Source organism: Pseudomonas sp. N2-3-1-14 (genome assembly GCF_041228395.1).
Taxonomy (GTDB): Bacteria; Pseudomonadota; Gammaproteobacteria; order Pseudomonadales; family Pseudomonadaceae; genus Aquipseudomonas.
On record NZ_CP166199.1, the window covers coordinates 5,677,005 to 5,792,347 of the forward strand.

Genomic DNA, 115,343 nt, shown 5'->3' on the forward strand with positions numbered 1-115,343 from the left:
AAGCAGAATAGTACTGATTGCCAACAACGCCTACGACCACCAATGCGACTACAGCAAGCCACTTGACCAGATCGAAACGAGAGCTTTGAGCTTCAGCCTTAGGAGTCATCTATGAAGATCCTGTGAAAAGAAAGCCAGACACACCACGTGAATCTGGCAGGTCAGGAGGGAATCGAACCCCCAACCTACGGTTTTGGAGACCGTCGCTCTGCCAATTGAGCTACTGACCTAAAACAAAATCAGGCCGACCATTATGCAGGCCTGAAAAAGACTTTACAACAACCAACCCCAAGAGACTTGAAACCACCCAACATCAAAGCCAGGCAAAACACCATCAAGCCGAGGTAGCTGTTAAAACAAAGGCAGATATTTTCATATCTGCCTTGTTATATGGAGCTCTTGAGCGGATTTGAACCGCTGACCTCACCCTTACCAAGGGTGTGCTCTACCAACTGAGCTACAAGAGCAAAACACCGTGCACAACCTGCAAACTTGGAGCGGGTAGCGGGAATCGAACCCGCATCATCAGCTTGGAAGGCTGAGGTTCTACCACTAAACTATACCCGCGGAGCTTGCAGCTCACGCTAAAAATGGTGGAGGGGGAAGGATTCGAACCTTCGAAGTCGTAGACGTCAGATTTACAGTCTGATCCCTTTGGCCGCTCGGGAACCCCTCCTAAGCGAGCCGGCATTCTACATCACGCCGGCCTTCTGTCAAGCATTTTCTCATTAAAAATATGAGGTTAGCTGCGTTGACCTTCGCTTCACGCTGTAGACCGTAAAGGTCTTCACTGCGAAGCGGGCGCCATTCTATGCAAACTATTCGACAGTTGCAACGCCTTCGCACAACATTATTTTATGTTTTAACTCATTGAATTCCTTAGCAAGGTTTTCAAAGGACAGATCATCGGCCAGTCGCCTGCTTTCAGGGGACACACGAAGCCAATAGCCGGTAGTGCCCGGCACATCGAGCAGTTGCACCTTGACCTTTATATCCAGGCTCATCAGACGCTGCTCAAGCAACTGCGCTTGTCGCTTATCAGCAAAGCCACCTATGTATAAGCATGTATTTTGTGGCTCAGGGGCGTTTGCCCGATCACGGCGGACAACCGAATCAGAAGATTCACTCAATAGCCGGATGTCTTGCTGAGAGCCGCGATAGAGGCTCAGAGGCGTAACGTCCTTGGCGCGCAACGGCGCCTCTTGTTGATGCCATATGTAATAGAAGGCATTGAGAACGAGCAAGAGCAAAAACAGCCAACGCATAAAAAACCTCAGGACAAAGGGCACGCCATCGCCAGCCCCACAAAAACGAGATCCGGTACAAAACGAGCCTGCGGTACGGCATCCGAGACCAGGTCAGCATCCCCACCCGTCAGGAAAACTGTGAAATCATCCCCCCAATAGCGCCGAGCCAACTCAAGCTGGGTCAATACAAACCCTCGAAGCATGAGGGCGCAGCCACGCTCAACGGCCTCAACAGTGGTTCGACCTGGGGAAAGACGCTCCATGGCCTGCTCAGCCGCGGCATCGTCGTAGCGGATCTTGCGGGTGTGTGTTCGCAACTGACTGCGCATCAGAGGCATTCCAGGGCATATAAAGCCTCCTAGATGCTCACCATCAGCAGCGATAAAGTCCGCAGTCGCTGCGGTACCGAAGTCGAGCACCAAGCAAGCACCCGGCGCCAACTTGAAACCGCCAAGCATTGCCAACCAGCGATCAAGACCGAGGCGCTCGTATTCTTCATAACCGTTGCGCACTCCCGCCATTTCTCTTGCTGAGGCAGCGCAAGACACTGTGACACCAAAAGCCTCCTGCAATGCTTCAACCAACTTTCCAGTTTCCTCTGAAGCACGAACACTCACCAGACGGCATCGTGTCAGCAGCAGACCCGGAATGGCGGTCAGACTTTCTATTAATGCGAGATCTGAACCGACAACACCCTCTGCGCGGGCGCCAGCGCTCTGCGCCTCGAGTACCCGCCACTTAATAAAGCTATTTCCACAGTCGAGCTCAAGAATCATCGCGCAGCCTCAGGCTTAACTCACCACCGCTATATATTTTCTCGACACCATCGACGTCCAGACGCAGCGCGCCCTGGTGATCAATCCCCAGCACAACCCCATCAATCTGATTGACGCCCGCAATGAGAGTCACGGCCCTACCCTGCCACAAATGATTTCGCTCCCACTCCTCCTGCAACGCAGTAAAGCCAAAGGCCTTGTGGCGCTCCAGGTGACTTTGCAGCTGTAGACTTAGCCGTGCAACCAGGTAATTACGATCGACAGGCGAGCATGTTTCCAATTGCACCGAGGTCCACTGCTGATCTACCTCAGCAGCCTGCTGCATGTTCACGTTAATGCCTATCCCGAGCACCACGTGGCAGATGTCTGCAGGGTCACCCACTAACTCAAGCAAGATGCCGGCAATTTTCTTGCGCCCTACGAGGACGTCGTTTGGCCACTTCAGTGCCGCGCCCTGCACACCTGAATCACGCAACGCCTGCATGACCGCCAATCCCACTACGAGGCTAAGACCCTCCAACTGCCGCAGCCCACCCTCGATGCGCAATACAAGGCTGTAGTAGACATTCTGAGCGAATGGACTCACCCACGTGCGACCTCGCCTCCCCCTGCCGGCTGTCTGCTGCTCAGCAAGCACCAGAAATGGCGCAGCAACGCCGGCGTCGACAAGACGCAACGCTTCAGCATTAGTGGAGTCGATTGAGTCAGAGATGTGAACGGGCCATGCCAAAGAAGCGGCATTCACTGCAATTTCTTCTTTGCTCAGGAACACCAGTGGCGAAGCCAGTTGATACCCCTTGCCGCGAATTTTATGAATAGGCAAATTCAGCTCTGCCTCAAGGTGCTGGAGCTGCTTCCAAACAGCACTGCGGCTGACACCCAGGGCGGCACCCAGCGCTTCTCCGGAATGGAATCGGCCATCTTTCAGAAGTTCTAACAACGTCAGCATGCAAGTATCGCCTCACAATGAGGCACGCATGATAGCCATGCGTAAGGCCATTGCATAGAAAGGCCGGGATTTAGCGCCCATAGCCCGGAGGTAGCGGGAAGACTGGAGGCTGCGCCTACCAGGAAAGCACACATTATCGTTGACACGCATCGCGAGCCTTTACACCTGCGCTTTTCGACCGCCCAAAACAAAGCCCCTGTTTGCGCTAGCAAACAGGGGCTTTGGAATTTAATCTTGACGATGACCTACTCTCACATGGGGAAACCCCACACTACCATCGGCGATGCATCGTTTCACTGCTGAGTTCGGGATGGGATCAGGTGGTTCCAATGCTCTATGGTCGTCAAGAAATTCGGGTACTGAGTCGTGACCATGCGGTCTCGCTTCAGCAAATTGGGTATGTGACAGCTTTCGGTGTTTTGTGAGATTCGAACTTTCGGTTCATTTCGTCTTCACACACCGCAATCTGGTGCTCTTTCGCTTTTCAGCTTGAAGCAAGCAAATTGCTTGGGTGTTATATGGTCAAGCCTCACGGGCAATTAGTATTGGTTAGCTCAACGCCTCACAGCGCTTACACACCCAACCTATCAACGTCGTAGTCTTCGACGGCCCTTCAGGGAACTCAAGGTTCCAGTGAGATCTCATCTTGAGGCTAGTTTCCCGCTTAGATGCTTTCAGCGGTTATCTATTCCGAACATAGCTACCCGGCAATGCCACTGGCGTGACAACCGGAACACCAGAGGTTCGTCCACTCCGGTCCTCTCGTACTAGGAGCAGCCCCTCTCAAATCTCAAACGTCCACGGCAGATAGGGACCGAACTGTCTCACGACGTTCTAAACCCAGCTCGCGTACCACTTTAAATGGCGAACAGCCATACCCTTGGGACCGGCTTCAGCCCCAGGATGTGATGAGCCGACATCGAGGTGCCAAACACCGCCGTCGATATGAACTCTTGGGCGGTATCAGCCTGTTATCCCCGGAGTACCTTTTATCCGTTGAGCGATGGCCCTTCCATACAGAACCACCGGATCACTAAGACCTACTTTCGTACCTGCTCGACGTGTCTGTCTCGCAGTCAAGCGCGCTTTTGCCTTTATACTCTACGACCGATTTCCGACCGGTCTGAGCGCACCTTCGTACTCCTCCGTTACTCTTTAGGAGGAGACCGCCCCAGTCAAACTACCCACCATACACTGTCCTCGATCCGGATAACGGACCTGAGTTAGAACCTCAAAGTTGCCAGGGTGGTATTTCAAGGTTGGCTCCACGCAGACTGGCGTCCACGCTTCAAAGCCTCCCACCTATCCTACACAAGCAAATTCAAAGTCCAGTGCAAAGCTATAGTAAAGGTTCACGGGGTCTTTCCGTCTAGCCGCGGATACACTGCATCTTCACAGCGATTTCAATTTCACTGAGTCTCGGGTGGAGACAGCGCCGCCATCGTTACGCCATTCGTGCAGGTCGGAACTTACCCGACAAGGAATTTCGCTACCTTAGGACCGTTATAGTTACGGCCGCCGTTTACCGGGGCTTCGATCAAGAGCTTCGCGTTAGCTAACCCCATCAATTAACCTTCCGGCACCGGGCAGGCGTCACACCCTATACGTCCACTTTCGTGTTTGCAGAGTGCTGTGTTTTTAATAAACAGTCGCAGCGGCCTGGTATCTTCGACCGGCATGAGCTTACGGAGCAAGTCCTTCACCCTCACCGGCGCACCTTCTCCCGAAGTTACGGTGCCATTTTGCCTAGTTCCTTCACCCGAGTTCTCTCAAGCGCCTTGGTATTCTCTACCCAACCACCTGTGTCGGTTTGGGGTACGGTTCCTGGTTACCTGAAGCTTAGAAGCTTTTCTTGGAAGCATGGCATCAACCACTTCGTTAACTAAAAGTTAACTCGTCATCAGCTCTCGGCCTTAAGATCCCGGATTTACCTAAGATCTCAGCCTACCACCTTAAACTTGGACAACCAACGCCAAGCTGGCCTAGCCTTCTCCGTCCCTCCATCGCAATAACCAGAAGTACAGGAATATTAACCTGTTTTCCATCGACTACGCTTTTCAGCCTCGCCTTAGGGACCGACTAACCCTGCGTCGATTAACGTTGCGCAGGAAACCTTGGTCTTTCGGCGTGGGTGTTTTTCACACCCATTGTCGTTACTCATGTCAGCATTCGCACTTCTGATACCTCCAGCAAGCTTCTCAACTCACCTTCACAGGCTTACAGAACGCTCCTCTACCGCATCACTTACGTGATACCCGTAGCTTCGGTGTATGGTTTGAGCCCCGTTACATCTTCCGCGCAGGCCGACTCGACTAGTGAGCTATTACGCTTTCTTTAAAGGGTGGCTGCTTCTAAGCCAACCTCCTAGCTGTCTAAGCCTTCCCACATCGTTTCCCACTTAACCATAACTTTGGGACCTTAGCTGACGGTCTGGGTTGTTTCCCTTTTCACGACGGACGTTAGCACCCGCCGTGTGTCTCCCATGCTCGGCACTTGTAGGTATTCGGAGTTTGCATCGGTTTGGTAAGTCGGGATGACCCCCTAGCCGAAACAGTGCTCTACCCCCTACAGTGATACATGAGGCGCTACCTAAATAGCTTTCGAGGAGAACCAGCTATCTCCGAGCTTGATTAGCCTTTCACTCCGATCCACAGGTCATCCGCTAACTTTTCAACGGTAGTCGGTTCGGTCCTCCAGTTAGTGTTACCCAACCTTCAACCTGCCCATGGATAGATCGCCCGGTTTCGGGTCTATTCCCAGCGACTAGACGCCCTATTAAGACTCGCTTTCGCTACGCCTCCCCTATTCGGTTAAGCTCGCCACTGAAAATAAGTCGCTGACCCATTATACAAAAGGTACGCAGTCACAGAACAAAGTCTGCTCCCACTGCTTGTACGCATACGGTTTCAGGATCTATTTCACTCCCCTCTCCGGGGTTCTTTTCGCCTTTCCCTCACGGTACTAGTTCACTATCGGTCAGTCAGTAGTATTTAGCCTTGGAGGATGGTCCCCCCATATTCAGACAAAGTTTCTCGTGCTCCGTCCTACTCGATTTCATGACTAAGAGATTTTCGCGTACAGGGCTATCACCCACTATGGCCGCACTTTCCAGAGCGTTCCGCTAATCTCAAAGCCACTTAAGGGCTAGTCCCCGTTCGCTCGCCACTACTAAGGGAATCTCGGTTGATTTCTTTTCCTCAGGGTACTTAGATGTTTCAGTTCCCCTGGTTCGCCCCTTACACCTATGTATTCAGTGTAAGGTAACCATCTTATGATGGCTGGGTTCCCCCATTCAGACATCTCCGGATCAAAGTCTGTTTGCCGACTCCCCGAAGCTTTTCGCAGGCTACCACGTCTTTCATCGCCTCTGACTGCCAAGGCATCCACCGTATGCGCTTCTTCACTTGACCATATAACCCCAAGCAATCTGGTTATACTGTGAAGACAACATTCGCCGAAAATTCGATAATACTCAATTACGAGTAACTCACAAATTTTACCTTAGCCTGATCCGTTACCAGTGAAAGTAACGTTCAGTCTATCTTTCTATCACATACCCAAATTTTTAAAGAACGATCTAATCAAAGACTAGAAATCAACATTCACCATCACCTGGATGGAATGCTCATTTCTAAGCTTTCAAAACTTTCAGAAGCAGTAGTGGTGGAGCCAAACGGGATCGAACCGTTGACCTCCTGCGTGCAAGGCAGGCGCTCTCCCAGCTGAGCTATGGCCCCGTATTTCTACAGGCGTTTCCCACACAAAATTGGTGGGTCTGGGCAGATTCGAACTGCCGACCTCACCCTTATCAGGGGTGCGCTCTAACCAACTGAGCTACAGACCCAATTTCGGGCTGCTTCTTATCGTCTTCTTCAATGAATCAAGCAATTCGTGTGGGAACTTATGGAGCAGCTGATGTCGTCGATTAAGGAGGTGATCCAGCCGCAGGTTCCCCTACGGCTACCTTGTTACGACTTCACCCCAGTCATGAATCACACCGTGGTAACCGTCCTCCCGAAGGTTAGACTAGCTACTTCTGGTGCAACCCACTCCCATGGTGTGACGGGCGGTGTGTACAAGGCCCGGGAACGTATTCACCGCGACATTCTGATTCGCGATTACTAGCGATTCCGACTTCACGCAGTCGAGTTGCAGACTGCGATCCGGACTACGATCGGTTTTATGGGATTAGCTCCACCTCGCGGCTTGGCAACCCTCTGTACCGACCATTGTAGCACGTGTGTAGCCCAGGCCGTAAGGGCCATGATGACTTGACGTCATCCCCACCTTCCTCCGGTTTGTCACCGGCAGTCTCCTTAGAGTGCCCACCATTACGTGCTGGTAACTAAGGACAAGGGTTGCGCTCGTTACGGGACTTAACCCAACATCTCACGACACGAGCTGACGACAGCCATGCAGCACCTGTCTCAATGTTCCCGAAGGCACCAATCTATCTCTAGAAAGTTCATTGGATGTCAAGGCCTGGTAAGGTTCTTCGCGTTGCTTCGAATTAAACCACATGCTCCACCGCTTGTGCGGGCCCCCGTCAATTCATTTGAGTTTTAACCTTGCGGCCGTACTCCCCAGGCGGTCAACTTAATGCGTTAGCTGCGCCACTAAAAGCTCAAGGCTTCCAACGGCTAGTTGACATCGTTTACGGCGTGGACTACCAGGGTATCTAATCCTGTTTGCTCCCCACGCTTTCGCACCTCAGTGTCAGTATTAGTCCAGGTGGTCGCCTTCGCCACTGGTGTTCCTTCCTATATCTACGCATTTCACCGCTACACAGGAAATTCCACCACCCTCTACCATACTCTAGTCAGTCAGTTTTGAATGCAGTTCCCAGGTTGAGCCCGGGGATTTCACATCCAACTTAACAAACCACCTACGCGCGCTTTACGCCCAGTAATTCCGATTAACGCTTGCACCCTCTGTATTACCGCGGCTGCTGGCACAGAGTTAGCCGGTGCTTATTCTGTCGGTAACGTCAAAACACTAACGTATTAGGTTAATGCCCTTCCTCCCAACTTAAAGTGCTTTACAATCCGAAGACCTTCTTCACACACGCGGCATGGCTGGATCAGGCTTTCGCCCATTGTCCAATATTCCCCACTGCTGCCTCCCGTAGGAGTCTGGACCGTGTCTCAGTTCCAGTGTGACTGATCATCCTCTCAGACCAGTTACGGATCGTCGCCTTGGTGAGCCATTACCTCACCAACTAGCTAATCCGACCTAGGCTCATCTGATAGCGCAAGGCCCGAAGGTCCCCTGCTTTCTCCCGTAGGACGTATGCGGTATTAGCGTCCGTTTCCGAACGTTATCCCCCACTACCAGGCAGATTCCTAGGCATTACTCACCCGTCCGCCGCTCTCAAGAGAAGCAAGCTTCTCTCTACCGCTCGACTTGCATGTGTTAGGCCTGCCGCCAGCGTTCAATCTGAGCCATGATCAAACTCTTCAGTTCAAACATCTTTGGGTTTTTAAGAAACCCTAAACTTGGCTCAGCAATCGTTGGTTACATCTTTGATTTCTCGCGGAGTAACTTGTGATGCTGATAATCTTGTTGACTATCAGTCTGACTCCACAAGCACCCACACGAATTGCTTGATTCAGTTGTTAAAGAGCGGTTGGTTAAGATCTTTCGTCTCAACCGAGGCGCGCATTCTACAGCAGCCTCATTTGCTGTCAAGTGATTATTTTCAGAAGTTTTCGAAGATTTCTTCAACAACTTCAACCACTTGCGCTTCCGATCTCTCGTTAGCGGGAGGCGAATTCTACAGCGTTACACGCTGCTGTCAACACCTCTTTTTCTCCGCTTTCGACCGAGAAGATCGAAACGTTAATAGAGCCAAACAACACTGCCCTACCAACTCCTTCTGGGCTTCGATGAACTGAAGCAACTCGCTGTCGAATCTCGCGTAACTCTTTGTTTACCAAGGAGTTTTTCGTTTCGACTGCGCCGGAAGTGGGGCGAATTATAGACAGATATAAAACGCCGTCAACACTTAATTTCAGGTTTATTCGGATTTAAGCGTAATACGCGCAAATGCCTTCTTACCTGCCTGGCAAACGTGAGTAGCGCCCAGCTCGTATATAAAGGTGCGATCAACAACCTCACCATCTATACGCACGCCGCCGGAACCCAGCAGGTCACGCGCAACGGCCGAGTTCTTCACCAAACCAGCCTTATTAAGGACAGCAGCGATCGGCATCGCTTCAGCAGCAGTCAGCTCAATCTCCGGCAGATCATCCGGCAACTCGCCATCCTTCATGCGATTGCCTGCCGCACGGTGAGCACTTGCCGCAGCCTCTTCACCATGAAAGCGCGCCACAATCTCTTCGGCCAACTTGATCTTCACGTCACGCGGATTGGCACCCGCCTCGACATCAGCACGCAGCGCATTGATCTCGTCCATCGAGCGGAAACTCAACAGCTCGAAGTAACGCCACATCAACGCATCCGGAATCGAAACCAGCTTGCCGTACATCACACCCGGCGCTTCCTGGATACCTACATAGTTACCCAAGGACTTGGACATCTTCTTGACGCCATCCAACCCCTCCAGCAACGGCATGGTCAGAATGCACTGCGCCTCTTGCCCATACGCACGCTGCAGCTCACGCCCCATCAGCAGGTTGAACTTCTGATCGGTGCCCCCCAACTCAACGTCCGCGCGCAACGCCACCGAGTCATACCCTTGAACCAGCGGGTACAGGAACTCGTGAATCGCGATCGGCTGATTAGTGGAGTAGCGCTTGTCGAAGTCATCGCGCTCAAGCATGCGTGCCACGGTGTACTGGGATGTCAGGCGGATAAAGTCAGCCGGCCCCATCTGGTCCATCCAGGTGGAGTTGAAGGCCACTTCGGTCTTGGCCGGATCGAGAATCTTGAACACCTGAGTCTTGTAGGTCTCGGCATTATCGAGAACCTGCTCACGGGTCAGCGGCGGGCGCGTCGCGCTCTTGCCGCTTGGATCACCGATCATCCCGGTGAAGTCACCTATAAGGAAGATGACTTGATGCCCCAGCTCCTGGAACTGACGCAGCTTATTAATAAGCACGGTGTGACCCAGGTGCAGATCCGGCGCCGTTGGATCGAAGCCAGCCTTAATACGCAGGGGTTGGCCACGCTTGAGCTTTTCGATCAGCTCGGCCTCGACCAACAGTTCTTCCGCACCACGTTTTATCAGCGCTAGCTGCTCTTCAACCGACTTCATAACAGACCCGCAAGGCTCAGATTCAAAAGGGAACCAACCATACAAGATCAGGGACTAATTACAAGTTTTGCCCTGCGCACGGACACCGTTCAGCAAGCCCAGCATTCGCAAGCTTGCGCCACAGATGATTTGGTTATATTTTATACAGTTATTTCATCTTCATCATGTCATTCATCTTTTCCATTTCATCTTCAAAGTCAAAATTACTTATGACCACAGAACCGTCTAAAGCGCCGCCGCTTTACCCGAAGACCCACCTGCTCGCCGCAAGTGGTATCGCCGCTCTTCTCAGCCTGGCACTCCTGGTATTCCCTTCCAGTGACGTAGAAGCCAAACGAACATCCCTGAGCCTTGACCTGGAAAGTCCAGTTGAACAACTGACACAAGATCAAGACGCTGCCGACGCGCAACAAGCCACAAATGCACCCACTGAATCACCCTTTGCGCAGATAGAAAGCACTCCCGAAGACTCTCAACACGCCACTCAAGAGCCGCCTGCGGCCGTCGCGGACAAGAATCCCCTGCACCGCGAAGTGATCGTGGCCAAAGGCGACACTCTTTCAACGCTGTTCGAGAAAGTGGGCCTGCCCGCCTCTACTGTTAATGAGGTGCTGGCCAGCGATAAACAAGCCAAGCAATTCACACAGCTCAAGCACGGGCAGAAGCTTCAGTTCGAGTTGGCACCCAACGGCCAGCTGAACAACCTGCATAGCAATGTCAGCGACCTCGAAAGCATCACGCTGACCAAAGGCGCCAAAGGCTTTGCCTTCAACCGCATCACCACCAAACCGGTGATGCGCTCGGCCTACATACATGGCGTGATCAACAGTTCGCTGTCGCAATCGGCCGCCCGCGCGGGCTTGTCCCACAGCATGACCATGGACATGGCCAGTGTGTTTGGCTATGACATCGACTTCGCTCAGGACATTCGTCAAGGCGATGAATTCGACGTGATCTACGAGCAGAAAGTCGCCAACGGCAAAGTGGTCGGCACCGGCGCCATCCTTTCGGCGCGTTTCACCAACCGTGGCAAGACCTACACCGCCGTTCGCTATACCAACAAACAAGGCAACACCAGCTACTACACGGCTGATGGCAACAGCATGCGCAAGGCCTTCATCCGTACGCCGGTAGACTTCGCCCGCATCAGCTCACGTTTCTCCATGGGCCGCAAACACCCGATCCTCAACAAGATCCGCGCTCACAAAGGCGTCGACTATGCCGCCCCGCGTGGCACGCCGATCAAAGCAGCCGGCGATGGCAAGGTGCTGCTGGCTGGGCGTCGCGGTGGCTACGGCAATACCGTGATCATCCAGCACGGCAACACCTACCGCACGCTGTATGGCCACATGCAAGGGTTCGCCAAAGGCGTATCCACAGGCAGCAACGTCAAGCAAGGCCAGGTGATCGGCTACATCGGTACCACTGGCCTGTCCACTGGGCCGCACTTGCACTATGAATTCCAGGTGAACGGCGTTCACGTCGATCCATTGGGCCAGAAGCTGCCAATGGCCGACCCGATCGCCAAAGCCGAGCGCGCACGCTTCCTGCAGCAAAGCCAGCCGTTGATGGCCCGCATGGACCAGGAGCGCTCTACCCTGCTGGCCTCGGCGAAGCGCTAAGGTATGCCGCGCTATATAGGTGTGATGTCCGGGACCAGCCTTGATGGCCTGGATATCGCCCTGATCGAACAAGACCCGGCGATCAACTTGATCGCCACGCACTACATCCCGATGCCCGAGACCCTGCGCGCCGAGCTGCTAAGCCTGTGCGCCAGCGGCCCGGACGAGATCGCCCGTTCAGCGATTGCCCAGCAACACTGGGTAACGCTCGCCGCCCAAGGCATCCATGCCGTGCTGCAACAGCAGAACCTCAAGCCCGAAGACATTCGCGCCATTGGCAGCCACGGGCAGACGATCCGCCACGAGCCGGCCCGTGGCTTTACCGTGCAGATCGGTAACCCTGCGCTGCTCACCGAGCTGACAGGCATCACCGTGGTCAGCGACTTCCGCAGCCGCGACGTCGCCGCCGGCGGCCAAGGGGCGCCGCTCGTGCCGGCCTTTCATGAGGCGTTGTTCGGTGAGCGTACCGGCAACCGTGCCGTATTAAACGTTGGCGGGTTCAGCAACCTCAGCCTGATCGAGACCGGCAAACCGGTGGCCGGCTTCGACTGCGGCCCCGGAAACGTCTTGCTGGATGCCTGGATTCACCAACAGCGCGGCGAGCACTTTGACGGTGACGGCCAGTGGGCCGCCAGTGGCAAGGTTGAGCCTCAGTTGCTCAGCCGCCTACTCAGCGACCCCTTCTTCCTCACCCAAGGCCCGAAAAGTACCGGACGTGAAGTCTTCAACCTGAGCTGGCTGCAGCACCACCTTGGCACACTACCCACGTTTAAGCCTCAGGACGTACAGGCAACCCTGCTTGAACTGACGGCGCTGACCATCGTTGAATCCTTGCAAACTGCACAGTCCGAGACTGAAACGCTACTGGTCTGTGGGGGCGGCGCGCATAACGCCACACTGATGAACCGTCTGGCGGCGCTGCTGCCGTCCACCCAAGTCAGCAGCACCGCCACTTATGGCGTCGATCCCGACTGGGTCGAGGCCATGGCCTTCGCCTGGCTGGCCCATTGCTGCCTTGAAGGCATTGCCGCCAACCGCCCCAGCGTCACCGGCGCACGCGGGCTGCGGGTACTGGGCGCGATTTACCCGGCCTAACTCCCAGACAGCAAAACGCCGCTTGGCTTTCAAAGCCAAGCGGCGTTTTTTTATCTGCCGTGGATCAGATCGAGAACGAAGACCCGCACCCACACGTCGTGGTGGCATTCGGGTTCTTGATCACGAAACGCGAACCTTCCAGACCTTCCTGATAATCCACCTCGGCACCTGCCAGGTATTGGAAGCTCATCGGGTCCACGACCAGGCTGACGCCTTCGCGCTCGACGATAGTGTCATCATCGGCCACATCTTCATCGAAGGTAAAACCGTACTGAAACCCTGAACAACCGCCGCCCGTAACAAATACGCGCAGCTTCAAGCGATCATTACCCTCTTCATCGACCAGGCTCTTCACCTTGTGCGCAGCACCGTGGGTGAATTGCAAAGCCGTGGGGGTGAAGGACTCAACGCTCATGCTGATAATCTCCCGGCGTACCGCCGCCATATGCGTAATGGCGGGCATTATCCGCTTCTCCTAGAAAAGCGGTCAACTATTGTTACGGTATATCAATCTGCGTTGCCGCCATTAAAAACACAAAAGGCCCGATCAACGGGCCTTTTGCACACCAGCAGTCAAGCCTTACGGCAGCATGCCCGCGTGGGACAGGCCCAGCTTCTCATCCAGGCCAAACAGGATGTTCAGGTTCTGCACCGCCTGGCCCGAGGCGCCCTTGACCAGATTGTCGATGACCGACAACACCACCACCAGGTCGCCATCCTGCGGACGGTGCACGGCGATACGGCAGACGTTGGCACCGCGCACGCTGCGGGTTTCCGGATGGCTGCCAGCTGGCATTACATCGACGAACGGTTCGTTGGCATACCGCTTTTCAAACAGCGCCTGCAGATCTACCGAACGATCGACCACGGTTGCGTACAGCGTGGAGTGAATGCCACGAATCATCGGCGTCAGGTGCGGCACGAACGTCAGACCGACATCCTTGCCCGCAGCACGCCGCAGCCCTTGACGAATTTCCGGCAAGTGGCGGTGCCCTTTTACCGCATAGGCCTTCATGCTTTCCGACGTTTCGGAGTACAGCGAACCTACAGCTGCCCCGCGACCGGCGCCGCTCACACCCGACTTGCAGTCTGCGATCAGGCGCGAAGTGTCCGCCAGCCCGGCTTCGAGCAATGGCAGGAAACCCAACTGCGTGGCAGTCGGATAGCAACCCGGCACCGCGATCAGGCGTGCTTGCTTGATCTGCTCGCGATTGACTTCAGGCAGGCCGTATACCGCCTCTTCCAGCAATTGAGGCGCGCCGTGCGGCTGGCCGTACCACTTGGCCCATTCGTCAGCATCCTGCAGACGGAAATCGGCCGACAGGTCGATGACCTTGGTGCCCGCCGCCAGCAGTTCACCGGCCAGTGCATGCGCCACCCCGTGAGGCGTCGCGAAAAACACCACGTCACAGGCGCCAAGGGTCTTGATGTCCGGCACGCTGAACGCCAGGCCGTCGTAGTGGCCTCGCAGGTTGGGGTACATATCGGCCACGGCCAGCCCGGCCTCGGATCGAGAAGTGATAACCACCACCTCAGCTTGCGGATGCTGAGCCAACAGACGCAGCAATTCGACACCGGTGTAACCCGTGCCGCCGACGATACCGACCTTGACCATAAACCTGCCCTCAACGAACCCACTGGAAAGCCGTCGATAATAGGGGCCACATCGTCCTGCGACAACCGTCAACGTGACGTACGGGCGCATGAGCCACTACTATCTTCAGTTACCGTGAACCTGGGAATAACTAGAAATGCTCTATCTATGGATCAAAGCCTTCCACATCGTCGCCATCGTCTGCTGGTTTGCCGGGCTGTTCTACCTGCCACGCCTGTTCGTCTATCACGCCCAAAGTGAAGACACCGTCAGCAAGGAACGCTTCAGCGTCATGGAGCGCAAGCTCTACCGCGGCATCATGGGCCCGGCGATGATCGCCACGCTGATATTCGGCGGCTGGCTGATCTACCTCAACCCTGCGATCTTTCAATCCGGTGCGTGGATCCACGCCAAACTGACCCTGGTCGTGCTGCTCATCGGTTACCACCATATGTGCGGCGCACAGGTAAAACGCTTTGCCCGTGGCGAAAACACCCGCAGCCATGTCTTTTATCGCTGGTTCAATGAAGTACCGGTTCTGATATTGCTGGCTATCGTAATTTTGGTCGTGGTCAAACCGTTCTAACTTCAATCACTCGGGGTACCTCCAATGTCGCTGCCCGCTTTGCTTGAACAACGTCTGCGCCTGCCCGTGGTGGCTGCGCCGATGTTCCTGATTTCCAACCCGCAACTGGTACTGGCCTGCTGTCGCAATGGCGTGGTCGGGAGTTTCCCGGCACTGAACCAACGTGAAAGCAGCGGCTTCAAGGCCTGGCTGGAAGAAATCGAAGCAGGCCTGGCGCTGCTGGATAACCCCGCGCCGTATGCCGTCAACCTGATCGTGCACAACAGCAACCCTCGCCTGGAGGCCGATCTGGCGATCTGTGTGGCGCACAAAGTGCCGATCGTCATCACCAGCCTGGGTGCGGTGAAAGAACTGGTCGATGCCGTGCACAGCTACGGCGGTCTGGTGTTTCACGATGTCACCACGCGGCGCCACGCCGAGAAAGCCGCAGAGGCCGGTGTCGACGGCCTGATCGCCGTGGCTGCAGGCGCCGGTGGCCATGCCGGCACCTGGAGTCCGTTCGCGCTGATCGCCGAGATTCGACAGTTCTTCGACAAAACCCTGCTGTTGGCCGGCTGCCTCAACCATGGCCACGAGATCCTCGCCGCCCAGCTGTTAGGCGCAGACCTCGCTTACTTCGGTACACGCTTTATCGGCACCACTGAAAGCCATGCCCCGGATGCGTATAAAGAGATGCTGCTCACATCGCGTGCTGCCGACATCGTGCACACTCCCGCTGTGTCCGGCGTGCCCGCCAGCTTTATGCGCCAGAGCCTGGAAAACGCCGGTTTCGACCTCGCAGCCTTACAGGGCAAAGGCGAAGTCAACTTCGGCTCCAAGCTCAAGCCGTTGAGCGACGAGGCCAAGGCATGGAAAACGGTGTGGTCTGCGGGCCAGGGCGTCGGTGAGATTGATGATCTGCCCGGCGTCGATGAACTGATTGCCCGCCTGGATGCCGAATACCGCAAGGCCCGCGAACAGGCGACACAACTGCGCTGGCCACGCTGATACACTCGCCAGGCCTGCCGATTGAAGCGGGCCGGCAACTCCCCTCCTTTACCAGTGACAAGGATGCCCGCATGAGCGACAACCGTTTCAAGATCGTGTTTGACGGAGCCTTGCTCCCGGGTGTCGAAAGCACCACGGCCAAACTCAACCTGGCCGAGTTGTTCAAGAGCGATGTCGAGTCGATCGAAAAGCTCTTCACCGGACGCCCGGTTGCGCTCAAGCGTGACCTGTCGCGCGCCGATGCCGAGACCTACCTGACTACGCTGAAAAACGCCGGTGTTGATGCCCGCATCGAAGATGAACAACCCGTGGCGTTCAGCCTTGCCGAAACCCACGAAACGCAGACCAGCGCCGCTGATTTTTCGCGCGCCGCCGCCTCGCCTTACGCGCCACCCCGTGCAGCCGTGGGGGACAACACCGAGGCATTCGCAACGCTCAAGGTTTTCACCATTCACGGGCGTATCGGTCGCCTGCGCTACCTGGCCTGGACGCTGGTATTGACCCTCGCCATGCTGGTCGCCGCGGGCATCATCAGCACCGCCAGTTTCGCCGTGGCCACCGCCTCGCCAACAGCCGGCGCTATTCTCGGCGCGCTGCTGGGTTTCGCGTTGTTTGTTGCGCTGGTCTGGGTCAGCGTGCAAATCGGCGTGCAACGCCTGCACGATCTGGGCTGGTCTGGCTGGCTGTATTTCCTGAACCTGGTGCCATTTGTGAACAGCATTTTCCCGCTGTTGCTGCTGGTGCTGCCCGGTAATCCAGGTGCCAACCAATACGGCCCTCCGCCACCACGCAACTCCACTGCAGTGAAGGTGCTGGCTACCTTGTGGCTGGCGTTCATTCCGGTGATGCTTGCCATCCTGGTCACACTGGGCATGAACGGCTACCTGAATCAACTCGAAGCCAACATGAGCAATAGCTACGAAAGCAGCTCCATCAATGCCGATGACGACACCGATCAAAGCGTCATCGTTGATGAAGAAGAGGGCGCGCAAAGTGCTGACGACGCAGCCGAACCTGTAGACTCTCCAGAACAGTGAAAAACGCCCGGCGCCTGTGATGCCTCTGTCACAGGCCCGGCGGCGTTGCGATGGAGAAAGGCATGACCCGTTACGCTCTGATCACCGGTGCCTCCAGCGGCATTGGCCTGGCCTTGGCCGAAGCATTGGCCCGTCGCGGCCGCAGCTTGATTCTGGTGGCCCGCCAGCGTGATCAGTTGGAAAGCATTGCAATCGAATTGACTCAACGCTTCGGCGTCGAGGTGTTGTTTCGCGCCTGCGATCTGGGCGAGCCGCTGCGCTTGTCCGGGTTCCTGCTGGAGCTTGAAGAGGGCGAGCGGCAGATCGATCTGCTGGTCAACTGCGCCGGCATCGGCACCAGCGGACCATTCCTGGCCCAGGACTGGATGACCGAACAAGACCTGATCGAAGTCAACATCCTGGCCCTGACCCGTATGTGCCATGCCCTGGGCAATGCCATGGCGCTGCATGGCGGCGGGCAGATTCTTAACGTTGCTTCGGTCGCCGCGTTTCAGCCGGGCCCCTGGATGAGTAGCTATTACGCCAGCAAGGCGTATGTGCTGCACTTCTCCGAAGGGCTGCGCGAAGAATTGAAGACCTGTGGCATCAAGGTCTCGGTGCTGTGTCCTGGCCCTACGCGCACAGCCTTTTTTGGTACCGCGCAAATGGACACCGCCAAACTCGACCGCAGCCAACAACTGATGAGCCCGGAAGAAGTCGCGCTCTATACCGTGCGGGCCTTGGAAAGAAACAAAGCCATCATCATTCCCGGGCGGCGTAACCGTTGGCTGGCGTTCAGCCCACGCCTGAGCCCCCGCTGGCTGACCCGCAAGATTGCCGGCGCCATCAACAAGGCCTATTGCCCACGTTGACGGCCTGGGTACACTCCCCTGCACTTTCACAATGGAGAAACAGCTGTGGATACTCTGTTCACCAAGATCATCAACAGGGAAATACCGGCGAAGATCATCTATGAAGATGACCAGGTCCTCGCTTTCCACGACATCGCCCCGATGGCGCCCGTGCATTTTCTGGTCATTCCAAAAAAGCCGATCCGCACCCTCAATGACCTCACCGAAGACGATAAAGCCCTGGCCGGCCATATTCTGTTTACCGCTCAGCGTCTGGCTGTGGAACAGGGCTGCGAGAAAGGCTTTCGCGTGGTGATGAACTGCAATGAAGAAGGCGGGCAGACCGTTTATCACATTCATATGCACGTGCTAGGGCAGCGTCAGATGAACTGGCCACCGGGCTGATAGCCTTCCTGCAGAGGTCGCGGCCCAGGGCTGCGACTTCATGCCCTTGACTCAGCGCAAACGCTTCGCCCTCTCTTGCGGTAAACTGGCCGCCGAGATTCTTCCCGGAGGTCAGCATGACTACCCAACGTCACTACTCGCCGATTGACCGTCTGTTGCTGCAAGCCGACATGGCCATGCGCACGCTGTTGCCGTTCAGCGGCCAACCGTACCGCCCATCGCCTGCAATCGTGCAGCCGGATTCGCAGATGAGCGAGAGCGACACCCGCCACGTCGTCGGCCTGATGCGCATCAACCATACCGGCGAAGTCTGTGCCCAGGCGCTGTACCAGGGCCAGGCGCTGACCGCCAAGCTGCCGCAGGTGCGTGCGGCGATGGAACATGCCGCCGAGGAAGAAATCGACCACCTGGCCTGGTGTGAGCAGCGCATTCGTCAGTTGGGCAGCCATACCAGCGTGCTGAACCCACTTTTTTATGGTTTGTCGTTTGGTATCGGCGCTGCTGCCGGCCTGATCAGTGACAAGGTCAGCCTGGGCTTTGTCGCAGCGACGGAACATCAGGTGTGCAAGCATTTGGATGAACACCTGGAACAGCTGCCGGCCGAGGATGAAAAGTCCCGGGCCATCCTCGAGCAGATGCGCATCGATGAAGAACACCACGCAGAAAGCGCACTGGATGCCGGCGGTTTCCGCTTCCCGGCACCGGTGCGGTTTGGCATGAGCCTGTTGGCCAAAGTCATGACCAAGAGCACCTATCGCATCTAAGTGCATTGAATCTGACCCACAAAAAAGGGCGCCACACAGGCGCCCTTTTCTTTTGCCGCTTGGCGATCAACCCAACTCGATGATTTCATAATCATGAGTGATTGCCACACCGGCCGCGCCCAGCATGATCGACGCCGAGCAATACTTCTCGGCCGACAGCTCGATGGCACGCTTGACCTGGGCTTCTTTCAGCGCACGGCCCTTCACCACGAAATGCATGTGGATCTTGGTGAACACCTTCGGGTCTTCAGTGGCGCGCTCGGCTTCCAGGAAGGCTTCGCAGCTTTCCACGGCCTGGCGGGATTTCTTCAGGATGCTGACCACGTCGAAATTGCTGCAACCGCCGACACCCAGCAGGAGCATTTCCATCGGACGTACGCCCAGGTTACGGCCACCGGCTTCCGGCGGGCCATCCATGACCACCACATGGCCACTGCCCGACTCACCGAGGAACATGGCTTCGCCCGCCCATTGGATGCGTGCCTTCATCGCCCAGACTCCACTGCTAAAAAAGGGTCGCCAGCTTAGCACAGGGCCCTGGAACCGCAGCGTCCTGCCTGCAAAGCGATCAATGACAGCGTCTGCTCGGTAAATTCCTTAATCGAGGCAGAATGTGTCTGGTAAGCTGGCGCCAAATCAATGGCGCATTGCCATCCTTTGTACAGCGTGTATCAATGCCGACATCGCTGGATAAAAAAATAAATCCAACCACACCGTGCAGTCTTTCCGGGATACAACCATGGTTGCTCTTACTCCCACACCCAAGATCAAGAATCTCGACAAGCTGCTGATGCATTGCCAGCGCCGGCGTTATCCGGCCAAGCACAACATCATCTGCGCGGGCGAACGTTCCGAAACACTGTTCTTCATCATCAAAGGCTCGGTCACCATCCTGATCGAGGATGAAGACGGTCGCGAGATGATTATCGCCTACCTCAATACCGGCGATTTCTTCGGGGAGTTGGGGCTGTTCGAACAAGCCGGCAAAGAGCAGGAACGCAGCGCCTGGGTGCGCGCCAAAATTGAATGCGACGTTGCCGAAATCAGTTACGCGAAATTCCGCGAATTGGCCCAGCATGATCCCGACATCCTTTACGCCCTGAGCGGCCAGATTGCCCAGCGCCTGCGCGACACCACGCGCAAAGTCGGTGACCTGGCGTTCTTTGACGTCACTGGCCGCGTGGCCCGCTGCCTGCTGGAGCTGTGCAAGCAACCGGATGCCATGACCCATCCGGACGGTATGCAGATCAAAGTCACGCGCCAGGAAATCGGGCGCATTGTCGGCTGCTCACGGGAAATGGTCGGTCGCGTACTCAAGGACCTGGAAGAGCGCAACCTGGTGCACGTCAAAGGCAAGACGATGGTGGTGTTCGGCACGCGTTAACCCGGCAGAAAGCCGGCCAGCATTTGACGGTACAAGGCATCCAGCCGGCTGATCGCATCCGGCGCGGGAAAGGCTTCATGCAGCGCGATATGGCTGTCGGCACGTACGCGCTGGTCGAGGCCGCAGGCTTCATTGAAACGGTTGACCGCGGCAATCAATTCTTCGCGATCGTCATCCAGCAACAGGGCGCCGTGCACCAACCCCACCGGGCGGCCGCCGCTCTGTCGCCAACGCTGGGCGGTGCCCACCATCTTGCGACCGTTGAGGTTGACGTTGTAACGACCGTCGCAAAACGCTCCGTCGACTTCACCGACAGACGCGTCACCGCCCAACTCAATCAATAAGTCGCAGATCGGCTGGCACAAACGCTGGTAACCGGTTTCGATGCGCCCTTGATCGCCTTCGCTGCGCGGCGGCGCGTAAACCAGGGCGATATTGACCGTAGCGCCAGACTGCGGCACCGGCTCGCCGCCGGTTTCGCGCAGCAGCACCGGCCAACCGGCATCGGCTGATACGTGGCTCGCGGCTTCAAACGCGGGCAAGCGGCTCAAGCGGCGCGGCATCACCAATGCTTGGTCGCTGGGCTGCCAGAACAGCAGCCCGAACGCTCGCTCGCCAGCGCACACGGCCGCCAACAGGTCTTGTTCGGCAGCGAGGCCGGCTTCGACGGTCATCGATAGGGGTTGAATCATCAAACACCTACTTCTCTGGATAGACACAAAACTAATGTGGGAGCTGGCTTGCCTGCGATACAGGCACCTCGGTGTATCAGTTACACCCAGGTGATGCTATCGCAGGCAAGCCAGCTCCCACACAAGCCCGCTCCCACATTTTGACCGCATTCCAAATCAGTCTAATGTGGAGCCGCTGACCGCCACACCACGCTCTGGAAAGAACAAACGCTGCAGCTCCGCCCCCGGGTTCTCGGCGCGCATAAAGGTCTCGCCCACCAGGAACGAGTACACCCCGCTGATTTCCATCAGTTCCACATCAGCGCGGTTGAGGATGCCACTCTCGGTGATCACCAGACGGTCACGCGGGATACGCGGCAGCAGGTCCAGCGTGTTTTCCAGGCTGACCTCGAAGGTGTGCAGGTTACGGTTATTGACCCCCACCAACGGTGTATCGAGGGTTTTCAGTGCACGTTCCAGCTCATTGCCGTCGTGGACTTCTACCAGCACATCCAGGCCAACGCTTTTGGCCACGGCCGCCAACTCAGCCATCTTCACGTCATCCAGTGCAGAGACGATCAGCAGCACGCAGTCGGCGCCCAAGGCACGGGCCTCGACAATCTGGTACGGGTCAACCATGAAATCCTTGCGGATCACTGGCAACTTGCACGCCGCGCGGGCCTGTTGCAGGAACAGGTCGCAGCCCTGGAAGAAGTCGATATCGGTCAGTACCGACAGGCAGGTTGCGCCGCCCTTCTCGTAGCTCTTGGCAATCTCTTCAGGATTAAAGAGCTCGCGGATCACGCCCTTGCTGGGTGAGGCTTTTTTGATCTCGGCAATGACCGCGGGCTGCTTGTCCTTGGCCTGCTTTATCAGGGCGTTGGCAAAACCACGCGGCGCATCGGCGATCTTCGCTTGAGCTTCCAACTCGGCCAGGCTGACGCGGGCGCGACGCTCGGCGACTTCTTCAGCCTTGCGGGCCAGGATTTTTTCCAGAACGGTCGGCACACTCATCCTTCATTCTCCATCTTGAACACCGCAGTAAAGGCACCCAGTTCTTCGAGCTTCTCGCGAGCGAGCCCGGTGTGCAAAGCATCATGTGCGAGGGCCACGCCATCTTTGAGACTGTAGGCGTGATCAGCGGCATACAGTGCCGCGCCGGCATTGAGCACGATCATTTCGGCTGCTTTCTGGCCGTTTTCCGTTTTGCGACGCCCCAGGGCATCCCGAATCAGTTCAAGCGAGGCGGCCGGGCTTTCCACCGCCAGGCCATGCAGGCTCTGGCTTTTCATGCCGAGGTCTTCGGGCTCGACCCAGTACTCGGTGACTTGGTCGTTCTTCAGTTCCGCCACAAAGGTCGGGGCGGCCAGGCTGAACTCGTCCAAACCGTCTTTGGAATGCACCACCAGCACGTGCTTGCTGCCCAGGCGTTGCAACACCTCGGCCAACGGGCGGCACAGCGCCTGACTGAACACACCCACCACCTGATGTTTCACACCGGCCGGATTCGTAAGCGGGCCGAGCATGTTGAACAGGGTGCGCAGGCCAAGGTCCTTGCGCGGGCCGGCGGCGTGTTTCATCGCACCGTGGTGGGATTGGGCAAACATGAAGCCAATGCCGACGCTGTCGATGCAGCGCGCCACTTGTACCGGCGTCAGGTTCAGGTAGATCCCGGCCGCTTCCAGCAAGTCGGCGCTGCCGCTCTTGCCAGAGACCGCGCGGTTACCGTGCTTGGCCACGGTGCAACCGGCGGCCGCGACCACAAAGGAGGAAGCCGTCGATACGTTGAAGATATTTGCACCGTCACCGCCGGTGCCGACCACGTCGACCACGCCGTCGAGGGTCTTGAGTTCGACCTTGTCGGCCAGCTCACGCATCACCGACACCGCGCCGACGATTTCGTCGATGCTTTCGCTCTTCATGCGCATCGCCATCATGAACGCGCCGATCTGCGCGTCGGTGCATTGGCCGGTCATGATCTCGCGCATCACATCGCTCATTTCAGCGGTGCTCAGGTCCAGATGGCCGACGATACGGCTCAGGGCAGTCTTGATATCCATGGAAAGTCCTTAGCGCGTGCCGCCGCTCTGCTTGAGAAAGTTAGCGAACAGCTCGTAGCCCTGCTCGGTCAGGATCGACTCGGGGTGAAATTGCACCCCTTCGATATTCAGTGTCTTGTGGCGCAGGCCCATGATCTCATCGACCGAACCGTCTTCCAGTTGGGTCCAGGCGGTCAGCTCCAGGCACTCAGGCAGGGTCTCACGCTTGACCACCAGCGAGTGGTAACGGGTGACCGTCACCGGCAGGTTCAGGCCATGAAATACGCCCAGGTCTTTATGGAACACCGGGCTGGTTTTGCCGTGCATCACCTGGCGCGCGCGAACCACATCACCGCCAAAGGCCTGGCCAATGGACTGGTGGCCCAGGCACACGCCCAGGATCGGCAACTTGCCGGCGAAATACTTGATTGCTTCCAGGGACACACCGGCTTCGGTCGGCGTGCAGGGGCCTGGCGAAACCACGATGCGCTCCGGGTTCAGGGCGGCGATTTCGGCGACCGTCAGTTCATCATTGCGCACGACCTTGACCTCGGCACCGAGCTCGCCCAGGTACTGCACAACGTTGTAGGTAAAGGAGTCGTAGTTATCAATCATCAGCAACATGTGGGTTCAAACCTCTTGAATTCACTGATTTCGAATGACCGCCTTCCAGGAGTGACCCGCTGCCAGACGCACGTTCCGGTTGCCAGGGTGAGCCGGCAAGGGGCGTCAAACAACGGGTGAAGAAGGCAAATCGGTACAGGTCCGGCCAAGCCGGCAGAGAAAAATGTCAGGCGCGCCAACGCCAACGGGCGTGTGCCTTGACTACTCGCATCAAGAGTTTGCTGATGATCAACACGGGGAGGGTCTCGTTCATACGTTCAGGCACAGTAACGTAGCCTCGCCAGCGGTGCAATATGGAGCCGCGAATACGGGGTAATCACGACGAAATCTTTATAGGAAAAAACTGTTTTCTTCACAGAAAACCCTCACTACATTGCTAGTGTTTCGCTTCCGATACAAAAACAACTAAATGGAATTTTGCATGTTCAGACCTCCGTTTTTCGCACCACTTGCCGGTTGCCTCTTGTCACTGGCCTGCGCGCAGGCGTTCGCAGCCTCTTCACCGTATTCAACCATGGTCGTTTTCGGCGACAGCCTGGCCGATGCTGGTCAGTTCCCCGATGGCTCGAATGGCGCCACATTACGCTTTACCAACCGCACCGGGCCGACCTTCCAGGGCGATTACGGCCTGGTTTCGTCGACCTTGCTCGGTTCCCGGCTGGGCGTTACGCCAAACGACTTGAATGCCTCCACCTCGCCGGTTCGCGCGGCGCAAGGCTTGCCCGACGGTAACAACTGGGCAGTCGGCGGCTACCGTACCGACAACATCCTGGATTCCATTACCTCGGTCTCCAACGCGGCGATTCCGCCTGGTAACCCGGGTGGCGGTACGGTGCTTCGCAGTCGCCAGGGTTATCTCCCGGCAAACGGCGGGCGGGCCGACCCCAACGCGCTGTATTTCCTGTCTGGTGGCGGCAATGACTTCCTGCAAGGCCGCGTCCTCAGCCCAGGCCAGGCCGTTGCCGCCGGCGGGCGCCTGGCCGACAGCGCCCAAGCCCTGCAACAAGCCGGCGCGCGCTACATCATGGTGTGGATGCTGCCCGACCTGGGTCTGACTCCGGCCATCAACGGCACGCCGCTGCAGGCGTCGAGTTCGGCCCTGAGCACCCTCTTCAACCAGTCACTGGTGCAGCGCCTGTCTCAGATCGACGCGCAGATCATCCCGTTGAATATTCCGCTGCTGCTCAATGAAGCCTTCGCCAGCCCGGCCCGCTTTGGCCTGGCCACCGGACAAAACCTCACCGGCACCTGCTTCAGTGGCAACAGTTGCACCGCCAACCCGACCTACGGCATTGGCGGCACCAACCCGGACCCGACCAAGCTGATCTACAACGATTCGGTCCACCCCACCATCGCGGGGCAACGCTTGATCGCCGACTACGCCTATTCACTGCTTGCGGCGCCGTGGGAACTGACCTTGCTGCCGGAGATGGCCCAAGGCACGTTGCGCGCCCACCAGGACGAACTGCGCAACCAATGGCAGGCGGACAACGGCAATTGGCAAGCCGTCGGCCAATGGCGTGCCATCGTGGCCGGTGGCGGCCAGCGCCTGAACTTCGATGATCAAAACAGCTCGGCCAGCGGCGACGGCAGTGGCTACAACCTGAATGTCGGGGGCAGCTACCGGCTCGACGAAAACTGGCGCGTAGGCGTGGCAGCCGGCCTGTATCGGCAGACGCTTGAAGCCGGCGCCAGCGATTCGGACTACAAGCTCAACAGCTACATGGGCACCGCCTTCGCCCAATACCAGCAAAACCATTGGTGGGCCGATGCCGCGTTGACCGGCGGCAAACTGGACTTCGACAGCCTCAAGCGCAAGTTCGCCCTGGGCGTCAGCGAAGGCTCGGAAAAAGGCGACACCGACGGCTGGCTCTGGGCCCTCAGCGGCCGAGTGGGTTACGACATTGCCGGCGCCGGCAGCGACTGGCACCTGTCGCCGTTCGTCAGCGCCGACTATGCGCGGGTCGAGGTCGATGGCTATTCGGAAAAGGACAGCCGCTCCACCGCACTGACCTTTGACGATCAACAACGCGACTCCAAGCGCCTGGGCGTCGGCCTGCAGGGCAGCTATCGTGTCACGCCGCAAACCCAGGTGTTTGGCGAAGTAGCCCACGAGCATGAATTCGAAAACGATACCCAGAAGGTGAAGATGTCGCTCAACAGCGTTCCAGGGATCGATTTCAAGCTGGACGGCTACACGCCGCGCAGCAACTCGGATCGCTTAAGCCTTGGCGTCAGCCACAAGCTGACTCAGGAGCTGGCGTTACGGGCGGCGTATAACGTGAGGAAGGATGACAATTTGACCCAACAAGGGGTGAATGTCGGAGTGAGCCTGGATTTCTAAAACGGTCTAGAGCACATCACAAAACAACTGTGGGAGCTGGCTTGCCTGCGATGCAGACACCCCGGTGTATCAGGTACACCCAGGTGATGCTATCGCAGGCAAGCCAGCTCCCACAGTTGGATCTACATCTGGCTTTAGTTTTGCGGGGTTTGCTCGGCCAACGCCACCGCACGGAACATCGCGCGGCGCTTGTTCAAAGTCTCTTCCCATTCCAGCGCCGGCACCGAGTCAGCCACAATTCCGCCACCGGCCTGCACGTGCAGCTCACCGTCCTTGATCACCGCCGTACGAATCGCAATCGCGGTGTCCATGTTGCCGTTCCAGGCAAAATACCCCACGGCGCCACCGTACACACCACGCTTGACTGGCTCCAGTTCGTCGATGATTTCCATCGCGCGAATCTTCGGCGCGCCCGACAAGGTGCCCGCCGGCAGAATCGCGCGCAGCGCGTCCATGGCGGTTAAGCCTTCCTTCAGCTCGCCGGTCACGTTGGAGACAATGTGCATCACGTTGGAGTAGCGCTCGATGACCATCTTCTCGGTGAGCTTCACCGAGCCGATTTCCGAGACGCGGCCAGTGTCATTGCGGCCCAGGTCGATGAGCATCAAGTGCTCGGCGATTTCCTTGTCGTCGCTCAGCAGGTCTTCTTCCAGCGCCAGGTCGGCCTCTTCGGTCGCGCCGCGTGGGCGCGTGCCGGCAATCGGGCGCACGGTGATCAGGTTGTCTTCGACGCGCACCAGCACTTCCGGCGAACTGCCCACCACGTGGAAGTCGCCGAAATTGAAGAAGTACATGTACGGCGTCGGGTTGAAGCAACGCAGCGCGCGGTACAGGTCGATCGGCGCGGCCTTGAAGTCGATGGACATGCGTTGCGACGGCACCACCTGCATGCAGTCACCGGCGAGGATGTATTCCTTGATGGTATCCACCGCGCGCTCGTAGTCATCCTGAGTAAAGCTGGAGCGGAACACCGGGTCGGCAGCCGGTGGACGGCTGAGGTCCAGGCCACGGCGCGGGGTGATTGGCTGGCGCAGTTTTTCCAGCAGCGCTTCCAGGCTGGCCTGGCCTTGCTCGAAGGCGTCGGCCTGGGAAGGGTCCGCCAGCACAATCGCGTGCATTTTGCCGGCGAGGTTGTCAAACACCACCACCGCGTCGGAGACCATCAGCAGAATGTCCGGCACGCCCAGCGGGTCCGGGTTCGGGCATTTGCCCAGGCGTTTTTCCACGTAGCGCACGCAGTCGTAGCCGAAATAGCCCACCAGGCCGCCGTTGAAGCGCGGCAATCCAGCGATGGTCGGCACGTTGTAGCGCGCCTTGAAGGCTTCGACGAAGGCCAGCGGGTCTTCAACGTCGTGGCTTTCGATCTCGACGCCATCAAGCGTGATGCTCACATGATGGTCGTGCACCCGCAGCACCGTGCGGCACGGCAGGCCGATGATCGAGTAACGGCCCCACTTCTCGCCGCCCTGTACCGATTCCAGCAGGTAGGAGTTGGGCTCGTCGGCCAGTTTCAAGTAGATCGACAGCGGCGTATCGAAGTCGGCCAGGGTTTCGCAGGCCAACGGGATACGGTTATAGCCGGCAGCGGCCAAACGCAGGAATTCTTCGCGGATCATGAGGTGCCTCGTGGCTTGAGGGTCAAACGGTCAGGTGTGCAAACGTGCCGCAGCGCGGCCAGGATCAGTCAGGCGCGCCAACGCCAGCGGGCCAGGGCCTTGATGACTTTCATCCAGAGTTTGCGAGTGACCACCACGATGGCGTTTCCAGAAGGGGTTGGTTCGATGTCGGGCAACGTTATCTCAGCGCCCGCTCCCAAGCAACCGGGGATTAGCAGCCGCAGGTCATCAATCACCAGCGCCGGCGCTTCTTCGGCAATCGGTCGGCCATGGTTATAGCCATAACTGAGCGCCACACACTGCACGCCTGCGGCTTTGGCGGCCAGCACATCACTGCGCGAGTCACCGACAAACAACGACTGGGAGGCCGGGATATTGGCCATTTTCATCACGAAGAACAGCGCCGCCGGGTCGGGTTTCTTCTGCGGCAACGTATCGCCACCGATGATCCAGCGGAAGTAACGGCCAATCTTCATGTGATCCAGCAGCGGCGCGACAAAACGCTCCGGCTTGTTGGTGATCAGGGCCATTTCCACGCCCTGCTTGTGCAGCCACTTGAGCGTGTCGCGTACGCCGGGGTAAACCACGGTCAGCTCGTGGCCGTTTTCATAGGCCGCGTTGAACAATTCCAGGGCGTGTTCGGCCTCCACTTCATCGACACCTTCGGCATCGATGTTGTTGGCCAAGGCCCGGCGCACCAGCATCTGCGCGCCGTTGCCGACCCACATGCGTACCGACTCGATCCCTGCAGGCTTGCGCCCCAGCTTGAGCAGCATCTGGTCCACCGCCGCTGCCAGGTCCGGCACCGAATCGATCAACGTACCGTCCAGATCGAACATCACCAGCCGTGGCAGTTTGCCGGGGAACAGCTGCTCAAAGCCGCTCATGGACGCGCCAGCGCCAGCTCGGCACGCATCTGGTCGATGACTGCCTGGTAGTCCGGAGCATTGAAGATCGCCGAGCCGGCCACAAAGGTATCGGCGCCGGCGGCGGCGATTTCGCGGATATTGTTGACGTTGACCCCACCGTCGATTTCCAGGCGGATGTCACGGCCCGACGCATCGATCAGCGCACGGGCTTCACGCAGTTTGTTCAGGGTGCCGGGGATGAATTTCTGCCCGCCAAAGCCTGGGTTGACGCTCATCAGCAAGACCATGTCGACCTTGTCCATCACGTACTCAAGCACACTCAGCGGAGTGGCCGGGTTGAACACCAGGCCTGCCTTGCAGCCGCCTTCGCGGATCAGTTGCAGGGTGCGATCGACGTGCAGCGTGGCTTCCGGGTGGAAGGTGATGTAGGTCGCACCGGCCTCGATGAAGTCACCGACAATACGGTCCACCGGGCTGACCATCAGGTGCGCATCGATGGGCGCGGTGATGCCGTACTTGCGCAGCGCCGCGCAGACCATCGGGCCGATGGTCAGGTTGGGCACGTAGTGATTGTCCATGACATCGAAGTGCACGAAGTCGGCGCCGGCGGCCAACACCTTGTCCACTTCTTCACCCAGGCGGGCGAAATCGGCGGAGAGAATCGATGGAGCGATAACGAAGGGCTGCATGACGCACCTTTTTTGAGCTAAATCACGATGGCGCGCATTGTATACCTCATGCTTTGCTGCGCGCACCGTGACCTAACTCAACGGTTAATACGCAGCCCGGTAGATTTTCTCGATATCCGCCGCGCTGAGCTTGCGCGGGTTGTTGCGCATCAGGCGTTCAATACCCGCCGCTTCCGTGGCCATGGCGGGGATCGCGTCCTCGGGCACCCCGAAGCTGCGCAGGCCTGCCGGGATTTCTACGGCGGCGCACAGTCGCGTCATCGCCTCGACGGCCTGGTCGGCGGCGTCGTTGACACTCAAGCCGCTGACATTCACGCCCATGGCCTGGGCAATGTCCTGCATGCGCTCCACACACGCCAGCTTGTTCCAGTGCATCACGTAGGGCAGCAACAGCGCATTGCTCACGCCGTGGGCGATATTGAAACGCCCGCCCAGCGGGTACGCCAAGGCGTGCACGGCGCCGACGCCGGCATTGCCGAACGCCATGCCGGCCATCAGGCTGGCGGTGGCCATGTCGTCGCGGGCCTGCAGATTGGCCGGGTTGGCGTAGGCTTTGGGCAGCGCGTTGGCGATCAGCTTGATCGCGCCAATCGCCAGGGCGTCGGTGATCGGCGAGGCATTCAGCGACAGGTAGGATTCGATGGCATGCACCAACGCATCCACGCCACTGGCGGCGGTGACACTGCGCGGGCACGTCAGGGTCATTTGCGGGCTGATCAGCGCGACGTCCGGCAGCAGGTAATCGCTGACGATGCCCTTTTTCAGCTGTGCAGCCTTGTCGGAGAGGATCGCCACATTGGTCACCTCCGAGCCGGTGCCGGCCGTGGTCGGGATGGCGATCAGCGGCGGGCCCTTGCGCGGCACCTGGTCGACGCCGAACAAATCCGCCAGCGCGCCGTGGTAACCGGCGTAGGCCGCGACGCTCTTGGCAATGTCGATGGCACTGCCGCCGCCCACGCCGATCAAGCCGTCATGCCCGCCTTCGCGGTACACGCGCATGCAGTCCTCGACGATGGCGATTTCCGGGTCGGGCAGCACGCGGTCGAAAATTTCATAGGTACGCTCGCCCAAGTGTTCGAGCGCCAGCGCCACGGTGCCGGATTTGACCAGCGCGGCGTCGGTAACAATCAGCGGGTTATCCACATCCAGGCGCGTGAGTTCAAAGGCCAGCTGTTCGATGGCGCCGGCGCCGGTCAGCAGTTTGTGGGCGATCTTGAATGAGGAAGTACTCATGTGCGCGGCCTCTTATTAATGATGGGCTGGCACAAGAGTAGCTGGGGATTTTCGGTTGTGAACTATTCACCCACTGAATGGCACGATCAATGTGGGAGCTGGCTTGCCTGCGATGCGGGCGACTCGGTGTCACAGGCAAACCGAGGTGATGCTATCGCAGGCAAGCCAGCTCCCACAGTTGATCCGGTTCCGACCGTTACACTTGGGCGGTGCGCAGTTTCTCGCTGCGGCCGCGCAGCCATTCAAGCGTCAGCAACAACAGCACCGAGAAAGCAATCAGCAGCGTGGCCGCCGCCGCAATCGTCGGGCTGAGGTTTTCGCGGATGCCGCTGAACATCTGCCGAGGCAGGGTGGCTTGCTCGGGGCCGGCGAGAAACAGCGTCACCACCACTTCATCAAACGAGGTGGAAAAGGCAAACAGCGCCCCCGATATCACCCCCGGCGCGATCAGCGGCAAGGTCACGCGGCGGAACGCGGTCAGCGGCGAAGCGCCCAGGCTGGCTGCCGCCCGCACCAGGTTATGGTTGAAGCCCTGCAACGTCGCCGACACGGTGATGATCACAAACGGCACACCCAGCACCGCGTGCACCACGATCAACGAGAAGAAGCTGTTGCCCAGCCCCAACGGCGCAAAGAACAAGTAACTGGCCACACCGATAATCACCACTGGCACCACCATCGGCGAAATCACCAGGGCCATCACCAGCGCCTTGCCGGGGAAATTGCCGCGCGTCAGGCCAATCGCCGCCAGCGTGCCGAAGACCATGGCCAGCACCGTGGCCGCCGGGGCGACGATGATGCTGTTCTTCAGCGCGCGCATCCATTCGGCCGAGGCGAAGAAATCCTGATACCAGTGCAGCGAGAAGCCTTGCAGCGGGTACACCAGGAAACTGCCGCTGTTGAACGACAGCGGGATAATCACCAGTACCGGCAAAATCAGGAACAGCAGGATCAAGCCGCACAAGATCCGCAAGCTGTAGAACCACACCCGCTCCACCGGTGACATATAAGGGCTCAGCATCGCAAGGTCTCCTCAGCTCAGGCGCAGGCGACTGGCGCCCACCAACCGGTTATAGATCAGGTACAGCACCACAGTCGCCAGCAGCAGCAAGCCGCCCAAGGCCGTGGCCATGCCCCAGTTGATGCTGGTGTTGGTGTAGAACGCGACGAAGTAGCTGACCATCTGGTCGTTCGGGCTGCCGAGCAGCGCCGGGGTGATGTAGTAACCAATCGCCAGGATGAACACCAGCAGGCAGCCGGCGCCCACCCCGGCGTAGGTCTGCGGGAAGTACACGCGCCAGAAGCTGGCGAACGGGTGGCAACCCAGGGAAATCGCCGCGCGCATGTAGGTGGGCGAGATACCTTTCATCACGCTGTAGATCGGCAGAATCATGAACGGCAACAGGATGTGCACCATCGAGATGTAGACCCCGGTGCGGTTGAACACCAACTCCAGAGGCTGATCGATCAGGCCCATGCCCATCAGTGCGCTGTTAATCAGGCCGCCGGACTGCAGCAACACGATCCACGCCGCCACCCGCACCAGAATCGAGGTCCAGAACGGCAGCAACACCAGAATCATCAGCAGGTTGCTCTTGCGGGCCGGCAGGTTGGCCAGCAGGTAGGCCAATGGATACGCCAGCAGCAGGCAGACGAAGGTGATCACCAGGCCCATCCAGAACGTGCGGGCAAAGATGTCCAGATAGATCGCCTGATCAGGCGTGGCCGGGGCCACTTCGCCGAGGTCGTCGATGCGGTGATCGACCGCCGCCAGCAGGTAGTACGGCGTGAGGCTGCTGGTGTTGCGCCGGATCGCCTGCCAGTACGCCGGGTCGCCCCAGCGTTCGTCGAGGCTTTCCAGCGCTTCTTTATAAGAGCCGGGCGCTTCGGTAAACGGCAGCGCCCGCGCGGTTTTGGTCAGCAGGCTACGGTAGCCGGCCAGTTCCATGTTCAAGCGTTTGGACAGATCGCCCAAGGTCTGGTTTTTGCGCGCTTCGCCCAGGTCTTCGCTGAGCGCCTGGTAGACCGGCTCACCTGGCAGGCCACGACCGTCCCAGGTCTTGACCGCCACCACGGTACGCGGCAAACCGCCCACCACTTCCGGGTTGCCGACGCTTTTGTAAAGCAGCGCAACAATCGGCACCAGAAACACCAGCAGCAAAAACAGCACCAGCGGCGCAATCAAGGCCTGGGCCTTCCAGCGGTTGAGCCGCTCGGCACGCGCCAGGCGCTGCTTGAGGGTGGGGCTGTTGACCTCGTTGGAGGGAACGGCGATGGCCATGGCTGACTCCGGAATACTGAAAAATGACCACAAACCTATGTGGCCTGGGCCTACGCTGTGGCGAGCGGGCTTGCCCCGCGTTGGGCTGCAGAGCAGCCCCAAACCAACCGCCGCGTTCTGGCTGAACGAACTCGGTGAATTCAATGGGGCCGCTGCGCGGCCCAACGCGGGACAAGCCCGCTCGCCACAGGGAACAGGCTCGACTGAAGGCCGTTACTTGGCCGCCCACGAATTGAAGCGCTGCTCGAGCTGCTCGCCGTTATCCGCCCAGAAGCTCACGTCGATCTGCACCTGGTTGGCGATGTTTTCCGGCGTGGTCGGCATGTCCTTCAGCACATCCTTGGCCAGCAATGGCACGGCCTGGGTGTTGGCCGGGCCGTAGGCGATGTTTTCCGAGTAGGTCTTCTGCTGCTGCGGCTGTACCGAGAAGGCGATGAACTTCTTCGCCGCTTCGGCGCGGTCCTTGGCCAGGCCCTTGGGAATGGCCCAGGCATCAAAGTCGTAGATGCCGCCGTTCCACACCACTTTGAGGTTGCTTTCTTTTTGCACGGCAGCAATGCGGCCGTTGTAGGCCGAGCTCATCACCACGTCACCCGAGGCGAGGTACTGCGGCGGCTGTGCGCCGGCTTCCCACCACTGGATCGACGGCTTGAGCTCGTCGAGCTTTTTGAACGCGCGGTCCTGGCCGTCTTTACCGGCCAGCACTTTGTACACGTCTTTGGGCGCCACGCCATCGGCCATCAAGGCGAATTCCAGGGTGTACTTGGCGCCCTTGCGCAGGCCGCGTTTGCCCGGGAATTTCTTGGTGTCCCAGAAATCCGCCCAACTGGTCGGGGCGGTGGCCAGTTTGTCGGCGTTGTAGGCCAGCACCGTGGACCACACAAAGAAGCCCACACCGCACGGCTGGATCGCGCCCTTCACGTAGTCGGCGCCATTGCCGAACAGTTTCGGGTCGAGCGGCTCGAACATGTCTTCGTCGCAGCCACGGGACAGTTCCGGCGATTCCACTTCCACCAGGTCCCAGGACACGCTCTTGGTGTCGACCATGGCCTTGACCTTGGCCATTTCGCCGTTGTACTCACCGGCGACGATCTTGCCGTTGCCCGCGCTTTCCCACGGTGCGTAAAAGGCTTTGACCTGGGCCGCCTTGTTCGCGCCACCAAAGGACACGACTGTCAGGTCCGGGCCTGCCATGGCCTGTGTCGCGCCCATCAAGCCGATGACCAGGGCGGAATATTTAAGGGATCTCAACATTGTTGTTCTCTCCACGTGCAGGGTTGGTGAAGCCATGGGGCGATTAATTCGCCTCTAGAAGTGGGTCGAGTGCGCGAACGTGCTCGACTTGCCAGCCAATCGGTACCACGTCGCCGACCGCCAGGGCTGGGTCCAGCTCGGCAATCGGTTGTTTCACAAAAAAGTCGGTCTTGCCGCAGACTTCCAGGCGCACGCGCACGTGGTCGCCCAGGTAGATAAATTCCGCCACGCGCCCGGAGAAGCGGTTCACGCAGGACTCGCTGGAGCCATTGAGGCTGACGCGCTCCGGGCGTACCGATAACGTCACCGGACCGCCGAGCTGGCCGACATTCACCGCCAGCGCCTCGACCTTTTCACCGCGCGCCAGCTCCACCACGCAACGCTCGCCCGTATGGCTGTGCAGGCGGCCATTGAGGCGATTGTTCTCGCCAATGAAGTTGGCCACGAAGGTGTTTTTCGGTTCTTCGTACAAGGTGCGCGGCGCGGCAATCTGCTGGATCTCGCCCTGGTGGAACACCGCCACGCGGTCGGACATGGTCAGCGCTTCGCCCTGGTCGTGGGTCACGTACACCACGGTGACGCCCAGGCGCTGGTGCAGGTGCTTGATCTCCATCTGCATGTGTTCGCGCAGTTGCTTGTCGAGGGCGCCGAGGGGTTCGTCCATCAGCACCAGTTGGGGTTCGAACACCAGCGCTCGCGCCAAGGCCACGCGCTGTTGCTGGCCACCGGAGAGTTGCGCCGGGTAACGCTGGGCGAAGGCATCGAGCTGAACCATGCTCAGCACGCGTTTGACCCGCTCGCTGACGTCGGTTTTGCTCAAGCCACGCACCGACAGCGGGAACGCCAGGTTCTCGGCGACGGTCATGTGCGGGAACAACGCGTAGTTCTGGAACACCATGCCGATGTCGCGCTTGTGCGGCGGCACGTGGTTGATGGCGCGCCCGGCCAGCAGGATTTCCCCGGCGGTGGGCGTCTCGAAACCGGCGAGCATCATCAGGCTGGTGGTCTTGCCCGAACCGGACGGCCCGAGCAGGGTGAGGAACTCGCCCTTGCGAATCTCCAGGTTGAGGTCTTTGACGATCAGGTTCTCGCCGTCGTAGCTCTTCTGCACGCCACGAAAGCTGACCAGCACATCATTTGAATCCACCTCGCTCATACCCACACCTTTTTGTTTTGGACGGCTGTGGCACAAGCGTAGTCCAGGCGCGAGGCCCCGGAAATCGGGGGCCAGGAGAGATTTGCATCAGCAGGATGGAAGGTTCGGGGTAGGGATTGCCCTACACGGATGGCGGGCACAGAACAGTGCAGCGGCAATCATCAGCGTCTGCCGGCAAAGCCCGTGTCGTAAACAGACACGCGCCTCTGTTGGAGCCGGTTTGCCGGGCTTACAGAAGTTTGTGCTCCATGGCGTATTTCACCAGCTCGGCCAGCGAGGTGATATTGAGCTTTTGCATCAGCCGCGCCTTGTGCGTGCTGATGGTCTTGCTGCTCAGCGCCAGTTGCTGGGCGATGTCATTGACGTTGGCGCCCTGGGCCAGGCGCTCGAACACCGAGAACTCACGCTCCGACAGCAGCGAATGCAGCGGCCGCGCGTCGGTAAGGCCGACCTCAAAGACCATGCGGTCGGCCAGGTCCGGGTCGATGTAACGCCCGCCCGCCGCGACCTTGCGAATCGCCGTCAGCAGCAGCGCCGGGTCGCTGTCCTTGGTGGCGTACCCGGCCGCGCCGACCTTCAAGGCGCGGGCGGCCATCTGTGCTTCATCGTGCATCGACAGCACCAGAATCGCCGGCGGATTGTGCAGCGCGCGGATGCGCGCAATTGCTTCCAGGCCATTCACACCGGGCATCGAGATATCCAGCAATACCACCTCGCACGCGACATGGCGCAAGGTCTCCAGCAATTGCTCGCCGTTGCTGGCCTCGCCGACCACCAGCAGGTCTTTGGCCAGGCCGATCAATTGCTTGATGCCTTCACGGACAATGGTGTGGTCTTCGGCTACCAATACGCGAATCACAGGGGCTTCCTCTTGTGGTTATGCATCCAACGGCACCGTGACGCTCAAGGTGGTGCCCTCCCCCGGTTCGCTGTGCAGGCTCAGTTGCCCGCCCATCATCAATACGCGCTCGCGCATGCCGACGACGCCAAAGGACACCGGGCGGCCCTGGGTTTCGACGAACCCGACGCCGTCATCGCTGATGGTCAGCCGCAGGTCTGCGCCCTCCACGCTCAAGGTCAGCTCGACAGTATGCGCCTGGGCATGGCGCATCACATTGGTCAGCGCCTCCTGCAGGATGCGGAACAGGCCGATGGCCTTGGCATCGCTCAGGGCCGGCAGGTTTTCCGGGACTTGTACCAGGCAGGGGATGTGGGTGCGGGCCTCGAAGCGCCGGGCTTGCCATTCGATGGCCGAGGCGATGCCGGCGTCAAGAATCGGCGGGCGCAGCGCGGTCGCCACATCGCGCACAAGCTGAAACAGCTGGGCGATCAGGCGCTTCATGCTGTTCAAGCGCTCGTTCAGGCCTGGGTCCAGTTGGGCATAGGCCAGCTCGCACATCGAGGTTTCCAGCTTGAGTACCGTGAGCATCTGCCCGAGTTCGTCGTGCACCTCACGGGCGATGCGCGCCTTTTCTTCTTCGCGCACGGTTTCCAGGTGGGCCGACAGCTCGCGCAGCTGTGTTTCGCTTTGCAGCAGGGCGGCCACATAACGGCGGCGCTCGGTGACGTCATTCAGGTAGACCACCAGGTATTCGGCATCGGCAAAGCGCAGGAAACTCAACGACACGTCGGCCGGCAGGATGCTGCCGTCGGCGCGCACGCAATCGGCCGCGAAGGTTTGCGGGCCTTCTTCGCTGGCACGCGCGCGTTTCCACACATTGAGCCAGCGGTCCATGTTCAAGGTCGGGTCGAAATCGATCAGCGGTCGCTCGATCAGCGCGCCCGGCCCATAGCCCAACATGGTTTCGGCGGCGCGGTTGGCGTAACGCACGTGGCTGTCCCAATTGACCCACAGGATGCCGACGGTGCTTTGATCGATGGAGAACTGCGTCAGCCGCAAGGCTTCGGCGCCGGCAGCGCGTGCGGCACTCTCTTCGCGGGCAGCCAGCAGGTTGTGTTCGAGCACGCGCTGGTGACGGCGTTGCCAGAACACCACTGCGAGGCTGGCGAGCAAGAACATCGCCAACAGCAGGCTGAGGTTTTGCCACAGGCCCGGCGATTGCGTCAGCTGCGGGTATTTAGGTTGCAGCCAGCGGCTGTGCAATTGGTCGAGGTCGCGGGCCGGTATCGCGCGCAACGCGCTTTGCATGATGCCGGCCAGTTCCGGCCATTCGCGGCGGGTGGCCACGCGCAGCAATTGCGGCAGGCCGATATCGCCGACCACCGTCAGCCCGGCAAACTCGGCCTCACCGGACAATCGGCTCAATTGCGCCTCATCCACCACGGCATAACGCGCCTGCTGGCTCACCAGCAATTGCAGGGCCTGGCGCTCCATGGGCACGCCTTGCAGGTTGAGGTTGGGATAGTTGCTGCGCAGGTAATCAGCCAGCGTGCTGGGCATGCGTACGGCAACGCGGGAACGCTCGTCGAGTTTTTCCAGCTCCACCGCGCCGCCGCCTTCGCGGATGCCGACGATATGCTGGGGCACGCGCATATAAGGGTCGCTGAATAACCACAGGCGCAAGCCGGCCGGTGTTTGCTGAAGGCCAGGGGCGATATCCACCTCGCCGTCGCGCACCGCAGCGTCCAATTGCTCCTGGCTGGGGAAGTTGCGCCAGGTCAGCTCGATGTTCAGCGCCTTGGCCAGCCACTGCATCAACTCGACATTGGCCCCGGACAAACGCTGCAGGCGCCGATCGTATTGCGCGTAAGGCGCCTGCAATACCAGGCCCACGCGCAGCTCCGGATGCTGGGCCAGCCACTCACGCTGCTGCGCATTGAGCGGCGCCTGCGGTATGGCAGACGCGGGCGCAGCGTTCGCCATCAAGGCCAAGCACAAACCGCCGATAACCAGCAGACAGCGAAAACCCATGATCCACGTCTCACATCACTGACAAATACTGACCAACCCATTAGGCTGCTGGAATCACTTCTGGCCGGGAATTAACGATGCCCTTTATCCACCGTTCGGCACTGCCAGCATTGTGCCTGTCGCTGCTATTTACCAGCGCCTTTTCTGTTCAGGCCGCCGATGCGCCTGCACCCGCCGCCGAAAAGCCGGTTGAACGCCAACCCCTGCCCGAGCGCAGCCAGGAAGAAGCCAGCGCCCTGGAGCGTCAGGTGCCGCAACAGGAACAGCAACAATTGCAGGCCGGCAGCGATTCATTCCTGGCCCTGTGGAAGCCGGCCAACAGCGCCGAGCCCGAAGGCGTGGTGATTATCGTGCCGGGCGCCGGGGAAAGCGCTGACTGGCCGCAAGCAATCGCACCGTTGCGGCGCAAATTACCCGACGCCAACTGGGGCACGCTGAGCCTGTCACTGCCGGACGTGAACGTCGACACCTTGCCGCCGCGCGTCCTGGAATCGCCCAAGGCCGCCGTCGATACCAGCAGCAAAGACGGCAGCACCGCGGCCAAACCCATCGAACAAGCCGCCAGCGCCGAAGCCGAAGGCACTGATCCTGCGGTAGTGCCGGGCGCCGATGAACAAGACAAGACCGACGCCAAACGCATTTTCGACCGTATCGATGCCGCCGTTGCCTTTGCCCAGACCCAGAGCGCGCGCAGCGTGGTACTGCTTGGCCATGGCACGGGCGCCTGGTGGGCGGCGCGTTACCTGAGCGAGAAACAACCGGCCCAGGTGCAAAAGTTGGTGATGGTGGCAGGCAAGACGCCGACGGCCAGGCAGCCAGACCTGCAACAACTGGCCCCGGCGCTGAAGGTGCCGACGGCGGATGTTTTCTATCAGGACGACGCCCAGGCGCGCAAAAACGCACTGGCACGCGTCCAGGCCGCCAAGCGCGGCAAGAATGACGGCTATAAACAGGTGTCACTCAAGACCTTGCCCGGCAACAGTTCGGCTGAGCAGGAGCAGTTGTATCGGCGGATCCGCGGGTGGTTGAGCCCGCAGACTGCGGCTGAGTAACCTTGATCTGATAACCCAATCAACTGTGGGAGTTGGCAACTCAGGATTTGTGCTGGCTAGCGAAAATCCCGGCGCTCGCGAATCAACGCATAGGCGTTATGCAGCTCACGGGTTCGCTCGGTCGCTTCGCGCACCTGTGCGGCGCTGGCGCCAGTGCCGGCAATCTTGTCCGGGTGGTGGCGACTGAGCAGGCGACGATAGGCGCGTTTGATCACACTCGGCTCGCTGGTGGACGTGACCCCCAAAATTCGCATCGCGTCCTGATAAGCACCCGCGCGATTGGCCAACGGCTTGCGCTCCTGCACGTAATCGGCAGCCAGCGCCTGCAACTGTTGCGGCGTCCAGCCGAGCCATTTGCCCCACAGGTCGATCAAGTCGCGCTCGGCGTTATCCGCCTTGCCGTCCGCCCAGGCCATGCGCCAACAGGCGCGCAGTAAGCCCTCTGCGGCATGAGGCTGGGCCTTGAGCACGCGCAGGTAATTGCGCACCCGGTCGGAACCGGACTTGCCCCGATTGAACGCGCTGATCGCCCGGCGCTGGGCCGACTCGGTCATGTCCAGCGCACGCATCTCCTGGCGCGCTTGCTGGATATGCCCATCCACCACGCGGCCATTGCTCTTTGCCAGGCGCCCCAACAGCACGAACAGCAGTTCGTCATTGCGCAACGCCGGGCGCCCGCCCAGCCGCTCGCGCAGTTGCGCCCAACTTTGCAGCTGAAGGCGGCGATCCAGCGCCTGCCCCAGCAATGCCCCCAACAAGGCCCCCGGAATACTGGCAATGGCAAAGCCAGCCCCGGCACCGATCAGTGTCCCTGGCCACAACATCTTATTGCCCCGCAGTCAGCAAGGTTTCAACCTGCGCCAGACGCTCCAGCGTGCCGACATCAATCCAGCGTCCCGTCATGTGTTCCCCCGTTACCAGACCGTTGGCCATGGCCGCCCGCAGCAGCGGCGCCAGCTTGAAGGCACCGGCACTGCAACCCGCGAACAACTGAGGGTCGAGCACTGAAATGCCACTGAAGGTCAGGTTATCGGCACCGGGCGCCGCATCATGAAGCAACCCTTGATCCAGGTAGAAATCGCCGCCGGTGGGGTGATGCGCCGGGTTATCCACCATCACCAGATGCGCCAGGCCCTGTAGTGGCCGGCGCAATTGGGTGAAGTCGTAGTCGGTCCAGATATCGCCATTGACCACCAAGAAGGGCTCGTCCCCCAGCAACGGCAATGCCTGGAAAATCCCGCCGCCGGTTTCCAGCGGCTCGCCTTCGGCCGAATACTGGATGCGCAGGCCAAACTGCGCACCGTCGCCCAGGTAGCTTTCGATCTGCTGGCCGAGCCAGGCATGGTTGATCACGATTTCGCTGAAGCCGGCCTTGGCCAGCGCCTCAAGGTGATACTCGATCAGCCGCTTGCCGCCCGCCTGCACCAGGGGTTTGGGCGTGTGCAAGGTCAGTGGGCGCATGCGCTCACCCTTGCCGGCCGCCAGGATCATGGCTTTCATACGCTCGCCTCGACAGGTTGGCGCAGGCTGGCGAGCAGTTCGCCCAACTCGGCCAGCTCGGGACGGTCTGCCAGCACCGCTTCTATATAAGCAAAGAAGCGCGGCACGTCCGCCAGGTAGCGTGGCTTGCCGTCGCGATGGCAGATACGCGCGAAAATACCGATCACCTTGAGGTGACGCTGCACGCCCATCAAGTCACTGGCACGCTGGAATTCTTCGAAATCGGCCTGCACGGGAATGCCCAATTGCCCGGCACGTTCCCAATAGCCCCGTTGCCACGCGCGTACGCGCGCTTTCGGCCAGCTGAGGAAGGCATCCTTGAACAGGCACGTGATGTCGTAGGTGACCGGGCCGTAGACGGCGTCCTGGAAATCCAGCACACCGGGGTTCGGTTCGCTGATCATCAGATTGCGCGGCATATAGTCGCGATGCACCAGCACTTTAGGCTGGGCCAGGGCGCTGTCGATCAAGTGATCGCTGACGCGCTGCCACAAGGCCTGTTGCTGGGTATCCAACTCGATACCCAAGTGCCGGCGAACGTACCATTCCGGAAACAGTTCCAGCTCTCGGCGCAACAAGGCGACGTCATAGCTGGGCAGCGGCGCGTCCATCGGCAATTGCTGAAAAGCCAGCAACGCGTCGATGGCATCGGCGAACAATTGATCGGCGTTTTGCTCGTCAATCACGTCCAGATAGGTTTTTTTGCCCAGGTCATTGAGCAAAAGAAAGCCGCGCGGCAAATCTTCTGCATAAATTTTTGGCACATTTATTCCTGATTTCGCCAGCAAATCAGCGATATCGACGAAAGGTTTGCAGTTTTCCTGGGGGGTGGCGCGTCCATAACGACGAAACTTTGCCCACCGCCTTCCCACCGGAAGTAACGCCTGAAACTCGCGTCGCTGCTGGCCGCGGTCAATGTGGCCGGGGGTACGGCACCCCAGTCCTGAGCGTTGAAAAGGATCGGCAACTGCTCATCCAGCCAGACTTTCAGCTGTTGTAAACGTAGATCTTGCTCGGGCATTACAAGGGTCTCCGACGGCGCTAGCCGTCAAGCGGGTCATGCTTTATTATCACGCATCTTTTTCAGACCATCGAGAGGCGTGCGGCCCACACCGCGGGCAGATGGCACGCAGGAAGCCCGGACTAATAAGATGGCATTGAAATCCCCCGCGTTTCGTAGAAAATTTCCGTTGCTGGTAACCGGCAGTCTGCTGGCCATGCAACCTTTCGCCACCTCATTCGTGGTCGCCGCGGAACAGTATGACTGCTCAGTCTCTGCTTCGGGTGCCTGGGATTGCGCGCCAAAAACCGCCGCAGCCCCGTTGCCACCACGCCCGGTGCATGACGGCGCAGCCGTCAGCTCGGCCGGCAGCACGGCGCAAGCCAATGCTGGCGGAAGCGCCGAGGCCGAACCGAAGACCGCTCTGGTCACCGAAGCCAAGGGCCGTGGCCTGCGTTCGCGCAGCGCCGACTACAGCCACCTGGACTGGGTGCCTCGCGAGAAGCTGACCGCAGCCCAACTGGCTGAAACCGGTCCTTATTGCTCCGGCGCGTACATCGAACCGGTTCGTCCTGGCATGAACGACAAGACGAACAAGAGCGATGCGCCGACCTTCATCGGCGCCAAGGCCTCGCGTTACGAGCAGGAACAACAGGTCGCGACCCTGGCCGGTGACGTCGTCATGCGTCAGGGCAGCATGCAGCTGGAGGCTCAGGAAGCCAGCCTGTATCAGGCCGAAAACCGTGGCGAGCTGAACGGCGACGTGCGTCTGCGCGACAACGGCGCCCTGATCGTGGGCGACCATGCTCAGGTCCAGCTCGACACCGGCGCCGCCCAGATCGACAACGCCGAATACGTGCTGCACAAGTCGCGTATCCGCGGCAACGCGCTGTACGCCAAGCGTGCCGAGAACGCGATCATCCGTCTCAAGGACGGTACGTACACCACCTGCGAGCCGGACAGCAACGCCTGGCAGCTCAAAGGCAACAACATCACGTTGAACCCGGCCACTGGTTTCGGTACGGCGACCAACGCGACGTTGCGGGTCAAGAACATTCCGATCCTGTACACCCCGTATATCTACTTCCCGATCGACGACCGTCGTCAATCCGGCTTCCTGCCGCCAAGCTTCAGCACCGGCAGCGAAACCGGCTTTACCCTGGTTACGCCGTACTACTTCAACCTGGCACCGAACTACGACGCCACGTTGTACCCGCAGTACATGACCAAGCGCGGCATGATGGTGGAAGGCGAATTCCGCTACCTCACCAAGTCCAGCGAAGGTCAGTTCGGCGGCGCGTACCTGAATGACGACAGCGACGAGCGTAAAGGTCAGAGCGACTACGAAAAAGACCGTTACATGGTCAACTGGCAGCACAAGGGCGGTCTGGATTCACGTGTAGCGACGCAGGTCGACTACACCAACATCAGCGACCCTTACTTCTTCCAGGATCTGAAGACCTACCAAGAAGGTGTTCAGCCGCGAGACTACGTCAACCAACAGGGTTCCGTGGCTTATCGTGGCGACGATTTCCAGGCGCGCCTGAACCTTCAGGCCTACCAGCTGGCGACGATCTCTCAGATCACCCCGTATAACCGGTTGCCGCAGATCACCTTCAACGGGATGCTGCCATACCACCCGGGTGGCGTGAACTTCACCTACGAGACGGAAGCCGTCCGGTTTGAACGTAGCCTGGAAAAGGGCACCTTCACCGATGAAGATGGCGCGGTTTCGAAGCGGCTCGACACATTCGTCACAGGCCTGACCCGTGCAAACGGTACTCGTCTGAACGTTGCGCCGGCTGTTGAATACCCGATGAACTGGACCTACGGCTTTATTACGCCGAAGCTCAAGTATGTCTACACCAAGTACGATCTTGACCTTGATAGCACGGGCAAGAACGACATCGCTATTGCGCAAGCAAACTCAACTGCGGCGAGTCCTTATGCGGGCGGCGTCTTCAAAAGCTCACAAGACCGTGCAATCCCGATTGCCAGTATCGACAGCGGCCTGTACTTCGACCGCAACACGAACTGGTTCGGCAAAGACTATCGCCAGACCCTGGAACCACGTGCCTACTATCTCTATGTGCCTAACAAGGACCAAAGCGATATCCCGGTATTTGACACCAGTGAATACTCGTTCAGCTACGCCTCGCTGTTTCGCGATAACCGCTTCAGCGGCTCCGACCGGATCGGCGACGAGAACAAGCTGTCGCTGGGCGTAACCAGTCGCTGGATCGAAGACAACGGTTTCGAGCGTCAGCGCGTGTCCGTGGGCCAGGCGGTGTACTTCAAGGATCGCCAGGTTCAACTTCCAGGCATCCTTGCGTCCGACCGTGCAGATGCACAGTCTGACGTTTCCCCTATCGCCCTGGAATACGAATACCGCTACAACCGCGACTGGCGCGCAACCGCCGACTACAACTGGGATACCGAGGAGCACAGCGCTCGTTCCGGCAGCGCGATGCTTCACTACCAGCCAGAAGACAACCCGAACAAGATCATCAACGTCGGTTACCGCTATCGCAATGACCAAGTGGTCTACAACCAGCTGACCGGCAAATGGCAGTTTGGTGGCGACTACAGCGTCCCGTCGGATACCGCGAACTACATCAAGGATTACTACAAAATCCAGCAACACGATTTCTCGATGATGTGGCCGATCATTCCTCAGTGGAACCTGATCACCCGCTGGCAGTATGACTATGCACGCAACCGTACCCTGGAAGCATTCGGTGGTTTCGAGTACGACAACTGCTGCTGGAAACTGCGCGTCATCAACCGTTACTGGGTTTCCAACGACGAATACAGCCAGATCGCCCCGCTGAACGAAAAGGGCGACCACGGGCTCTTCTTCCAGATCGTCCTTAAAGGACTCGGCGGCCTGACCGGCGCCAAGGTAGAGAGCTTCCTCGACAAAGGCATTGAAGGTTATCGTGAACGTGAAGACCAAGCTTTCTGATTGTCTGCGCCCGCTAGTACTGGGCGCACTGTTCCTGGGGACCGCTTCGGTACACGCTGCGGTCCAACCGCTGGACAAGGTTGTGGCCATCGTCGATAACGACGTGATCATGCAGAGCCAACTCGACCAACGGGTCAAGGAAGTTCAGCAAACCATCGCCAAGCGTGGCGGCGGCGTACCGCCTACCAGCGTGCTGGACCCGCAGGTTCTGGAGCGCCTGATTGTCGAAAACCTGCAACTGCAGATCGGCGATCGTTCCGGCATCCGTATTTCGGACGAAGAGCTGAACCAGGCGGTCGGTACTATCGCTCAACGCAACAACATGAGCGTTGACCAGTTCCGTGCGGCGCTGGCTCACGACGGTTTGTCCTATGAGGACGCCCGTGACCAGATCCGCCGTGAAATGATCATCAGCCGTGTGCGTCAGCGCCGTGTGGCCGAGCGGGTGCAGGTGTCCGAGCAGGAAGTGAAAAACTTCCTGGCATCGGACTTGGGCAAGATGCAGCTCTCCGAAGAACTGCACCTGGCCAACATCCTGATCCCGACGCCAGACAGCGCCAACGCCGAACAGCTCAATGCTGCAGCCGCAAAAACCCAGGCTGTTTATGACCGCTTGAAAGCCGGTGCAGACTTTGCCCAGACGGCAATTGCCGTGTCCGGCAGTGACAACGCTCTGGACGGTGGTGACATGGGCTGGCGTAAAGCTGCTCAACTGCCACCTCCGTTCGACCGTGAGCTGAGCGCGATGAACGTGGGTGACATTACCCAGCCAGCACGTACGCCAGGCGGCTTTATCATCCTCAAGTTGCTCGGCAAGCGCGGCGGCGAGACCTCGCTGAAAGACGAAGTGCATGTTCGTCACATCCTGGTCAAACCAAGCGAAATCCGTACCGAAGCGCAAACCAAGGAACTGGCCCAGAAGATCTATGACCGCATCGAAGGCGGTGAAGACTTCGCCACATTGGCCAAGAGCTTCTCGGAAGACCCAGGTTCGGCCCTCAATGGTGGCGACCTGAACTGGATCGACCCGAAAGCGCTGGTGCCTGAGTTCCAGGACGTGATGGCCAAGACCCCGCAAGGCGTTCTGTCCAAGCCGTTCAAGACCCAATATGGCTGGCATGTACTGGAAGTCCTTGGCCGTCGCGCCACTGACAACACCACGCAGGCCCGCGAGCAGCAAGCACTGACCGTGTTGCGTAACCGCAAATACGATGAAGAGCTGCAAACCTGGTTGCGTCAGATCCGTGACGAAGCCTACGTGGAAAACAAGCTGCCAGGCGCCGAGCAAACAGGCACCGACCAGGCAGCACAGTGAAACCCCAGCGTTTCGCGGTAACACCCGGCGAGCCGGCCGGCATTGGTCCTGACCTGTGCCTGCTGCTCGCCTCGCACCCTCAGCCACACCCCCTGATAGCCATTACCAGCCGCGACCTGCTCCTTGAGCGGGCCGCGCAACTGGGTGTGACCGTCAATCTGCTGGACGTGTCACCGGGCAACTGGCCCGACCTGCCGGCACCTGCGAGCAGCCTGTACGTTTGGGACACTCCGCCTGCAGCCAAGGTGGTTGCCGGGCAACTGAACAAGGCCAATGCGGCCTTTGTACTGGAAACCCTGACGCGCGCCGGTCAAGGCTGCATCGACGGCGACTTCGCCGGCATGATCACCGCGCCGGTACACAAAGGCGTGATCAACGAATCCGGTATTGCCTTTTCCGGCCACACCGAATTCCTCGCCGAGCTGACCCATACCGCTCAAGTGGTGATGATGCTGGCCACACGCGGCCTGCGCGTTGCACTGGTGACGACGCATTTGCCGTTGCGTGATATCGCCGATGCGATCACCGCCGAGCGCCTGGAGCGCGTCACGCGCATCCTGCACGCCGACCTGCAACAGAAATTCGGCATTGCCCAACCGCGCATCCTGGTTTGCGGGCTCAACCCGCACGCCGGTGAAGGCGGCCATTTGGGCCATGAAGAAATCGACATCATCGAACCGACATTAGAGCGTCTGCGCCAAGAAGGCATGGACCTGCGTGGCCCGCTGCCTGCAGACACTCTGTTTACCCCCAAGTATCTGGAGCACTGCGATGCAGTGCTGGCGATGTACCATGACCAGGGGCTGCCCGTGCTGAAATACAAAGGCTTCGGCGCCGCAGTCAACGTGACACTGGGCCTGCCGATCATCCGTACCTCCGTCGACCATGGCACTGCCCTGGACCTGGCGGGCAGCGGCAAGATCGATACCGGCAGCCTGCACGTGGCCCTGGAAACCGCCTATCAGATGGCCGAGACCCGTATATGACTGAGCATTACCAACACCGGGCGCGCAAGCGCTTCGGGCAAAACTTCCTGCACGACGCTGGCGTAATCGACCGCATCCTGCGCTCCATCCACGCCAAGCCGGAAGACCGCCTGCTGGAAATCGGCCCGGGCCAGGGCGCCTTGACCCAAGGCCTGTTGGCCAGTGGCGGGCAACTGGACGTGGTGGAGCTGGACAAGGACTTGATCCCGATCCTCAACCAGCAGTTTGCTGACAAACCCAATTTCAATCTGCACCAGGGCGACGCGCTGAAGTTCGACTTCAACAGCCTTAACGCCGCGCCCAACAGCCTGCGGGTAGTGGGCAACCTGCCGTACAACATCTCCACGCCGCTGATTTTTCACCTGCTGAACAACGCAGGGATCATCCGCGACATGCACTTCATGCTGCAAAAAGAAGTGGTTGAGCGTTTGGCGGCCGGCCCTGGCGGTGGTGATTGGGGCCGTCTGTCGATCATGGTTCAGTACCATTGCCGCGTTGAGCACCTGTTCAATGTCGGCCCTGGCGCGTTCAACCCGCCGCCGAAGGTCGACTCGGCCATTGTGCGCCTGGTGCCTCACGCCGTGCTGCCGCACCCGGCCAAGGATCACAAACTGCTGGAGCGCGTGGTACGCGAGGCGTTCAACCAACGTCGCAAAACCCTACGCAACACGCTCAAGGCACTGCTCAGCAACGCCGAAATCGAAGCCGCCGGCGTCGATGGCAGCCTGCGCCCCGAGCAACTGGACCTGGCCGCGTTTGTACGCCTGGCTGATCAGCTTGCGATCCAGCCTGCGCCGACCGTGGAATAAGCTGTAACTCGATACAAATGTGGGAGCGGGCTTGCCCGCGATGGCGGTGCATCAGTTACACATTCAGTGACTGACACTGCGCATTCGCGGGCAAGCCCGCTCCCACATTTGCTCAGCGTTATACCGATAACGCTTGCCGGCTGCCCGACACATGTCTGGCCTAGTGCCCTCCTCATGGCCTAGACTGATCCGCATCTGCTGTCCTCCGCTTTTGCTTTTAAGGCCTCTTGCATGTCCGATCCTCGCTACCAGATCGACGTCAGCGTCGTCACCCGCTTCCTGGCGGACCAATCGCAACCCGAACACAACCGTTTCGCCTTTGCCTACACCATCACGGTGAAGAACAACGGGCAGGTGCCGGCCAAGCTGCTGTCGCGCCATTGGGTGATCACCGACGGTGACGGCCAGGTCGAGGAAGTGCGCGGCGCCGGCGTGGTTGGCCAGCAGCCGTTGATCGACATTGGCGCCAGCCATACGTATAGCAGTGGCACGGTGATGACCTCCAAAGTCGGCACCATGCAGGGCACTTATCAGATGAAAGCCACTGACGGCAAACTGTTCGACGCTGTCATCGCGCCCTTCCGGCTCGCCGTGCCGGGAGCCCTGCACTGATGACGACGTACGCGGTCGGCGACCTGCAAGGCTGCCTGGAACCCCTCAAGTGCCTGCTGGAGCGAGTTGCCTTCAACCCGGCGAGCGACCGCCTGTGGTTGGTGGGTGACCTGGTCAATCGCGGGCCCGAATCCCTGCAAACCCTGCGCTACTTATATAGCCTGCGTGATTCCCTGGTATGCGTATTGGGCAACCACGACCTGCACCTGCTGGCGGCCGGCAATAACATCGAGCGCTTGAAAAAGGGCGACACGCTGCGCGAGATCCTCGAAGCGCCGGATCGTACCGAGCTGCTGGAGTGGCTGCGTCGGCAAAAGCTCATGCATTACGACGAAGGCCGCAACATGGCTTTGGTCCATGCGGGCATCCCGCCCCAGTGGACGGTGAAAAAAGCCCTCAAGTGCGCCGCCGAAGTCGAGAGCGCCCTGGCCGATGACAACCTTTACACCGCCTTTCTCGACGGCATGTACGGCAATGAGCCGGTCAAGTGGGACAACGACCTTACCGGCGTGGCCCGCCTGCGCGTAATCACCAACTACTTCACCCGCATGCGCTTCTGCACCGCCGAAGGCAAGCTGGACCTCAAGAGCAAGGAAGGCGCCGACACCGCCCTGCCCGGCTACAAACCCTGGTTCGCCCACAAGGAGCGCAAGACCCGTGACACGAAGATCATCTTCGGCCACTGGGCAGCCCTTGAAGGCAAATGTGATGAACCCGGCGTGTTCGCCCTCGACACCGGCTGCGTGTGGGGCGGCGCCATGACCCTGATGAACATCGACACCGGCGAGCGCCTGAGCTGCCAGTGCGAATCCCCCCTTTCTGTGACACAGCCGGCCGCCAAGCCATAGGAGCCCGCCATGAGCGAATTCAAACGTATCCCTCCCGAACAAGCCCAGGCGCTGCGCGAGCAAGGCGCGGTGGTGGTCGACATCCGCGATCAGCCGACGTATGCCGCCGCGCATATCAGCGGTGCACAGCATTTGGATAACACCAACATTGCGGACTTCATCCGCGCTGCCGACCTCGACGCGCCGGTGATCGTCGCCTGTTACCACGGCAACTCCAGCCAGAGCGCGGCCGCCTACCTGATCAGCCAGGGCTTCTCTGACGTGTATAGCCTGGACGGCGGCTTTGAGCTGTGGCGTGCGACCTATCCTGCAGAAATTGCCTCAGGCGATTCGCAATAATTTTTTTCACACCCCGCTACCCCGCGTGACGCTTGGGCTCGCGCCGTTTCTGACGAACGGCGCAGCCAAACTAATTACGTATCCCGCCTTGACCTCCCGGATTCCGAACTATCCTTAAGCGCAGGCCATCCGAATCAGGGGAGAGCCGGTACACCGGCGTGCGGGTCATCGGTAGCGTTTCAGGGTGTTTGGGGGGAAAACGGCCATTGGTTGATCACCAATGACTGCCAGCATCGACTGATTGACCCGGCGTCGGCTCCACGTATCGAGCGAGGTGACGACGTCATGAGTATCTTTAGCCACTTCCAACAACGCTTCGCGTCCACACAGCAGGAAGAACTCACGCTGCAAGAGTATCTCGAGCTGTGCAAACAGGACCGCAGTACCTACGCGTCTGCCGCCGAACGTCTGCTATTGGCGATTGGTGAGCCGGAGCTGGTGGAAACCGCGAATAATTCGCGCCTGTCGCGAATATTTTCCAACAAGGTGATCCGCCGCTATCCGGCCTTTGAAGACTTCCACGGCATGGAAGAATGCATCGACCAGATCGTCTCCTACTTCCGCCACGCCGCCCAAGGCCTGGAAGAGAAGAAACAAATCCTCTACCTGCTCGGCCCCGTCGGCGGCGGTAAATCGTCTCTGGCTGAAAAGCTCAAACAGCTGATCGAGAAGGTGCCCTTCTACGCGATCAAGGGCTCGCCGGTGTTCGAGTCGCCTTTGGGCCTGTTCAACGCCACGGAAGATGGCGCGATCCTCGAAGAAGACTTCGGCATTCCACGGCGCTACCTCAACACCATCATGTCGCCCTGGGCCACCAAGCGCCTGGCGGAGTTTGGCGGTGACATCAGCCAGTTCCGCGTGGTGAAACTCTACCCATCGATCCTCAATCAGATCGGCGTGGCAAAAACCGAACCGGGCGATGAGAACAACCAGGACATCTCGGCGCTGGTGGGTAAGGTCGATATCCGCAAACTCGAGGAATTCCCGCAGAACGACGCCGACGCCTACAGCTACTCGGGCGCGCTGTGCCGGGCCAACCAGGGCCTGATGGAATTCGTGGAGATGTTCAAAGCGCCGATCAAGGTGCTGCACCCACTGCTGACCGCCACCCAGGAAGGCAACTACAACAGTACCGAAGGCCTGGGCGCGATTCCGTTCACCGGGATCCTGCTGGCCCACTCCAACGAATCGGAATGGCACACCTTCCGCAATAACAAGAACAACGAAGCCTTCATTGACCGGATCTACATCGTCAAGGTGCCCTACTGCCTGCGCGTCAGCGATGAGATCAAGATCTACGACAAGCTGTTGTTCAACAGCTCGCTGGCCAAGGCCCATTGCGCGCCCGATACCTTGAAGATGCTTGCCCAGTTCACCGTGCTGTCGCGCCTCAAGGAGCCGGAGAACTCGAACATCTATTCGAAGATGCGCGTGTACGACGGCGAAAACCTCAAGGACACCGATCCCAAGGCCAAGTCGATCCAGGAATACCGCGACACCGCGGGCGTGGATGAAGGCATGAACGGCCTTTCCACTCGTTTCGCGTTCAAGATCCTGTCCAAGGTCTTCAACTTCGACCCGCACGAAATCGCCGCCAACCCGGTGCACCTGCTGTATGTGCTGGAACAGCAGATCGAACAGGAGCAATTCCAGGCTGAAACCCGCGAGCGCTACCTGCGATTCCTCAAGGAATACTTGGCGCCGCGCTACATCGAGTTCATCGGCAAGGAAATCCAGACCGCTTACCTGGAGTCCTACAGCGAGTACGGCCAGAACATCTTCGACCGTTACGTGCTGTATGCGGACTTCTGGATTCAGGACCAGGAATACCGCGATCCGGAAACCGGCGAAATCCTCAACCGTGTGGCCCTCAACGAGGAACTGGAGAAGATCGAAAAACCCGCCGGCATCAGCAATCCGAAGGATTTCCGCAACGAAATCGTCAACTTCGTGTTGCGCGCCCGCGCCAACAACAACGGCAAGAACCCAACCTGGCTCAGCTACGAGAAGCTGCGGGTGGTCATCGAGAAGAAAATGTTCTCGAACACCGAGGATCTGCTGCCGGTCATCAGCTTCAACGCCAAGGCCAGCAAGGAGGACCAGCAAAAACACAACGACTTCGTCACTCGAATGGTCGAGCGTGGCTACACCGACAAACAGGTACGGCTGCTCTCCGAGTGGTACCTGCGGGTTCGTAAATCACAGTAAGGCAGCGACAGGCGTGTACTGCCGGGCCTTTGGCCTGGCAGCTGACCGCTTGTCTCTAAGCTTCCAGCTCGCGGCTTGAAGCTTGTAACGTGAAGCTGCCCGGAGGGCTCCCCATGAGCTATGTGATCGACCGACGCCTCAATGGCAAGAACAAGAGCACGGTAAACCGCCAGCGTTTCCTGCGGCGTTACCGTGACCACATCAAAAAGGCCGTTGAAGAGGCCGTCAGCCGCCGCTCCATCACCGACATGGAGCATGGCGAGCAAATCAGTATTCCTGGACGCGACATTGACGAACCGGTGCTGCACCACGGTCGCGGCGGCAAACAGACCGTCGTGCACCCGGGCAACAAGGAGTTCACCACCGGCGAACATATCCAGCGCCCCCAAGGTGGCGGCGGCGGTAAAGGCCCAGGTAAAGCGGGCAATTCCGGCGAAGGCATGGACGAGTTTGTGTTCCAGATCACCCAGGAGGAATTCCTGGAGTTCATGTTCGAAGACCTGGAGCTGCCCAACCTGGTCAAACGCAACCTGACCGGCACCGACACCTTCAAGACCGTGCGCGCCGGCATCAGCAACGAAGGCAACCCATCCAGGATCAACATCATCCGCACGTTGCGCTCGGCCCACGCTCGGCGTATCGCGCTGTCAGGCAGCAGCCGCGCCAAATTGAAACAGGCGAAGGAAGAATTGGCGCGTTTAAAACGCGAAGAGCCAGACAACTTCGGCGATATCCAGGCAATCGAGGCAGAAATCGAGAAGCTCAGTGCGCGGATTCACCGCGTGCCGTTTCTCGACACCTTCGACTTGAAATACAACCTGCTGGTCAAACAACCCAACCCCAGCTCCAAGGCCGTGATGTTTTGCCTGATGGACGTGTCCGGCTCGATGACCCAGGCGACCAAGGACATCGCCAAGCGCTTTTTCATCCTGCTGTATCTGTTTCTGAAGCGGAACTACGACAAGATCGACGTGGTGTTCATCCGCCATCACACCAGCGCCCGGGAAGTGGACGAAGAGGAGTTTTTCTACTCGCGGGAAACCGGCGGCACCATCGTATCCAGTGCGTTGAAACTGATGCAGGAGATCATGGCCGAGCGCTACCCGGCCAATGAATGGAATATCTACGCAGCTCAGGCGTCCGACGGCGACAACTGGAACGACGACTCGCCGATCTGCCGCGATATCCTGATCAACCAGATCATGCCGTTTGTGCAGTACTACACGTACGTCGAAATTACTCCCCGTGAGCACCAGGCCCTGTGGTTCGAATATGAGCGTATCGGTGAAGCCTTTGCCGACACGTTCGCCCAACAGCAACTGGTCTCGGCCGGCGATATCTACCCGGTCTTCCGTGAACTCTTCCAGCGCAGGTTAGTGACATGACCGCCAAAAAAGAGCATAAGCGCCAACCCATTTCCACCGGCTCCGAGTGGACCTTTGAACTGATCCAGGCCTATGACCGGGAAATCAGCCGCATCGCGGCAGGTTATGCCCTGGACACCTACCCCAACCAGATCGAAGTGATCACCGCCGAACAGATGATGGATGCCTACGCCTCGGTCGGCATGCCGTTGGGTTATCACCATTGGTCCTACGGCAAACACTTCCTGAGTACGGAGAAGTCCTACACACGCGGCCAGATGGGCCTGGCCTACGAGATCGTCATCAACTCCGACCCGTGCATCGCCTACTTGATGGAAGAAAACACCATCTGCATGCAGGCGTTAGTGGTTGCCCACGCGTGCTACGGGCACAACAGCTTTTTCAAGGGCAACTACCTGTTCCGCACCTGGACCGATGCCAGTTCGATCATCGATTACCTGGTGTTCGCCAAGCAGTACATCATGCAATGCGAGGAACGCCACGGCATCGACGCGGTTGAGGACCTGCTCGACTCCTGCCATGCCCTGATGAACTACGGCGTTGACCGCTACAAGCGCCCTTACCCGATTTCCGCCGAGGAAGAGCGCCTGCGCCAGAAGGAACGCGAGGAGCACCTGCAGAAGCAGATCAACGACCTGTGGCGCACCATTCCGAAGAAAACCGGGAAAAACAGCGATAAAGACAATGCACGCTTCCCCGCCGAACCTCAGGAAAACATCCTGTATTTCCTGGAAAAACACGCGCCACTGCTGGAGCCATGGCAGCGCGAAATCGTACGTATCGTGCGCAAGATCGCCCAGTACTTTTATCCACAGCGCCAGACCCAGGTGATGAACGAAGGCTGGGCGACGTTCTGGCACTACACCTTGATGAATGACCTGTACGACGAGGGCCTGGTCACCGACGGCTTTATGATGGAGTTCCTCACTTCCCATACCAGCGTGGTGTTCCAACCCGGCTTCGACAGCCCGTACTACAGCGGCATCAACCCCTACGCGCTGGGCTTTGCCATGTACCGCGACATCCGGCGCATGTGCGAACACCCCACCGAAGAGGATCGCCGCTGGTTCCCGGAAATCGCCGGCAGCGATTGGTTGTCGACCATCAAATTCGCTATGAGCAGCTTCAAGGACGAGAGCTTCATCCTGCAGTACCTTTCACCCCAGGTAATTCGCGACCTCAAACTGTTCAGCATCATGGATGACGACCTCAAGGACGACCTGCTGGTGCCGGCAATTCACGACGAGCCCGGCTACCGCACCATCCGCGAGACATTGGCGGCGCAATACAACCTGGGCAACCGCGAGCCTAACGTGCAGATCTACAGCATCGATGTGCGCGGCGACCGCTCGTTGACCCTGCGTCACCAGCAGCACGACCGCAAACCCTTGGGCGAATCCACTGAGGAAGTGCTCAAGCACCTGCATCGGTTGTGGGGCTTCGATATTCACCTGGAAACCCTGCAGGGCGACCAAGTGATGAAGACTCACCATGTGCCACCGCGCAGTGATCACAGCGACAACGACTACGGCCGCCTGGACCTGGCCGTCGTTCATCTCTGAAACAGCAAAGCCTCCATTGGTCAGGCACAGGCGGTATCCTGTGCCGCTAATGGAGGCTTTTTCATGAAAATCTACACAGTTGGCGGCGCGGTGCGTGATCGTTTGCTCGGCATCGAGGTCACCGACATCGACCGCGTGGTCGTCGGCGCAACCACTGAAGAAATGCTTGCCAAGGGCTACAAGCCGGTGGGTGCTGACTTCCCGGTGTTCCTGGACCCTAAAAACGGCGACGAGTACGCCCTGGCCCGCACCGAGCGCAAGAGTGGCCGGGGTTATGGTGGCTTTGTGTTTCATGCCAGCCCCGAGGTCACGCTGGAAGAAGACCTGATTCGTCGCGATCTGACCATCAACGCGATGGCGGAGGACGGCGACGGCAACCTGACCGATCCTTACCACGGCCAGCGCGACCTGCAGGCGCGCATTCTGCGTCATGTTTCCCCGGCGTTCGCCGAAGATCCCTTGCGTGTACTGCGTGTTGCGCGCTTCGCAGCGCGTTATGCCTCCCTGGGTTTCACGGTAGCACCCGACACGCTCGGACTGATGCGCCAACTCAGTGAGTCCGGCGAGTTGGAAGCCCTGACGCCCGAGCGAAGCTGGAAGGAAATCTCCCGGGCCTTGATGGAAGATCAACCTCAGGTGTTCATCCAGGTGCTGCGCGACTGCCATGCGCTGAAAACCCTGATGCCGGAAGTGGACGCGCTGTTCGGCGTGCCGCAGCCGGAGGCCCATCACCCCGAGATCGACACCGGCCTGCACACCTTGAGCGTGCTGCAACAGGCCGCCCTGCACAAACAACCCCTCACCGTACGCTGGGCCTGCCTGCTGCATGACGTGGGCAAGGGCCTGACGGCTGTGGATAAGTTGCCGCAGCATATTGCTCATGAAAAGACAGGCTTGACGCTGATCAAGGCGGTCAACGAACGCTTCAAGGTGCCAAGGGATTGCCAGGAGCTGGCGCTGCTGGTGGGCCAATATCACACCCATGGCCACCGCGCTCTGGAACTGAAAGCCTCGACATTGCTGGAGCTGCTGCAGAGTTTTGACGTGTATCGCCGGCCGCAGCGCTTTGAGGAATTTGTGGTGAGCTGTGAAATGGATGCACGCGGCCGCAAAGGCCTTGAGCAACGAAGTTATCCACAGGCGGATTATTTACGCGGCGCGGCCAAGGTTGCGCGCGAAGTAGCGGTGGCGCCGTTGCTGGAGAAAGGCTTCAAAGGCCCTGAGCTGGGCGAGGCGCTCAAGCGCGAGCGGCTCAAGGCGCTGAAAGCCTACAAGGAACACTACAACGTGTAGCAAGCAAGCTTTGTGGCGAGCGGGCTTGCCCCGCGTTGGGCTGCGCAGCGGCCCCAGTAAAGACGCCGAGGTTTTCCTGGTAAAACTCAGCGCCTGTTTTGGGGCTGCTACGCAGCCCAACGCGGGGCAAGCCCGCTCGCCACAGGGGATTTGCTAGCCAGCGTCCACGTTTGAATCCGGGCAGACGAGCGTTACAGGAGATTTTTCGGGGTGAGTGGCTGGTTTTGCCATTCAAACGCGACAGGTGCCAGCACCTGGTCGATCTGCGCATCGCGCCACAGCTCGGCCAATGTCTTGCCCACCTCGGGATGCACGCGATCCGGCGCCATCAACGACAACGGCCACAGCACAAAGGCATTTTTGAGGATTTCTGCGCGCGGCAGGATCAGTCCGTCGAAATTTCCGACCAGTTCGCCATACAGCAGCACGTCGATATCCAGCGGCAGCCCTTTGCGGTCCGGCGCATAGCGGCCATTGTCGGCCTCAATGAATTTCAACCGGCGATCCAGCTCCATCAACGGCAAATCGGTATAGGCCGACACCACCAGGTTGAAAAACGGCCCGCTTTTGATCCCCACCGGCTGGCTTTCGAACACGGGCGAGCAGCGCATATCCGTCAAGAAGCTCGCCAGCGTATCCAGGCCCGCGCGCAGATGGCGCTCGCGCTCGATATTGCTGCCAAGGCCAAGGTAAACCTGAGTTAGCGACATCCGCGCTCGATCTCCACGCCCACGCCTTTGGCTGCCGGCACGGCACCCGGCTTGGTCAGCTTGAGGCGCAACCAGGGAATCTGGAATTCGCTCATCAGCACTTCGGCCAGGCGTTCGGCGAAGGTTTCTACCAGTTGGTACTGGGACTGCTCGGCAAAGGCCTGAATACGCGCGGACACGCTGGCGTAATCGAGCGCCAGGGTCAGGTCGTCACCCGCAGCGGCAGGGCGATTGTCCCAGGCGAAGCTCAGGTCCAGGCGCAGGCATTGCTTGATGCCGCGCTCCCAGTCGTAGGCCCCGATCACGGTGTCGACTTCCAGGCCTTCGATAAACACTCTGTCCAAGCTCTTCTCCGCAGCACGACAAGGGCGCGTTGCCCCGTTAGAATCAGGGCGTCCTCGCCCGGAATAGTTAGCATGTTTTGGTCACTGGCGATTCTCGCCTACCTGCTCGGCTCGCTGTCCTTCGCCATTTTGCTCAGCCGCCTGACGGGAAATCCCGATCCGCGAATGAGTGGCTCAGGCAATGCCGGTGCCACCAACGTGTTGCGCCTGGCCGGCAAAAAACTCGCCGTGCTGACGCTGCTGGGCGATATCTGCAAGGGCCTGTTGCCCGTACTCATCGCCAGCCTCGCCGGCCTCACCCTGCAACAGCAGGTCTGGGTGGGCGTGTGCGCTGTGCTCGGCCATCTGTTTCCGCTGTACTTCCGCTTTCGCGGCGGCAAGGGTGTCGCCACGGCGGCCGGCATGCTGCTGGGGATTTACCCTCCAGCAGCGCTGTTGGCCGTGCTGGCCTGGCTATTGACGTTCTACCTGACCCGCACCAGCTCGTTGGCCGCATTGATCGCCACGCCGCTCACCCTGCCATTGCTGGCCTGGCAGGCGCCTGCAGCGCTGTTGCCGATGAGCGTGCTGACACTGCTGATCGTCTGGCGCCACCGCGGCAATTTACGCGACCTGTTTGCCGGGCGCGAACGGCATTTTTAAATACGTTCGATGAGCCCGGCTCACGTGAGCCCTTACAGCGGTGAAAGTTGCTCCATCGGCCAGCGTGCCTGCACGCTGATCGCCAGGCTTTCATGCTGGCCGGCCTGCAGACGCTGGCAACCGGCGTAGGCGATCATTGCACCGTTGTCGGTGCAGAACTCAGGGCGCGCATAAAACACGTCGCCCTGCATGTCGCCGAGCATTTTTTCCAACGAGGTGCGCAACGCTTTGTTGGCACTGACGCCGCCGGCGATCACCAGGCGCTTCATGCCCGCCTGTTTCAGGGCGCGCTTGCACTTGATGGTCAAAGTCTCCACCACGGCCTGCTGGAACGCCAGTGCGATGTCGCAACGGGCTTGCTCACTGTCGTACCCGGCGCTGACGCTTTGCTGCCAGGTGTTCAGTGCGGAGGTTTTCAAACCGCTGAAACTGAACATCAGGCCCGGGCGATCGCACATTGGACGCGGGAAGGTGTAACGGCCCGGCACGCCTTTTTCGGCGAGACGTGCGATTTCCGGACCGCCCGGATAATTGAGGCCCATCATCTTCGCGGTCTTGTCGAACGCTTCACCGGCGGCATCGTCCAGAGACTCACCCAACAGCGTGTATTGGCCAATCGCATCGACCTGAACCAGCTGCGTATGCCCACCCGAAACCAACAAAGCGACGAACGGGAACTGTGGCGGTGTTTTTTCCAGCATGGGTGCCAGTAAATGACCTTCCATGTGGTGCACGCCGAGGGCCGGAATGCCCCAGGCAAACGCCAGCGCCTGGGCGCAAGAAGCCCCAACCAGCAGGGCTCCGACCAATCCGGGGCCGGCGGTGTAGGCAATCGCGTCGATCTCGGTCGGCACGCAGCCGGCCTCGTCCAACACCTGGCGAATCAACGGCAGCATGCGCTTGACGTGATCGCGGCTGGCGAGCTCCGGCACCACGCCGCCGTATGCGCGGTGCAGGTCGATCTGGCTGAACAGTGCATCGGCCAAAAGCCCGCGTTCACTGTCGTAAAGTGCGACACCGGTTTCGTCGCAGGAGGTTTCAAGTCCCAGTACTAACATGGGTTTGCGCCTTGTAGAGGCTGAATTCGAAGGCGCGCATAATAGTCGCCACTCCCCCTCCCGACTAGCGGTTTTCGATCAGAGGCTTTGCATTCCGGGCAATGAGGGGTTAACATCCGCAACCCTTAAAAACCGACGACCTCAGCCGCGAATTTTTTGCGACGAGAACGTTGATTCCCGGTAATGAAAGAAGGTAGCTCTGGATGCCAGCCGTCAAAGTAAAAGAGAACGAACCCTTCGACGTAGCTCTGCGTCGTTTCAAGCGCTCCTGCGAAAAAGCCGGTGTTCTGGCTGAAGTTCGTAGCCGCGAATTTTATGAGAAGCCAACTTCTGAGCGTAAGCGCAAAGCAGCAGCCGCTGTTAAGCGTCACGCTAAGAAAGTTCAGCGCGAGCAGCGCCGCGCCGTTCGTCTGTACTAATACACAGACTTACGTAGCAAGCTTCTGCCAAGCCCGGCCCTCAGCCGGGCTATTGGCATTTGCGGATATCGCTTGATGCTTCACCGTCGACGCCGCACACGCGACCGAGACACTGCTTCACACGTCAGGACTGGCTCTTTTGCCAGCGGTGCGCGTCTCTTCTGACGAGCCTAACAAGGCTACTGACGAGCACACTCATTCTTCAAACAGACGATCAACTGTGTCGGCTGTGCCCAACGATGCGTTTCCGAGGCCCGCCATTGGCCAACACCGGACGCCCGGGCAACATTTCCAGGCCGAACACTGATAGAAATTAACGTCAGTGAATGTTCGGCAGATACACTCCCTGACAGCCCAACCAGACGACAGTTGATCGAGCCGCACAATGTGTGCGCCTGAGCACTTCGCGGGCCTCATTGATACGCAGTGATGACGAGAACGCCATGGCCGGGCTAATTCCCCAGAGCTTTATTGACGACCTTCTGAACCGCACCGACATCGTCGATGTTGTCAGCTCGCGCGTGCAACTGAAAAAAGCCGGCAAAAACTACACCGCCTGCTGCCCTTTCCACAAAGAAAAGACCCCCTCGTTCAGCGTCAGCCCCGACAAGCAGTTCTACTACTGCTTCGGCTGCGGCGCGGGCGGCAACGCCCTCGGCTTTCTCATGGACCACGACAACCTGGACTTCCCCCAGGCTATCGAGGACCTGGCCAAAGCCGCCGGCATGGAAGTCCCCCGAGAAGAAAGTGGCCGCCCGCACAAACCGCGGCAACCCACCGACTCGCCGCTGTACCCGCTGCTGACGGCCGCTGCCGACTTCTACCGCCAGGCGCTCAAAAGCCATCCGCAGCGCAAGGCCGCTGTCGAATACCTCAAGGGTCGCGGCCTTACCGGTGAAATTGCCCGGGACTTCGGCCTGGGTTTCGCGCCGCCAGGCTGGGATAACCTCTACAAGCACCTGAGCAGCGACACCCTGCAGCAGAAAGCCATGATCGACGCCGGCCTGCTGGTGGAAAACGCCGAGACCGGCAAGCGCTATGACCGCTTCCGCGACCGGGTGATGTTTCCGATCCGCGACAGCCGTGGCCGGATCATCGCGTTCGGCGGCCGCGTGCTCGGCGACGACAAACCCAAGTACCTGAACTCCCCGGAAACCCGGTGTTTCACAAGGGCCAGGAACTCTACGGTCTGTTCGAAGCGCGTAAAAACAACCGCAACCTCGATGAAATCATCGTGGTTGAGGGCTACATGGACGTGATCGCCCTCGCCCAGCAAGGACTGCGCAATGCCGTGGCCACCCTGGGCACCGCCACCAGCGAAGAACACATGAAGCGCCTGTTTCGCGTGGTGCCCAGCGTGCTGTTCTGCTTCGACGGCGATCAGGCCGGCCGCAACGCCGCCTGGCGCGCGCTCGAGGCCACGCTGTCGAGCCTGCAGGATGGCCGCCGTGCACGCTTCCTGTTTTTGCCCGAAGGTGAAGACCCGGACACCCTGGTGCGCTCCGAAGGCACCGACGCGTTCCGCGCGCGCATCAATCAACATGCGCAGCCGCTGGCCGACTATTTCTTCCAGCAATTGACCGAAGAAGCCGATCCGCGGTCCCTTGAAGGCAAGGCCCACATGGCCACGCTCGCGGCACCGTTGATCGACAAAGTACCGGGCGCCAACCTGAAGTCACTGATGCGCATGCGCCTGCTGGAAATCACCGGTTTGAGCGGCGAGGCCGTCAGCCAGCTGGTGCACAACGCGCCGCAAGACGCACCGCCGGCTTACGACCCAGGCATGGATTACGACGCCATGCCGGACTACTCGGACTTTCACCAACCGCAGGAGGCCTACGCGCCCCAGCAGGAGTGGACACCGAAGAAACCCGGCGCCGGCGGCAAGAAATGGGACAAGAAACCCTGGAGCAAGAACGGCAAGCGCGGCGATCGTGACGAGGCCTACGCGCCACGCACGCCGGTGGCAGTGGAAGCCCCGACGCTGATTGCGTTGCGCACGCTGATCCACTACCCGCAATTGGCGAAGAAAGTTGAGAGCGCCGATCATTTTGCTAACGAGAGCAACACTTACGCTCAGGTACTGATCGCCTTGATCGAGGCGGTACAGAAAAATCCTAAGCTAAACTCAATTCAGTTGATGGCTCGCTGGCATGGCACCGAACAAGGCCGCCTCTTGAAAGCACTCGCAGAAAAGGAGTGGCTAATTGACGGCGATAACCTTGAACAACAGTTTTTAGACACCATTACTAGGTTATCCGCGGGTCAGCACACGCAGACCCTCGATGAACTCATCAAGAGAGCAAGGCAGCCGGGATTATCGGCTGAAGAGCAGATTCAGATAGCAAAACAGATGCGCGACCTCTTAAAACAGAATGTTTCCGCATCAAACCCGACCTCAGCTGGCGTGTGAGGTCATAGCTCGGGTATAATCCTCGGCTTGTTTTTTGCCCGCCAAGACCTTCAGTGGATAGGGTGTTATGTCCGGAAAAGCGCAACAGCAGTCTCGTATCAAAGAGTTGATCACACTGGGTCGTGAGCAGGGTTACCTGACTTACGCCGAGGTCAACGACCACCTGCCTGAGGATATTTCAGATCCAGAGCAGGTGGAAGACATCATCCGCATGATTAACGACATGGGGATCAACGTATTCGAAACTGCGCCAGATAAGGATTCCCTTATGCTGGCCGACGCCGATACTGACGAGGCTGCGGCCGAAGAGGCAGCAGCAGCGTTGGCAGCAGTGGAGACCGATATCGGTCGCACGACGGACCCTGTGCGCATGTACATGCGTGAAATGGGTACGGTCGAGTTGCTGACACGCGAAGGCGAAATTGAAATCGCCAAGCGTATCGAAGAGGGCATCCGTGAAGTGATGGGCGCAATTGCGCACTTCCCTGGCACGGTTGACCACATTCTCTCCGAGTACACCCGCGTTACCACCGAAGGTGGCCGCCTGTCCGACGTTCTGAGCGGTTATATCGACCCGGACGATGGCATTGCGCCGCCTGCTGCCGAAGTACCGCCGCCTGTCGATGCGAAAGCCGCGAAAGCCGACGACGATTCCGAAGACGACGATGCTGAAGCCAGCAGCGACGACGAAGATGAAGTTGAAAGCGGTCCGGACCCGATCATCGCTGCCCAGCGTTTCGGTGCGGTTTCCGATCAAATGGAAATCACCCGTAAGGCGCTGAAAAAGCACGGTCGCGGCAACAAGCAGGCCATTGCCGAGCTGATCGCCCTGGCTGAGCTGTTCATGCCGATCAAGCTGGTGCCGAAGCAATTCGAAGGCCTGGTTGAACGCGTTCGCAGTGCCCTTGAGCGTCTGCGTGCCCAAGAGCGCGCAATCATGCAGCTCTGCGTACGTGATGCGCGCATGCCGCGTGCTGACTTCCTGCGCCAGTTCCCGGGCAACGAAGTTGACGAAAGCTGGACCGACGCACTGGCCAAAGGCAAGGCGAAATACGCCGAAGCCATTGGTCGTCTGCAGCCCGATATCATCCGTTGCCAGCAGAAGCTGACTGCGCTTGAGACTGAAACCGGTCTGACGATTGCCGAAATCAAGGACATCAACCGTCGCATGTCGATCGGTGAGGCCAAAGCCCGCCGCGCGAAGAAAGAGATGGTTGAAGCGAACTTGCGTCTGGTGATCTCCATCGCCAAGAAGTACACCAACCGTGGCCTGCAATTCCTCGACCTGATCCAGGAAGGCAACATCGGCTTGATGAAGGCTGTGGACAAGTTCGAATACCGTCGCGGCTACAAGTTCTCGACTTATGCCACCTGGTGGATCCGTCAGGCGATCACTCGCTCGATCGCCGACCAGGCCCGCACCATCCGTATTCCGGTGCACATGATCGAGACGATCAACAAGCTCAACCGTATTTCCCGGCAGATGTTGCAGGAAATGGGTCGCGAACCGACCCCGGAAGAGCTGGGCGAACGCATGGAAATGCCTGAGGATAAAATCCGCAAGGTATTGAAGATCGCTAAAGAGCCGATCTCCATGGAAACGCCGATTGGTGATGACGAAGACTCCCATCTGGGTGACTTCATCGAAGACTCGACCATGCAGTCGCCAATCGATGTCGCCACTGTTGAGAGCCTGAAAGAAGCGACTCGCGACGTACTGTCCGGCCTCACTGCCCGTGAAGCCAAGGTACTGCGCATGCGTTTCGGCATCGACATGAATACCGACCACACCCTTGAGGAAGTCGGTAAGCAGTTTGACGTGACCCGTGAGCGGATCCGTCAGATCGAAGCCAAGGCACTGCGCAAGCTGCGCCACCCGACGCGAAGCGAGCATCTGCGCTCCTTCCTCGACGAGTGATACCAGAACCCCGGCCCAGGCCGGGGTTTTGCTTTGTGCAGATCACTTTCTACAGATTAACTGCCGCGCAACACCCCTCCCCCGCAATGCCCGTCTACACTCGAAACATTCCCCGTGCCATAACGAGACCGTTATGCCCAGACTGCCGACCGTGATACTGCTGTCGCTGCTCACCTGGACCGCAACGGCTGGCGCGTTGACTCTCACCGATGAAGAGCGTGGCTGGCTGGCGGACCATCAAGAGCTGCGACTGGGAGTGGACACTTCTTGGCCACCCTTCGAATACCGTGACGAAAATGGCCGTTATCAGGGCCTTGCCGCCGACTACGTACGCCTGATCCAGGACCGCCTGGGCGTCAGGATCAACCTGATCGAGCCCGCCAACTGGACCGCCGTGCTCGAACAGGCCAAAAACAACCAGCTCGACCTGCTGCCCGGCATCATGTCCACCCCGGAGCGCCAGGGTTTCCTGGCCTTCACACGGCCTTATCTGGACTTTCCCATTGTCATCCTCGCCCACGAAGGCGGCGCCAAACCGCGCAACCTCAAGGACCTTTACGGGCTGAAGATCGCCGTGGTGGAGAACTACGCGCCCCACGAATTGCTGCGCACCCACCATCCCGACCTCAACCTGGTGGCCATGCCCAACGTCAGCTCGACGCTGCAAGCCCTGGCCACTGATGAAGTGGATGCTGTCGTCGGTGACCTCGCCTCCAGCGTCTGGAGCCTGCGCCAACTCAAACTCGATGGGTTATACGTCAGCGGTGAAACGCCCTACCGCTATCAACTGGCAATGGCCGTACCGCGCGATGAGAAAATGCTGGTGGGTATCCTGGACAAGGTGCTCGCCGACCTCAGTTCGGACGAAACCGACGCCATCCAGCAACACTGGGTAGGCAGCTTCACCGATCACCGCATGTTCTGGGCCGACCTGCTGATGTACGGCCTGCCAGCCGTGCTGCTGTTGAGTACCGTGCTGGCCATCGTGATTCGGATCAATCGTCGGCTCAGTTCGGAAATATCCCGGCGGGTTGCCCTTGAGCAAGAACTGCGCAGCAGCGAATACCACTACCGCGGCCTGGTGGAGAGCCTGTCCGCCATCGCTTGGGAAGCCAGCATCACGGACTTCACCTACAGCTACGTGTCGCCGCATGCCGAAGAGCTGCTCGGCTATCCCCGCGCGCATTGGCTGATTCCAGGGTTTTGGCGCAACATCATCCACCCCGCCGACCTGACGCGCGCCGAGGCTTACTGCTACCGGAAACCCGCGCCAACCGCGACCACAGCCTCGATTACCGAGTGATCACTGCGGACGGGCGCTGCCTGTGGGTACGTGACATTGTCAGCCTTATCGAACACGGGCATGAGCCGGTGCTGCGCGGTTTGATGATCGATATCAGCGAAGCCAAGCGCACTGAAGAAGCCCTGCAGCTTTCCGAGCAGAAATTTGCCTCGGTGTTCCAGCAATGCCCGGACATCCTGGTGATTGCGCGGATGTCCGATGGCTGCCTGCTGGAGGTCAACAAGGCGTTCGAAGACCAGATCGGCCTGAGCGCCGAGGAAGTGGTGGGCAAGACCGCCACAGAACTGAATATCTGGGGCATTCAGGGCGTCGGGCCCGACCTGCTGCAACGCGTGCAGACCACCAGCATCCGCAACCTCGAAATGTCGTTCCGACGCAGCAACGGCCAGGCGTTTACCGGGCTGATCTCGGCGCAACCGTTCCAACTCGACACCACCGAAGCGCTGGTGGTGGTGGTGCGCGATATCACCCAGCTCAAAGAAACCCAGCAACAGCTGCAAACGTCCGAAGAGAAATTCGCCAAAGCCTTCCACGCCTCACCCGATGGCCTACTGCTGAGCCGTCAACGTGACGGGCTGCTGATTGAAGTGAATGAGGGCTTCAGCCGTATTACCGGTTTCACCAGCGTGACCTCGCTCGACCAGTCAACCCTGGACCTGGGTATCTGGGTCGACCTCAACGAACGCAAACACATGTTGGAGCTGATGCAGCGCGACGGGTTTGTGCGCGACTTCGTCTGCCATATACGCCGCAACGACGGGCAGATTCGCCTCTGCGAAGTGTCCAGTCGGCCACTGCCGATCGGCGATGAAGATTGCATGTTGACCATTGCGCGAGACATCACCGAACGCCAGTTCATGCAGGAAAAACTGCAACAGGCCGCCACGGTGTTTGAGAGCACTGCCGAAGGTGTGTTGATCACCGACACCCGGCAGAACATCAGTGCCGTCAACCGCGCGTTCAGCGAAATCACCGGTTACAGCGAAGCCGAAGCCCTTGGCAGCACGCCGCGCCTGCTCGCCTCCGGCCTGCACGACAGCGCATTCTATGCAGCCATGTGGCACCAGTTGACCGCCCACGGGCACTGGCAGGGCGAGATTTCCAACCGCCGCAAGAACGGCGAGCTGTACCCCAGTTGGCTGACCATCAGTGCCGTGCGCAACCGTGAGCAATTGATCACCCACTTTGTCGCCGTGTTTGCCGACATCTCCAGCCTCAAGCACGCCCAGGCGCGCCTCGACTACCAGGCACACCATGACCCACTGACCGGCTTGCCCAACCGCACCCTGTTCGAAAGCCGGTTGCAGGCCGCACTGAATGGCCAGCAGGAAAGCGGCAACCAAGGCGCCGTGCTATTTCTGGACCTGGACCGCTTCAAACACATCAACGACAGCCTTGGCCACCCCATCGGCGACCTGCTGCTCAAGGACATCGCCGTGCGCCTCAAAGAGCAACTGCGCGATGTCGACACCGTGGCACGCCTGGGCGGCGACGAATTCATCATCCTGCTGCCCGGCCTGCAACACGCCAGCGATGCCGCGCACCTGGCCAACAAGCTGCTCGCCTGCTTCACCCCGCCGTTCCAGGCCGGCGAGCACGAGTTCTTTATCAGCGCGAGTATCGGCACCAGCCTGTACCCGCAGGACGGCACTGACGTCGCCACCCTGGTGAAAAACGCCGACGCGGCGATGTACCGCTCCAAGGCCAAGGGCCGCAACCGCGTCGAAAGCTACACCCGTGACCTCACCGCCCAAGCCAACGAGCGCGTGGCCCTGGAACACGAACTGCGCCGCGCCATCGAACGTGACGAACTGAGCCTGTATTACCAACCCAAGCTGAGCCTGGCGACCCACGAACTGATCGGCGCCGAAGCCCTGATCCGCTGGCGCCATCCAACCTTTGGCGACGTGCCGCCTGAGCATTTCATCCCCCTCGCCGAAGAAAACGGCATGATCCTGCAGATCGGCGATTGGGTACTGGAACAGGCCTGCCAACAACTGCACGCCTGGCAAACGGTTTATGAGGATTTCGGCCCACTGTCGGTCAACCTCGCCGGCGCACAACTGCGCCACCCCAACCTGCTCGCGCGCATTGAACAGCTGCTGCGCGACTACCGTCTGGAGCCCGGCTGCCTGCAATTGGAGATCACCGAAAACTTCATCATGAGCCAGGCCGAGGAAGCCCTGGAAGTGCTGCACCAACTCAAACGCCTGGGCGTGCAGCTGGCGATTGACGATTTCGGCACCGGCTATTCATCCCTCAGCTACCTCAAGCGCTTGCCGCTGGATTTCCTCAAGATCGACCAGTCCTTCGTGCGCGGCTTGCCCGACGATCCGCACGACGCCGCCATCGTGCGCGCCATCATCGCCCTGGGCCACAGCATGCAATTCACCATCATCGCCGAAGGCGTGGAAAACCCCGCGCAACAAGCCTTTCTTGCCGCCGAAGGCTGTGAACAGATGCAAGGCTACATCGTCAGCCTGCCCCTGCCGCCCGAGCTTTTTGCCGAGGCTTTTCTTCATCTGAGGGTTTCAGACTTTTCGGATGGCACAGCGGGGAAACCATCGTTATAATCCGCGACCTGTTACAAGGGCCTATAGCTCAGTTGGTCAGAGCAGAGGACTCATAATCCTTTGGTCCACGGTTCAAGTCCGTGTGGGCCCACCAAACAAAAAAGCCGCGCAATGCGCGGCTTTCGCGTGTCTGGCGTATGGAAAAGGCGACGCTGACTCCCACGCCTTTTCCAGCAATGAAAGATTTGTTAATTGTCCTCAACTGCTGCGGCACAGACCATGGCCGGCCACTCAACCAGCACGAGGAACTCGGCTCCATGCCTCAAGCCAACCGTTCACCCCGCGCCTTTTTTACCCTCAGCCTGCGCACCGCAGGCGCTCTCGCAATCACCTTCGCCACCCTGAACTGCGCACACGCAGCATCGCCTGCTCCGGCCACCATCAAGGCGTACAAACTCTGCACCGGCGCAGACAACGCCTCGCACGTTTTGGAGGGCACCATCGACCCGAGCATGCGCAACGACGTCACTGCCATTCATTTCAAGACAACCCCGGCGCACGCTTCTTACGATTGGCATAACGATCCCGAGCCGCAGTACGTCATGACCCTCTCCGGCACCTTGGCCTTCGCTACCCGCGACGGCGAGACGTTCACCCTGCACCCCGGTGAAGTGCTGGTCGCCGAAGACAACACCGGCACCGGCCATCGTTGGAAGCTGATCGACGACCAGCCATGGCGCCGTGGCTACGTGGTGCTCAAGCCCGGCGCGCCGGACTCGTTTATCCCGAACGATCCCGCCGCCGCGAAAGTCTGCAAGGCACCTTAATCTCGCAGATCGCCGCGCTCCAGACGGGCGCAAGCCTGTAACATGGCGACCCATTGCCGCCCGCACTGGAGCCCTGCCCTTGCCCGTCCTCGATGAAATCGATCGCCAACTGATCGCCGCCTTGCAGATCAACGCCCGCGAAAGCGTGGCCATGCTTGCCCGGCAGTTGGGCATTGCGCGCACCACGGTGACGTCGCGTCTGGCGCGCCTGGAGAAAACCCAGGTAATTACCGGCTATGGCGTGCGCCTCGGGCAGCGTGTGGTCGATGGTGGTTTGCAGGCGTATGTCGGGATCACCGTGCAAGCGCGTTCGGGCAAGGAAGTGTTGCGCAGGCTCAGTGCAATGGCGCAGGTGCAGCAGCTGTGTGCGGTGAGTGGCGAATTTGATTACGTGGCCTGGCTGCGCACCGATTCACCGGAGCAGCTGGATCAATTGCTGGACCAGATTGGCAGTGTCGATGGCGTGGAAAAAACCACCACGTCGATCATCCTCAGTAACAAATTGGACCGTGGCCAGCCAGTCTGACCACCCTCTTCGTCACTCTGACTGAAAACAATCCAATACGACGACACTTTGCGTCTTATTAACGAACGCTACGCTCCCTAAACTGGCTGCCATCTTTTCCTATACTCAACGGGCCACATCCCGCCGAGTCGCCAGTAAGGTCAGCCATGAGCATTCCGTCCAGCACCATCAGCAAGACCCATCGCCACCCCGCCGACGGTAAAAAACCCATCACCATTTTTGGCCCGGACTTTCCGTTTGCCTTTGATGACTGGATTGAGCATCCGGCCGGCCTGGGCAGCATTCCGGCCGCCAACCATGGCGCCGAAGTGGCGATTGTCGGTGCGGGGATCGCGGGCCTGGTGGCCGCTTACGAGCTGATGAAGCTGGGCCTCAAGCCGGTGGTGTATGAAGCCTCGAAAATGGGCGGCCGCTTGCGCTCCCAGGCGTTTGAAGGGGCCGAGGGCATCATCGCCGAGCTGGGCGGCATGCGTTTTCCGGTGTCGTCGACCGCGTTCTACCACTATGTGGACAAGCTCGGGCTGGAGACCAAACCCTTCCCCAACCCGCTGACGCCGGCCTCCGGCAGCACGGTGATCGACCTCGAAGGCCAGACACACTACGCGCAAAAGCTCTCGGACTTGCCGGTGCTGTTCCAGGAAGTTGCTGACGCCTGGGCCGATGCGCTGGAAGCCGGTTCGCAGTTCGGTGATATCCAGCAAGCCATTCGCGACCGCGACGTGCCGCGCCTCAAAGCGTTGTGGAATAAGCTGGTGCCGCTGTGGGACGACCGCACCTTCTATGACTTCGTCGCCACGTCCAAGGCCTTTGCCAAACTCTCGTTTGCGCACCGCGAAGTGTTTGGTCAGGTAGGTTTCGGCACCGGCGGCTGGGACTCGGATTTCCCCAACTCGATGCTCGAAATTTTCCGCGTGGTGATGACCAACTGCGACGACCACCAGCACCTGGTCGTCGGCGGCGTGGCGCAAGTGCCCATGGGCATCTGGCGCCACGTGCCGGAGCGTTGTGCGCACTGGCCGGCCGGCACCAGTCTCAGCTCGTTGCATCGCGGTGCGCCACGGCCGGTGTGAGCCGTATAGCCCACGCCGCCGATGGCCGCTTTGCTGTGACCGACAACTACGGCGACACCCGTGAATACGCCGCCGTGCTGACCACCTGCCAAAGCTGGTTGCTGACCACCCAGATCGAATGCGACGAGACCCTGTTCTCGCAAAAAATGTGGATGGCCCTGGACCGCACCCGTTACATGCAGTCGTCGAAAACCTTCGTGATGGTCGACCGCCCGTTCTGGAAAGACAAAGACCCGGAAACTGGCCGCGACCTGATGAGCATGACCCTCACCGATCGCCTGACCCGTGGCACTTACCTGTTCGACAACGGCGACGACAAGCCGGGCGTGATTTGCCTGTCGTACTCGTGGATGAGCGACGCGTTGAAAATGCTCCCGCAGCCCATCGACAAGCGAGTGAAACTGGCCCTCGACGCCCTGAAAAAGATCTACCCGAAAGTCGATATCAAGGCGCGCATCATCGGCGACCCGATCACTGTGTCCTGGGAAGCCGACCCGCATTTCCTCGGGGCTTTCAAAGGCGCGCTGCCCGGCCACTATCGCTACAACCAGCGGATGTATGCGCACTTCATGCAGAAGGACATGCCCGCTGAACAACGTGGGATTTTTATTGCCGGTGACGACGTGTCCTGGACGCCGGCCTGGGTCGAAGGCGCGGTGCAAACCTCGCTGAACGCGGTGTGGGGCATCATGACCCACTTCGGCGGCAGCACGCATCCGGAGAACCCAGGGCCGGGTGATGTCTTTGACGAAATCGGCCCGATCGCCCTGGCCGATTAAGGAGTTGAGCATGCGCGTTGCCCTGTACCAATGCCCGCCGCTGCCACTGGATGTGGCCGGTAACCTCAAGCGCCTGCACCCACTGGCGCATGAGGCCTCGGATGCCGATGTGCTGGTGCTGCCGGAGATGTTCCTCAGCGGCTACAACATCGGCGCCGAAGCGGTCGGCGCCCTTGCCGAACCTCAGGATGGGCCGTCCGCGCAGGCGATTGCCACACTGGCCAAAAGCGCCGGGTTGGCGATTCTGTACGGCTACCCGGAGCGGGCCGAGGACGGGCAGATCTACAACGCCGTGCAGTTGATCGACGCCCACGGCCAGCGCCTGTGCAACTACCGCAAGACCCACTTGTTTGGCGACCTGGACCACTCGATGTTCAGTGCCGGGGAAGATGATTTCCCGTTGGTGGAATTGAACGGCTGGAAGCTTGGCTTCTTGATCTGCTACGACCTGGAGTTTCCGGAAAATACCCGTCGCCTGACGCTGGCCGGTGCCGAGTTGATCCTGGTGCCGACTGCCAATATGGTGCCGTTCGACTTTGTCGCCGACGTCACCGTGCGGGCGCGGGCCTTTGAAAACCAGTGTTATGTGGCGTACGCCAACTACTGCGGGCAGGAAGGCGAGATTCAATATTGCGGGCAAAGCAGCATCGCCGCGCCGAATGGCCAGCGCATCGCCCAGGCCGGGCTGGATGAGACATTGATCGTCGGGGCGCTGGACCGCCAGTCCATCCTCGACGCCCGCGCCGCCAACCACTACCTGCAAGACCGTCGCCCCGAGCTGTACGGCGCACTGCACAAGCCCTGACCCAGCCGGTTTGTCAGCGGTTTGATAACATGGCCACCTCCTACGTTTCGGAAGTGCCCATGCCTGCGCCGGCCCACCCTCATCACCTTCACCTGACCCTGGCCAATGGCCTGCGGGTTTCGCTGCGCCATGCGCCACGTCTGAAGCGTTGCGCTGCGGTGCTGCGCGTGGCTGCCGGCAGCCATGACGTGCCCTTGGCCTGGCCGGGGCTGGCGCACTTTCTTGAGCATTTGTTGTTTCTCGGCACGCAGCGTTTTCCCGCAAATGAAGGGCTGATGGCCTACGTGCAGCGCCATGGCGGGCAGGTCAACGCGAGTACCCGGGAGCGTACGACGGACTTCTTCTTTGAATTGCCGCTGGCGACCTTTGCCGACGGGCTTGAGCGCCTGGCGGATATGCTGGCCCACCCGCGCCTGGCGATTGAAGACCAGTTGCGTGAGCGCGAAGTGTTGCACGCAGAGTTTGTTGCATGGTCCCAGGATGCCCAGGCTCAGCAGCAGGTCGCGCTGTTGGAGGGCTTGGCCGCCGACCATCCACTGCGCGGTTTTCACGCCGGCAACCGGGACAGCCTGCCGGTGGAGCGTGAGGCATTTCAGCAAGCACTGCGCGAATTTCACACGCACTTTTATCAGAGCGGGCAGATGACGTTGAGCCTGGCCGGCCCGCAGCCGCTGGACGAGCTGGAAGCCTTGGCGCAGCGATTCAGCGAGGCACTGGCTTGCGGGCCTTTGCACCCACAGGCCGAGCCGCCTGCGCTGTTGCCCGATCAAGCAGTGAGTTATCAATACACCGCCAATAATCATCGGCACCACGTCATTGCCTGTGACGTACCCCGTGAAGCGTTGGATTTTCTCTGCACCTGGCTCAACGCCCCGGCGCCCGGCGGGTTACTGGCCGAGCTGCAAACGCGAAACGTGGCCCACGCACTGCACGCGTCCGTGCTGTATCACTTCGCCGGGCAAGCGCTGCTGGATATCGACTTTTCCCTCATCGTTCAAGACGGGTCGGCTACTCAGATCGAAACGTTATTGCACGACTGGTTGAGCTTTTTCGCACAGAGCGACTGGACGCCGTTGCGAGAAGAGTTCGCCTTGCTGAACGCTCGCCAGCAGCAAATCCAGGGCGCCCTGGCGCTGGCCCGCAACGACAGCGAGGATCTATCGGAACAGGGCGTGGCGGCCCTGAAAAATCTGCTCGATTCACTGCACCTGCCGCCCTCCGAGCACGCTTGGCAACTGCCGCCCAACAACCCCTTCCTGCGCCCAGCGGTCAAGCAAGCGCGCGCCGGCCTGATTCGCGGCCAGACCAGCGCCCACCGTGGCTTGCGCACGTTCGCCCAGGATCGCTCGCGGGGACGACGGGAAGTGTCGGCGCTGACGTTCAGCCAGGCCTTGGCGGATGACGCCAACGAAGGCGCGCTGTACCTGCAATGGCGCTTTGATTCGTTGGTACCCGCAGGCCTGGAACATGCGTTGCAGCCGTTGCGTGAGCAGGCCCGTCAGGCGGGCGTCGAATTGGCCTTCGAAACCGCCGCCAATGACTGGCGCGTGAAAATAGTTGGCCTTCACGAACCAATCGCGGCTGTGGTCGAGGCGCTGGCGCTTAACCTCAGCCAGTCCGATGGGCCGCTGCCGTCACCCGCACAAACGCCGATGATTGCCATTCGGGAGCTGCTCAAGGCGTTGCCTGCCTGCTGTGCCGGCATCGCTTGCGGGGCCGGCGAGACGCCAGCGTCATGGACCACCGCGCGTTGGCAGGGCCTGGGCACAGGTTTGCCCGCTGCCAGTGAAGCGGCGATCAAAACCGCAGCCGCGCGATTGCCAGGCCAGCCGGAAAGCTTCGAACACACGCCGAAAACCCTCGACGGCCAGCGGCTCTGGCACGAAGTGAATACCGACTCCCGCGAAGCCGCGTTGCTGCTGTTTTGCCCTACGCCAAGCCAATCCCTGGCCGATGAAGCGGCATGGCGACTGCTCGGGCATCTGCTCCAGGGGCCGTTTTACCAAAAACTGCGCGTCGAACTGCAAATCGGCTACGCCGTGTTCAGCGGCATCCGACAGATCAACGGGCAAACCGGCCTGCTGTTTGGCGTGCAATCACCCAGCGTATCCCTGACCGGGATCTTCGAGCACGTGCAGACCTTCCTGGCGCAGCTTCCGGCGTTGATCGACAACAGCGCCGAATTGGGCAACCAAACCCTGGCAGAGCAATTCACGGCACAGGCATTACCGATCGTCCAAGCCGCCGAATTGCTCTGGCAGGCGCAGCTGGCTGGCCATTCGTCGGGTTATCTGGCGCCACTTCAACAGCTGATCCGAACCTGCACGCGCGAGGATCTGCAACGTGCCGCAGGGCAGCTCAATGACGCTGCAGCCGGTTGGCGCTGTGTGGCCAACGGCCCGCCCATCAACGGTTCCTGGCAAACGGCAGGCTGATCATTGCTGGCCCTGCAAAAGGCTTTTGCCACCAAGACAGCGCTAACTTGAAAAGAATTGCGTAACATTCATCCGCACACCTCTGAACATCTCCGATTGGAGGTGGACTATATGTATGAGTAGTGAACGTCCCATCCCTTCGTAGGAGTATGAATATGACCTGGTCCAAGCCTGCTTACACTGATCTGCGTATCGGTTTCGAAGTCACCATGTACTTCGCCAGCCGTTGATTGGCTGAGTAATACAACGCCTCGGTTCGCCCGGGGCGTTTTTGTTTTGAGCTTTGCGTGATGGAGCAATCATGTTTGTCCAGATTCTAGGTTCCGCCGCCGGCGGTGGCTTCCCGCAGTGGAACTGCAACTGCGTGAACTGCGCAGGTTTTCGTGACGGCAGCCTGCGGGCCCAGGCGCGCACTCAGTCGTCCATCGCGATTTCCGACGATGGCGTGAATTGGGTACTGTGCAACGCTTCGCCGGATATCCGCGCGCAACTGCAAGGCTTCGCCCCGATGCAACCCGGCCGTGCGCTGCGCGATACCGGTATCAGCGCGATCATCCTGATGGACAGCCAGATCGACCACACCACCGGCCTGTTGAGCCTGCGCGAAGGCTGCCCGCACCAGGTGTGGTGCACCGACATGGTCCATGAAGATTTGAGCACCGGTTTCCCGCTGTTCACCATGCTCACGCACTGGAACGGCGGCCTGGCCTGGAACCGCATCGAGCTGGACGCCAGCTTCACCATCCCGGCCTGCCCCAACCTGCGTTTCACGCCGCTGCCATTGCGCAGCGCAGCGCCGCCCTACTCGCCGCACCGCTTCGACCCGCACCCAGGCGACAACATCGGCCTGATCGTCGAAGACCTGCGCACCGGCGGCAAACTGTTTTACGCCCCTGGGCTGGGCAAGGTCGACGCGCCGTTGCTGGAGATCATGGCCGGCAGTGATTGCCTGCTGGTGGACGGTACGATGTGGGACGACGATGAGATGCAGCGCCGTGGCGTCGGCACCCGCACCGGTCGCGAGATGGGCCACCTGGCTCAGAACGGCCCCGGCGGCATGCTCGAAGTGCTGGAGCAGTTGCCCGAGCAGCGCAAGGTGCTGATCCACATCAACAACACCAACCCGATCCTCGATGAAGACTCCCCCGAACGCGCCGAGCTGGCACGGCGTAATGTTGAAGTGGCTTACGACGGCATGAGCATTGAATTGTAGGAGCAGACCACATGACTGACACACCGCTGACGCCCGCCGAGTTCGAGCATGCCTTGCGGGCCAAAGGCGCCTTTTACCATATCCATCACCCGTACCACGTGGCGATGTATGAAGGCCGCGCCACCCGCGAGCAGATCCAGGGCTGGGTCGCCAACCGTTTCTACTATCAGGTGAATATCCCGCTGAAAGACGCCGCGATCCTGGCCAATTGCCCGGACCGCGAGATCCGTCGCGAGTGGATCCAGCGCCTGCTCGACCACGACGGTGCTCCCGGTGAAGACGGCGGTATTGAAGCCTGGTTGCGTCTGGGCCAGGCCGTTGGTCTGGACCCGGACCAACTGCGGTCTCAGGAACTGGTGCTGCCCGGCGTGCGTTTTGCCGTGGATGCCTACGTCAACTTTGCCCGCCGTGCCAGTTGGCAAGAAGCCGCCAGCAGCTCGTTGACCGAGCTGTTCGCGCCGCAGATCCACCAGTCGCGCCTCGACAGCTGGCCGCAGCACTATCCGTGGATCGACCCGGCCGGCTATGAGTATTTCCGTACCCGCCTGGGCCAGGCCCGACGCGATGTGGAACACGGCTTGGCGATCACGTTGCAGCACTACACCACTCGCGAAGGTCAGGAGCGCATGCTGGAAATTCTCCAGTTCAAACTCGACATCTTGTGGAGCATGCTGGATGCCATGAGCATGGCCTATGAACTGAACCGCCCGCCATATCACAGCGTGACTGATCAGCGTGTATGGCATAAAGGGATCACCCTATGAGCTTTGATCGCAGCAGAACACCGACCTGGCGCCAGGGCTATCGCTACCAGTACGAGCCCGCGCAAAAAGGCCACGTATTGCTCTACCCCGAAGGCATGATCAAGCTCAACGACAGCGCCGCGCTGATCGGTGGTCTGATCGATGGCGAACGCGACGTGGCTGCCATCATCGCCGAGCTGGATAAACAATTCCCCGGCGTACCTGAACTCGGTCAAGACATCGAGGATTTCATGGAGGTCGCCCGTGCTGAGCACTGGATCGAACTTGCCTGAGAAGCCACCCGTTGGCCTGCCGCTGTGGCTGCTCGCCGAGCTGACATACCGCTGCCCGTTGCAGTGCCCGTACTGCTCAAACCCGCTGGATTTCGCCGAGCAGGGCAAAGAGCTGAGCACCGAGCAATGGATCAAAGTGTTTCGCGAAGCGCGGGAAATGGGCGCCGCGCAACTGGGGTTTTCCGGCGGTGAACCGCTGGTACGCCAGGACCTTGCCGAACTGATCGCCGAGGCGCGCAAGCTGGGCTTCTACACCAACCTGATCACCTCCGGCATCGGCCTCACCGAGCAGAAAATCAGCGACTTCAAGAAAGCTGGCCTGGACCACATCCAGATCAGCTTCCAGGCCAGCGACGAGCAGGTGAACAACCTGCTGGCCGGCTCGAAAAAAGCCTTCGCGCAAAAGCTGGAAATGGCCCGCGCGGTGAAGGCGCATGGCTATCCGATGGTGCTGAACTTCGTCACGCATCGGCACAATATCGACAAGATCGACCGCATTATCGAGCTGTGCATCGCGCTGGAAGCAGACTTCGTCGAGCTCGCTACCTGCCAGTTCTACGGTTGGGCGCAGCTCAATCGTGTGGGGTTGTTGCCGACAAAAGAACAGCTGGTGCGCGCCGAACGCATCACCAACGAATACCGGGCCAAGCTCGAAGCCGAAGGCCACCCGTGCAAGCTGATCTTCGTTACACCGGACTACTACGAAGAACGCCCAAAAGCCTGCATGAACGGCTGGGGCAGTATTTTTCTGACCGTAACACCGGACGGCACTGCCCTGCCCTGCCACGGTGCCCGACAGATGCCGGTGCAATTTCCCAACGTGCGCGACCACAGCATGCAGCACATCTGGTACGACTCGTTTGGCTTCAACCGCTTTCGCGGCTACGACTGGATGCCCGAGCCGTGCCGTTCATGCGATGAAAAGGAAAAAGACTTCGGCGGCTGCCGCTGCCAGGCGTTCATGCTCACGGGCGACGCGAGCAACGCCGACCCGGTGTGCAGCAAGTCCGAGCAGCACGGCATCATCCTGCAAGCGCGGGAAGAAGCCGAACACGCCACCCAGACCATCGAGCAATTGGCCTTTCGCAACGAGCGCAACTCGCGGCTCATTGCAAAAGGCTGACAGTTTTAGCGTTTGGCGATGATGTACACGGCGTGAATGATGCCCGGGAAGTAACCGCACAGGGTCAGCAGGATGTTCAGCCAGAACGCGCCGGCAAAACCCACTTGCAGGAACACACCCAGTGGCGGCAGCAGAATGGCGATGATGATGCGAATGATGTCCATGGGTCAGCTCCAGATAATCGGCTCGTGTGAGCCGTGTAGCTAATCGACCTTGGGCACTCGTGAGGGTTCAGTGGATTCTGGCACTGGGCCACCTTGAAGTGCGTAGACAAAAAAACGCCCCCAGCCAAAAGAATCAGGCTGAGGGCGCCGCGTAGGCCGCGAGACGGTTCTGAAATGTGGGTTAAACGGCGATGCCCTTGCGGCATTGCAACTGCGCGGTGCGCACTCGGGAGAAGGCGCGAGCCAGGCGCAAAAGCATTTCGTCGATATTGCTTTTGCTGACCGTCAAGGCTGGGGTGAAGCGCAGGCCGTTGGGTTGCGCGGCGTTAAGGATCAAACCTTCGTGCAGTGCTGCTTTTACGACGGCATCTGCAGAATCATCCGACAATGTCAGGCCCCACATCAGGCCATGGCCGCGCAATTGGCCGTGGTCGTAGCGATAAGCCAGGCGGGCGAGGCCTTCGCCAAGGTAAAGGCCGGACTCGCGCACCTGCTCCAGGAAGCCCTGCTCCAGTACCGTTTTTAGTACCGCCTCCCCGGCCGCAGCCATCAACGCGTTGCCATGGTGGGTGCCATCCAGCTCGCCCAGCTCGAAGCAACAGGCCTTGCCACGCGCCAGCAGGGCCGCCAACGGCACGCCGCCACCCAGGCCTTTGCCAAGGGTGATGATGTCGGCGCGCACGCCGTACTGTTGTTCGACGAGCAAGGTGCCGCAGCGGCCGATGCCGGTGTGCACTTCATCAAGAATCAGCAGGATGCCCAGCTCGCGGCACAGGCGTTCAACACCTTTCAGGTAGTGCTCGGTGGCGGGGATCACGCCGGCTGCGCCCTGAATCGGCTCCAGCATGATGGCCACCGTCTGTGCATCGACCGCCGCGTGCAACGCAGGCAGGTCGTTGAAAGGCACATGGCTGAAACCCGGCAATTGCGGTTCAAAACGGTTGCCGCCCGCCCCGGTCGAAGCCGCCATCGCCGCAAAACTGCGGCCATGGCAACCGTTGCTGGCGCTGATGATGTGGTACGCGCCGCCGCGGTGCTGTTGGCCCCATTTGCGCGCCAGCTTGATCGCAGCCTCGCAGGCTTCAGCGCCGCTATTAAGCAGGTATCCCTGATCACTGCGCGTGTGATGGCACAACCGGTCGACGAGGTTCAGTTGGGGGCGATTGTGCAAGCCATTGCCGGGGTTGATCAGCGCCTGAGTCTGATCGGCGAGGGCCTTGATCAGCACCTGCGGGCTGTGGCCCAGGCTGTTGGCGGCGCTGCCCTGACTGAAATCAAGGTATGCACGGTCGTCGCTGTCCCAGAGCCAGGAGCCCTGGCCGCGCACGAAGACCTGCGCAGGTCTTGCGACGGTGGGCATCAGGGCATCGCTGGGCAGATCCTCGTGCGGCGCGTCGAGGATCAGATCGTCCAGGCTCGGTGCAGGGCGACGAAACAGATTCACACCTCACCCCCAATGGCAACCTGACCTTGGTCGCAGTCCTGTGCAAAGACTGCCTCGAGGTTTTTTGTCTTGCCTATGTAAACGCCATCAACATAAACGCTATTCATTGCCAGATCCGGCCCTGTAAGCCTTGCGAATAGGCGCTAGACTAGGCGTCTCGGGGCCCACCGGCCATTTCGATTTTCCAGCTTTTTCGATAAGTAAGCCTTATGGATTTCAAGCAACTGCGTTATTTCGTCGCGGTGTATGAGGAAGGCCACGTGGGCCGCGCTGCGGAGCGTCTGTCGATCTCCCAACCGGCCTGTCGCAACAGATTCGCCAGCTGGAGCAGAACCTGGATGTGAGCCTGTTCGAGCGCAGCAGCAAGCGCCTGCTGCCGACGCTGGCCGCGCATACCTTGTACAACCACGCATTGCCGCTGATCGACGGTATGCAACAGGCCGTCGAAGCCCTGCGCAACTTCAAGGGCCAGGCCATGCGCACTCTAGCCATCGGCGTGCTGCAAACGGTGCACACCAGCCTGGTCCCGCAAATGCTTGAGCGCGTGCGCAAGGCCCAGCCGCATCTGGTGGTGCAGATCTACGAATTGACCGGCCTGGAGATTGAACGGCGCTTGCTCAACGGCTCGCTGGACATCGGCATCAGCTACCTGCCGCCGCGCCAGCCGGGCTGCACGGCGTGCTGTTGTATGAAGACGAATTGAAGGTCGTGATCCCGGAAGACCACCCCTTGCGCGAATTCAAGAAGGTCTCGCTGAAACAGGCGGCCGAATTACCGATGTTGCTATTGGGAGAGGAGTTTCAGGTGCGGCAGATCTGGCAGGGCCAGCTCGCCAACCTCGGGCGCCGGCCACAGGTGCAGGCCGAACTGAATACCATGGTCGGCATTCTCGACAGCCTGCCCCATACCAAGCTGGCCACGGTACTGCCCGGGCGCTCCCAGGATGAGCACAACAGCAAGGCGCTGCTGTGGAAACCCTTGAGCGAACCCGGGTGGCGCTGAAAGTGGGCTTGGTGTGCCGCGATGTACAGCGCCAGCAAGCAACGGTGGCGTTATTGCGCACACTGCTGGAAGACGTGATGAATGCCCCGCAGGCGCCTGCCTGACTTTTTCGCGGGCAAAAGAAAACCCCGCCGAAGCGGGGTTTTGCAGACTGTTTCCCTGACATCCATTTCACTCCGCCGTCCTGGCAGAATCCTACGTGTCCGTGTTGTTGCTTTGCGCTTCCTGCGCGACGTCCATGTGAAGTAGATTATCCGTGGATCCAATTTGGCGATAGAGGACGAATAGCAGCACGTCATGTAAGAGAATGCTTACACGCCCTCCAAGCCCTTAGAACAGTGCCTCATCCAGCAAAAACAGCGATTCACTACCGGCTTTTACCGACGCACTCAGCGAATGGATACGTGGCAGCAGGCGCGCAAAGTAGAAACGCGCCGTGCCCAGCTTGCTCGCGTAGAAGTCTTCCTCAGACTCTTTGCCCCACGCGGCCTTCGCCATGCGGGCCCACATGTAGGCGTACGCCATGTAGCCAAAGGCGTGCAGGTATTCCACCGACGCTGCACCGATTTCATTCGGGTTGGTCTTGGCGCGGTCCAGCACCCAGGCGGTCAACTCATCCAGGTTATCCACCGCCGCGCTCAGCGGACGGGTGAACTCAGCCAGTTGGGCGTCCGCTGTGGCAATGAACTGACGGATCTCGTCGGCGAACAGGGTATAGAACGCGCCGTTGCTGCCGACAATCTTGCGCCCCATCAAGTCCAGCGCCTGAATGCCGTTGGTGCCTTCGTAAATCTGCGTGATGCGCACATCACGCACCAGTTGCTCCTGACCCCACTCGCGAATGTAGCCGTGGCCGCCAAACACTTGCTGGCCGAGCACGGTGGTTTCCAGGCCCAGATCGCTGAGGAACGCCTTGGCGACGGGTGTGAGCAGTGCCACCAGATTGTCCGCACGCTCACGGGCGGCGGCATCCTCGCTGAACTTGGCGATGTCCAATTGCGTTGCCACGTACGTGGAGAACGCGCGACCGCCTTCATTCGCAGCCTTCATGGTCAGCAGCATGCGGCGCACGTCCGGATGCACGATGATCGGGTCGGCCACTTTGTCTTTAGCCTGGGCGCCGGTCGGTGCGCGGCTTTGCAGGCGATCACGCGCATATTCAATCGCGTTCTGATAGGAGCGCTCGCCGGATGCCAGGCCTTGGATACCCACCCCCAGACGCTCGTAGTTCATCATGGTGAACATCGCCGCCAACCCACGGTTGGGCTCGCCCACCAGGTAACCCACGGCTTCGTCGAAGTTCATCACGCAGGTCGCAGACGCCTGAATGCCCATCTTGTGTTCGATCGAGCCACAGCTCACCGGGTTACGCGCGCCCAGGCTGCCGTCGGCATTGACCATGAACTTGGGCACCAGAAACAGCGAGATGCCTTTCGGACCGGCCGGCGCATCCGGCAGCTTGGCGAGCACCAGATGGATGATGTTTTCGGTGAGGTCGTGTTCGCCGCCGGTGATGAAAATTTTGGTGCCGCTGATCGTGTAGGAACCGTCCGCCTGCGGCTCAGCCTTGGTGCGGATAATCCCCAGGTCGGTGCCCGCGTGCGCTTCAGTCAGGCACATGGAACCGGCCCACTCGCCGGAATACATCTTCGGCAAGTAGGTGGCCTTGAGTGCTTCACTGGCGTGAGTGTTGATCGACACGCAGGCGCCAGAGGTGAGCATCGGGTACAGGCCGAACGCCAGGCTCGACGAGTTGATCATTTCCTCAACCTGGGCCGACACCGCCTTGGGCATGCCCATGCCGCCAAAGACAGGGTCGCCGCCTACACCCACCCAGCCACCTTCGGCGTAGGTTTTGTAGGCCTGGGGGAAACCATCCGGTGTGCTGACCACGGTATCGGCCCAACGGCAGCCTTGCTCGTCGCCATTGCGGCTCAGCGGTGCGATGGATTTGGCGGTGACCTTGCCGGCTTCCTCAAGGATCGCCTCGACGGTTTCGGCATCCACGGTGTCTGCCAATGCCGGCAATTGGGCCCAAGTGGTGGCGACCTCAAAGACTTCGTTGAGGACGAAGCGCATATCACGCAGCGGCGCTTTGTAATCAGCCATGGCAAACCTCGTGAGAACGTGAAAAGTAAGTCGGTAGGATCGGTTTTACAGGCTCCGAGTGTACCCGAACAACTTTTCAGACACATAGGGTCCGTTCGTGACTATTAAGTATTTATAAGTCACACACAGATCTAATGTAGGAGCTGGCTTGCCTGCGATGGCATCACCGCAGTTTCACTGACCTACCGAGGTGACTGCATCGCAGGCAAGCCAGCTCCCACACAAGCCCGCACACAGTTACCCGCAGAAGCATCAGCCGCCTACAGTGCAAACAACTCAGCAGGCAAGCTCATCAGGCACTCGCTGCCCGCCTCCACCGCTGCCCGGTGCGTGGCCGTACGCGGCAGCAAACGCTTGAAGTAGAAGTCGCAGGTCGAAAGCTTTGCCTGGGCAAACTCGGTGTCGTCGTGTGCCTGAGCCGCTATCGCCATACGCAACCACAGATAGGCGAGGATGATGTAACCGCTGTACATCAAGTAATCCACCGCCGCGGCGCCCACTTCATCCGGGTTTTTCATGGCGGCCATGCCGACCTTCATTGTCAGCTCGCCCCATTGCTGGTTCAGTTGATCGAGTTGCGCCACGTGAGCCTTGAGCTGCGGGTGTTCGGCATTTGCCGCGCAGAATTTATGCACGATTTTGGTAAAACCACGCAGCAGCTTGCCTTGGCTACCGAGCACCTTGCGCCCCAGCAGGTCGAGCGCCTGGATGCCATTGGTGCCTTCATAGATCGGCGCGATCCGCGCATCGCGTGCCAGCTGTTCCATGCCCCATTCGCGAATATAGCCGTGGCCGCCGAATACCTGCATGCCGTGGTTGGTCACCTCCAGGCCCGTGTCGGTCATAAAGGCTTTGCAGATCGGCGTGAGGAACGCCAACAGGTCTTCAGCGTCCTGGCGCTGACCCGCGTCGTTGCTCAGGTGCGCGGTGTCGAGCAATTGCGCGGTGAAATACGTCAGCGCGCGGTTGCCTTCGTTGAAGGCTTTCATGGTCAGCAGCATGCGGCGTACATCAGCGTGCACGATGATGGGGTCGGCAGCCTTTTCCGGGGCCTTGGCGCCGGTCAGCGAGCGCATTTGCAGGCGATCATTGGCGTATTTGATTGCGCCCTGGAAGCTCGCCTCGCCATTGCACAGGCCCTGCATGCCGGTCCCCAGCCGTGCGTGGTTCATCATGGTGAACATGCAGTTGAGGCCTTTATTCGCCTCGCCAATCAGGAACCCCTTGGCACCGTCGAAATTGAGCACGCACGTGGCCGAGGCCTTGATGCCCATCTTGTGCTCGATGGAGCCGCAGTGCACCGCGTTGCGCTCACCCGAATCGGCATGGAACTTGGGCACGATAAACAGCGAGATACCTTTGGTGCCCGCCGGCGCATCCGGCAGTTTGGCCAGCACCAAGTGGATGATGTTCGCACTCAGGTCATGCTCGCCGGCCGAGATGAAGATCTTGCTGCCGGTGACCGCGTAACTGCCGTCGGCCTGGGGCACGGCACGGGTCTTGATCAGCCCCAGGTCGGTGCCGCAGTGGGCTTCGGTCAGGCACATGGTGCCGGTCCATTCGCCGGCGGTGAGTTTGGTCAGGTAGGTGTCTTTCTGCTCCTCGGTGCCGTGGGCGTGGATCGCCGACATGGCGCCGTGGGTCAGCCCCGGGTACATGCCCCAGGACGTGTTGCTGGAGCCGATCATTTCGCTCAACACCAGCCCCAACGAGTGCGGCAGGCCTTGCCCACCGTAGGCTGGGTCCGCTGCCACGCCGTGCCAGCCGCCTTCCACGTACTGGGCGAAGGCTTGCTTGAAGCCCTTGGGCGTGGTGACCACGCCGTTGTCGAAATGGCAGCCTTCCTCATCGCCGCTGCGATTAAGCGGCGCGAGCACGTTTTCGCAGAATTTGGCGCCTTCTTCGAGGATCGCACTGACCATATCCGGGCTGGCGTCTGTGGCGCCGAGGGCCGCGTAGTGGCCGTGAAAATCAAACACGTTGTCGATCAGAAAGCGCATGTCGCGCAGGGGAGCTTTGTAGTCAGGCATGGCGATGTCTCCGGCAGCAGATGGTTTCAACCTACTGCCGGCCACCGCCGCAAACAATCACTGTAGAACCGCTGAATACACCGCCATCACTCAACCGGCAGCACTCGCCATACGCACCGCGCCACGCCGGGTTTGCCCGGCCGCGACCACGCAGTTACGTCCGGCGCCCTTGGCGGCATAAAGCGCCTGGTCGGCGGATTTGAGCACTTCTTCCGGGGTGCGCTGTTCGGCCTGGCGTTCGGCCACACCGATGCTGACGGTTACCGACACGCTCGACGCGCCGCTGCCCGCGCGGCGTTGGCGGCCCTGCTGGTCGTCATGAGGGCGGTCGGGGTTGCGCAGCTTGATGTCGTAGTGGGCGATGATCTCGCGAATTTCTTCGAGGTACGGCATGCACTCATCCAGCGTCTTGCCGGCAAAGACCACCGCAAACTCCTCGCCGCCGTAACGGTAGGCACGCCCGCCGCCATTGACCTTGGAGAGCTTGCTGGCGACCAGGCGCAATACCTGGTCGCCGACATCATGGCCGTGGGTGTCGTTGAAACGCTTGAAGTGATCGACGTCACTCATCGCCAGCACGTAGTTGCGCCCAAGGCGCTGCATGCGTTCGTTGAGCGCGCGGCGGCCCGGCAAGCCGGTCAGCTCGTCACGGAAGGCCATTTGATACGCCTCATGTGCCACGCCCGCAGCGATCATCAGCATCACCTGGCTGCACATGATGTTCAGGGTGAACGGCAGGATGAAGGTCTGCGGCAACATCCAGAACAGCCCGAGCAAGCCAACCAGTTGCGCGGCATGCAACGGGCGCGGCTGATACCAGTACTGCGCCGCCAGGGTGACAAATCCAATCAGGAACATCGGGTACGACAGCTGGATCAGGCTCATCCAGCTGCCGTGCAAAGCCGGCCAGCGAATCTCTGCCAGCCAGCTCAACAGCGCTTGCGGGAAGCTTTGTTCAAGCGCCAGCGCCACGCTGCCGACGGCGAAGAGCACGGCGCAACGGGCCACGAAGTCGCGAAACAGGTGGGTTTTTTCCTGCCACAGCGCGTAGATGCTGAACAGCAGCGGCAGCAACAGGCAGCACAGATGGAACACCACCGCCGCGTCTTCCCGGACTCGGCCATTGTCGCGGTAGTAGTCGGTCTGGGTGTCCAGCAGGAAATAAACGACGTACACCGTGATCATCAGGAACAGTTCACGCTGGCGCCGATACACCGCGCAATACGAGCCGCCGAGCAGCAGCACCAAGGTCGGCAGCACGTTGAACAGCGAGGTGAAGAACACGTTGAGGTCCTTCACGTACGCAGCCGATAGCCCCGCCAGCAGTAACAGCAGTGAAGGTAGGAAATGACTGAAACGTACAGCGGACGCGCGTGACAAGGGTAAAGCTCCGACCCACTCAAAAAGATGGCACAGTGCCTTCACTGATCACAGTTAAGCACATTCAATGTGATGCGTATCACATTGCCATCACTTTAACGGCCGCTCGGCCTAATCCCTGAGCGCCACGCTGCGTTTTTTTACAGGTCATTGCGCAAAAAACAGGCGGATGCAATGCGCAGGCCATCCCGTACTGTCAGTTATGACAGTAGTCGCCGGCAGGATTGGCATGTTTACTTGCGCGTACCACTCAATACCGCCCAGCGAGTATTCGGGACAGGGAGTGTCCCTTAAACACGATGGGAGTGACCCTCATGGAAACCTTGGTATCCGAACTGGTGAGCACCAGCTCTCAGTTCCTGATTCGTAACGCCATACCCTCGCTGCCGCCCTTGATTGTGGTGGATGCTCTGCCCGGAACCGGCGGCATGGTGCCTCTGACGGCGGCTGAACGTGACCTGCGAATCCGGATTCCAGCGTTGCCGCAACCGGGGCCTGCCGGGGCCCAGCCCATTATCCGGGTGTATGCCGAGCTGCCCCCGCCGAATGAACACCAAGTCATCGCTTACCTCCAGTTGCCGTCTTACCCCACAGCAGACATTGAAATGCCAGTGCCGCGCCGCTTCGTGGGCAGTGAGGGCGATTATCTGCTGACCTACATCCTGGAAGCCGGTGACAACGTTCTGCGCGCCACCGCCAGCACCCCGCTGCGGGTGCATAAAACGCCACCTTTTGGTTACCTGACCATCACACCGCCAGCCCCGCTGCTGCCACTGAACCTGGCAACTGCGACGATTACCGATGAGTATCTGGCCAGCAATGACCCGGTCGTGTTCCGGATTCCCGAGCACACAGAGATCAACGCCCAGGTTGCGCTGAGGGTCATTCCCTACTACGGCATTACCGACCGGCACATGCAGTTTCCTTTCGCACCTCCGGGCCCTGTTACCTTGCCCGACTATCCGGCCCCGCGCCTGATTTCAGTACCGGCCTCCGTGATTCGCGAGCGCGGCAACGGCCTCATGCAACTGACCTACCGCTTCCTGGACCGGCTAGGCAACCGCTCACGTGATTCGTTGATTCTGGAACTCAGGGTCGCGCTGCAATTGACCCCTTCAAACATTGCCGCTCCGCGCGTGACACAGGCGATTGCGCCCGACAACACGGTGACTCAGGCCGATATCGACCTGAGCGGGCTAGGCGGGATGGAGGTTTGGCTGGACAGTGTCACCAATTTGCAGATCAACGACGCTGTGGCCGTTGTGGTGGGCACGAATACCGTCTTGGCGCCGCCTGTGGTTTACGTGGGCCAACCACTGCCGCTGCGCCTTGTGATCACGACGGCGCAATTACTGGCCATCCTTCCGGGCGCCGCCAGCAACAACACGCCCGCCCAGATAAAATTCCGCATCACCAGGGGGACCACCTTCGTGGAGGGACCTACCAGAAATCTCATCTTGAACTTCTCGCCGTTGATGACGCTGGCGCAGCCGCAGGTGCTCAACCTTATCGGCGGCAATCTCACTTGCGCCTCGCCGCAGCCTTCGAGCCTGACCTTTTTAAACCGATCTATCGGTGTATTTATCCCGCCCTCTGCGCTCCTGCGTGCCAACACGGCGGGGACATTGACGTGCGTAATGAGCCGTCAGGATGACGGTTCGAACCCCATTACGCCCCCACTGACTGTCCCGATTGTGTGGGCTGCCGCGGCTTCCACCACCGGGCAAACCGTGTACCTGCAGTATTCGGCCACCATGCGGGTGATCGGCAGGGGCGTCATGTACCTCAGCTACACGACGCAGAATGCCGCCGGGCAATTGCTTCAGTCGCCACCTACGGACATTCCAGTCAGGGGCGTTTTGCCGGGCAACACCTACTGCGACGGCGCGCCTTATATCCCGACACCTTAAGCGCCACGTTGCTGGCCCCACAAAAAAGCCGCCGCTCCCGAAAGAGCGGCGGCTTTTTCATGAACTCGCCGAGGTTTAGTAGCCCAGGTCGAAGTTCTCTTCCTTCATGTCCATCAGGTTGTTGGCGCCCGACAGCATGGTTGCAACGTGGGTGCGGGTACGCGGCAGAATGCGCTGGAAGTAGAAGCGCGCAGTCTGCAGCTTAGCGGTGTAGAAGGCCTCTTCGCTGGTGCCGGCAGCCAGTTTCTCGGCAGCCAGGCGCGCCATGTCGGCCCAGAAGTAAGCCAGGCACGCGTAACCGGAGTACATCAGGTAATCCACCGACGCGGCACCGACTTCTTCACGGTCTTTCATCGCGGCCATGCCGACCTTCATGGTCAACTCGCCCCATTCCTTGTTCAGTGCAGCCAGCGGTGCGACGAACTCTTTGACCGCTTCGTTACCTTCGTTGGCCTGGCAGAACTTGTGCACGATCTTGGTGAAGCCCTTGAGCGCTTCGCCTTGAGTCATCAGCACCTTACGGCCGAGCAGGTCCAGCGCCTGGATACCGGTGGTGCCTTCGTACAGCATCGAAATGCGGCTGTCGCGAACGTTCTGCTCCATGCCCCACTCGGCAATGAAGCCGTGGCCGCCGTAGATTTGCACGCCGTGGTTGGCGGCTTCAAAACCGACTTCGGTCATGAACGCCTTGGCGATCGGGGTCATGAATGCCAGCAGGGCATCGGCCTGCTTCTTCGCTTCGTCGTCGGTGCCGTATTTGACGATGTCCACTTGCTTGGCGGTGAAGTACACCATCGCACGGTTGCCTTCGGCGAAGGCTTTCATGGTCAGCAGCATGCGGCGCACGTCAGGGTGCACGATGATCGGGTCAGCGGCTTTGTCCGGTGCTTTCGGGCCGGTCAGCGAACGCATTTGCAGGCGATCGCGGGCGTATTTCAGGCCACCCTGGAAACCGATTTCAGCGTGGGACAGGCCTTGCAGCGCAGTACCCAGGCGAGCGGTGTTCATAAAGGTGAACATGCAGTTCAGGCCTTTGTTCGCCGGGCCGATCAGGAAACCGGTGGCCGCGTCGAAGTTCATCACGCAGGTGGCGTTGCCGTGAATACCCATCTTGTGTTCCAGGGAACCACAGGACACCGCGTTGCGCTGGCCAATCGAGCCGTCTGCGTTTGGCAGGAATTTGGGCACGATAAACAGCGAAATGCCTTTGGTGCCAGCCGGTGCGTCCGGCAGGCGGGCCAGCACGATGTGGACGATGTTGTCGGCCATGTCGTGTTCACCGGCCGAGATGAAGATCTTGGTGCCAGAGACTTTGTAGGAACCGTCGGCCTGAGGCTCAGCCTTGGTGCGCAACATGCCCAGGTCGGTACCGCAATGGGGTTCGGTCAGGCACATGGTGCCGGTCCACTCGCCCGAGACCAGTTTGGTCAGGTAGGCATTTTGCTGCTCTGGGGTGCCGTGCTCGGAGATGGTGTTCATCGCACCGTGCGACAGGCCCGGGTACATGCCCCACGACCAGTTGGCAGTGCCAACCATTTCGCTGACTGCAAGGCCCAGGGACTCCGGCAGGCCTTGGCCGCCGTGCTCCACGTCGTGGGCCAGGCTTGGCCAGCCGCCTTCAACGAATTGTTTGTAGGCTTCTTTGAAACCCGTCGGGGTCTTAACGCCTGACTCGCTCCAGGTACAGCCTTCGATGTCGCCCACGCGGTTCAACGGTGCCAGCACTTGCTCACAGAACTTGGCGCCTTCTTCGAGGATGGCGTCAACCATGTCCGGGGTAGCGTCCTGGCAAGCCGGCAGGCTCTGATAGTGCGCTTCATAACCGAGCAGTTCGTCACGAACGAAGCGAATATCACGCAAGGGGGCCTTGTAGTCAGGCATAGCGATAAACCTCTGCTGATGTATCTGGGATGAACAACCGCGTGGATGCGTCGTGGCGGTCAAACAGGTGTTTGAAACATACGTTTACGACCTGGGGTTGTCAAGCATCGTCCCGCTGCCATTTGTCATGACGCGGATCAACATCAGGCACGGCAAGGCCTGCGGCAAGGCGCCACATGATTGAGCGGTGTAAAAGTTCAGTCAGACGAAGCAGGGCCCATGTGGAAGCGGGCTTGCCTGCGATACAGACGCCGCGGTGTACCAAGGGGACCGAGTAGAAGCTGTCGCAGGCAAGCCAGCTCCCACACAAGAGCCGGCATGCCTGGAAAGAGGGGAGTTAAGCGTAGGTATCGATCAGCGTGCCCAGCATTTCATCCGAAGCCTTGGCGACTTTGACGCCCAGCTCCACTTGAAACTTGCCTTGGGCCATTTCAACCATGTTGCTCGCCGAGTTGGATGGCTGGGCACGGTCGTTGGCTTGTAGACGGTCGCTTTGTGCGTCTGATGGCTGAGTAGTTGCGGCGCTGGCAATCTTGCCGGCGGCCTGGTCGACGCGGTTCTGCCCGGCCTGAATCGTGCTCAGCCCCGAATAAAACGCGCTGCTTCCAGAGATTTCCATGGCGTAAGCCTGCCTTTAGAGAATCGTGAACCTGAATTGAAGCAGACATCCCGGCAAAACGCCCGTCAAAAACACTAATGGCATAATGCCTTAGCGATAGCCAAAATCAGTCAAGCAGGTCCAGTTCCAGGTATTCGGCGACGGCTTCGGCGCTGGCCTGCTTGAGTTTTGGCACGCGCCCAAGGCAAGGCGCAGGTAGCCGCTCAGCCAGGGTGGCGAGGTTCTCTTCCAGACGAGAGGTCTTGGGGTCGATGATATTCGCCACCCAGCCTGCCAACGGCAAACCGTCTCGCGCTATGGCTTCCGCAGTGAGCAACGCATGGCTGATACAGCCCAGACGCACGCCCACCACCAGGATCACCGGCAGCTTGAGCGCCTTGGCCAAGTCCGACAGGTTGTCCTGATCGGCCAAGGGCACCCGCCAGCCACCCGCGCCTTCAATCAAGGTGAAATCCGCCTGCCGCGCCAGAATCTGCTGCATCGGTTTCAACAGCGATTGCACCGTCAGCGCCACGCCCGCCTCCCGCGCCGCCAGGTGCGGTGCAATCGCGGGCTCGAACGCCACCGGGTTGACCTCGGCATAGCTCAACGGCAACGAACACTCAGCCAACAGCGCCAAGGCATCGGCATTGCGTAATCCTTTGGGGGTGACCTGGCAGCCCGAAGCCACGGGCTTGCCAGCGGCGGTGCTTTTACCCGCAAGCCTCGCGGCGTGCAGCAGGCCGGCGGCGATGGTGGTCTTGCCGACATCGGTGTCGGTGCCGGTGATGAAGTAAGCGGCGCTCATAGAGGTTTCTCCAGTACGGCATACACCACTTGGTAGGTGGCGGGCAGGCCTTGGGCCTGACGGAACTGCTCGTAAGCGCCCACCAGTGCAACAATCCTCGCGCGCCCCGTCAACCCTCCCGGGCGGCCCGGGTTCAGGTTATGCGCGCCCAATGCTTTGAGTTCATGGGTCAGACTGCGCACATCCGGGTAATGCAGCACGTGCGGCCGGCGCTCCAGGCTCACCACCCGCAAGCCGCTGGCGGCGCACAGCTGTTGATAAGCCTCAAAAGTGCGGAAGCGATTGACGTGCACCAGGCCATCCGCGGCCCGCCAGCTTTCGCGCAGCTCACTCAGCGTGCCTACGCACAAGCTGGCAAACGCCAACACCCCGCCGGGTTGCAGCACGCGATAAGCCTCGCGGAGCACGGCGTCAAAATTTGCACACCACTGCACCGCCAGGCTGGAGAAGATCAGCCCGCAACTGTTGCCCTGCAACGGCAGGCGTTCAGCATCACCGGCAATAAAGTGCTCGGCGCCGCCCAATGGCCGCGCGTGGTTGAGCATGCCTTCGGCAATATCCACCGCCACGCCCTGGCTGGCGGGCAACCGCTCGCCCAGCACGCGGCTGAAAAAACCGGTGCCCGAGCCCAGGTCCAGCCAGCGTTGCGGCGCGGCGCCCGTCGGCAGGCGAGCCAACAGCTCGTAACCCACTGCGCGTTGCAACGCGGCCACGCTGTCGTAACTGGCGGCGGCGCGGGAGAAAGACGCCGCCACCTGGCGCTTGTCCGGCAAGGCGCCCGGCAGTGTTGGGTGGGATAAATCAGTCATCAACGCACTCGTGCAAAAAAGCCTGGATGGCCCCCGCTACACCGTGAGGGTCTTCCAGAAGAAAAGCGTGACCGGCCTGTTCAATCAGGCCGATTTCTACATCGGGGAGCAGCGTCAGCAAGTCGCCAGCCGCTTGGGCGGGCACCAGACCATCCAAGCCAGCGAACAGATGCAACTGTGGGCCGCGATAGCCGAGCAAGGCTTCGCGGGTATCCAGTTGAGCCAGCAACTCAAGGCCGGTCATCAATTCGCTGGAAGGCGTATTCGGCGCGCCGCTGACCAGCAAACGCGAGAGCCCGCGCGGGTCTTGCGCCCCCTTGGCACACAGCAGGCCGAAGCGTTTGAGGGTGACCTGGGAGTCGGCATGGCAGCCGGCGAGAAACGCATCGAACGTCTCAGCCGGCATCGCGCTGGGCCAGCCGGCATGCGCGACAAAACACGGATTGCTCGCCAACGTCAGCAAGCCGCAGCAACGTTCGCCGCGGCGCGCCGCCAGCTCCGACGCGAGCATGCCGCCCAGGGACCAACCACCCAGCCAGGCGTTGTCGGGCAGCGTGGCGTCGAGTTCGTCGAGCCATTCACTCAAGTCACTCGATTGCAGCGTCGGCAATGGCTCGATCTGCACCTGCAGGTGTTCGTCGAGGCCGCGCAAGGCTGCGGCCAAGGGCTCCAGTGGCGATACGCCAAGGCCCCAGCCGGGCAGCACTATCAGTCGATCACGCATGGTCGGGCTCCATGGCGCCTAACAAGCGGAAACACTCTTCCAATGCGTTTAACAATAGCTGCACCTGCGCCACGCTGTGGGCCGCCGTCAACGTCACGCGCAAACGCGCACCGCCGGCAGGCACGGTGGGCGGACGGATCGCGGTGACCATCAGGCCGCGCTCGCGCAGCAGCTGCGACAGGCGCACGGCGCGGGCACTGTCGCCAATCAGGATCGGCTGGATCGGCGTGAAGCTGTCCATCAGGTCCAGGCCGAGCTGTTCGGCGCCCCGGCGGAACTGGCGGATCAGGCCATTGAGATGCTCGCGTCGCCAATGCTCGGTGCGCAGCAGCTCCAGGCTTTTCAAGGTTGCGCAGGCCAACGCCGGCGGTTGGCTGGTGGTGTAGATGTAAGGCCGGGCGAACTGGATCAGGCTTTCGATCAGCTCTTCGCTGCCCGCCACAAACGCTCCGGCGGTGCCAAAGGCTTTGCCCAGCGTGCCGACCAGCACCGGCACATCCTCCTGACTCAAGCCGAAATGCTCGACGATCCCGCCGCCAGTGGCACCCAGCGGGCCGAAGCCGTGAGCATCATCCACCATCAACCAGGCGCCTTTGGCCTTGGTTTCACGGGCCAGCGCGGGCAGGTCGGCCAGATCGCCGTCCATGCTGAAAACGCCGTCGGTGACCACCAACGTGTTGCCGGTAGCCTTCTCCAACCGCTTGGCCAGGCTGGCGGCGTCGTTGTGCAAGTAGCGGTTGAACCGCGCACCGCTGAGCAAACCGGCATCCAGCAACGAGGCATGGTTGAGACGGTCTTCCAGCACCGTGTCGCCCTGCCCCACCAGCGCCGTGACAGCGCCGAGGTTGGCCATGTAGCCGGTGGTGAACAGCAACGCGCGCGGGCGCCCGGTCAGGTCGGCCAGGGCTTCTTCCAGTTCATGGTGCGGTGTGGCATGGCCAACCACCAAGTGGGACGCGCCACCGCCCACGCCCCAACGGGACGCACCGGCGCGCCAGGCTTCGATCACGTGCGGGTGATTGGCCAGGCCCAGGTAATCGTTGTTGCAGAACGCCAGCAACGGTTGGCCGTCCACCACGACTTCAGGGCCTTGCGGGCTCTGGAGCAAAGGGCGTTGACGGTAAAGGTGTTCGGCACGACGGGCAGCGAGACGCGCGGCGAGATCAAAAGACATGCAGGCCTCGGATTAGCGGGTTCAACTCGGTCAAAAATGTGGGAGCGGGCTTGCTCGCGAATGCGGTGCGTCAGTCAACCTATCTTTCACTGATCCACCGCATTCGCGAGCAAGCCCGCTCCCACATTTGGAGTGCATTCCAAATAGGGGGATCGGCGTCAAACCGCAGCGTTATAGAACTGCTCGCTGCTCTTGTGCTCCACCAGCGCCTGCTCGATCGCCGCCTGATGCACTTCATCGGCATGCTCTTCACGGGCTTCCGGCAGGATGCCCAGGCGCGCAAACAGCTGCATGTCCTTGTCAGCCTGCGGGTTGGCGGTGGTCAGCAGCTTGTCGCCGTAGAAGATCGAGTTGGCGCCGGCGAAGAACGCCAGGGCCTGCATCTGCTCGTTCATGGCTTCACGGCCGGCCGACAGGCGCACGTGCGACTGCGGCATCAGAATGCGCGCCACGGCGAGCATGCGGATGAAGTCGAACGGGTCGATGTCATCGGCGTTTTCCAGCGGCGTACCGGCCACCTTCACCAGCATGTTGATCGGCACCGACTCCGGATGCTCCGGCAGGTTGGCCAGCTGGATCAGCAGGTTGGCGCGGTCGTCGAGGGACTCGCCCATGCCGAGGATGCCACCCGAGCAGATCTTCATGCCCGAATCGCGCACATAGGCCAGGGTTTGGAGGCGCTCGCTGTAAGTGCGCGTGGTGATGATCGAACCGTAGAACTCAGGCGAGGTGTCGAGGTTGTGGTTGTAGTAGTCGAGGCCGGCCTGGGCCAGGGCCTCGGTCTGGTCCTGGTCGAGACGGCCGAGCGTCATGCAGGTTTCCAGGCCCATGGCCTTCACGCCTTTGACCATTTCGAGCACGTACGGCATGTCTTTGGCCGACGGGTGTTTCCACGCGGCGCCCATGCAGAAGCGGGTCGAACCAATAGCCTTGGCGCGGGCAGCCTCTTCGAGGACCTTCTGCACTTCCATGAGCTTTTCTTTTTCCAGGCCAGTGTTGTAGTGGCCCGACTGCGGACAATATTTGCAATCTTCCGGGCAGGCGCCGGTTTTGATCGACAGCAACGTCGACACCTGCACGCGGTTGGCGTCGAAATGCGCGCGGTGCACGGTCTGCGCCTGGAACAACAGGTCATTGAAAGGCTGCACAAACAGCGCTTTGACTTCGGCTAAGGACCAATCGTGACGCAGGGTGGCAGTGGTGCTGGCGCTCATGGGCGATTCCTTGATTATGCTTGGGCTTTCGCTGCGGGAAGGGCAATACCCACAGTCACGACACGGATGCTCGGCATATTTAAGGAAGATTCATGCACTGTCAACCAGGATACAAACGCGAGGTTTACATCTGGCTAAAAAACAACCAGACCTGTTTAATTTGCGATGAGGCCACAGAATCGGCCGATTGTGTGTGCAACGTCTGCGAAACAGAGCTGCCATGGTTGCTGGCGCAATGCGAGGTGTGCGCCTTGCCGCTGCCAACCAGCGGGTTGATCTGCGGCCAATGCCTGAAAAACCCGCCTGCGTTTAAACACGTCGTCGCACCGTGGTCTTTCAGCTTTCCGGTCGACACCCTGATCAGCCGCTTCAAGCATCAGTCACGCTGGCCCCTCGGCCACCTGCTCGCGCGCCTGCTGGGGCATCACCTGCAACACCGTTTTGACAACGCCGAACTCGAGCGCCCCGACTGCCTGCTGCCCGTGCCCCTGGCGCGTAAACGCCTGCGCGAACGCGGCTTCAACCAGGCGTTGATGCTGTCACGCTGGCTGAGTGAACAGCTTGATATCCCACACAATGACCACCTGTTGTTACGCCCCCATGAAACCGTCGCGCAACAAGCCCTCGACGCCAAAACCCGCAAACGCAACCTGCTCGCCGCATTTGCACTGGCTCCCGACGCTCAGGTGCAAGGCCGCCACCTGGCGCTGGTCGACGACGTACTGACCACCGGCGCCACCGCCCACAGCCTGGCGCGGTTGCTGATGGACGCGGGGGCGCGGCAAGTCGATGTGTACTGCCTGGCACGCACACCTAAACCCGGGGCATGACTTGACTCGCGTGCGCCACGCCTGCAACGTCCGCTGACCTTATAGAAGCGTATCCACATGTCTCTGCCGACCTCGCTCAGCCAACACATCATCCGCCGCCCCCAGCGCATCGCCTTGCTGGCGCACATCGCCGAGCAAGGCTCGATCACCCGTGCGGCCAAAAGCGCCGGTTTGAGTTACAAGGCCGCCTGGGATGCCATCGACGAGCTGAACAATCTGGCGCAAAAACCGCTGGTGGAACGTAGCGTCGGCGGCAAAGGCGGCGGCGGCGCCAGGCTGACGGCCGAGGGTGAGCGCGTGCTGCGCCTTTACCAGCGTTTGCAGGTGTTGCAGGCCCAGGTGCTGGGCTCGGATGAAGACGCGAGCGACTTCAACCTGCTCGGCCGGCTGATGCTGCGCACCAGCGCGCGCAACCAACTGCACGGCCAGGTCATCGCGATTGAAAGCCATGGCCGCAATGACATGATCCGCCTGCAACTGTCGGGCGACTTGAGCCTGAGCGCGCAGATCACCCACGACAGCACGCAGCGCCTGGAACTCGAAGCAGGCGTGGAAGTGGTCGCCTTGATCAAGGCCGGCTGGCTGGAGTTGCTCGGCCTGGAGCAGGCAGCAACACCTGGACACAATTGCATGAGCGGTGTGATCGAGACAATTCTCGACGCCGAGGATGGCCCCAGCGAGGTGCGCATCACCCTGCCCAACGGCCAGGTTTTATGCGCCCTGGCGCAGCCCGCCGCGCTCAAGGCACTGAAGGCCGCCGAGGGCCAGCCGATTCAGGTGCAGTTCTCGCCCAGCAACGTGTTGCTCGGCACGCCGGTGTAGCGCGAGGGCTACTTCAAACTGCAACAATTTCGTCACGCGCGCTCCTTAAGGTGTCTGCAAAAACCGCAGGGAGCCTGAAATGAGCCTATTAGAAGACAACCAAGCCACCGACCTCGAACAGATGGTCGGCCTCACCCGCCGCCGTTTCATCGGCGCGGGGGCCTTGTGCGGCGCCGCGATGTTCCTCGGCGGCAACCTGCTGAGCCGCAGCGCCCTGGCTGTCAACGCCGCGTCCAGCAGCCCGTTGCTGGGCTTCACCAGTATCGCCGCTAACACCCGCGACGCAATCAGCCTGCCACCCGGCTACAGTGCTTCGGTGCTGATCAGCTGGGGCCAGCCATTGCACAAAAACGCGCCGGCGTTCGACCCCTCTGGCAACGGCAGCGCCAAGGCCCAAGAGCAACAGTTCGGTGACAACAACGACGGGATGAGCCTGTTCGCCTTCCCCGGTGACACCAACCGCGCGCTGATGGCGATCAACAACGAATACACCAATTACCGTTACCTCTACGCCCACGGCGGCGCGCCGCAATCGGCCGAAGACGTGCACAAGGCTCAGGCCAGTGAAGGCGTGTCGGTGATCGAAGTGCGGCGCACGGGCGACACCTGGCAGTTCGTGCAGGACTCGCGCTACAACCGGCGCATCCACGGCAACTCGCCGATCCGCCTGAGCGGTCCGGCGGCGGGTCACGACTGGCTGAAAACCCGCGCCGACAAAACCGGTAAAAAAGTCCTCGGCACCTTCCAGAACTGCGCCAACGGCAAGACCCCGTGGGGCACCTATCTGACGTGCGAAGAGAACTTCACCGACTGCTTTGGCAGCAGCAACCCACAACAGGCCTTCGACGCCGGGCAAAAACGCTATGGCGTGGTGGCAGCCAGCAAAGAGATCAACTGGCATCAACACGACCCGCGTTTCGACATGGCCAAGAACCCTAATGAACTCAACCGCCATGGCTGGGTAGTGGAAATCGACCCGTTCGACCCTCAATCCACGCCGACCAAACGCACCGCCCTGGGCCGCTTCAAGCACGAAAATGCCGCCCTGGCTGAAACCCGCGATGGCCGCGCCGTGGTGTACATGGGCGATGACGAGCGCGGCGAGTTTATCTACAAGTTCGTCAGCCGCGACAAGATCAACCACAAGAACCCCAAGGCCAACAGAGACCTGCTCGACCACGGCACCTTGTATGTGGCGATCTTCGACGCAGGCGATGGCAACGCCGACCACCCCAAGGGCACCGGCCAATGGGTCGAACTCACCCATGGCAAAAACGGCATCGACGCCAGCACCGGTTTCGCCAGCCAGGCCGAAGTGCTGATCCACGCGCGCCTGGCCGCCAGCGTGGTCAAGGCCACGCGCATGGACCGCCCGGAATGGATCGTGGTCAGCCCCACCGACGGCCAGGTCTATTGCACCCTCACCAACAACGCCAAACGTGGTGAGGAAGGTCAGCCGGTAGGCGGCCCGAACCCGCGTGAGAAAAATGTCTACGGCCAGATCCTGCGCTGGAAAGCCGATGCCGATAACCATGGCTCCAACACGTTCTCCTGGGACCTGTTTGTAGTGGCCGGCAACCCCGGTGTGCATGCCGGCACACCGAAGGGCGGCTCGTCCAATATCAACCCGCAAAACATGTTCAACAGCCCCGACGGCCTGGGTTTCGACAAGGCCGGGCGCCTGTGGATTCTCACCGATGGCGACTACAGCAACGCGGGTGACTTCGCCGGCATGGGCAATAATCAGATGCTCTGCGCCGACCCGAGCACCGGGGAAATCCGCCGATTCATGGTCGGGCCAGTGGCGTGCGAGGTCACCGGCATCAGTTTTTCGCCGGATCAGAAGACGCTGTTTGTGGGCATTCAGCACCCGGGCGAAACCGGTGGGTCGACCTGGCCGGAGCATCTGCCGAACGGCAAACCGCGTTCGTCGGTGATGGCGATTCGGCGCGATGATGGTGGGATTGTCGGCGCCTGATAGGCCCAATCGGGGCAAGCCCCCTCCCACACTTGACCGCGTTTCTACAGGTTAAACGCGGTCTGCTGTGGGAGGGGGCTTGCCCCCGATGAGGCCAGTACAGACACCACCTATCTATCGCCGTGTGCGTTACCATACCGGGCCGGACGCGGCGCCCTGCTGCGCGCAGGAGTTCGCATGGCCCATCCGTTTGAAACACTCACCCCCGACCTGGTTCTCGACGCTGTCGAAAGTATCGGCTTCCTCAGCGATGCTCGCATTCTGGCGCTCAACAGCTACGAAAACCGCGTCTACCAAGTGGGTATCGAGGACTCTGAACCGCTGATCGCCAAGTTCTATCGGCCGCAGCGCTGGACCAACGAAGCGATCCTTGAAGAACACCGTTTCACCTTCGAATTGGCCGAGTGCGACGTACCGGTGGTCGCCCCGTTGATCCACAACGGCGAAAGCCTGTTCGAACACGCGGGTTTCCGCTTCACCCTGTTTCCGCGCCGCGGTGGCCGTGCGCCGGAGCCGGGCAATCTTGATCAGCTGTATCGCCTGGGTCAGCTGCTCGGCCGTTTGCACGCCGTCGGCTCAACCCGCCCGTTCGAACACCGCGAGGCGTTGGGGGTGAAGAACTTCGGTCACGACTCCCTCACGACCTTGCTGGAAGGCAACTTCATTCCGAAAAGCCTGCTGCCAGCCTATGAGTCCGTGGCCCGCGACCTGCTCAAGCGCGTGGAGGAGGTCTACAAAGCCACGCCGCACAAGAACATCCGCATGCACGGCGACTGCCACCCCGGCAACATGATGTGCCGCGACGAGATGTTCCATATCGTCGACCTGGATGACTGCCGCATGGGCCCAGCCGTACAGGATTTGTGGATGATGCTCGCCGGTGATCGGCAGGAATGCCTGGGCCAGCTGTCGGAATTGATGGACGGTTATCAGGAATTCCACGACTTCGACCCGCGCGAGCTGGCGCTGATCGAACCCCTTCGCGCCTTGCGCCTGATGCACTACAGCGCCTGGCTGGCGCGGCGCTGGGATGACCCGGCGTTCCCTCACAGCTTCCCGTGGTTCGGCAGCGAACGCTATTGGGGCGATCAGGTGTTGGCGTTGCGTGAACAACTGTCGGCGCTCAATGAAGAACCACTGAAACTGTTCTGACCCTGCCGCTACGCTTTGTGGGCGCTGGTGTGTCGGGTCACCGCATCGCTGCGATGCAAGCACCTCGGTGTATCAGTCACATCGAGGTGACGCCATCGCAGGCAAGGTCCCACAGAAAAGCAGCGTCCCATCGCCTGACAAAAATCCTTACAATTGCGCCTTTGTCAGCTGCCTATGCAAGGATTCTGCAATGCAACCCGCCAACCCCCGCAAGGGTTACATCCTGGGCCTGAGCGCCTATGTCATCTGGGGCCTGTTCCCGATCTATTTCAAAGCCATCGCCAGCGTTCCCGCCGCCGAAATCATCGTGCACCGCGTGCTGTGGTCGGCGCTGTTTGGCGGTTTGCTGTTGATGGTGTGGAAACACCCGGGCTGGTTTCGTGAACTGCGCGATAACCCCAAGCGCCTGGCGATTCTGGCACTGAGCGGTGCGTTGATTGCCGCCAACTGGCTGACGTATGTGTGGTCGGTCAACAGCGGGCGCATGCTCGAAGCGAGTCTGGGTTATTACATCAACCCGCTGGTGAATGTGCTGCTGGGCATGCTGATTCTCGGCGAACGCCTGCGGCGCTTGCAGTGGATGGCCGTCGGGCTGGCGGCGGTGGGCGTGGCGCAGCAGGTATGGCAGGTGGGCAGTTTGCCGTGGGTGTCGCTGGTGCTGGCGCTGACCTTTGGCTTTTACGGGCTGATCCGCAAGCAGGCGCCCGTCAAGGCGCTACCGGGGTTGGTGGTGGAAACCTGGATGCTGGTGCCGATCGCTGTCGCCTGGCTGCTGTTCAACCCGTCGGCGCACAGCGCACAGCTTGAGTTTTGGGGCACTTCCGAAGCCTGGTGGCTGGTGGCGGCCGGCCCGGTCACGCTGATCCCGCTGGTGTGTTTCAACGCTGCTGCGCGGCATTTGCCCTACACCGCCCTGGGTTTTTTGCAGTATGTGGCGCCCACCCTGGTGCTGTTGGAAGCGGTGTTCCTGTTCGGCGAACACTTGGCCACCAGCACGCTGATCGCGTTCGCGTTTATCTGGGCCGGCCTGGTGGTCTACAGCCTGGACGCCTGGCTGACCCTCCGCAAACGCTGATCAAATAACGTACAAACCTCTGCAAGCCACAGCGGGCCTGGCTTGCAGACATCAACCCCAAGGTTATCCACAACCTGATCCCCGCCATTTGTGCACAAGCCCTTGAAACTGCTCGTTTTTTGCTCAACTCGAGAAGAAGCCCGGCCGGCGTGGCCTGGCGCCGGGTCTCTACAGGTTATCCACAGGCCCATGCAAGATTTCCATGCATAACCCTGTGGGGCGTTATTCTTCGTGGTGCAACTCGACCATCAAGTCATCCGCCAGGGTTTCCAGGGACAGTTGCAAGGTATCCAGGGATAACGCTGTCGGCACCTGCAGCAATGCCTCGGCGGTAAACAACGGATCACCGCTCATGGGCGCCGGGCGCACATCCGTGCTCAGGCTTTCAAGGTTCACCCCCTGTTTGCTCAACAGCGCCGTGATCTCGCGCACGATGCCCGAACGGTCGTTGCCCACCAGCGTCATCAGGATCGCCTTGGACGCCGCGGTCTGCCCTGAACTGCCCTCACCCACCAGCACGCGAATGCCGTGTGTGGATAAGTCCTCCAGCGCGTTCACCAAACCCTGACGACTTTCGGCGGGAACACTGACCCGCAGGATCCCGGCAAACTGCCCGGCCATGTGCGCCATTCGGCTCTCCAGCCAGTTGCCATCGTGGGCGGCAATATTCTGCGCAATGCGTTCAACCAGGCCGGGTTTGTCGGCGGCAATAATAGTGAGTACAAGATGGTCCATGGCGAAGCCCTCTGAATTCAATCTACAAGGTGGACGCAGGCGCCCTCGAAAACAAATCGTGTACCATTTTTATATTTATCTGGAACAATCTGATAGTTTTTTGAGAACATCCAATACCCCACTGTGACCGCACGACCAAAGTGGGTCGCTAAACGACGTATTTAGTCAAATTTTCACAACCGCAACTCATCATGTAGTATGCAAAACCGCGCACTACATAACGTTAGGTCGATGTCTGCCAAGGCACCAACGTATCGCGACAACCCGCCAGCCCAGCCGCCTTAACGGCATGTACTGGGGGATCGGGTTCGTGGTTTAAATGGCCAGAGGCTTCATTGGTAAATTGAAAAGCTGAAAAGCGCATAAGCTCCGCAGAGTGAGGCAAGCAATGACTGAACACGTTCAAGTCGGTGGCCTGCAGGTCGCCAAAGTCCTGTTCGACTTCGTGAACAACGAAGCCATTCCCGGTACCGGCATCACTGCCGACCAGTTCTGGGCCGGCGCCGACAAGGTCATTCACGACCTGGCACCGAAGAACAAAGCCCTACTCGCCAAACGCGACGATTTCCAGGCGCGGATCGATACCTGGCACCAGACCCACGCCGGCCAGGCCCACGACCCGGAGGCCTACAAAGCCTTCCTGCAAGACATCGGATACCTGCTGCCAGAAGCCGCAGACTTCCAGGCCTCGACCCAAAATGTCGATGACGAAATCGCCCGCATGGCCGGCCCTCAGCTGGTTGTGCCGGTGATGAACGCCCGTTTCGCCCTCAACGCATCCAACGCGCGCTGGGGCTCGCTGTATGACGCGCTGTATGGCACCGACGCCATCAGCGAAGCCGACGGCGCCGAGAAGGGTAAGGGCTACAACAAAGTGCGCGGCGACAAAGTGATTGCCTTCGCCCGTGCTTTTCTCGACGAAGCCGCGCCGCTCAGCGCCGGCAGCCATGTCGATTCCACCGGCTACAAGATCGCTGATGGCAAGCTCATCGTCAGCCTCAAAGGCGGCAGCAACAGCGGCCTGCGCGATGATGCACAACTGATCGGTTTCCAGGGGCCGGCGGACCAGCCGATCGCCATTTTGCTGAAACACAACGGCCTGCATTTCGAGATCCAGATCGACGCCAGCACGCCTGTCGGCCAGACCGATGCGGCCGGCGTCAAAGACGTGCTGATGGAAGCCGCGCTGACCACCATCATGGACTGCGAAGACTCCGTCGCCGCCGTGGATGCCGATGACAAAGTGGTGATCTACCGCAACTGGCTCGGCCTGATGAAGGGCGACCTGGCCGAAGAAGTGGCCAAGGGCGGCAAGACCTTCACCCGTACCATGAACCCCGACCGCGTCTACACCGGCGTGGATGGCCAGGACGTGACCTTGCACGGCCGTTCGCTGCTGTTCGTGCGCAACGTTGGCCACTTGATGACCATCGACGCGATCCTCGACAAAGACGGCAACGAAGTACCGGAAGGCATTCTCGACGGTCTGCTCACCAGCCTGGCGGCGATCCACAGCCTCAACGGTACCAGCAGCCGCAAGAACAGCCGCACCGGCTCCGTGTACATCGTTAAACCGAAAATGCATGGCCCGGAAGAAGCTGCGTTCACCAACGAGCTGTTTGGCCGTATCGAAGACGTGCTGAACCTGCCGCGCAACACGCTCAAAGTCGGGATCATGGACGAGGAGCGCCGCACCACAGTCAACCTCAAGGCCTGCATCAAGGCTGCCAGCGAGCGTGTGGTGTTTATCAACACCGGCTTCCTCGACCGCACCGGCGACGAAATCCACACCTCCATGGAGGCCGGCGCGGTGGTGCGCAAGGCGGCCATGAAGGCCGAGAAATGGATCGGCGCCTACGAGAACTGGAACGTCGATATCGGCCTGAGCACCGGCCTGCAAGGGCGTGCGCAGATCGGCAAAGGCATGTGGGCGATGCCCGACCTGATGGCGGCGATGCTTGAACAGAAAATCGCTCACCCACTGGCCGGCGCCAACACCGCTTGGGTACCTTCGCCCACGGCGGCTGCACTGCACGCGCTGCATTACCACAAGGTCGATGTGTTCGCGCGTCAGGCCGAACTGGCCAAACGCGAGCGCGCGTCGGTGGACGATATCCTGACCATTCCTCTGGCCAGCAACACCGATTGGTCCGACGAAGAAATCCGCAACGAGCTGGACAACAATGCCCAAGGCATCCTCGGTTATGTCGTGCGCTGGATCGATCAAGGCGTCGGCTGCTCGAAAGTGCCAGACATCAATGACGTCGGCTTGATGGAAGACCGCGCCACCCTGCGCATCTCCAGCCAGCACATCGCCAACTGGCTGCGCCATGGCATCGTCAACGAAGCCCAAGTGATGGAAAGCCTCAAGCGCATGGCGCCGGTGGTAGACCGTCAAAATGCGGGGATGCCCTGTATCGCCCTTGGCGCCGGATTTCGACAGCAACATCGCGTTCCAGGCAGCGGTGGAGTTGGTGATTGAAGGGACCAAGCAACCCAATGGTTACACCGAGCCGGTGTTGCACCGTCGGCGCCGTGAGTTCAAAGCCAAAATGGGTGTGTAACTAGCAAATGGAGACGTCCCTGATCAAAAGATCAGGGACTGATCCTGCAAGAGCAATCAAGTCACGGATAGAGGTAGTTCAACTCAGCCGTCCCCTTGATCTCCAGGTCGCGCCTTCCATCGTTAAACTTCCCACTGAACGTATATTTTAAGTTGTCGGTTGAGTTGGCGGACGTCACTTCAACCGTACCGGCAACAGGCAGAAGCATATCGCCCATGCTGCATCCGAATCTGGAATCAGCCTCCTCGAACTTGTACGTCGTGGTGCCATCCTCGATGGCGGGAACAAATGACATCGAGACTGAAGTACGGGTCGCAGAATCTGTACTTTGAAAGTGATTACTGTCACCCGAAACGCTCGTGGAGCTGGTGGTGCGTAAAAGCTTACCGTTGTGGAAAATATCCGCTTTAATCTTGCCAGCGATTTTCATGACTGACTCCTGGTGGTGAGTGAAGGGGGCGACCGTTCCCGACCGCCGCGCACTCATCCAGTAAACAGCCCCACCTACTGCTTGCATACTGTCAGAATTGACAGTGCTCGCCTGATACCGACCAGTGGAAGTTACTGCGCCATTCCCAACTCGCGCTTGACCATCTTCGCCAACTTCACGCTGTCGATAGGCTTGAGCAAAAAGTCCACCACACTCAAGTGCATCGCATCGATGACATCCGGCGCTTCAGCGTCCCCGGACATGATGATGATCGGTAGTGCCGCCCGAGGAGAGCTGCGCACTTGGCGAATCAATTCCAGGCCATTGCTCGGCGCCATGCGCAGGTCGGTAATCAGCAAACCGATGGAGCTGCTGGAGCTCAACAAGTCCCACGCCGCCTCTCCACTGTCGGCGGTCATGCAGCGAATGCCGTCCAGGCCCAGAATCTCCGCCAGCAATTCGCGTGCATCTTTGTCGTCGTCGACGATCAACACACGTTGTGGCGGTAAATCAGGCTCCAGCATCACAGCGCTCAGTGCCTCGCGCTCTGCATCACTCAAAATATCGTGGTCGGGCATACGTTTCTCAGCAGTTTTCATCAATCTCCCAGCACACTCGTCAGACATCTGCGGAAGGGCGAACAATGTGCACTTCGTCGGAAAGTTTGACTAGTGGGCGTTCTACGGGGTTTGCACGGTAGCCATGTAAGGTTTTTCCCTAGTCGCCAATGGTTTGACCGCTACCTAGACTTACGTCCAATGGGCACCCAGGGCACGGGGGCCGACCATAAAGGACGATAACGACAAGAAACTGCGGTCACTGTTATGAGTAAAGCTGATGCTTTCACGCAGGCGGGAAAAACCGCCGTGTTGCAGAACATCCACGGCACCCTGCAATTCCTGCAACGCTTTCCCCCGTTCAACCAGATGGAAAACGCACACCTGGCGTATCTGGTCGAACAGTGCCAACTGCGCTTCTACGGCCAAGGCGACAGCATCCTCAAACCGTCGGGCGGGCCGGTGGAGCACTTTTTCATCGTCAAGCAAGGCCGCGTGGTCGGCGAGCGCCCGCTGCTCAATCAAGAGGCGACGCAAACCACCTTCGAAATCACCACCGGCGAGTGTTTCCCCCTCGCTGCGCTGCTGGGCGAACGCGCGACCCGCACCGAGCACAAGGCCGCCGAAGACACCTTCTGCCTGCAACTGAACAAGCCGGCCTTTATAAAGCTGTTCGCGCTTTCGAGCCCTTTTCGCGACTTCGCCCTGCGCGGCGTCAGCAGCCTGCTGGACCAAGTGAACCAGCAGGTGCAGCAAAAAGCCGTGGAAACCCTCGGCACCCAATACTCGTTGAACACGCGCTTGGGCGAATTGGCCATGCGCCATCCCGTCACTTGCAGCCCGAGCACGCCGCTGCGCGAGGCGGTCACCCTGATGCATGAGCAGCAAGTGGGCAGCATCGTGATCGTCGACGCACACAAGGCGCCTCTGGGGATTTTCACCTTGCGCGACCTGCGTCAGGTAGTGGCCGATGGCATCAGTGACTTCAATCAGGTCATCGAATGCCATATGACCCAGGCGCCGTTCTATTTGAGCCCGGACCACAGCGCCTTCGACGCCGCGATTGCCATGACCGAACGGCACATCGCCCATGTGTGCCTGGTCAAAGACCAGCGCTTGTGTGGCGTGGTCTCCGAGCGCGACCTGTTTTCCCTACAACGGGTGGACCTGGTGCACTTGGCGCGCACCATCCGCAATGCGCCACGCGTGGAAAACCTGGTGGCAATTCGCGGTGAGATCGGCCAATTGGTCGAACGCATGCTCGCCCATGGCGCGTCGTCCACCCAGATCACCCACATTATTACGCTGCTCAACGATCACACCGTGTGCCGGGTGATCGAACTGACCCTGGCCGACAAGGGTGACCCCGGCGTGCCGTTCAGTTGGTTATGTTTTGGCAGCGAGGGCCGCCGCGAGCAGACGCTGTATACCGACCAGGACAACGGCATCCTGTTCGACGCCAAGGATGCCGCCGAAGCCGCCGAGATTCGCTGCCGCTTGTTGCCCTTGGCACAGCAGATCAACCAGAGCCTGGCGTTGTGCGGCTTCAGCCTGTGCAAGGGCAACATCATGGCCGGTAACCCTGAACTTTGCCTGTCGCGGGCCGAATGGGCGCGGCGCTTCGGGGCGTTTATCCGTGAGGCCACGCCGGAGAACCTGCTGGGGTCGAGCATCTATTTCGATTTGCGCGTGGTGTGGGGCGATGAACAGGGCTGCGAACAACTGCGCCAGGGCATTCTCGATCAAGTCGCGGACAACCGGCTGTTCCAACGCATGCTGGCCGAAAACGCCTTGCGTCAGCGCCCGCCGGTGGGGCGTTTCCGCGATTTTGTGCTGACACGCAAAGGTGGCGAAAAGGCCACCCTCGACCTCAAGGTGCAGGGCCTCACGCCCTTTGTCGATGGCGCGCGCCTGCTGGCCCTGGCCAATGGCATCCACGCCAACAACACCCTGGAGCGGCTGCGCCAGTTGGTGGACAAAGAAGTCATCGAGCGATTGGACGGCGCCGCGTACGAAGAGGCCTACCACTTCATCCAGCAAACCCGCATGCAGCAGCACCAACTGCAAACCCGCGAGAACCAGCCGTATTCCAACCGCGTCGACCCCGACAGCCTCAACCACCTGGACCGGCGCATCCTGCGTGAATCCCTGCGTCAGGCGCAGCGCCTGCAAAGCAGCCTGACCTTTCGGTACCAACTGTGAGTTTGTTCAACTGGCTGCGTGCGAAAAAGCCCGGGCTCGACGCGACTCAGCAGAGGCGCCTGGCGCAGCTGCCCGCACCTGCCGTGCTGGGGGATGGCGCCTTGCGCAACCAGCGCTGGGTAGTGGTCGACCTGGAAACCAGCGGCCTGAACCTCAACCGCGACCACGTGCTGTCCATTGGCGCGGTGGTGATTGAGGACGGTGCGGTGGATTTTTCGCAAATGTTCGAGCGCACCTTGCATTGTGCCGAAACGAAGCTCAGCCCCAGCGTGCTGATTCACGGCCTGGGCCCCAGCGCCATCGCCGCCGGCACCGACCCGGTCGAGGCGCTGCTGGACTTCATGGCGTTTGTTGGCGACAGCCCGCTGCTGGCGTTCCATGCCCCTTTCGACCAACACATGCTGAGCCGCGCGCTCAAGGACAGCCTGGGCTATCGCCTGGCGCACCCGTTCCTCGACGTCGCCGACATCGCCCCGCTGCTGTGCCCCGACGCGAATATCCGTGAAGCCGGGCTGGACGACTGGATCAACCACTTCAAGCTGCAGGTCGGTGAGCGCCATCACGCCAGCGCCGACGCCCTGGCCACGGCAGAGTTGATGCTCATCCTGTTGAGCCGTGCGCGTGCGCAGCACATCGACTCCCCGCAGGCACTTCAAGCACGCGTGAGCCAATGGAAACGGCGCAAACAAGCGCCATCGTTTTAATAGCACCGCCCGACAGACGCCAATTGCGCGCGTTCCTTGCCTCTGACACAATCGCGAATAATTCTCGTTAGTTTAAACCCCTTGTTTATTCGGTGATGCCTTGTCGTCGGTCCAGACCCCACACACTGAGCTTGTTGGCGCGTTGTATCGCGACCATCGTGGCTGGCTGTTGGCGTGGCTGCGGCGCAATGTGGCCTGCCCCAGCCGCGCCGAAGACCTGAGCCAGGACACGTTCATGCGCCTGCTGGGCCGTGACGAGTTGCGCGAACCCCGTGAGCCACGGGCGTTTCTGGTGGCTATCGCCAAGGGGCTGCTGTTCGACTACTTCCGGCGCGCGGCCCTGGAACAGGCCTACCTCACTGAACTGATGCTGATCCCGGAAAGCGAACACCCGTCGCCGGAAGAGCAGCAACTGATCCTCGAAGACCTCAAGGCCATCGACCGCTTGCTCGGCAAACTGTCGAGTAAGGCCCGCGCCGCCTTCCTCTATAACCGCCTCGACGGCCTGGGCCACGCCGACATTGCCCAGCGTCTTGGCGTGTCGGTGCCCCGCGTGCGCCAGTACCTGGCCCAAGGCATTCGCCAGTGTTACATCGCACTGTATGGCGAGCCGCTGTGAGCGTGGTCAGCGCCAAGCCGGTCTCGGCGCGCGTGCTGGATGCCGCGATTGCGTGGCAACTGTCGCTGGATTCAGGTGACGGCAGCTTCGTTGCACAGGAAGAATTCGCCAAATGGCTGGCCAGCGATGAAGAACATGCGCGCGCCTGGCGCCAGCTGGGCATGCTCGACCAGCGCTTCAGCGTGGCCTCAGGGCCCGCGCGCGCGGCGCTGCTGCAGTCGCGCGAAGGCATTCGCCAGCGCGTGCGCAAGCTTGGACGCGGCGTGGCAAGCATCGCGCTGCTCTGCGCCCTGGCCTTGTTTGCCGGTGAGCGTTATGTGCCGATCCATTATTGGCTGGCCGACCAACGCACCGCCACGGGCGAGCAACGCACGCTGAAACTGGCGGACGGCACGCTGATCAACCTCAATACCCACACGGCCATCGACGTGCGTTTCGACGAAAAACGCCGGCTGATCGTGTTGCAGGAAGGCGAAATTCTGGTCGAAACCGGCCACAACGATGCGCGCCCGTTTTATGTACAAACCCGCGATGGCAGCCTGCGAGCGCTGGGGACGCGGTTTATCGTCAAGCGCGAAGACCACGCCACACGCCTGAGCGTGCTGCAGTCCGCCGTGGCTGCTCAGCCCCAGGCGCTGCACAAAGAACAGATCCTCAAGGAAGGCCAGCAAGTGCTGATGCGCAGCGACAGCCTCGACCCTGCGCGTGCCGTCTCTGCCGCCGCCGACGCCTGGACGCGCGGCATGCTGGTGGTCGACAACGCCCGCCTGGGCGATGTGGTCGAGGACCTCAGCCGCTACCGCAGCGGTTATCTGGGTGTGGATAAAACCGTGGCCGATCTGCGCATCACCGGCAGCTTCCCGCTGCACGACACGACGCTGGCGCTGAACGCGCTGCTGCCGACGCTGCCGGTACAGATCGAGCAGCACACACCGTGGTGGACCCAGGTGGTCGCAAGGCCGGCACAAGGCGGTTCGGTTAGCAATAATTGAATCGAGCCTATCTCGAAACGTTACAAAAAACTGTCATTTCTCACAGGTACGTCGCCCTTTTTTTTGCCATCCAATGAGCCTTCGTTTTTTCCAGCACCCTGCTGGTGAAGCGATCCTGTTCGGCTAACGAGGATGGACCCATGTCAACCCAACTCAACATCTACAGTCAGAACTATGTCTTCGCCTTTCCTGGCCAAGGGAGCGATCCGTGCGGCGCTCTGGCAGAGCTGTATCAGCATGTGCCCGAAACCAGGGACCGAATTGACACGATTCTGGCAATCATCGAAACCGAGGCGGCGGCGCACGAACCTGATCCCCATCCGGGGTTGATCACCCAGGTTCTGTTGACCCGCGATCACGCCCTGCCGCTGCCTTCGGGTGTGGCGCAACTGGCGCTGTATGGCGCTGCGGTGGTGCTTAACCAGTTGCTGCAGGCAACGGGTATTGTTCCCTCCCTGATTGTTGCGCAAAGCTTCGGCGAAATTGCTGCCCGGGTGTGTGGCGGCGTGCTCGACATTGCCCAGGGTGCCCGCGCGGTCTGCGCCCTCAACGCGGCCTACCGCAGCGAGGAGGGGCGAGGCAGCATGCTGCTGGTCAACCTTTCAGCGCAGGACACGCAAGCGCTGCTGGACCGCTACCCCGAGTCGAATCTGGTGCTGGGCTCCGTCAACGCGCCAGCCCAATGCATCATCAGCGGCGAGACCGCAGACCTGGAGCACCTGCTTGCTCACCACGATGACAGCGCGCATCCCTTGCGCCCGGTCTCGATCGCTTACGCGTCGCACTATCCGCCTCACACGGAAGTCGCCCGGCGACTTCACGAAAACCTGCAGCCGCTGGCACCCAAACCCTTCAAAACACCGATCTACTCAACCGTGCTGGGGCGTCGCTACGAACCCGAGGACGATTTGCATCACATGTTTACCCTGGGCGTCACGCAACCCACCAACCTGCCCCACACGTTGGCGCAACTGCCGACGGACAAACACACCGTGTTTATCGACCTTGGGGTGAACAGCGGCCTGTCGGTGTGCATACGCAAAAGCCTGCACCCCGCGCAGACCTACGCGCCGCTGGCGCAACCTATCGAAACCCTGCGCCATTTGCTGGTCAGTGTGCCCGAAGCACACAAGGCCGTGGTTGCCTTGCGCCAGCTGGCCAACGGGCCAGTCGATGCCGAAGTTCACGCGCAGATGGCGAAGGTTTTCAGCGACCCCGAACTCCATCCTCGCGCTAACCAGAGTTTTCATGATGGCCATCGGCACACCTACCAGCGCTTGCAGCACCTGATGCGCCAGCTGCCCGACGGTATCCATGGCTTTGCGCAGCCGCAGTTATTGATGGCCGAGGCCACCCACGCGGCGCTCAATGATCCCTCGCTGTTCATGGGCTGCGTGATTCAGCAGGGGTTGTGTATCGGTACGCTGCTGGCGTTCGAGCAGGATCACCCGAGCGCCACTCAGTGGCGACGCAAGCTGGAGGCCGGTGAGCGTCTGGGGGTTTACGCGCTGACCGAGATAGGTCGCAGCAACTCCCACATGGGCGCGCGTGTCGAGGCCGTATTCGACGCCGACACGCGCACCTTCGTGCTGAACACACCGAACAAGGCCGCGCTTAAATTCGCCAACGTCGGGATCAGCAACCTGGACAAGCTGGGCGTGGTGTTTGCCCAAGTGATCGTTCAGGGCCAGCCCTGTGGCGTATTCGCATTCATGCTGCCATTGAGTGACGCCAACGGTCCGCGCCCGGGAGTTTCCATGTCGTCACCGGCGGAAATTCGCGCGGTGCCGCTGGATTACGGCCTGGCGAGTTTTGACAACGTGCGCCTGCCCTTCGACGCGTGGCTGCGCGATGGCGCTTCGATCGACGCGTCCAATCAGTTCCACGACCCATTGGGCAGTACGGACCGTCGCCTGATTCGCTCACTGTTTGCGCCCAAGAATGTGTGGGCGATGGTCGGCGTCGGCTTGAGTTCGGTGATGCTTGCCTGTTCAACCCTGGCCCTGACCCATGCCAACCGACGCACGACCCAGGCGCGGATCGGCAACGGCACCGGCCTGTTGGCTTTTCGCACCCAACGCCGCGCGCTGTTCGGTTGCCTGGCCACGGCGTATGTCATGAAGTGCTTTGCCAACGACTCCGCCCGCCTGTGGATTGAAGGCACGGCCAGTCAGGCGTCACTGCACACCACCGGCACAGGCGACGTGACGTGGACACCGTGGGCCGCCATCAGCCAAACCCTGGCGCTGACCAAGGCGCTGTGTGCACCCGCCGCCGAGGCGCTGGCGACAGAGTGTCGGTTGCGCTGCGGGGTGGCCGGTGCGCTCAACCTCAATCGCTTCGCCGACTACGAAGGCATGGCCAAAATCTACCAGGACGCCGGTGGCAATAACCGCATGATCCTGCTGGACGCCGCCAAGGTACTGATCGGCCAACCCTTGAGTGAACCCACACCGCCCAACCCCCAGGCCGGGCTGGATGACACCGAATACTGGCAAGCCATGGCTCACACCCTGGAGTACCGTCTGCTCAAGCAGGTGGCCGACCATGTTGCCCGGCACCGTGGCGAGGGAGAGGACGACATGCAGGTCTGGAACGCGCAGTTGATGGTCGTTGCCCGCGCAGGAGAGGCCTACGCCCAGCGCCTTGCCATCCAAAGCGCAATCCGCGCCGGCAGCTTGCTGCCCCGAGGGTTGGCCAAGGAACTGGGCAACGCGCTGTGCGGCCTCTACGTGTTGGACTACCTGAACAAGCATGCTGCCTGGTTCATCAGCGAAGGCCTTATGGACATCGCCCGCTACCGCGCCCTTGAGGCACGGCTTGACTCGCTGAGCGACTTGTTGGCCACACAGGTTGACGTGTTGATCGAAGCCTTCGGTCATGGCGCAGCCACACGCGCGGCAATCACCCAGACCGATCACTACCCCGACGCCCTGGCCGACAAACTGCAGTGGGCGGTCGGCTGAAAAACCCAGCTACCCTGAGTCTTGAGGGCCATGCCGTACGAACAGTTGCGCACATTCGCAGATTTATTTTCGCTTGGCCCTATCACTTTTTGATTCTCGTCCGGCACCTAGGCAATTGAGAAATGTTTCCATTCAGGAGCCGCCCTATGTCCCGCACGCTAGACACCTTGTTGCGCCCCAGCCTGTTAGCCGTGGCCATCGCCCTGAGCGCCCCGCTGGCGAGCACCACGCTGATCGCCGCCGAACAGGCTTCCAGCGTGCGCGTCTACAACCTGCCGGCTGCGCCGTTGGCCAGCACGCTCAACCAGATCGCCAGCCAGGCCGGCCTTGCGCTGACCCTGAACCCAGCATTGGCGTCGGGCAAGACCTCGGCACCGGTCAAAGGCCAGTTCGATGCGCAGGGCGCGCTGCGAGAGGCGTTGCGTGGCACCGGGCTGCAACTGGAGCAAAGCAGCGCAGGCACGTTTACGCTGGTGGCGATTCCGGAAGGTGTCGTGGCGTTGGCTGAGACCAGCATCATTGCTCAAGGCAACACTGAAAGTGCATGGGGCCCGGTGACTGGCTACCTGGCGACGCGCACTGCGGCCGGCACCAAAACCGACACCGCACTGGTTGAAGCACCGCGCTCGATCTCTGTTGCGACCCGCGAGCAGATGCAGGACCGCAACGTCCAGAACCTCGATGATGCCGTCAAATACATGCCCGGCATCGTATCGTCCAGCTACGGCAGCGACACCCGTTACGACTGGATGCGCGTGCGCGGTTTCGAACCGACGCAATTCCTCGACGGCCTGCCATTGCCGCGCGGCGTGTACGCCAACCCAAAAGCCGAAACCTGGAACCTTGACCGTCTCGCTCTGCTGCGTGGCCCCGCCTCGTCGATCTATGGCCAAACACCACCGGGCGGCCTGCTGGACATGGTCAGCCGCCGTCCCAGCGAGGAATCGAGCCATGCTATCCAGTTGCAATACGGCAGTGACAACTACCGCCAGATCAACTTCGACAGCACCGGCAAAATCGATGATGAAGGCCAGTTCCTGTTCGGCGTCAGCGGCGTAGTACGCGATGCCGGCACCCAGGTCGATCACATCGACAACAAGCGCTACAACATCGCGCCGAGCCTGACCTGGAATATTGATACCGACACCAAGCTGACCCTGCTCTCGCAGTTCACCCGCGACGATACCGGCACCACCAGCCAGTTCATGCCGATCCAGGGCACCAAGATCAAATCGCCGCTGGGCGACGTTTCCCACCACAAGAACCTCGGCGATCCGGACTACGAGTTCTACGACCGTACCTACTACGCACTGGGCTATGCGTTCGAGCACCGTTTCAACGACACCTGGCAGTTCAAGCAGAACCTGCGTTACACCAAGTCGGAGCTGGATTTCCAGCAACTGACCGTGGGTTCCTTTGCCTACTCCCCGGCCGATGCGGCGGGCAATATCAGCCGGTCGACCACCAACGTTGACGAAAGCATCGGCCAGTTGGCGCTCGACAACAACTTCCAGGCTGACTTCGCAACGGGCGACATTACCCACACGCTGTTACTGGGCCTGGATCACCAACGTACCGATACCTCTTACCGCGCGATATACGGTACAGCGTCGGGTATCAACATCTTCAACCCGATCAACACCCAGCCGACGCTGCGCCCGACGGATGTCCGACCGTTTTACGACTACAACCAGAAAACCGTGCAAACCGGCCTCTACGTGCAGGACCAGATGGCTCTGGACAAGTGGCGCCTGACCCTGGGCGGGCGTGAAGACTGGGTGCATCAAGGCACCACCTACTTCAACGACAACGATGCGACCAACACCGACCGCATCAAACACTTCAGTGGCAACGCGGCGCTGAGCTATGTGTTCGATTCGGGCTTCGTACCGTACCTGTCTTACGCCGAGTCGTTCCAGCCGGCGAGCAACGCAGATACCAATGCGCTCAAGACGTTCAAACCGACCGAAGGCAAACAGTGGGAAATGGGGGTGAAGTACCAGCCGCCCGGCTCCAACACGTTGCTGAGCGCGGCGGTCTATGACCTGACCCAGAAGAACGTGCAGGTGACCACCCTCGGCTCAGGCGGCCAGCAAATCAACAGCCAGACCGGCGAAGTGAAGGTCAAGGGCCTGGAACTGGAAGCCGTGTCTGACGTGAACGAGAACCTCAAGGTCATCGCCGCCTACACCCTGGCAAAATCCGAGGTGCAAAAAGGCATCTACAAAGGCAACCGCCTGACATTGATGCCAAACCAGCAAGCCTCGCTGTGGACTGACTACACCTGGCACAGCGGCGTACTTGACGGTTTCGGTATCGGTTTTGGTGCCCGCTACACTGGCAACACCTATGGCGACCAGGCCAACACCTGGTTGGGCAAGGCCAACGCCTACACCGTGTTCGATGGTTCGGTGCATTACGATCTGGGCCGTCTGAATAACAGCCTGAAAGGCGCATCGGTTAAATTGAACGCCACCAACCTGTTCAACAAAGACTACCTTTCCACCTGCGACGGCAACTACTGCTACTTCGGTGACCAGCGCAGCGTAGTCGCCAGCGCTACCTACCAGTGGTAATTGGCTGAGCTAATAACCAGGCCGTCCCCCGGGGCGGCTTCGGTGTGTCTGAAGGCTAGAAAATGAAAAGCAAAACCATCCGCCGCTGGTCCTTCATCCACACCTGGACCAGCCTGATCTGCACAGTCTTCCTGCTGCTGCTCGCCCTCACCGGCCTGCCGTTGGTGTTTCACCATGAGATCGATCACCTGCTGGGCAATGAGCCTGAACTGGCGCAGATGCCCGCCGATACCCCGCAGCTGAACCTTGAGCAACTGGTGGCCAAAGCCCAGGTGCATCGCCCGGGTGAGGCGATGCAATACCTGGCGTGGGACGAAGACGACAAGAACGGCGTGATCGCAATCATGGCCGCCACGGCTGGCACCGAACCCAACTCGTCGCACACTTTCATGCTCGATGCGCGCACCGGTGAAGCCGTCGAAACCCCAGCGGCCAATGGCGGGCTGACGCTGTTCCTGCTGCGCCTGCATGTGGACATGTTCGCCGGCCTGCCGGGCAAGTTGCTGCTGGCCTTCATGGGCCTTTTGTTTGTGCTGGCGATTGTTTCGGGCACGGTGCTGTACCTGCCGTTCATGCGCCGCTTGAAGTTCGCCACCGTGCGCCAGGACAAGTCCACGCGCTTGCGTTGGCTCGACCTGCACAACCTGATCGGCGTGGTCACGCTGACTTGGGCGCTGGTAGTGGGTGTGACCGGTGTGATCAGCGCCTGCGCCGACCTGATCATCGCCGCCTGGCGCCAGGACAGC

91 protein-coding genes, 7 tRNA genes, 3 rRNA genes and 5 pseudogenes (2 of these 106 cut by a window edge) are annotated in these 115,343 nt (G+C 60.1%); 53 read left to right on the top strand and 53 right to left on the bottom strand.

Annotated elements, in window-relative coordinates; genetic code table 11:
* The 14 genes from secE to tyrS all read right to left on the bottom strand — a co-directional run.
* A protein-coding gene (gene secE, locus AB5I78_RS26355) for a preprotein translocase subunit SecE (protein WP_003194658.1) crosses the window boundary here: on the bottom strand, window positions 1–109 show its 5' portion. 260 nt of this gene lie to the left of the window's left edge; the window shows 109 of its 369 coding nt (coding positions 1–109); its start codon is at window positions 107–109; the stop codon falls past the left edge of the window.
* 45 nt (window positions 110–154) lie between these two features.
* A tRNA-Trp gene (locus AB5I78_RS26360) sits at window positions 155–230 on the bottom strand.
* Window positions 231–391: 161 nt separating this feature from the next.
* Window positions 392–467: transfer RNA gene (locus tag AB5I78_RS26365), tRNA-Thr, on the bottom strand.
* A 26-nt stretch (window positions 468–493) separates the two neighbouring features.
* Window positions 494–567, bottom strand: a tRNA-Gly gene (locus AB5I78_RS26370).
* 24 nt (window positions 568–591) lie between these two features.
* Window positions 592–676 (bottom strand) — tRNA-Tyr (locus AB5I78_RS26375).
* Window positions 677–818: 142 nt separating this feature from the next.
* A complete protein-coding gene (locus AB5I78_RS26380) occupies window positions 819–1,265 on the bottom strand; it encodes a hypothetical protein (RefSeq protein ID WP_242201308.1) in 447 nt (148 codons plus the stop codon).
* Between the two features lie 8 nt (window positions 1,266–1,273).
* On the bottom strand, window positions 1,274–2,023 hold the full coding sequence (locus AB5I78_RS26385) for a pantothenate kinase (protein ID WP_242201305.1): 750 nt from the start codon (window positions 2,021–2,023) through the stop codon (window positions 1,274–1,276).
* Window positions 2,013–2,972 (bottom strand): bifunctional biotin--[acetyl-CoA-carboxylase] ligase/biotin operon repressor BirA, encoded by a 960-nt coding sequence (gene birA, locus AB5I78_RS26390; protein WP_242201303.1) that lies wholly within the window; start codon window positions 2,970–2,972, stop codon window positions 2,013–2,015. The genes AB5I78_RS26385 and birA overlap by 11 nt, the downstream gene beginning before the upstream one ends.
* Window positions 2,973–3,204: 232 nt before the next feature.
* Window positions 3,205–3,320: ribosomal RNA gene (rrf, locus tag AB5I78_RS26395) — 5S ribosomal RNA — on the bottom strand.
* A gap of 170 nt (window positions 3,321–3,490) precedes the next feature.
* Window positions 3,491–6,382 (bottom strand): 23S ribosomal RNA (locus AB5I78_RS26400).
* A gap of 251 nt (window positions 6,383–6,633) precedes the next feature.
* Window positions 6,634–6,709 (bottom strand) — tRNA-Ala (locus AB5I78_RS26405).
* A gap of 30 nt (window positions 6,710–6,739) precedes the next feature.
* Window positions 6,740–6,816, bottom strand: a tRNA-Ile gene (locus AB5I78_RS26410).
* Between the two features lie 82 nt (window positions 6,817–6,898).
* Window positions 6,899–8,435: ribosomal RNA gene (locus AB5I78_RS26415) — 16S ribosomal RNA — on the bottom strand.
* The 16S, 23S and 5S rRNA genes sit together here with 2 tRNA genes alongside, the layout of an rRNA operon.
* Before the next feature lie 553 nt (window positions 8,436–8,988).
* Window positions 8,989–10,188 (bottom strand): tyrosine--tRNA ligase, encoded by a 1,200-nt coding sequence (gene tyrS, locus AB5I78_RS26420; RefSeq protein ID WP_145157402.1) that lies wholly within the window; start codon window positions 10,186–10,188, stop codon window positions 8,989–8,991.
* Between the two features lie 209 nt (window positions 10,189–10,397).
* Here tyrS and AB5I78_RS26425 point away from each other — a divergent pair, with 209 nt between their 5' ends.
* Both AB5I78_RS26425 and AB5I78_RS26430 read left to right on the top strand, forming a co-directional pair.
* Entirely contained in the window at window positions 10,398–11,810 is a 1,413-nt protein-coding gene (locus AB5I78_RS26425; protein ID WP_369302044.1) for a peptidoglycan DD-metalloendopeptidase family protein, read from the top strand.
* Window positions 11,811–11,813: 3 nt separating this feature from the next.
* Entirely contained in the window at window positions 11,814–12,905 is a 1,092-nt protein-coding gene (locus AB5I78_RS26430; RefSeq protein ID WP_369302043.1) for an anhydro-N-acetylmuramic acid kinase, read from the top strand.
* Between the two features lie 64 nt (window positions 12,906–12,969).
* Here AB5I78_RS26430 and erpA read toward each other — a convergent pair whose 3' ends face one another.
* Window positions 12,970–13,320: an iron-sulfur cluster insertion protein ErpA gene (erpA, locus tag AB5I78_RS26435; protein WP_003176443.1), complete on the bottom strand. Its 351-nt coding sequence runs from the start codon at window positions 13,318–13,320 to the stop codon at window positions 12,970–12,972.
* Between the two features lie 165 nt (window positions 13,321–13,485).
* Entirely contained in the window at window positions 13,486–14,520 is a 1,035-nt protein-coding gene (argC, locus tag AB5I78_RS26440) for an N-acetyl-gamma-glutamyl-phosphate reductase (RefSeq protein WP_145157408.1), read from the bottom strand.
* 136 nt (window positions 14,521–14,656) lie between these two features.
* Between argC and hemJ the strand changes: the two genes are divergently transcribed.
* The 6 genes from hemJ (at window position 14,657) to coq7 (ending at window position 19,108) form a co-directional block, all read left to right on the top strand.
* Window positions 14,657–15,085, top strand: a complete 429-nt coding sequence (gene hemJ / locus AB5I78_RS26445) for a protoporphyrinogen oxidase HemJ (RefSeq protein ID WP_119737710.1) — start codon at window positions 14,657–14,659, stop codon at window positions 15,083–15,085.
* A gap of 24 nt (window positions 15,086–15,109) precedes the next feature.
* Entirely contained in the window at window positions 15,110–16,072 is a 963-nt protein-coding gene (locus AB5I78_RS26450) for an NAD(P)H-dependent flavin oxidoreductase (RefSeq protein WP_369302042.1), read from the top strand.
* 71 nt (window positions 16,073–16,143) lie between these two features.
* Window positions 16,144–17,109, top strand: coding sequence for a DUF805 domain-containing protein (locus AB5I78_RS26455; RefSeq protein ID WP_369302041.1), 966 nt, complete (start codon window positions 16,144–16,146; stop codon window positions 17,107–17,109).
* 62 nt (window positions 17,110–17,171) lie between these two features.
* Window positions 17,172–17,960, top strand: coding sequence for an SDR family oxidoreductase (locus AB5I78_RS26460; protein WP_145157415.1), 789 nt, complete (start codon window positions 17,172–17,174; stop codon window positions 17,958–17,960).
* A gap of 45 nt (window positions 17,961–18,005) precedes the next feature.
* A complete protein-coding gene (locus AB5I78_RS26465) occupies window positions 18,006–18,344 on the top strand; it encodes a histidine triad nucleotide-binding protein (RefSeq protein WP_106575496.1) in 339 nt (112 codons plus the stop codon).
* Window positions 18,345–18,460: 116 nt separating this feature from the next.
* Window positions 18,461–19,108 (top strand): 2-polyprenyl-3-methyl-6-methoxy-1,4-benzoquinone monooxygenase, encoded by a 648-nt coding sequence (gene coq7 / locus AB5I78_RS26470; RefSeq protein ID WP_145157417.1) that lies wholly within the window; start codon window positions 18,461–18,463, stop codon window positions 19,106–19,108.
* A gap of 66 nt (window positions 19,109–19,174) precedes the next feature.
* Here the strand turns inward: coq7 and AB5I78_RS26475 are convergent, their stop codons facing one another.
* Window positions 19,175–19,597: an OsmC family protein gene (locus tag AB5I78_RS26475; protein ID WP_005792019.1), complete on the bottom strand. Its 423-nt coding sequence runs from the start codon at window positions 19,595–19,597 to the stop codon at window positions 19,175–19,177.
* A gap of 250 nt (window positions 19,598–19,847) precedes the next feature.
* On the opposite strand from AB5I78_RS26475, the gene crp reads away from it, so the two are divergent.
* Window positions 19,848–20,492, top strand: a complete 645-nt coding sequence (gene crp / locus AB5I78_RS26480) for a cAMP-activated global transcriptional regulator CRP (protein WP_106575498.1) — start codon at window positions 19,848–19,850, stop codon at window positions 20,490–20,492.
* Here the strand turns inward: crp and AB5I78_RS26485 are convergent.
* The 4 genes from AB5I78_RS26485 to AB5I78_RS26500 all read right to left on the bottom strand — a co-directional run bounded on the left by AB5I78_RS26485 (window position 20,489) and on the right by AB5I78_RS26500 (window position 23,826).
* Window positions 20,489–21,184, bottom strand: a complete 696-nt coding sequence (locus AB5I78_RS26485) for a biotin/lipoate A/B protein ligase family protein (protein WP_369302040.1) — start codon at window positions 21,182–21,184, stop codon at window positions 20,489–20,491. The genes crp and AB5I78_RS26485 overlap by 4 nt on opposite strands.
* A 156-nt stretch (window positions 21,185–21,340) precedes the next feature.
* Window positions 21,341–22,177: an indole-3-glycerol phosphate synthase TrpC gene (gene trpC / locus AB5I78_RS26490; RefSeq protein WP_369302039.1), complete on the bottom strand. Its 837-nt coding sequence runs from the start codon at window positions 22,175–22,177 to the stop codon at window positions 21,341–21,343.
* Window positions 22,174–23,223, bottom strand: coding sequence for an anthranilate phosphoribosyltransferase (trpD, locus tag AB5I78_RS26495; protein WP_369302038.1), 1,050 nt, complete (start codon window positions 23,221–23,223; stop codon window positions 22,174–22,176). The genes trpC and trpD overlap by 4 nt, the downstream gene beginning before the upstream one ends.
* A 9-nt stretch (window positions 23,224–23,232) precedes the next feature.
* Window positions 23,233–23,826: an aminodeoxychorismate/anthranilate synthase component II gene (locus AB5I78_RS26500; protein ID WP_094951420.1), complete on the bottom strand. Its 594-nt coding sequence runs from the start codon at window positions 23,824–23,826 to the stop codon at window positions 23,233–23,235.
* A 421-nt stretch (window positions 23,827–24,247) separates the two neighbouring features.
* Between AB5I78_RS26500 and estP the strand changes: the two genes are divergently transcribed.
* Window positions 24,248–26,170: an esterase EstP gene (gene estP / locus AB5I78_RS26505; RefSeq protein ID WP_369302037.1), complete on the top strand. Its 1,923-nt coding sequence runs from the start codon at window positions 24,248–24,250 to the stop codon at window positions 26,168–26,170.
* A gap of 134 nt (window positions 26,171–26,304) precedes the next feature.
* Here the strand turns inward: estP and trpE are convergent, their stop codons facing one another.
* The 10 genes from trpE to AB5I78_RS26555 all read right to left on the bottom strand — a co-directional run bounded on the left by trpE (window position 26,305) and on the right by AB5I78_RS26555 (window position 38,140).
* On the bottom strand, window positions 26,305–27,786 hold the full coding sequence (trpE, locus tag AB5I78_RS26510) for an anthranilate synthase component I (protein ID WP_106575504.1): 1,482 nt from the start codon (window positions 27,784–27,786) through the stop codon (window positions 26,305–26,307).
* 68 nt (window positions 27,787–27,854) lie between these two features.
* Window positions 27,855–28,673: a phosphoglycolate phosphatase gene (locus AB5I78_RS26515; protein ID WP_145157430.1), complete on the bottom strand. Its 819-nt coding sequence runs from the start codon at window positions 28,671–28,673 to the stop codon at window positions 27,855–27,857.
* Window positions 28,670–29,344, bottom strand: a complete 675-nt coding sequence (rpe, locus tag AB5I78_RS26520; RefSeq protein ID WP_032895049.1) for a ribulose-phosphate 3-epimerase — start codon at window positions 29,342–29,344, stop codon at window positions 28,670–28,672. The genes AB5I78_RS26515 and rpe overlap by 4 nt, the downstream gene beginning before the upstream one ends.
* An 84-nt stretch (window positions 29,345–29,428) precedes the next feature.
* Window positions 29,429–30,577 carry an iron-containing alcohol dehydrogenase gene (locus AB5I78_RS26525; RefSeq protein ID WP_242201934.1) on the bottom strand — a complete coding sequence of 383 codons (1,149 nt, stop codon included), beginning with the start codon at window positions 30,575–30,577 and terminating at the stop codon, window positions 29,429–29,431.
* Window positions 30,578–30,773: 196 nt separating this feature from the next.
* Window positions 30,774–31,598 (bottom strand): ABC transporter permease, encoded by an 825-nt coding sequence (locus AB5I78_RS26530; RefSeq protein WP_028618151.1) that lies wholly within the window; start codon window positions 31,596–31,598, stop codon window positions 30,774–30,776.
* A gap of 12 nt (window positions 31,599–31,610) precedes the next feature.
* Complete coding sequence (locus AB5I78_RS26535) at window positions 31,611–32,858, bottom strand: ABC transporter permease (RefSeq protein WP_242201933.1); 1,248 nt, start codon at window positions 32,856–32,858, stop codon at window positions 31,611–31,613.
* Between the two features lie 213 nt (window positions 32,859–33,071).
* Window positions 33,072–34,112, bottom strand: coding sequence for an ABC transporter substrate-binding protein (locus AB5I78_RS26540; RefSeq protein ID WP_145157438.1), 1,041 nt, complete (start codon window positions 34,110–34,112; stop codon window positions 33,072–33,074).
* A 43-nt stretch (window positions 34,113–34,155) separates the two neighbouring features.
* The gene (locus AB5I78_RS26545) at window positions 34,156–35,268 is read right to left on the bottom strand and encodes an ABC transporter ATP-binding protein (protein WP_145157440.1); all 1,113 of its coding nucleotides are present in this window, start codon (window positions 35,266–35,268) and stop codon (window positions 34,156–34,158) included.
* A 229-nt stretch (window positions 35,269–35,497) separates the two neighbouring features.
* Window positions 35,498–36,127 carry a response regulator transcription factor gene (locus AB5I78_RS26550; RefSeq protein WP_106575511.1) on the bottom strand — a complete coding sequence of 210 codons (630 nt, stop codon included), beginning with the start codon at window positions 36,125–36,127 and terminating at the stop codon, window positions 35,498–35,500.
* A gap of 18 nt (window positions 36,128–36,145) precedes the next feature.
* A complete protein-coding gene (locus tag AB5I78_RS26555; RefSeq protein ID WP_369302036.1) occupies window positions 36,146–38,140 on the bottom strand; it encodes a transporter substrate-binding domain-containing protein in 1,995 nt (664 codons plus the stop codon).
* Window positions 38,141–38,217: 77 nt separating this feature from the next.
* On the opposite strand from AB5I78_RS26555, the gene AB5I78_RS26560 reads away from it, so the two are divergent.
* Window positions 38,218–39,192 (top strand): alpha/beta hydrolase family protein, encoded by a 975-nt coding sequence (locus tag AB5I78_RS26560; protein WP_369302035.1) that lies wholly within the window; start codon window positions 38,218–38,220, stop codon window positions 39,190–39,192.
* 56 nt (window positions 39,193–39,248) lie between these two features.
* Here AB5I78_RS26560 and AB5I78_RS26565 read toward each other — a convergent pair whose 3' ends face one another.
* The 4 genes from AB5I78_RS26565 to AB5I78_RS26580 are packed head-to-tail and all read right to left on the bottom strand — an operon-like array spanning window position 39,249 to window position 41,713.
* Entirely contained in the window at window positions 39,249–40,016 is a 768-nt protein-coding gene (locus tag AB5I78_RS26565; RefSeq protein ID WP_145157446.1) for a TerB family tellurite resistance protein, read from the bottom strand.
* 1 nt (window position 40,017) lies between these two features.
* Window positions 40,018–40,692, bottom strand: a complete 675-nt coding sequence (gene murU / locus AB5I78_RS26570; protein WP_369302034.1) for an N-acetylmuramate alpha-1-phosphate uridylyltransferase MurU — start codon at window positions 40,690–40,692, stop codon at window positions 40,018–40,020.
* Window positions 40,689–41,564, bottom strand: a complete 876-nt coding sequence (locus AB5I78_RS26575) for an aminoglycoside phosphotransferase family protein (RefSeq protein ID WP_370004198.1) — start codon at window positions 41,562–41,564, stop codon at window positions 40,689–40,691. The genes murU and AB5I78_RS26575 overlap by 4 nt, the downstream gene beginning before the upstream one ends.
* Complete coding sequence (locus tag AB5I78_RS26580; RefSeq protein WP_370004829.1) at window positions 41,459–41,713, bottom strand: hypothetical protein; 255 nt, start codon at window positions 41,711–41,713, stop codon at window positions 41,459–41,461. The genes AB5I78_RS26575 and AB5I78_RS26580 overlap by 106 nt, the downstream gene beginning before the upstream one ends.
* Before the next feature lie 130 nt (window positions 41,714–41,843).
* Between AB5I78_RS26580 and AB5I78_RS26585 the strand changes: the two genes are divergently transcribed.
* The 11 genes from AB5I78_RS26585 to AB5I78_RS26635 all read left to right on the top strand — a co-directional run bounded on the left by AB5I78_RS26585 (window position 41,844) and on the right by AB5I78_RS26635 (window position 56,014).
* Window positions 41,844–44,657, top strand: coding sequence for an LPS-assembly protein LptD (locus tag AB5I78_RS26585; protein WP_369302032.1), 2,814 nt, complete (start codon window positions 41,844–41,846; stop codon window positions 44,655–44,657).
* Window positions 44,632–45,972 (top strand): peptidylprolyl isomerase, encoded by a 1,341-nt coding sequence (locus AB5I78_RS26590; protein WP_145157454.1) that lies wholly within the window; start codon window positions 44,632–44,634, stop codon window positions 45,970–45,972. The genes AB5I78_RS26585 and AB5I78_RS26590 overlap by 26 nt, the downstream gene beginning before the upstream one ends.
* A complete protein-coding gene (gene pdxA / locus AB5I78_RS26595) occupies window positions 45,969–46,958 on the top strand; it encodes a 4-hydroxythreonine-4-phosphate dehydrogenase PdxA (RefSeq protein WP_369302031.1) in 990 nt (329 codons plus the stop codon). The genes AB5I78_RS26590 and pdxA overlap by 4 nt, the downstream gene beginning before the upstream one ends.
* Window positions 46,955–47,767, top strand: coding sequence for a 16S rRNA (adenine(1518)-N(6)/adenine(1519)-N(6))-dimethyltransferase RsmA (rsmA, locus tag AB5I78_RS26600; RefSeq protein ID WP_145157458.1), 813 nt, complete (start codon window positions 46,955–46,957; stop codon window positions 47,765–47,767). Before pdxA ends, rsmA begins: the two co-directional genes overlap by 4 nt.
* Window positions 47,768–47,998: 231 nt before the next feature.
* Entirely contained in the window at window positions 47,999–48,379 is a 381-nt protein-coding gene (gene apaG, locus AB5I78_RS26605) for a Co2+/Mg2+ efflux protein ApaG (RefSeq protein WP_106575521.1), read from the top strand.
* Window positions 48,379–49,227, top strand: a complete 849-nt coding sequence (locus tag AB5I78_RS26610) for a symmetrical bis(5'-nucleosyl)-tetraphosphatase (RefSeq protein ID WP_124418588.1) — start codon at window positions 48,379–48,381, stop codon at window positions 49,225–49,227. The genes apaG and AB5I78_RS26610 overlap by 1 nt, the downstream gene beginning before the upstream one ends.
* A gap of 9 nt (window positions 49,228–49,236) precedes the next feature.
* Window positions 49,237–49,566 (top strand): thiosulfate sulfurtransferase GlpE, encoded by a 330-nt coding sequence (gene glpE / locus AB5I78_RS26615; RefSeq protein ID WP_106575523.1) that lies wholly within the window; start codon window positions 49,237–49,239, stop codon window positions 49,564–49,566.
* A gap of 285 nt (window positions 49,567–49,851) precedes the next feature.
* Entirely contained in the window at window positions 49,852–51,774 is a 1,923-nt protein-coding gene (locus tag AB5I78_RS26620) for a PrkA family serine protein kinase (protein WP_003194732.1), read from the top strand.
* Window positions 51,775–51,887: 113 nt separating this feature from the next.
* Window positions 51,888–53,159, top strand: coding sequence for a YeaH/YhbH family protein (locus AB5I78_RS26625; RefSeq protein ID WP_106575524.1), 1,272 nt, complete (start codon window positions 51,888–51,890; stop codon window positions 53,157–53,159).
* Window positions 53,156–54,721, top strand: a complete 1,566-nt coding sequence (locus AB5I78_RS26630) for a SpoVR family protein (protein WP_106575525.1) — start codon at window positions 53,156–53,158, stop codon at window positions 54,719–54,721. The genes AB5I78_RS26625 and AB5I78_RS26630 overlap by 4 nt, the downstream gene beginning before the upstream one ends.
* Before the next feature lie 63 nt (window positions 54,722–54,784).
* Window positions 54,785–56,014 carry a multifunctional CCA addition/repair protein gene (locus AB5I78_RS26635; protein WP_369302030.1) on the top strand — a complete coding sequence of 410 codons (1,230 nt, stop codon included), beginning with the start codon at window positions 54,785–54,787 and terminating at the stop codon, window positions 56,012–56,014.
* 191 nt (window positions 56,015–56,205) lie between these two features.
* On the opposite strand, the gene folK is transcribed toward AB5I78_RS26635, so the two are convergent.
* Both folK and folB read right to left on the bottom strand, forming a co-directional pair.
* Window positions 56,206–56,724 carry a 2-amino-4-hydroxy-6-hydroxymethyldihydropteridine diphosphokinase gene (folK, locus tag AB5I78_RS26640; RefSeq protein WP_369302029.1) on the bottom strand — a complete coding sequence of 173 codons (519 nt, stop codon included), beginning with the start codon at window positions 56,722–56,724 and terminating at the stop codon, window positions 56,206–56,208.
* Complete coding sequence (gene folB, locus AB5I78_RS26645) at window positions 56,715–57,068, bottom strand: dihydroneopterin aldolase (RefSeq protein WP_106575528.1); 354 nt, start codon at window positions 57,066–57,068, stop codon at window positions 56,715–56,717. Before folB ends, folK begins: the two co-directional genes overlap by 10 nt.
* A gap of 72 nt (window positions 57,069–57,140) precedes the next feature.
* On the opposite strand from folB, the gene plsY reads away from it, so the two are divergent.
* Complete coding sequence (gene plsY / locus AB5I78_RS26650; protein WP_369302028.1) at window positions 57,141–57,710, top strand: glycerol-3-phosphate 1-O-acyltransferase PlsY; 570 nt, start codon at window positions 57,141–57,143, stop codon at window positions 57,708–57,710.
* A 32-nt stretch (window positions 57,711–57,742) separates the two neighbouring features.
* Here the strand turns inward: plsY and tsaD are convergent, their stop codons facing one another.
* Complete coding sequence (gene tsaD / locus AB5I78_RS26655) at window positions 57,743–58,768, bottom strand: tRNA (adenosine(37)-N6)-threonylcarbamoyltransferase complex transferase subunit TsaD (protein ID WP_369302027.1); 1,026 nt, start codon at window positions 58,766–58,768, stop codon at window positions 57,743–57,745.
* A 203-nt stretch (window positions 58,769–58,971) separates the two neighbouring features.
* On the opposite strand from tsaD, the gene rpsU reads away from it, so the two are divergent.
* From rpsU to pqqE, 15 genes and pseudogenes are all read left to right on the top strand, one after another.
* Window positions 58,972–59,187 (top strand): 30S ribosomal protein S21, encoded by a 216-nt coding sequence (gene rpsU, locus AB5I78_RS26660; RefSeq protein WP_002551877.1) that lies wholly within the window; start codon window positions 58,972–58,974, stop codon window positions 59,185–59,187.
* Between the two features lie 443 nt (window positions 59,188–59,630).
* Window positions 59,631–61,600 (top strand): annotated as a pseudogene (gene dnaG / locus AB5I78_RS26665) (DNA primase).
* A gap of 67 nt (window positions 61,601–61,667) precedes the next feature.
* Window positions 61,668–63,518, top strand: coding sequence for an RNA polymerase sigma factor RpoD (gene rpoD / locus AB5I78_RS26670; RefSeq protein ID WP_106575532.1), 1,851 nt, complete (start codon window positions 61,668–61,670; stop codon window positions 63,516–63,518).
* 133 nt (window positions 63,519–63,651) lie between these two features.
* Window positions 63,652–67,394 (top strand): annotated as a pseudogene (locus AB5I78_RS26675) (EAL domain-containing protein).
* Window positions 67,395–67,411: 17 nt separating this feature from the next.
* A tRNA-Ile gene (locus AB5I78_RS26680) sits at window positions 67,412–67,488 on the top strand.
* Between the two features lie 163 nt (window positions 67,489–67,651).
* The gene (locus tag AB5I78_RS26685; protein WP_369302024.1) at window positions 67,652–68,161 is read left to right on the top strand and encodes a cupin domain-containing protein; all 510 of its coding nucleotides are present in this window, start codon (window positions 67,652–67,654) and stop codon (window positions 68,159–68,161) included.
* 79 nt (window positions 68,162–68,240) lie between these two features.
* Complete coding sequence (locus AB5I78_RS26690) at window positions 68,241–68,687, top strand: Lrp/AsnC family transcriptional regulator (protein ID WP_106575534.1); 447 nt, start codon at window positions 68,241–68,243, stop codon at window positions 68,685–68,687.
* A gap of 167 nt (window positions 68,688–68,854) precedes the next feature.
* Window positions 68,855–70,536 (top strand): annotated as a pseudogene (locus AB5I78_RS26695) (flavin monoamine oxidase family protein).
* Window positions 70,537–70,546: 10 nt separating this feature from the next.
* On the top strand, window positions 70,547–71,341 hold the full coding sequence (locus AB5I78_RS26700; protein WP_369302023.1) for a carbon-nitrogen hydrolase family protein: 795 nt from the start codon (window positions 70,547–70,549) through the stop codon (window positions 71,339–71,341).
* A 59-nt stretch (window positions 71,342–71,400) separates the two neighbouring features.
* Window positions 71,401–73,776 carry a pyrroloquinoline quinone biosynthesis protein PqqF gene (gene pqqF, locus AB5I78_RS26705; protein ID WP_369302045.1) on the top strand — a complete coding sequence of 792 codons (2,376 nt, stop codon included), beginning with the start codon at window positions 71,401–71,403 and terminating at the stop codon, window positions 73,774–73,776.
* Between the two features lie 155 nt (window positions 73,777–73,931).
* A complete protein-coding gene (gene pqqA / locus AB5I78_RS26710) occupies window positions 73,932–74,006 on the top strand; it encodes a pyrroloquinoline quinone precursor peptide PqqA (RefSeq protein WP_003194766.1) in 75 nt (24 codons plus the stop codon).
* 71 nt (window positions 74,007–74,077) lie between these two features.
* Window positions 74,078–74,989 carry a pyrroloquinoline quinone biosynthesis protein PqqB gene (pqqB, locus tag AB5I78_RS26715; RefSeq protein ID WP_106575537.1) on the top strand — a complete coding sequence of 304 codons (912 nt, stop codon included), beginning with the start codon at window positions 74,078–74,080 and terminating at the stop codon, window positions 74,987–74,989.
* 11 nt (window positions 74,990–75,000) lie between these two features.
* Window positions 75,001–75,753, top strand: a complete 753-nt coding sequence (gene pqqC / locus AB5I78_RS26720) for a pyrroloquinoline-quinone synthase PqqC (RefSeq protein ID WP_145157473.1) — start codon at window positions 75,001–75,003, stop codon at window positions 75,751–75,753.
* A complete protein-coding gene (gene pqqD, locus AB5I78_RS26725; RefSeq protein ID WP_017138041.1) occupies window positions 75,750–76,025 on the top strand; it encodes a pyrroloquinoline quinone biosynthesis peptide chaperone PqqD in 276 nt (91 codons plus the stop codon). Before pqqC ends, pqqD begins: the two co-directional genes overlap by 4 nt.
* Window positions 75,997–77,148, top strand: coding sequence for a pyrroloquinoline quinone biosynthesis protein PqqE (gene pqqE, locus AB5I78_RS26730; RefSeq protein ID WP_106575539.1), 1,152 nt, complete (start codon window positions 75,997–75,999; stop codon window positions 77,146–77,148). The genes pqqD and pqqE overlap by 29 nt, the downstream gene beginning before the upstream one ends.
* A gap of 5 nt (window positions 77,149–77,153) precedes the next feature.
* On the opposite strand, the gene AB5I78_RS26735 is transcribed toward pqqE, so the two are convergent.
* Entirely contained in the window at window positions 77,154–77,312 is a 159-nt protein-coding gene (locus tag AB5I78_RS26735; protein ID WP_010207008.1) for a YqaE/Pmp3 family membrane protein, read from the bottom strand.
* Window positions 77,313–77,493: 181 nt separating this feature from the next.
* Window positions 77,494–78,756 (bottom strand): aspartate aminotransferase family protein, encoded by a 1,263-nt coding sequence (locus AB5I78_RS26740; RefSeq protein ID WP_369302022.1) that lies wholly within the window; start codon window positions 78,754–78,756, stop codon window positions 77,494–77,496.
* 209 nt (window positions 78,757–78,965) lie between these two features.
* On the opposite strand from AB5I78_RS26740, the pseudogene AB5I78_RS26745 reads away from it, so the two are divergent.
* A pseudogene (locus tag AB5I78_RS26745) lies at window positions 78,966–79,862 on the top strand (LysR substrate-binding domain-containing protein).
* Window positions 79,863–80,088: 226 nt separating this feature from the next.
* On the opposite strand, the gene AB5I78_RS26750 reads toward AB5I78_RS26745, so the two are convergent.
* The 3 genes from AB5I78_RS26750 to AB5I78_RS26760 form a co-directional block, all read right to left on the bottom strand.
* Complete coding sequence (locus AB5I78_RS26750; RefSeq protein WP_145157479.1) at window positions 80,089–81,867, bottom strand: acyl-CoA dehydrogenase C-terminal domain-containing protein; 1,779 nt, start codon at window positions 81,865–81,867, stop codon at window positions 80,089–80,091.
* 260 nt (window positions 81,868–82,127) lie between these two features.
* The gene (locus AB5I78_RS26755) at window positions 82,128–83,897 is read right to left on the bottom strand and encodes an acyl-CoA dehydrogenase C-terminal domain-containing protein (protein WP_369302021.1); all 1,770 of its coding nucleotides are present in this window, start codon (window positions 83,895–83,897) and stop codon (window positions 82,128–82,130) included.
* A 90-nt stretch (window positions 83,898–83,987) separates the two neighbouring features.
* The gene (locus AB5I78_RS26760) at window positions 83,988–85,277 is read right to left on the bottom strand and encodes a diguanylate cyclase (protein WP_262209351.1); all 1,290 of its coding nucleotides are present in this window, start codon (window positions 85,275–85,277) and stop codon (window positions 83,988–83,990) included.
* Between the two features lie 314 nt (window positions 85,278–85,591).
* On the opposite strand from AB5I78_RS26760, the gene AB5I78_RS26765 reads away from it, so the two are divergent.
* Window positions 85,592–87,187, top strand: coding sequence for a hypothetical protein (locus AB5I78_RS26765; protein ID WP_145157485.1), 1,596 nt, complete (start codon window positions 85,592–85,594; stop codon window positions 87,185–87,187).
* A 75-nt stretch (window positions 87,188–87,262) separates the two neighbouring features.
* On the opposite strand, the gene AB5I78_RS26770 is transcribed toward AB5I78_RS26765, so the two are convergent.
* From AB5I78_RS26770 to bioB, 7 genes are all read right to left on the bottom strand, one after another.
* Entirely contained in the window at window positions 87,263–89,068 is a 1,806-nt protein-coding gene (locus AB5I78_RS26770) for a phenylacyl-CoA dehydrogenase (RefSeq protein ID WP_145157486.1), read from the bottom strand.
* 337 nt (window positions 89,069–89,405) lie between these two features.
* Window positions 89,406–89,687: a pyrroloquinoline quinone biosynthesis protein PqqE gene (locus AB5I78_RS26775; protein WP_065871814.1), complete on the bottom strand. Its 282-nt coding sequence runs from the start codon at window positions 89,685–89,687 to the stop codon at window positions 89,406–89,408.
* Between the two features lie 106 nt (window positions 89,688–89,793).
* Window positions 89,794–90,474 (bottom strand): dethiobiotin synthase, encoded by a 681-nt coding sequence (gene bioD, locus AB5I78_RS26780; RefSeq protein ID WP_106575548.1) that lies wholly within the window; start codon window positions 90,472–90,474, stop codon window positions 89,794–89,796.
* Window positions 90,471–91,283, bottom strand: coding sequence for a malonyl-ACP O-methyltransferase BioC (gene bioC, locus AB5I78_RS26785; protein WP_242200721.1), 813 nt, complete (start codon window positions 91,281–91,283; stop codon window positions 90,471–90,473). Before bioC ends, bioD begins: the two co-directional genes overlap by 4 nt.
* The gene (locus tag AB5I78_RS26790) at window positions 91,276–92,007 is read right to left on the bottom strand and encodes an alpha/beta fold hydrolase (RefSeq protein ID WP_369302020.1); all 732 of its coding nucleotides are present in this window, start codon (window positions 92,005–92,007) and stop codon (window positions 91,276–91,278) included. Before AB5I78_RS26790 ends, bioC begins: the two co-directional genes overlap by 8 nt.
* Window positions 92,000–93,181, bottom strand: a complete 1,182-nt coding sequence (gene bioF / locus AB5I78_RS26795; RefSeq protein ID WP_369302019.1) for an 8-amino-7-oxononanoate synthase — start codon at window positions 93,179–93,181, stop codon at window positions 92,000–92,002. The genes AB5I78_RS26790 and bioF overlap by 8 nt, the downstream gene beginning before the upstream one ends.
* A gap of 158 nt (window positions 93,182–93,339) precedes the next feature.
* Window positions 93,340–94,395 carry a biotin synthase BioB gene (bioB, locus tag AB5I78_RS26800; RefSeq protein ID WP_242200713.1) on the bottom strand — a complete coding sequence of 352 codons (1,056 nt, stop codon included), beginning with the start codon at window positions 94,393–94,395 and terminating at the stop codon, window positions 93,340–93,342.
* A gap of 92 nt (window positions 94,396–94,487) precedes the next feature.
* Between bioB and AB5I78_RS26805 the strand changes: the two genes are divergently transcribed.
* The 5 genes from AB5I78_RS26805 (at window position 94,488) to rarD (ending at window position 100,252) form a co-directional block, all read left to right on the top strand.
* The gene (locus tag AB5I78_RS26805; RefSeq protein WP_369302017.1) at window positions 94,488–95,225 is read left to right on the top strand and encodes a ComF family protein; all 738 of its coding nucleotides are present in this window, start codon (window positions 94,488–94,490) and stop codon (window positions 95,223–95,225) included.
* 57 nt (window positions 95,226–95,282) lie between these two features.
* The gene (locus tag AB5I78_RS26810; protein WP_369302016.1) at window positions 95,283–96,047 is read left to right on the top strand and encodes a TOBE domain-containing protein; all 765 of its coding nucleotides are present in this window, start codon (window positions 95,283–95,285) and stop codon (window positions 96,045–96,047) included.
* Between the two features lie 79 nt (window positions 96,048–96,126).
* Window positions 96,127–98,025, top strand: a complete 1,899-nt coding sequence (locus AB5I78_RS26815; RefSeq protein ID WP_369302015.1) for a PhoX family phosphatase — start codon at window positions 96,127–96,129, stop codon at window positions 98,023–98,025.
* Window positions 98,026–98,202: 177 nt separating this feature from the next.
* Window positions 98,203–99,177, top strand: a complete 975-nt coding sequence (locus AB5I78_RS26820; RefSeq protein WP_242200707.1) for a serine/threonine protein kinase — start codon at window positions 98,203–98,205, stop codon at window positions 99,175–99,177.
* 190 nt (window positions 99,178–99,367) lie between these two features.
* Window positions 99,368–100,252, top strand: a complete 885-nt coding sequence (gene rarD, locus AB5I78_RS26825; protein WP_145157495.1) for an EamA family transporter RarD — start codon at window positions 99,368–99,370, stop codon at window positions 100,250–100,252.
* Window positions 100,253–100,474: 222 nt separating this feature from the next.
* On the opposite strand, the gene AB5I78_RS26830 is transcribed toward rarD, so the two are convergent.
* Window positions 100,475–100,987, bottom strand: coding sequence for a glycine cleavage system protein R (locus AB5I78_RS26830; protein ID WP_145157496.1), 513 nt, complete (start codon window positions 100,985–100,987; stop codon window positions 100,475–100,477).
* 388 nt (window positions 100,988–101,375) lie between these two features.
* Between AB5I78_RS26830 and AB5I78_RS26835 the strand changes: the two are divergent.
* Window positions 101,376–103,551, top strand: a pseudogene (locus AB5I78_RS26835) (malate synthase G).
* 61 nt (window positions 103,552–103,612) lie between these two features.
* Here the strand turns inward: AB5I78_RS26835 and AB5I78_RS26840 are convergent.
* Together AB5I78_RS26840 and AB5I78_RS26845 are read right to left on the bottom strand one after the other, a co-directional pair.
* Window positions 103,613–103,981 (bottom strand): hypothetical protein, encoded by a 369-nt coding sequence (locus AB5I78_RS26840; protein ID WP_145157499.1) that lies wholly within the window; start codon window positions 103,979–103,981, stop codon window positions 103,613–103,615.
* Between the two features lie 131 nt (window positions 103,982–104,112).
* A complete protein-coding gene (locus AB5I78_RS26845) occupies window positions 104,113–104,559 on the bottom strand; it encodes a response regulator (RefSeq protein WP_145157501.1) in 447 nt (148 codons plus the stop codon).
* Between the two features lie 246 nt (window positions 104,560–104,805).
* Between AB5I78_RS26845 and AB5I78_RS26850 the strand changes: the two genes are divergently transcribed.
* The 7 genes from AB5I78_RS26850 to AB5I78_RS26880 all read left to right on the top strand — a co-directional run.
* Window positions 104,806–106,740 carry a putative nucleotidyltransferase substrate binding domain-containing protein gene (locus AB5I78_RS26850; protein ID WP_369302013.1) on the top strand — a complete coding sequence of 645 codons (1,935 nt, stop codon included), beginning with the start codon at window positions 104,806–104,808 and terminating at the stop codon, window positions 106,738–106,740.
* Entirely contained in the window at window positions 106,737–107,444 is a 708-nt protein-coding gene (locus tag AB5I78_RS26855) for a PolC-type DNA polymerase III (RefSeq protein WP_369302012.1), read from the top strand. The genes AB5I78_RS26850 and AB5I78_RS26855 overlap by 4 nt, the downstream gene beginning before the upstream one ends.
* Window positions 107,445–107,544: 100 nt before the next feature.
* The gene (locus AB5I78_RS26860; RefSeq protein WP_124418608.1) at window positions 107,545–108,063 is read left to right on the top strand and encodes an RNA polymerase sigma factor; all 519 of its coding nucleotides are present in this window, start codon (window positions 107,545–107,547) and stop codon (window positions 108,061–108,063) included.
* Window positions 108,060–109,055 (top strand): FecR domain-containing protein, encoded by a 996-nt coding sequence (locus AB5I78_RS26865; RefSeq protein ID WP_369302011.1) that lies wholly within the window; start codon window positions 108,060–108,062, stop codon window positions 109,053–109,055. Before AB5I78_RS26860 ends, AB5I78_RS26865 begins: the two co-directional genes overlap by 4 nt.
* A 140-nt stretch (window positions 109,056–109,195) precedes the next feature.
* Complete coding sequence (locus AB5I78_RS26870; protein WP_369302010.1) at window positions 109,196–112,021, top strand: acyltransferase domain-containing protein; 2,826 nt, start codon at window positions 109,196–109,198, stop codon at window positions 112,019–112,021.
* Between the two features lie 146 nt (window positions 112,022–112,167).
* Window positions 112,168–114,597, top strand: coding sequence for a TonB-dependent siderophore receptor (locus tag AB5I78_RS26875; RefSeq protein WP_369302009.1), 2,430 nt, complete (start codon window positions 112,168–112,170; stop codon window positions 114,595–114,597).
* Window positions 114,598–114,659: 62 nt separating this feature from the next.
* Window positions 114,660–115,343: the 5' portion of a PepSY-associated TM helix domain-containing protein gene (locus AB5I78_RS26880; protein ID WP_369302008.1), read on the top strand. Its footprint extends 420 nt past the window's final position; only the first 684 of its 1,104 coding nucleotides appear in the window; the start codon lies at window positions 114,660–114,662; its stop codon lies beyond the right edge, outside the window.

What these genes read in the sequence shown, in the direction of transcription:
- AB5I78_RS26380 (WP_242201308.1), bottom strand. Translation starts at nt 1,265, where the DNA reads ATGCGTTGGCTGTTTTTGCTCTTGCTCGTTCTCAATGCCTTCTATTAC.
- AB5I78_RS26385 (WP_242201305.1), bottom strand. Translation starts at nt 2,023, where the DNA reads ATGATTCTTGAGCTCGACTGTGGAAATAGCTTTATTAAGTGGCGGGTA.
- birA (WP_242201303.1), bottom strand. Translation starts at nt 2,972, where the DNA reads ATGCTGACGTTGTTAGAACTTCTGAAAGATGGCCGATTCCATTCCGGA.
- tyrS (WP_145157402.1), bottom strand. Translation starts at nt 10,188, where the DNA reads ATGAAGTCGGTTGAAGAGCAGCTAGCGCTGATAAAACGTGGTGCGGAA.
- AB5I78_RS26425 (WP_369302044.1), top strand. Translation starts at nt 10,398, where the DNA reads ATGACCACAGAACCGTCTAAAGCGCCGCCGCTTTACCCGAAGACCCAC.
- AB5I78_RS26430 (WP_369302043.1), top strand. Translation starts at nt 11,814, where the DNA reads ATGCCGCGCTATATAGGTGTGATGTCCGGGACCAGCCTTGATGGCCTG.
- erpA (WP_003176443.1), bottom strand. Translation starts at nt 13,320, where the DNA reads ATGAGCGTTGAGTCCTTCACCCCCACGGCTTTGCAATTCACCCACGGT.
- argC (WP_145157408.1), bottom strand. Translation starts at nt 14,520, where the DNA reads ATGGTCAAGGTCGGTATCGTCGGCGGCACGGGTTACACCGGTGTCGAA.
- hemJ (WP_119737710.1), top strand. Translation starts at nt 14,657, where the DNA reads ATGCTCTATCTATGGATCAAAGCCTTCCACATCGTCGCCATCGTCTGC.
- AB5I78_RS26450 (WP_369302042.1), top strand. Translation starts at nt 15,110, where the DNA reads ATGTCGCTGCCCGCTTTGCTTGAACAACGTCTGCGCCTGCCCGTGGTG.
- AB5I78_RS26455 (WP_369302041.1), top strand. Translation starts at nt 16,144, where the DNA reads ATGAGCGACAACCGTTTCAAGATCGTGTTTGACGGAGCCTTGCTCCCG.
- AB5I78_RS26460 (WP_145157415.1), top strand. Translation starts at nt 17,172, where the DNA reads ATGACCCGTTACGCTCTGATCACCGGTGCCTCCAGCGGCATTGGCCTG.
- coq7 (WP_145157417.1), top strand. Translation starts at nt 18,461, where the DNA reads ATGACTACCCAACGTCACTACTCGCCGATTGACCGTCTGTTGCTGCAA.
- AB5I78_RS26475 (WP_005792019.1), bottom strand. Translation starts at nt 19,597, where the DNA reads ATGAAGGCACGCATCCAATGGGCGGGCGAAGCCATGTTCCTCGGTGAG.
- crp (WP_106575498.1), top strand. Translation starts at nt 19,848, where the DNA reads ATGGTTGCTCTTACTCCCACACCCAAGATCAAGAATCTCGACAAGCTG.
- AB5I78_RS26485 (WP_369302040.1), bottom strand. Translation starts at nt 21,184, where the DNA reads ATGATTCAACCCCTATCGATGACCGTCGAAGCCGGCCTCGCTGCCGAA.
- trpC (WP_369302039.1), bottom strand. Translation starts at nt 22,177, where the DNA reads ATGAGTGTGCCGACCGTTCTGGAAAAAATCCTGGCCCGCAAGGCTGAA.
- trpD (WP_369302038.1), bottom strand. Translation starts at nt 23,223, where the DNA reads ATGGATATCAAGACTGCCCTGAGCCGTATCGTCGGCCATCTGGACCTG.
- AB5I78_RS26500 (WP_094951420.1), bottom strand. Translation starts at nt 23,826, where the DNA reads ATGTTGCTGATGATTGATAACTACGACTCCTTTACCTACAACGTTGTG.
- estP (WP_369302037.1), top strand. Translation starts at nt 24,248, where the DNA reads ATGTTCAGACCTCCGTTTTTCGCACCACTTGCCGGTTGCCTCTTGTCA.
- trpE (WP_106575504.1), bottom strand. Translation starts at nt 27,786, where the DNA reads ATGATCCGCGAAGAATTCCTGCGTTTGGCCGCTGCCGGCTATAACCGT.
- AB5I78_RS26515 (WP_145157430.1), bottom strand. Translation starts at nt 28,673, where the DNA reads ATGAGCGGCTTTGAGCAGCTGTTCCCCGGCAAACTGCCACGGCTGGTG.
- rpe (WP_032895049.1), bottom strand. Translation starts at nt 29,344, where the DNA reads ATGCAGCCCTTCGTTATCGCTCCATCGATTCTCTCCGCCGATTTCGCC.
- AB5I78_RS26525 (WP_242201934.1), bottom strand. Translation starts at nt 30,577, where the DNA reads ATGAGTACTTCCTCATTCAAGATCGCCCACAAACTGCTGACCGGCGCC.
- AB5I78_RS26530 (WP_028618151.1), bottom strand. Translation starts at nt 31,598, where the DNA reads ATGCTGAGCCCTTATATGTCACCGGTGGAGCGGGTGTGGTTCTACAGC.
- AB5I78_RS26535 (WP_242201933.1), bottom strand. Translation starts at nt 32,858, where the DNA reads ATGGCCATCGCCGTTCCCTCCAACGAGGTCAACAGCCCCACCCTCAAG.
- AB5I78_RS26540 (WP_145157438.1), bottom strand. Translation starts at nt 34,112, where the DNA reads ATGTTGAGATCCCTTAAATATTCCGCCCTGGTCATCGGCTTGATGGGC.
- AB5I78_RS26545 (WP_145157440.1), bottom strand. Translation starts at nt 35,268, where the DNA reads ATGAGCGAGGTGGATTCAAATGATGTGCTGGTCAGCTTTCGTGGCGTG.
- AB5I78_RS26555 (WP_369302036.1), bottom strand. Translation starts at nt 38,140, where the DNA reads ATGGGTTTTCGCTGTCTGCTGGTTATCGGCGGTTTGTGCTTGGCCTTG.
- AB5I78_RS26560 (WP_369302035.1), top strand. Translation starts at nt 38,218, where the DNA reads ATGCCCTTTATCCACCGTTCGGCACTGCCAGCATTGTGCCTGTCGCTG.
- AB5I78_RS26565 (WP_145157446.1), bottom strand. Translation starts at nt 40,016, where the DNA reads ATGTTGTGGCCAGGGACACTGATCGGTGCCGGGGCTGGCTTTGCCATT.
- murU (WP_369302034.1), bottom strand. Translation starts at nt 40,692, where the DNA reads ATGAAAGCCATGATCCTGGCGGCCGGCAAGGGTGAGCGCATGCGCCCA.
- AB5I78_RS26580 (WP_370004829.1), bottom strand. Translation starts at nt 41,713, where the DNA reads ATGCCCGAGCAAGATCTACGTTTACAACAGCTGAAAGTCTGGCTGGAT.
- AB5I78_RS26585 (WP_369302032.1), top strand. Translation starts at nt 41,844, where the DNA reads ATGGCATTGAAATCCCCCGCGTTTCGTAGAAAATTTCCGTTGCTGGTA.
- rsmA (WP_145157458.1), top strand. Translation starts at nt 46,955, where the DNA reads ATGACTGAGCATTACCAACACCGGGCGCGCAAGCGCTTCGGGCAAAAC.
- apaG (WP_106575521.1), top strand. Translation starts at nt 47,999, where the DNA reads ATGTCCGATCCTCGCTACCAGATCGACGTCAGCGTCGTCACCCGCTTC.
- AB5I78_RS26610 (WP_124418588.1), top strand. Translation starts at nt 48,379, where the DNA reads ATGACGACGTACGCGGTCGGCGACCTGCAAGGCTGCCTGGAACCCCTC.
- glpE (WP_106575523.1), top strand. Translation starts at nt 49,237, where the DNA reads ATGAGCGAATTCAAACGTATCCCTCCCGAACAAGCCCAGGCGCTGCGC.
- AB5I78_RS26620 (WP_003194732.1), top strand. Translation starts at nt 49,852, where the DNA reads ATGAGTATCTTTAGCCACTTCCAACAACGCTTCGCGTCCACACAGCAG.
- AB5I78_RS26625 (WP_106575524.1), top strand. Translation starts at nt 51,888, where the DNA reads ATGAGCTATGTGATCGACCGACGCCTCAATGGCAAGAACAAGAGCACG.
- AB5I78_RS26630 (WP_106575525.1), top strand. Translation starts at nt 53,156, where the DNA reads ATGACCGCCAAAAAAGAGCATAAGCGCCAACCCATTTCCACCGGCTCC.
- AB5I78_RS26635 (WP_369302030.1), top strand. Translation starts at nt 54,785, where the DNA reads ATGAAAATCTACACAGTTGGCGGCGCGGTGCGTGATCGTTTGCTCGGC.
- folK (WP_369302029.1), bottom strand. Translation starts at nt 56,724, where the DNA reads ATGTCGCTAACTCAGGTTTACCTTGGCCTTGGCAGCAATATCGAGCGC.
- plsY (WP_369302028.1), top strand. Translation starts at nt 57,141, where the DNA reads ATGTTTTGGTCACTGGCGATTCTCGCCTACCTGCTCGGCTCGCTGTCC.
- tsaD (WP_369302027.1), bottom strand. Translation starts at nt 58,768, where the DNA reads ATGTTAGTACTGGGACTTGAAACCTCCTGCGACGAAACCGGTGTCGCA.
- rpsU (WP_002551877.1), top strand. Translation starts at nt 58,972, where the DNA reads ATGCCAGCCGTCAAAGTAAAAGAGAACGAACCCTTCGACGTAGCTCTG.
- rpoD (WP_106575532.1), top strand. Translation starts at nt 61,668, where the DNA reads ATGTCCGGAAAAGCGCAACAGCAGTCTCGTATCAAAGAGTTGATCACA.
- AB5I78_RS26685 (WP_369302024.1), top strand. Translation starts at nt 67,652, where the DNA reads ATGCCTCAAGCCAACCGTTCACCCCGCGCCTTTTTTACCCTCAGCCTG.
- AB5I78_RS26700 (WP_369302023.1), top strand. Translation starts at nt 70,547, where the DNA reads ATGCGCGTTGCCCTGTACCAATGCCCGCCGCTGCCACTGGATGTGGCC.
- pqqF (WP_369302045.1), top strand. Translation starts at nt 71,401, where the DNA reads ATGCCTGCGCCGGCCCACCCTCATCACCTTCACCTGACCCTGGCCAAT.
- pqqB (WP_106575537.1), top strand. Translation starts at nt 74,078, where the DNA reads ATGTTTGTCCAGATTCTAGGTTCCGCCGCCGGCGGTGGCTTCCCGCAG.
- pqqC (WP_145157473.1), top strand. Translation starts at nt 75,001, where the DNA reads ATGACTGACACACCGCTGACGCCCGCCGAGTTCGAGCATGCCTTGCGG.
- pqqD (WP_017138041.1), top strand. Translation starts at nt 75,750, where the DNA reads ATGAGCTTTGATCGCAGCAGAACACCGACCTGGCGCCAGGGCTATCGC.
- AB5I78_RS26735 (WP_010207008.1), bottom strand. Translation starts at nt 77,312, where the DNA reads ATGGACATCATTCGCATCATCATCGCCATTCTGCTGCCGCCACTGGGT.
- AB5I78_RS26750 (WP_145157479.1), bottom strand. Translation starts at nt 81,867, where the DNA reads ATGGCTGATTACAAAGCGCCGCTGCGTGATATGCGCTTCGTCCTCAAC.
- AB5I78_RS26755 (WP_369302021.1), bottom strand. Translation starts at nt 83,897, where the DNA reads ATGCCTGACTACAAAGCTCCCCTGCGCGACATGCGCTTTCTGATCGAC.
- AB5I78_RS26765 (WP_145157485.1), top strand. Translation starts at nt 85,592, where the DNA reads ATGGAAACCTTGGTATCCGAACTGGTGAGCACCAGCTCTCAGTTCCTG.
- AB5I78_RS26770 (WP_145157486.1), bottom strand. Translation starts at nt 89,068, where the DNA reads ATGCCTGACTACAAGGCCCCCTTGCGTGATATTCGCTTCGTTCGTGAC.
- AB5I78_RS26775 (WP_065871814.1), bottom strand. Translation starts at nt 89,687, where the DNA reads ATGGAAATCTCTGGAAGCAGCGCGTTTTATTCGGGGCTGAGCACGATT.
- bioD (WP_106575548.1), bottom strand. Translation starts at nt 90,474, where the DNA reads ATGAGCGCCGCTTACTTCATCACCGGCACCGACACCGATGTCGGCAAG.
- bioC (WP_242200721.1), bottom strand. Translation starts at nt 91,283, where the DNA reads ATGACTGATTTATCCCACCCAACACTGCCGGGCGCCTTGCCGGACAAG.
- AB5I78_RS26790 (WP_369302020.1), bottom strand. Translation starts at nt 92,007, where the DNA reads ATGCGTGATCGACTGATAGTGCTGCCCGGCTGGGGCCTTGGCGTATCG.
- bioF (WP_369302019.1), bottom strand. Translation starts at nt 93,181, where the DNA reads ATGTCTTTTGATCTCGCCGCGCGTCTCGCTGCCCGTCGTGCCGAACAC.
- bioB (WP_242200713.1), bottom strand. Translation starts at nt 94,395, where the DNA reads ATGAGCGCCAGCACCACTGCCACCCTGCGTCACGATTGGTCCTTAGCC.
- AB5I78_RS26805 (WP_369302017.1), top strand. Translation starts at nt 94,488, where the DNA reads ATGCACTGTCAACCAGGATACAAACGCGAGGTTTACATCTGGCTAAAA.
- AB5I78_RS26810 (WP_369302016.1), top strand. Translation starts at nt 95,283, where the DNA reads ATGTCTCTGCCGACCTCGCTCAGCCAACACATCATCCGCCGCCCCCAG.
- AB5I78_RS26815 (WP_369302015.1), top strand. Translation starts at nt 96,127, where the DNA reads ATGAGCCTATTAGAAGACAACCAAGCCACCGACCTCGAACAGATGGTC.
- AB5I78_RS26820 (WP_242200707.1), top strand. Translation starts at nt 98,203, where the DNA reads ATGGCCCATCCGTTTGAAACACTCACCCCCGACCTGGTTCTCGACGCT.
- rarD (WP_145157495.1), top strand. Translation starts at nt 99,368, where the DNA reads ATGCAACCCGCCAACCCCCGCAAGGGTTACATCCTGGGCCTGAGCGCC.
- AB5I78_RS26830 (WP_145157496.1), bottom strand. Translation starts at nt 100,987, where the DNA reads ATGGACCATCTTGTACTCACTATTATTGCCGCCGACAAACCCGGCCTG.
- AB5I78_RS26840 (WP_145157499.1), bottom strand. Translation starts at nt 103,981, where the DNA reads ATGAAAATCGCTGGCAAGATTAAAGCGGATATTTTCCACAACGGTAAG.
- AB5I78_RS26845 (WP_145157501.1), bottom strand. Translation starts at nt 104,559, where the DNA reads ATGCCCGACCACGATATTTTGAGTGATGCAGAGCGCGAGGCACTGAGC.
- AB5I78_RS26850 (WP_369302013.1), top strand. Translation starts at nt 104,806, where the DNA reads ATGAGTAAAGCTGATGCTTTCACGCAGGCGGGAAAAACCGCCGTGTTG.
- AB5I78_RS26870 (WP_369302010.1), top strand. Translation starts at nt 109,196, where the DNA reads ATGTCAACCCAACTCAACATCTACAGTCAGAACTATGTCTTCGCCTTT.
- AB5I78_RS26875 (WP_369302009.1), top strand. Translation starts at nt 112,168, where the DNA reads ATGTCCCGCACGCTAGACACCTTGTTGCGCCCCAGCCTGTTAGCCGTG.